The organism is Planctomycetaceae bacterium (assembly GCA_041398785.1).
Classification (GTDB): domain Bacteria; phylum Planctomycetota; class Planctomycetia; order Planctomycetales; family Planctomycetaceae; genus JAWKUA01.
On record JAWKUA010000005.1, the window covers coordinates 1 to 115,343 of the forward strand.

A 115,343-nucleotide genomic window follows, 5' to 3' on the forward strand; every position below is an offset into this window, starting at 1 on the left:
GCCAGATCAAATGCGCCGTTCGTGTGGCAGTACTGCCCGGTCAGCACACAGGCTCGTGACGGCGAGCAGATCGAATTCGTGCAGAAGACATTGGTCAGCAGCGCGCCTTCGTTCGCCAGTCGATCAATGTTTGGCGTCGGCGCAACTTCGGCCAGCCTTCCGCCATACGCGGAAATCGCATGGGCCGCATGGTCGTCGGACATGATGTACAGAATGTTGGGCTGCTCTGCGCCGACAACTTCCGGTTGCGGAGACATCAGCTCGCACAGCAGGCAGACGGTGATCGTAGTCATCGCGCGATTCATGAATGGCACCTCGGGAGTTGCTGTGTTGCCACCGTTTTGTGAACTGATCCGCTACGAAAGGATCTCCGTGATCAGATTTCCGCCGAACTGGCTGAGCTGCTTGAAGCGACCGGCGTGGAAATAGGTCAGTTTGTTGTCGTCCAGGCCCAGCAGATGCAGCAGCGTGACGTGCAGGTCGCGGATGGGATGCACGCAATCGACGGCGGTCGAGCCCAGATCATCGGTCGCGCCGACGACTCCGGGTTTCACACCGCCGCCCGCCAGCAGCATTGTCATCGCGCGATTGTTGTGGCCTCGCCCGAGTGAATACACGCCGCCGCGCTTGTTGTTGTCCGGCGTGCGGCCGAATTCTCCCGTCCAGATCACGAGCGTATCGTTCAGCATGCCGCGTTGTTTCAGGTCGCGGATCAGTGCCGCCATCGGCTTGTCGACGCTTCTGATGCGAGCCGTGTGCCCCTGCTGCAGATAGTCGTGACTGTCCCAGCCTCCACTGAAGATCTGGACAAAGCGCACACCCTGTTCGACAAGCCTTCGCGCCATCAGGCACTGACGGCCGAACGTCTGCGTGTCCGGATCGTCGATGCCGTACATTCGGTGCGTGTTCTGCGTCTCCTGATTCAGATCGATCACGTCCGGCACTTCCGCCTGCATGCGAAAAGCCAGCTCGTAACTTTCGATTCGTGCAGCGAGTGTTTCATCGCTGCCGCCGACCGATTCCAGATGTTTCCGGTTCAGCCAGGCCAGCTCGTCGAGTGCCCGGCGCTGATGTTCACGCGTCTTGTTGGGCTGCGATGCCAGATCCAGCAGCGGCGAACCTTCGGGCCGCAGGCGCGTTCCCTGATAGTGCGGCGGAAGAAATCCGTTGCTCCAGTTGGTGGATCCTCCCTGTGGCAGTGCCAGTTCCGTCATCACGACATAGCCGGGCAGATTCCGGTTTTCCGTTCCCAGTCCGTACGTGGTCCACGCGCCGAGAGCCGGATCGCCGCCAAGCCGGCTGCCGGTGTTCATGTGGAACAATGCTTCCGGGTGATTCAGTGATTCCGCCTGGCAGCCGCGGAAGTTGCACAGTTCGTCGGCGACATACGAATCGGCCAGGTGCTGCCACTGGTCACACATCTCAATTCCGGTGTTCCCCACTCTGCGAAATGAAAACGGGCTGCCGACGAAGAACTTAAATCCGGTCTCCTGTCCGAACGACAGCTTCGATTCCGTCTTATGCAGTCGTGACAGATCCGGTTTCGGGTCGAACGTGTCCATGTGGCCTGGACCGCCTTCCATGAACAGCATGATGACGTTCTTCACCCGCGCGGGAAACATCGGCTGCTTTGAAGCCAGGGGTCCGGCCGCGGCTGGCTGATCTTCGGCAGGCTGATCTTCGGCAAGCAGTTGTGACAGCCGCGACGCCGCCAAGGATGCGCCGAGCCCGTAGAGGAAGCTGCGTCGTGATCGATGAGTCTCAGGTGACAGTTGACGATTGATGCTCCCGGTCATTGCGTCTTGCCGTTTTCGTACTTGGAAGTCAGGGCCGTCACCGTGGACAGTGTGCCGGCAGGTTCTGTTTCAATTCACGTACATGAACTCGTTCGCATTCAGCAGCAGCAGGCACACGTCCGCCAGAGCCCGCGTTTCCGGCGAAACATCTGCGGCTTTGGTGTCGGCCACGTAGTCTTCGAACACGGGAAGAATCTCCTGGTACTCGAACACTCGTCCGGAGAATTCCTCAACCAGCGACCGCGTGATTTCGGCGGGGTACGTGACAGGTCTTGCGTGTGTCGTTTGATGGTAGGCGACCATCTCGCCGAGATATCGCAGCAGGTGAGCCGTTTCGTCGGTCGTTACGGATCGGCCGAACGCCAGTTGAAGGCGCGGTCAACCTGCGCGCCGGATCATCGGACTCGCGCTGCAGGCGCAGGGCGAAGGCAATGCAGCGGTCGGTCATTTGATCGCTGTTCAGCAGCGTGAAGACCTGCGGTGCCGGTGCCGCTGATTCCCGCTGTTCGCAGGATTCGTTGGGATTCGGCTGGTTGAACAGTTCCGTGAACGGATCGGCCTGACCGCGCACGTGATAGGCATAGATCGTGCGACAATTCCTCGGCCGGCGTGCGCGACGGCTGGTAGGCGGGTGCCACGGAAAACTGAATCATCCGCGGCTGCGGCGCGACTTCCATGTTAATCTCCGGCATGACGGGCAGTCCGCCGTCACGCTGCATGAGTTCGCCGGTGATGAGCAGGATGCCGTCGCGGATTTCCTCGGCACTCAGTCGACGACGAGGGAAGTGCGACAGCAGCCGGTTGGCCGGATCTTTCGTCTTCCAGCCGTCGTCGACGGTCGGAACGGACGACCGCTGATACGCTTCGGTCAGCATGATCCGGCGATGCAGACGCTTGATCTTCCAACCACCGGACACAAGGTCGGCCGCGAGTAGATCGAGCAATTCGGGGTGTGACGGCTTCGCTCCCTTCGCTCCGAAGTTGTTGGTATTGGCGGCCAGGCCGACGCCAAAATGTCCCTGCCAGATGCGGTTAACGATCGACCGGGTGGTCAGCGGGTTGGCCGGATCGGCGATCCAGCCGCCAGGCCCAGCCTTCGGCCGTCGATGTCCGTGGTCAGCAGATAAGGATCGTTCGCCGTCGAATCGGCGGTGACCGGTACGGCGCTCAGCACACCGGGTGAGACCTGGTCACCAACCGCCGTGAGGGCTCCACCCGTGAGAATATGACTCTGAGGCGGCGGCGCGTTCTTTGCCCGCGCGATTCGTAACTTGCGGGCGGCGTTCCAGGCCAGGTTCGCCGCCGGAGCGTTATAGACACTTTGTGCCATCGGCTCGTAACGTTCCAGCCGCCGAGTCCAGATCCATTCATCCTGTTCGCGAACCTTGAGCTGCCCTTCGTCGATGTAGTCCAGTCCGACGGCTCGCGGCGGCTTTTCTTCGTCCGGCAGATCCTTTCGAGCCGCCTCGTCCGTGTAGGGCAGGTTGTGTTCCTGAAACCATTTCAGCGCCGCGGCTTCTCGTTTTTCGACGAGTCTGTTTTTCTCCGTGACGGCGAAGTCGAGCATTCGCCGGGCGTGAGCACGGCCCGAGTCGAAGCCGGCGCCGTTCTCGCGCGGGAGGAACGGTACCGAACGTTCGGCCATATGCGTGGTCGCGAAGGCGGCATACATCCGATAGTAATCACGAGTCGGGATCGGATCGAACTTGTGGTCATGACACTTGACGCAGCGCATTGTGGTCGAAAGAAATGTCTGGCCGGTGATGTTGACAAGATCGTCCAGCCAGAGCTGGCGAGCTTCCTCAGCCGTGACCATTGCGTTGTCCCACGGACCAAGACGCAGGAAGCCGCTGGCCACGATCCATTCGGCTTCTTCCGGTGTGTAGTCGCCGCTGATCTGAGTCTGATGCACGACAGATTCTGCGCCGCCGGTTCGCCGGCGAACCGATTCATCGGCCAGTTCATCGCCGGCAAGTTGTTCGATGATGAACCTGTCGTATGGCTTGTCGTCATTGAAGGCCCTGATGACGTAATCGCGATAACGCCACATGTTTGAACGTTCGAAATCGTTCGACATGCCGCCTGTGTCGGCGTAGCGCGTGACGTCCAGCCAGTGCCGCGCCCAGTGTTCGCCATAGCGCGGGCTGGCCAGTAGTCGATCGACCAGCGCGCTCCAGGCGGCATTGTGGTCGTGTGTCTCAGCGGCGACAAATTCGTCAACGTCTTCCGGTGTCGGCGGCAGTCCGTGCAGATCCCATGTCGCGCGGCGGATCAGCGTGCGAGCGTCGGCACGTGCAGCGGGTCTGATGCCTGCGGTGCGCAGACTGCGCAGGATCAAAGCGTCGATGATGGAAGGCGATTGACGGTTGACGATGGATGCCTGCTGACCGCTGGCGGATGAGCGTGAGTTCGCGTCCGGCGCGTGGACTTCGTCGATCAGCACTCGCAGTTCTTCTTTCGTCAATTCCCGCACCGGCTGAAATGCCCACAGGTCGTCGGGCTGATAGCGGCGATCGGTCCATTCCTGTGACGTGCCGCCGCTGCTGGTCATGCGAATGCCGTCGTCGGTCACGGCCTGCGACCGGGCTTCCGTTCGATAGCGGGCCTGCGTTTCGTCATCGGGCCAGGGAGCACCCGCATTGATCCAGCGTTCGACCAATGCGATCTGATCGGGCGTCAGGCGATCGTTTTCCTTCGGCGGCATTTCCAGAGTTTCCCAGCGAATGGCCGGCAGCAGTGAGCCTTCGCCGGAACGGCCGGGGACGACCGCCGGTTCCCCGGATTCGCCGCCTTTCAGCAGCCGCTGCCGATCGACGACGCTGAACTGCGCCTGAATGTCGTCGGGATCACCGCCATGACAACCGAGGCACTTTTCCTTTAGCAGCGGCAGAACTTTGAGCGTGAAGTCGCGTTCCGCCGGCTTCGCATCATCGGCCGAAGCAACGCCGCACGAACACAACAACGCAGCGCCGACGAGCATACTCACGATCGGCAATTGACGGCGTTGGATTTGTGTTGTCATTGCGTTCGACATTCGCAGATTTCCGTTCCGACTTCATGGGCCAATATGCGTCGACCGATTCCATCCGGACCTGGCGGTGCTGTGCCATGGCAGCCGGCGGATCAGCCGTCTTCCAGCATCCATTGTGTTGCCTGGCGCTGGGGGTGAGAAGCGTATTTGATGCGGCGTTTCGTGTTCGAACCAGTCACGAAAACTGGCTGAATCGACCAGGTGTTGCCGGGAGTGCCTGGTTGTGCGGCAGATGCGGGGCCGACTGCGGGTTCAACAGCCTCGCGACGACGCGCCAAATTGTCGGTTCGCGCCAAGGCCGTGTGGCGGCCGATTGAAGCGAAAGCGGCTCAGCCGACGTCGCCGGAATGCTGCCCGGCAGCGTGCCTTCATTCCATCTGACGCAGGTGCTGCGGGAGTCTCTGCAGGACATCGAACATCTTGAACGAATCGTGAAGCATGTCGATGTTGTCAATTCCCGCGAATTCAACGCGATGCGATCGTGTTCATCGTGACGCGCTGCTGTTGGGACTGTAGATGGCCGCGAAGCCGATCTCCGTCTCGGCAGGCTCGTCCGTGTTGCTGCGGCGAGCTTCGATCCGAAGGCCGTACGACTGCCGAACCGGGACCTTCAGCCGCAGCGGCAGATCGCCCACCGATTCGCATTCGACTTCCGGTGTGCCGGCCAGCGGAGGCGAAAACGGCACGTGCAGATTCACCTTCTTCTGACCGCGCTCGAAGCGGACCAGCATGGTTCCTTCGACAAGCTCGCTGCCGGATTCGTCCCTGTAACGTTCAAACTTTGGCGCGGCCAGATTTTCGTGACTCGGGTGCTCAACGCGCAGGGTGTCCGGCGCAGGTTCGCTGCGGAATCCGATTTTTTCGTTCCGTATGTCACGTTCCGGAACGTCGTGGACCGGAACCTCGTGAACCGAAACGTCGGCTGCGTCATCGTCAATGAAATCATCGAGCGCGATCAACGGCAGCAGAGGTGCGACCGGTGGCACTGCTGGACGTTCCGCGGGCGGCAGCGGTCGTGAATCGACGAATGGTGCCGGCTCGGCCGCGGGTCTGACGGAATCCGGCCGCGATTCGTCCGCAGAGGGAACGTCGCGGCGTTTTCGCGGTGGAACGGTCCTCCGGCCGATGGACATCGACCGACGCCGGCGTGGTACCGTCGGCGGCGTTGACGGCCACGGGCTTTCGGATGGGTTCGAAGCTTCCGGAATATTCCGATGACGGTTCTGCTTCTCCGGCGTCGGCGTGGCGAGCGTCGGCCCGGCGACGGCGACGTTCGGCAAGTCGTTCGGCTCGCGTCAGCCGGGTACCGTCCAGCACGGCGGATCGTCCGCGGTAGGCACTGGAGCCAGCGACGGTCTCGGAGTCGCGGCGACCGCTTTGGCGACGACCGGATCCTTCAGCCAGTTGGTTTCCGTGACGGGAAATCCACGCATCGGGAATCTCCATTTCCGAGCGGGCTGCAGGTACGTACTTCGCAGGCGAGGCACGGCGAAGAACTCTTCGGGAACAGGGCCTGGAACGGCACGATGCCGATCGCCAGCAGTCCGAAGGCCAGCCAGCCACGCAGCGGAGAATCCGGTGACATCAGACAAAATCCGATGATGCACGGCGGCAGCAGCGTGACAGCTCCCGTCAGCATCAGCGTCGGCGACTCGGACGCATCCCGCCGGTTGGGATTGAACAGCATCCACGCAAACACACTGACGAACGCCGTGAAGGCGGAAAGCAGAAAACGCCACTCGGTTCAAACGCCGGGCTGGTGATATGGCCGAGTTCGCGGGCATTCCAAAGCACACCCGCGGCCAGCACAAGAGTTCCCAGACCGCAATCGCCGGCCAATCGACGATTGCGAGACGCTCGGGACGTGGTCATGATTCGGTCATGGCATCATGCCTGTCAGCGGAAAAAGCGGGAACTCGCACCGCCGCATTCTGAAGAAACGCCGCCTCCGTGGAAAGCCAGGCTTTGAGCCCCGCGAGATTCCTGCCACCCGCTTCCCCCGGGGGTTTGTCTTATCCTCGAACAAGTGACAACTTTGGAGTGCGGCAACTCGTCGCCGCTTTGGATTTTGCTGACGCTGCGTTTGAGGTGGATCGACCGGACGAACGGAACTCCACGATTGCCGAAATCCAAAGCGATGCTGATCATCGTACCCAAAGAGACGCTCGTTCAAGGTCCAGTCTTCGAACAAGGGACAACTTGGAGTGCGGCAACCGTCGCTTTGGATTTCGCGTTGTCAGCGATGACATGTGAATCGGCTGACGGACGGAAGCTCCACGATTGCTCGAGATCCAAAGCGATGCTGGATCATCGCACTCCAAGGCAACGCCGGGTCCTCGATTCGACATCGATCGGTTGCTTCCGAGCGTGCGCCATTCGTGGATTCAAGCCGGACTGCACAAGACTGACGGGCGCAGCAAAAGGGGACTTCGCTGTCGCATAAGTGGCCGGAGCACGGGCTGCCTTCTGTCCGGCGCACGAGTCCACCGCGAGCGGGGCAGTTTGAGACATTCGGGCTCGCGGGAGGAAGAAGAGCGAAAAGTACCGGCGTCCGCCGCGGCCAGTATGAATCCGGTTACCGGCGGTGCTCCTTCGGCTTTCCCTGCGAATTTGTGACGGATTTCGGCGGCAAAATCTGCCGCAATACGCCGCTTCTTTTGCGGGAAAAAACTCCTGTTCCGCTGATTGCCGGTTTTTTCTTAAACTCCGGAGCAGTCCCGCACATGTTGTGTGGCTCTGCGGGTTCCGTTCCGCAGTGCGAGGGCGGACGTGCTGATTCAAGGGAGTGACCGCCGCCGGTGTCCGGTCGCGGTCTGTGCTATGGGAAAGGATACCAACGATGCTGCGATTCCGGGGTGACGACTGGTGCCGTTCAATGCTGGCGGCGATGCTGACAATCACGATGTCTTCGGCTGTGATGGGGCAGCCGGCTTCCCGCATCAGCGCGCGGGAATCCGATCTGAACGATGTGAACCGGCTGCTGAACGACGGAGTCGGCGGACCGCAGGGCGGCGTGTTTCGTTCGGGTGTCGGAGCGCTCTCCGCGGCTCCCGTTGACCTTTCGCATGTCGATCTTCGGACGCTGCAGACTCTTCTGAACAATTCCATCTCGGAAGCCGAGCAGTTGTACAGGCTGCTGGACACCGACTATCGCCGCTATCCGGAGCTGCGGCCGCTGCTGGCCGACCTGGTGCAGATGCGAGCTCGCGCGGCACGTCTGAATCAGGACGTTCGCGACGGCATCCCGCTGGAAAGAATGCTGCCGCAGTTCCAGCAGTTGAACAGCGACTGGAGGCTGCTGTCGCATCAGCTGAGTCAGTCACCGCGAGTCAGCCGCACGACTCTGGACGCCGTCAAGCGAATTGACGGCCTGGGTGCGGAACTCGAACGGATGTTTAAGATGGATCCGCAGCTTGACCGTCGCCAGGTGCTGCTGGAGCTGTCGATTCTGCGAAGCTCCATCCGCAATCTGATTGACGAACTGGAACTCGATCCGAACGGAACTCAGCAGACTCTGAATCTTGTCTACGACGCCCGCAAGCTGGAACAGCAGGTCGCTCGCGTCGAAGGCATGGTGCTGGATCAGATCTCTTACGCCACCGTAGTCGCCGAATACAAGAGCTACGAACAGATGTGGGCGTCGCTGAATCCGCGGATCAGTTCGCTGAACAATCGTTACATCGAACGCGCGATTCGAAACATCATGGATGCCGACGACCAGATGCATGACCTGCTGTGGCTGGAAAAGTCATCAAACCGTCAGCACCTCCGGCAGGTGGCCGACGACCTGCTGCGGGACGTCGATGAGTTCTACAACCGGACACCTCTGAAGCTGCTGCTCAGTTTCCGCGACGTCGCTTCGATTCTGGAAACGGCCGACAACTTCTACGGCGTCGTGCATAACTTCCGTGAAACGCTGGACCGGAATCAGAGTGATCAGGATATCCTGGACGCGTACTCATACGTCGAACAGTATGGAGCCGATTTCATTCGAAGTTTCGCCGGCATGAAAAGCTCCGCCGGACGTGTCGTGCTGAAGAACATCGAAGACGGCATTTTCTCGCTTCGCAACGAACTGAATCTGTCCGGCAACACGAACTCCATCGACACGCGAGCATTGCTGCCGATCGCCGCGAATCTCGGAAATCTGGCCGATCATCTGAACTTCGACGTCAAGCACTGGCTGGAACGCAGCAATGAGTCCTTCCGCACCGATGCTTTGCAGGCGTCAGCTCTGTTCGCTCAGCGATCGCAGGGACTTCAGCAGTTCCTGCAATCCCGGCCAATGGCATCCGATCTGAACCGTGAAGTGGCGAATCTGTACGAAGACTGGAGGCGGGTCTATCAGTACCTCAGCCGCTGCAATACGGAAGACCGCCAGCACATCGCCTACCTGGCTCGCGACATCAGCGACGCGATTCTGCAATTGCGAGCTCCGCTGGATCTGGCACAGCGATAACATGCTGATACAGAACTGATCCGGGACTAGGTGATTTGCCGATCCGGATCAACCGGGAATTCTGACCGGGCTGAGCCGCCGTGTTTTGGTGGCTCAGCCCGCTTTTCTGCGCGAACGAATGATGGACGCCGTGTCCGGGTGATTCACGCGATCAGAGTTTCCTGCCGTAAGGCGTCTTGGAAACGGAGGCGATGTCAAATCAGCGAAATGCACGCTGTACGACCCGACTCCGATTCCGTCGCTGCAATTCGACGGGATCGGAGTCCCGTCGTACATACCCGTGAATAATCCGGGCATGGGTTCAGAAACCGCCAAAACCGCCGCCGCCCATTCCTCCCATGCCGTGCGTTTCAAGTGACCCGTCGCCGTTTTCAACCCGGCGGATCACGTCTTCAATCGTGCGGTGATGCCGCTTCTGCTGAGTGATCAGCAGGACTGTCTGTTCGACAAGTTGCGACGATGACGTTTCTCCGAGGTCGTCCGTGATGAGCGACTGCCCGCCGTTGATCGACCGGATCGTGCCCGGCGCGTCGGGGTGTGCGTCTGATTTCCAGGTCTCTGCTGCGACCAGCTCAGGCAGCAAAGTCGCCAGGGACTCGGCCACGGGAGTCTGCACGCGGTAGTAGCGAGTGTCGATTTCGTCGTCGGGGTCGGCCTTTTTTCGAGGCCGAGAGACCTTCAGAGCCGCGCGGTAGGATTCCAGCAGGTTCAGGACCTCGCCATGCGATTTCATGGTTTGCCGAATGACGAGCGCTCCGTGCGACGCGGCCTTCAGATCACCGCCGCTGGTTCTGTCGCTCCAATTGGCCGATGTCTGCGACACCAGCGCCGAACGCAAGGCAAAGGATTCGGAATCGTCACGACAAAGGTCTCTCACGTCATAGACCGCCGTCAGCATTTCACCTTCCGCCTTTTTTTCACTGGTGATCCACAGCACTCCGTCGCGCATCGCCCATGTCAGCTTCAATGGAGACAGCATGACATGCAGAACCGTGCTGAGTTGACGATCCGCCAGTTTCAGCGAAATCGGTTCACGCTCGCGAATGCGGGCGTTTCGAAGTTCCGTCAGATCCAGTCGAATGTCGATGCCGGTCTGCTGAGCCAGTTCCGCAACGGCTGTTGTCAGAGGGATGTCGGAATAATCGACGCTGGCGTTTTCGTTGAGTCGCTGTCGCAGCAGTTCATGTACCGGCGGATCAAAGATAAACGTGCGACGACCGTGCTGCTTCAACGCGGACAGCAGTCCCCGCAGCCGGCGATGAATCTCATCGTTGTGCCGCACGAACAGCACGTCGCCAAGCCATTCGACGGTGCCAGACGTTGAATTGCCTTCGTCCCAGTTGCCACCGAGTGTTTGTTCAATCACCAGAGACAACGTCTGCGGCTCGAAGCCGGAATCCAGCAAATCGGCGACGGAATACGACATCGTCGACAACCGCGACTCAGCGGCTCTTTCCGATGTAATCATGATGATGTTGTCGTCCACGAACCATGCCAGACCGAGCACCCGGAGTCGATTCAGGACGAAGTAAACCGGCTCGTTATTCAGTTCGTCACTCACCGGTTCACCCGGCACGATTCCCTGACTGTCGAGTGCTGCCTTGTCGAACATCACCGGCAATCCGGTTGTCGTGCGGACCCACTCGGCAATCTCCGCGAGCGACGAATCCGTGAGATCAACCGTGGCATTCACCGAAAGCTGCTCCGGCATCAGCGTCGCCGGATCGACGGTGATCGGCTCATCAGCGATAACGATCGCCGGAGGCTTTTCCGCCGTGTTGTCGTCCTGCGAATGTGCTGACACCGCTGCAGCGACGCCGGCGATAAGTGGCAGAATAAGCGTCGACAGCCGGCGACCGCTCGTTTTCCAACAGTGCTTCATCTCCATGTTCTGCTCCCCTCGATTTGGCCCTTGAACGACAAACCAACGTCACGGCTGTCACTCTACGATCACGCCTGGGAGCGGGCAACGACCGATTTTTGTCCGGGAGCCGGCAAACCGCGGATTTCAGAGAACGTTGCCGTCCTGCCGGTCACCGACATCGCCGGCAATCGACACCGGGCGATCTCTGGACACAGGGACAACGAAACGACCGTAGACCCGCAGATGGCGAAACCAGGCGGCGTGATAGCCGAATGCCACCAGACAAGAGACGACCAGAAAGACCAGACTCCCAAATACTCCGAAACGATCAAAAGTGAAAATCATCCCGCCGCCGAAAGCTCCCCCGATGAAGAATCCCAATCCAAACCAGAGGGACATTGCTGCGATCTGCGTTCGGAATCGCGACCCGCATGATCGGCATCTGAACCGGATCGGGGAAACCTGAAAGAAGGTCCGCCAGAACGTGACGGGGGCATGGCAGTTCGGACATTCCGTTATCGGAACCAGCTCCGTTGGCGCGACGATGCTTTCATCGACATCATTCCGATTTGGAGACGCATACGGATTGTCGTTTTCCATCGCTGCTCCGGCCTGAAATACTCTACCGAGACTGCTGTTCGCCTCTCTGGCTCGTCCGGGGAATCGGAGTGTCGCCGAGAGTCCGCTTGCGGGAGCCGCACACAATCGCTGCCACGAATAACGCTTGTGCGCCGCAATGATCTTTTGGCGACGAACAGACGTCAGCGTTGTGCCTGAATGCTGATGCCCGGAGGGCAGGTACAACCTTTGCCGGAGCCGGCAGGCTCCGGTAGCCGGCACCTTCGCGCCTGCAGCCTGCAGACCTGAAGGGCCGACACATGCGCCTTGCGCGATTCTGTGTCGCCCGTCCCGGGGCTTGGGCCAAGAGCTCAGCGCCTGACCGGTGGCTCACGCCACCGGCTAACGGTATGTCGGCCCGCCGGGCCTGAAACGCATTTCGATCGACACCCCCATTTCCAGGTGTACCACCGTTCTTTATCCTGCCGCTGCCGGTTTCTGTTTCCGGAATCTGAACAGACTATTCCATGCTGCGAGTTCTGCGAATTCAATTCTTCGAACTGCCGATGTCCACGCGTTTTCCGTTTCGGTACGGAATCGCGACGCTGACAAGGCTGCCGCATCTTTTTGTGCAGGCCGAAGTGGAATTCTCCGGACAGCATTCTTCCGTCACTTCAATTGGCCTGAGCGCTGACGGGTTGCCTCCGAAGTGGTTCACGAAAGATCCGGACACGTCGTTCGAAGATCACGATCTTCCCGAAATGCAGCGCGTCATTCGGAATGCCGCGGAAGTGGCCGTGGATGCTGGTGCGCAGCCGACGTTTTTTCACTGGTGGCGGGAACTCTATGACGCTCAGTATCACTTCAGCCAGCAACAGCAGATTGCGCCGCTGTTGATCGGTCTGGGCGTGAGCCTGATCGAACGCGCCGTTCTGGACGCCTTCTGCCGCGCGAACGGCGTAACCGTCCATCGGGCACTGCGCGACAATCTGCTGAACGTGGAACTCGGCGCGATTCGGCCGGAATTGACGGGAACGCAGCCCGCGGATTTCCTGCCCGCTGCGCCGCTGACTCAAGTGACGGTGCGGCACACGGTGGGAATGGCTGACCCGCTGACGGATGATGAAATCCGTGACGACGAACGTCCGGATGACGGCCTGCCGCATTCGCTGACGGAGTGCATTCGGACGTACGGCCTGACGCATTTCAAAGTCAAGCTGTTCGGCGACCGTGAACGCGACCACGATCGGCTGTCTCGTCTGGCGGAAATCTTCGCGCGCGAAGTCGGGACGGCACTGAAACTCAGCCTGGACGGCAACGAAAACTTCAGCGACATCGGCACTCTGCGTGAACACTGGGATTCTCACCGGACCGATCCGCGTCTGAAAGCGATGTTCGACCGGTCGCTGCTGTTTGTCGAACAACCGCTGCGCCGCGATCGGACATTTGACGAAAAGGTCGGGGAATCGATCGCGTCGTGGCCGAACGCTCCACCGCTGATCATCGATGAATCAGATGCGGAACTGCACAGTCTTCCCGACGCGCTGCGGCTGGGATACCGCGGAACGAGCCATAAGAACTGCAAGGGAATCATCAAGGGGCTGGCCAACGCGGCCACGATCGCGGCCGTGAATCGCGGTCGTGCAACCTGCGCGAGTTCGGCGATTCTGTCGGCGGAAGATCTCGGTAACGTGGGACCGGTGGCGTTGCTGCAGGATCTGGCCGTCGTGGCGACACTTGGCATCCGCCATGTCGAACGCAACGGCCACCACTATTTCGCGGGACTGAGCATGTTTCCGAGACAGGAGCAGGAACGCGTGCTGAGGTGCCATCCGGACTTGTACACTCGCCATCCGTCCGGCTTTCCGACTCTGGCGATTCGCGACGGGATGCTGGCACTCACCAGCGTCGTCGAAGCTCCGTTCGGAATCGCCGAGCACCCGGACGTGTCGGCATTTACCTGAATCAGCGGCAAAGCGGAACGTGCCACCGGAACGAAACGGCGTCGGCGGTGTTCCGCTGTGTGAGCGACACCATCCGGTGCGTGCGTCATCGCTCGTCACGTCCGTCTGCCGAGCGGGCTTCCGTCAAAGTAGAGAAGCCGGATGCGCCGACGAACGCCGCCACGGCGATTGAATGCGGTACCGTCTGCGTGGCGGATTTTTGTTCCGCCGTTTCGAATTCTTCGAATTCAGCGTTCGCCAGTTTATTTCGGCCGCAGCGTGAGGACCAGGTCATGTCCCAGCGCTGCGGCGATGGCGTGAAGTTTGTCAAACATCATTGGCCGCGTCCGATTTTCAAACTGAATGATTGATTGCGGTGCGACCTCGGACGCCTTTGCCACCTGAGCCACCGACATCCCTTTTTGTTCACGCAGCGACTGGAATTCGTCGGCCAGTTTCGCCAGCGCCATTTCGGCCGCGGAGATCCTTGTTCGCCGGACATGTCGACTGACCGCAGGCGACACTTTCGCGTTTCGCCCTCCGATGATGCCCGCCGACTTCCGACCATTGGTTGCCGACTTGTTATCGCCCTTGGCTGCCTTGCCCGCGGCGTGCTTCTTTTTGGGGGCCATGTGGGTCCTCCGACTTGCTGTCCAGCGTGATGATGACTCTGATGTCTTGAGGGGACTCCGCATCCTGCAAAAGCCATCGTGATGCCGGGCATCCTCACGGCGCGGAGTCCGAGCGCCCGGCCTGACCTGAAACTCATCGACAACGGAACAAAAAGCCCGCCGACTTTTGCCAGAAAAGTCTGCTCCGTGTAGATTGGCCGCCATCGGCCTGCCACGATTCAGTTCAGGAAATATCGATCATGCAACACACGACTCCTGTTTCCCGTCGCGGAATGCTGGCCACCGCAGCCCTTTCCGCCGCCTGTGCGATGACGCGCGCACGTCAGTCGACGGTCTCCGCCGCACCGTTCTCCGGCAGCCGGCAACCCGGTTCCGGCTGGATCGACGCTCATTCGCACATCTGGACTCCCGACACCACGCACTTTCAGCTTCAGCCGGGGATCGGCGTCGACGATCTGCAGCCCCGCAGTTTCACGGACGATGAACTGATGGCCCTGGCGGCTCCCGAGGGAGTTGACCGTGTCGTCCTGATTCAGCACACCGTGTTTCACGGCTTTGACAATTCCTACCTGATCGACGCCTGGCGTCGGCATCCCGATCGATTTCGTGTCGTCGGCATGGTCGACGACCTGAGGCCAAACTGCGGACGCGCAATGAAGGAACTTCTGTCGCAGGGAGTCACCGGGTTTCGCATCGCGCCTCGAAAGGGCATCAGCGACTGGCTGCAGACCGACGGCATGACCGACATGTGGAAGACAGCCGCCGAAACCGGGCAGCCGATGTGCTGCCTGATTAATCCGAACAACCTTCCGGAGGTCGCCGCCGCCTGTGTTCGTCATCCGCGAACTCCCGTTGTCATCGACCACTTCGCCCGAATTGGCGTCGATGGCAACATTCGCGAAAAGGACGTCGCGGACTTGTGTGCTCTCGCGAAACATCCACTCGTGACCGTAAAGATTTCCGCCTACTACGCTCTGGGCGCCAAGCGCCCGCCGTATCACGATCTGATTCCCATGATCAAACGGCTGTACGAAACGTTCGGGCCGGATCGGCTGATGTGGGCCAGCGACTGTCCGTATCAACTTGATGGAGACAACACCTACGCCGCATCCATCAGTCTGATTCGCGATACCGTGGATTTCCTGACGGACGACGACCGCCGCAAACTGCTTCAGGAAACGGCGCAGCGAGTGTTCTTCTATGCGTGAGGACGCTTGCGGAAATCCGTCGCCGAAACTGTCTTAGCCGGGAGGTTCGTACGACGGGACTCCGATCCCGTCGAATTGCCGCGACGGGATCGGAGTCCCGTCGTACAAGACCGTGAATAATCCGGGTTAGCGGCAGCTTGCGAGCGCGCCGTCCCCGCGGCACAGCAGACGGACGCCCCTTCCACGATCTTCCGGCTGCACAGAAGAAGGCGGAGCCTTCCTGGCAGTCCGTTCCAGGGCTGGAGCCCTGGAATGAGGTGCGCGGAAGCGAGACGAAAACTCGGCTACTGCCCGGTCAGTCGATCAGGCCGAAGTGGCGGCAGCCTTCCAGCACGCCGCTCGTGGCGAAACCGGTCGCCAGGAACAAGCGGTTCTGCCAGGCCGCTCGGCGGTGAGCTTCCACGGCCTGGTTTGCGACGTCGCGGTCCGCGTTGCCCACGATCACGGCCCGATAACCCGACGTAAACGCCGCCAGGTCGTTCCCGGAATCTCCCGCGTAGACGACCGATTCATGATGGTGCCCGGTGAAGTCCGTCCACCAGTTCAAAGCAAATGCCTTGGAAACGCCGGCAGGCAGCAGGTCGATCAGCCCGGTATCCGAGAACGGATCAACGCTGTGGATGATCGAATACGGAGCGGATAGTTTCGTCAGCCGCGACTCGACTGCGGCCACAGCTTCCGCCAGGCGGCTTCGATTAACGAAGTAGCTCGCCTTAAACGGACGCTGATCTTCCTTCGACTGAAGCCGCACCAGCGCGACATCCGCCATGTGGCGCCGAAGCTGCGTTACGGAAAAGTCACCGACAAGCTGCTGCAGCGCGTCGTCGTATTCTGAGACGTGGTGAAGCCTGCCGTCGGCGTCACGACGCAGAATCGTGGTGCCGACGTCGCAGATCAGCCAGTCCGGAGCCGGAAGCTTGTAGTAGTCAATCGCCTGCTGGACCGATTCCGGATAGCGGCCGGTGACAAACGTCAGAACAACATTTCGCCGCTGAAGTTCATCCGCCAGTGTTCGCAGATCCCGACGATTCTGTTCGCTGCCATCCAGCGGGATGAACGTCCCGTCCAGATCGGTGGCAAGGATCAACTGGTTTCGCTTGTCGTGTTCCATCCTGGTTCTCGTTCGATGAATGGCCGCTGCTTTGTCAGCACTGAATTGATGCATCCAGCCGAGCCGCTGCCATATCGGACGTCCTGTGGCACACGCGGCTCGGCGGGAGCCTCGCCCTCCCGGAGACACCTTCGACGACCCGCTATCTTGCATGCAAATCTTTGGAGTGCGATGGTTCAGCACGCTTTGGGACGAATCGCCGAATGCCTGAGCCGTTCGGTTCACCTCCCAAGGGAAAACCAAAGCGACGACGAGTCGCCGCACTCCAAAACGCTGCTTGTTCGACGATCTTGCATGCAAATCTTTGAGTGCGATGGCTCAGCATCGCTTTGATTTCGAAGAATCGCCGAAATCACGCCGGCCGTTCGGTCCACCTGGACAACGCTTACAAAGTGAAAACCAAAGCGGCGACGAGTCGCCGCACTCCAAAACATTGCTTGTTCGACGACCCGCTCTCTTGCATGCAAATCTTTGGAGTGCGATGGTTCAGCATCGCTTTGGATTTCGACGAATCGCCGAATGCCTGATCGGCCGTTCGGTTCACCTGGACAGCAATCGCAAGGCGAAAACCAAAGCGGCGACGAGTCGCCGCACTCCAAAACTCTGCCTGGTATGACATTAGACTCGCTGCAGCCAGACGATCTGGTACGCCTCCAGTTGCAGGTCTTCGGACGTGGGAAACGTCCTGCCGTTGATGGCGTCTTCGAAGAATCGGCCCATGCCGGCGGTTCGCAGGTTGTTGCCGGCGACGATCTGAACGTCGTCAGAGAAATTTGCCAAAACGACCACGCGATGACCGTCGAAGATCCTTACGAAGCCCAGCGTATGCTCGTTGTCGGTATCGAACAGTTCCATCTTCTGTCCGGCCAGCGCGGGCAGCGACTTGCGGAGTTGAATCAGCTTCTGCAGTGATCGAAAGATCTGCCGGCGGATCGAACCCATCCCCGCGGAGACGCTGTCCTTCAGATCTTCCAGAAACTCCCATTGCATCTTCGGACGATGAACCCAGCGGGAATCTCCTGACTTGGCGGGGTCCTTGACGAAGTCGTAGTCGTTCATCACGCCCCATTCTTCGCCGATGTACAGCAGAGGAATACCGCCGACGCTGAGAATCACGCCGTGCAGCAGCAGCATTCGGCGGATGGCCAGATCCTTCAGACGTTCATCATTTCTGTCGATCGCCTGTTCCAGTCCGGCCAGTGATGCCATCGTTCCGGAAATGCGCATGTCGCCGGTTTGCAGATTGAGCTGAAACGGAACGCCTCGGGCAAACGATCCCGGAAACTGCCCGGTATAGAACTCATTCAGAAACTGGCGATGATCGTAGCCGTTGATTCCCAGAGCCGCGGCGTCGTCATCATCAAACGTCCAGCCGATGTCGTCGTGGCAGCGCAGGTAGTTGACCCAGGACGTGTCGTCGGGAAGTTTGTGGCGATGGCTGAGCGTCCTGGTCAGCAGGTTGACTTTTCGCGTGGCCAGCGATTCCCACAGCAGTGCCATCAGAGTGGGGTTGTACGAAATCTGGCATTCCTGCCGGCTGATGTAACGCACGACTTCGTCCGGATGCACGATGGCTTCGGACTTGAAAAGCAGGCCGGGCGTCGCGATTCGAGCCGCTCGATTGAAGGCCTGAATCAGCAGATGCGCTTCGGGCAGGTTTTCGCAGTTCGTTCCCATCCGCTTCCAGATGAACGCCACAGCATCCAGTCTCAGGATGTCAACGCCCGTGTTGGCGATGAACAGCATCTCTTCCAGCATCGATCGAAACACGGCCGGATTGCTGTAGTTCAGATCCCACTGAAAGCTGTTGAACGTGGTCCAGACCCACTGCTGCATGCCATCGTGCCAGGTGAAGTTTCCGTGGCGGACGGTGGGAAAAATTTCCCGCAGCGTGCGTTCGTACTGATCGGGAAGCGTGCGGTCCGGAAAGATGTAGTAGTACTGCTGGAACTCCAGGTTGCCGGACTGAGCCTGCCTGGCCCATTCATGGTCGTCCGACGTGTGGTTGAACACGAAGTCCAGCACCAGAGTAATGCCGGCTTCGCGAAGATCACTGGCCAGCAGCCGCAGGTCGTCGATCGTGCCCAGGCGGGGATCGACGGAGCGGTAGTTGCTGATCGCATAGCCTCCGTCGTTGTCGCCGGGACGCACGGCGAACAGCGGCATCAGGTGCAGGTAAGTCAGCCCGAGCTGCCGGAAGTAACCGATGTGTTCCCGCAGGCGTCCCAGGTTTTCGCTGAACAGATCCACGTACAGGGCTCCGCCGACCATCTTTTCCGACGCGAACCAGTCCGGTTCATTGATGCGGTGGTGGTCTTCAGCGCACAGCGCATCGGGGCGTTCGGCCCAGGCGCGAGCCGTAGTCAGCAGGATCTGTTCCAGGTGATAAAAGAAGTCATAGCGCGAGGAATACAGGCGGAACAGCAGTCCGAACAGTTCCGGCCAGTATTCGTTCAGCCGCAGTTCGAATTCGTGGCGACGGGCGGCATCAGCGGCGGTGGCTTCCCAGATCGGTTCCGCGAGGCAGCAGCCGTTGCAGCGAAAGTTCGGCTTCGAAGGCAATCCCGCCGGCACGCGGATTCCCCGTTTTTCCGCGGTGAAGCCGGTCGGTGTCAGTCGATCCGATCATTGGGAATGACGATGTTGTCCAGAAACTGGTAGTAATTCATGCCCTCAAGAATGCCTCGCGCGTGGGTTGCCGTGGCGAAGTAGATGCGGGGGCGTTTCTTCAGCCGGTTCAGCTCACGGCTGTGGTTGCCCACAACGACTCCCAGAGTTCTTCCCAGCAGCATCCCGGCATCATTTCCGGAATCGCCGGCCACCAGGACATGTTCGGGAGAAAATCCCCACTTCCACAGAAGGTGCCTCATGGAAAGATCGCTGCCACCGCGAACGGGGATGACGTCCAGGTACATTTCCAGAGACAGCACGACATTCGCCCGCAGTCCGGCTTCGCGCAGGATTTTCCGGATGCCGCTGATTTTGGGAGCGACCGACGCGTCGATTTCATAGGACACTTTGTACTTCGACTGATTCTCTTCGGGCTGCGGAAAGAAGCCGGGCTGGCGATCCAGCAGCTCGCGGATTTCATCGGGCTTCCAGGCGTCGCCGATCTGCTTCTGCCAGCTCAGGTCGGGAGTCCTGTCCTTACCGTAATGCAGTTGAGTGCCGCAGTCGGTCGACAGGACATCCGGATTCGGCAGGTTCATTTCTTCGATCAACTGCAGAGTGCTTTGCAGAGTCCGGCCGGTGGCGATGCCGAAGCCGACGTTTTCCGCCTTGTTGATGACTTCCAGGAATTCGGCCAGGGCTTCGTCATCACCGATCAGCGTGTTGTCCAGATCCGTGATGATCAGCCGGTCAAAGTTCGGAATTCGGCGTCGGCGCGTTTCCTCCAGAATCGCCGGCCGGTCGGTGTGCTGCAGGATATCCGTGATGTCGCGCAGATAGCGGTCCGCGTGGCGTTTCCACGAATAATGTTCCGTCGCACCGCGAATACCGCTGGCCGACCATTCGTCCCACTGTTCCGGTTCCGTCAGCATTCTCAGCAGCGCTTTTTCGATGGCGCTGTCGTCGTGCGGATCGATCAGCAGCCCGTTCCGGCAGTTGGCGATGATGTCGCGGGGACCGCCGTCGTTGGTGGCGACGATGGGAACTCCCGGAAGCGGCAGCTTCCAGCAGCGTCAGGCCGAAGGGTTCCGTCAGAGCCGGGTTGATGAACGTACCCCGGCGGCGATTCACCAGGCGGTACAGGTCCGGCACGTCCGAAGGCTGATGCGTCTTCGGATAGGCGACGATTCCGTACAGGTCGTACAGATCAATCAGGTACAGCACTTCGTTGATGATTTCCTGCTGCGGTTTGGGAAGCTGGCGAATGTCGTCGCGGGTTCCCATGACCATCACCGTTGGCTCGATTCTGCAGCTCTTCGCTTTCGCCAAACACACGCACCAGAGCCTTCAGATTCTTTCGCTCATCCGGACGCGCCATCGCCAGGATCACGGGCTTTTCGGGATCCCGCAGGAACGCGGCCAGTTCCCGTGCGATCGGCGGTTCGGTCCAGGATTCATCGGGCGGATGGAAGGCGGACAGATCGACGGCCGGAGCAATCACTTCCATGCGATCCGGCTGGTAATGATCGTAAATCGCGTACTGCTGTTCGACTTCCTGATTGGTGCTGGTGACGACCAGTGAGGCCGTTTCCAGAGCGGTCTCTTCGGCTTCAATACGGGTGTGGAAGTGATATTTTCTGTCGAGCTGCTTCGGGTTTTTGTGGCCGATCAGCAGCCGCTGTTTCTTGACGCGCCCCAGCGAATGGCCGGTGAACGACATACGGAATGTGCAGCAGCCGCCAGTTGAGCACCCACGTATCCGGCGTCGGCATAGTGGCCGTGGATGACATCCGGAAGACCGTTGCCGAAAATGCACCAGCGTCTGGTCGATGAACATCTCCGAAACGGCCACAGCGATTCCTTCTTCAGATAGCGCTCGGTCCGAAGGAATACGCACCAGCCTGGCTTTGTCCGTGATGGGTTCTTCGGTCTGAGCGTACTGTTCGTCGATATTCGGATCGATAATCTGCCGCGTCAGCAGTTCCACGCTGTGAACCTGCGGGTGCCGGGACAGCTCCGCGGCAAGTTCCAGAACATAAATCACCTGGCCGCCCGTATCCGCGTCGCGCCCCAGCTCCGGCTCCGTGGCACGAATCAGCCCGTGCAGACTGATCAGACAGATTTTCAGTTGGCCGATTTCGCGGGAAGTCGTCATTTCCAGGTGTTTCGGTTTCTGTCAGCAGTGTTGCGGTGGAGCCCCAGAATAGCCGACCATCACCGGAACGGAAACGCGCGGCGGTCCGTTCAGCGTCCCGCGCGTGCGTGTGGAATCTCGCGACGTTGTCTGCGGAGCGGATGGGCGGCACACGGACGAGTCCAGCGTCAGCGTTTGGCGGCCAGCATCAGCACACCGGCCGCGACAAGTCCGACGCCCGTCCATTCGCGAAGGGACAGCCGTTCGCCCAGAAACACGAAGGCGAATGCGGCGACCAGCACCAGACTGAGCTTGTCGACGGGAGCCACTCGCGACGCGTCGCCAATCTGCAGCGCGCAGTAGCAGACCCAGGAGGCTCCCGTTGCCAACCCGGACAGACTCAGGAACACCCACGTCTTCCGCGGCAGCAGCAGCGGGTTGGTCCACTTCCCCGTGATCGCGACAAACAATCCCAGCACGGCGATGATAATCACCGTTCGCACCAGCGTGGCCATGTCGGAGTCGACATCCTGCAGGCCGACTTTCGCAAAGATCGCCGTCAGCGCGGCGAACACCGCGGACAGAAGTGCCCAGTAAAGCCACGCGGAGGAATTTGGCATGTTCGTCGCCCGGCGCTGATTTGGAAGGATGGCTTTGAAGCAGGATCGGCCCGTGTTACAGAATCGACGGTCCCTTCACTTCGATGCCCTTGAGCTTCATCTTCAGTTCTTCGACGTTGGGTGATACTTCGAACGCTGTTTCGCGGCTGATGAATTCCCGCGTTACGAAGTCGTACAGGCTGTCATTGAACAACTGCATGCCTTCGTCTCTGCCGATGCGAATCGCGGCGGGCAGCTTTTCGTCTTCGTTTTCCATAACCAGCTTGCGCACGGTCGGGTTGAACGTCATGATTTCGACGATCGGCACACGGCCGGGTTCGTCGACGATTGTCTTCAGCAGTTTCTGGCCGACGATTGCCTTCATGCTCATTCCGATCGCCGCGCGGTCGCCGCGTGCATGTCGGCCGGGGAACAGGTCGATGATACGGGAATTGTGCCGGGTGCGGTGGACGTGAATCGTTCCGAACACCAGGTGGCCGGTTTCCGCGGCGTGAATGGCGGTTTCGAAGGTTTCGCGGTCTCGCATTTCGCCCACCAGCATGATGTCGGGTCTTCTCGCACGGCGTGTTTCATCGCCACGTGGAAGTCGACCACGTCCTGGCCGATTTCCCGCTGGTTAATCAGGCACTGGTCCGACGTGTAGATGAACTCGATCGGGTCTTCGATCGTCAGGATGTGCTTGTTCATGTTGTGATTGATCCAGTCCAGCATCGACGCAATCGTCGTGCTTTTCCGGACCCGGTGACGCCGGCCAGCAGCACCATGCCCTGATCGAACTTGCACAGTTGTTCCATGATCGGCGGCAGATACAGCTTGTCAAACGGCGGAATGAACCGCTCAATCCGGCGAGCCACCATGCCGACCTTGCCCAGTTGAGTCAGCAGGTTGACACGATACCGCCACGGTTCATCCTTGTAGATCACGACCTTGGAAAAGTCCGCGCGCCGTCGCGATGAAGATGTCCAGGTTGCGCTGGTCCATCATCGGAAATGTCAAATCCACCATCTGCCCTTCGGCGATGGGCGGCATTTCCAGTTCCTTCAGGTTGCCGCGAATTCGCAGCACAGGCGGGCGGTCCACCTGCAGATGAATGTCGGACGCCTTATGTTTGACGGCCAGCTTGAAGATCTTGTTGATCTCAATGTCTTTGTTCGGGTCAAAGGTCGACTTCAGCCAGTCTCGTGCTCGTGCCATGTTTCTGATTTTTCCGTTTGCTGAACTAAGGCGATGGGCAGATGAGAATTTACCAATGCAGAGCGACATGTGTCACCCTCCCGTTGAAACGGGAGGGTCGCCGATCGAATGCCGTTCAGGCGTTCGATCGCGGGGAGGGCGTCGCACAGGGAACTCCCCTTGCTCGGACGCTCCTCGTTTGATCGCCTGCACGGCGATCAGTCTTCGACCCTCCCGTTGAAACGGGAGGGTATGTTCTCATCGGCCGCAGGCCTAATATCCCGTCATTCCCGCGAAGGCGGGAACCCAGTGCGCGTGATGCGGATTATCGCATTCGCGCCAAAGTGCGTGCTGCCGGTCGCGGGGAACTGTATTTTGGCGCGCGCTACAGTCTTACAACCACGCCGCGTTCCGCCATGTATCGTTTCGTTTCTTCAATGGTGTAGGTTCCGTAGTGAAAAATGCTGGCCGCCAGAGCCGCGCTGGCTCCGCCGGTGGTGACGGCCTGAAACAGGTGTTCCGGGCACCCCGCTCCGCCGCTGGCGACAACGGGAATGGAAACGGCGTCCGCGACCGCTCGCGTGATTTCCAGATCGTAGCCGTCCTTTGTTCCGTCAGCATCCATGCACGTCAGCACGATTTCTCCTGCGCCCAGCCGTTCGACTTCAACGGCCCAGGCAACGGCTTCCAGACCGGTGGGCAGGCGGCCGCCGTTGATGTGAACGTCCCAGAATTCGCGGCCGTCCTTCTGAATCCGTTTCGGATCGATGTTGACCACGATGCACTGGCTGCCGAACTTCAGAGCGGCTTCGCTGACGAATTCCGGAGTCTTCACCGCTGCTGAGTTGATCGAGACCTTATCGCAGCCGGCTTTCAGCAGCCGGCGAATGTCGTCCACCGTGCGAATCCCGCCGCCGACGGTCAGCGGCATAAAGACGACTTCTGATGTTCGGGACACAACGTCCAGAATAATGTCGCGTTCTTCGTGACTGGCGGTGATGTCCAGAAACACCAGTTCGTCGGCGCCCTGCTGTTCGTATTTCTGAGCGATCTCAACGGGATCGCCGGCGTCCTGAAGATTGACAAAATTCACTCCCTTCACGACTCGCCCGGCGTGAACGTCCAGGCAGGGAATGATACGCTTAGCCAGCATGGTTTCGACTTTGACACAGACTTCCGGAACGACGGCGCGTTGCGGGCGACGAATGGGAGGCGTATGAGACCGCCGATGTGCGCCCTGGTCAACTGACCTGCCGTCAGACGGCGGCGATTCGCTGATTTGGTCGGGACGGTCCCCGTTTTCCCGCCGAAACCCGCCGAATACGATCGATTGTCGGCGGTCGGGCCGTCGGTCGCCGGACTCGAAACCGGCGGCTTCTCACAGACTCAGACTTCGCGGAGACGCACTGTTCCATGGCCTCAACAGCTTCATCAGAAACCGTCCATGTCGATCTGGGATATCGCAGCTACGACATTGTGATCGGGCAGAGCCTGCTTGCGGATTCCGCCCGGCAGTTTCGTGAATGGCTGTCGATCACAAACGACGACCCGCTGTGGTGCATGGTTGTGACGGACGAAATCGTTCACTACCCGTATGCCGTTGCCGTGGAGAATTCGCTGAAGGAGACCGTTTCGCACGTGGGCTCCGCGATCATCGTTCCCGGCGAAAAATCGAAGTCGCTGGAACAGGCGTCCAGGCTCTACGACGAACTGGTCACGTTCGGAGCCGATCGCCAGACCGTTGTTGTCGCCGTCGGCGGCGGAGTCGTCGGTGATCTCGCGGGCTACGTCGCCGCCACGTACGCTCGCGGCCTGAGATTCATTCAGGTGCCCACCACGCTGCTGGCTCAGGTTGACAGTTCCGTCGGCGGAAAAACGGGAGTCAATCATGCTCAGGGCAAGAATCTGATCGGAGCCTTCCATCAGCCGGCCGGAGTACTGATCGATACCAATTCGCTGACGACACTGCCGGAACGCGAATACGCCGCCGGACTGGCCGAAGTCATCAAATACGGTGTCATTCTGGACGGCGACTTCTTCGACTACCTGGAAGCCCGCGTCGACGGGCTGAACAACCGCGATCCCGAAATCCTGCGGCATGTGATCGCCCGCAGTTGTCAACTCAAAGCTCAGGTGGTGACTCAGGATGAACGCGAAACCACCGGGCTGCGAGCGGTACTGAACTATGGTCACACATTCGGTCACGCATTCGAAGCACTCACCGGATACGGAACACTGCTGCACGGCGAAGCGGTCGCGATCGGCATGATCTGCGCCAGCCGGCTTGCGGAAAAGCTGGGCCGGATTTCAGCGCAGGATACACAGCGACAGATCGATCTGCTGTCCGCCGTCGAACTGCCGACGGAAGTGCCGAAGGAACTGAAAAGCATGGCGAACCAGATCATCGAACGCATGCTGCTGGACAAGAAAACCGTCGCCGGCAGTCTGCGATTCGTGCTGCCCGACCGCATCGGTCACGTGGAGACAGTCAGGGGAGTCGCTCCCGATCTGGCCGTGACGTGTCTGTGAAGTGATCGTGACGCGTCCCCGGGGTGAAACCGCACGACCCGCGCTGCCGTGCTGCTGCTTCGATCTCACCGTGTTCGTCGCAACTCCCGCATGAACCATGTTTCAAGTGCGGTCAGCGTTCATTCGCCCCTTTTCCGGCCAGGATTCTGTCACGGAATCGGGCGATCCGCGTGACGCGAGTTTCCGGTTTTTTTGCGGAGTTCAGGTTGATCACGTAGCTCTTCTGCCGGCCCGGTGTCAGACCGTGAAAAGCATCGGCAAGCTCGGGATCGGATGCCAGCGCTTCCAGCAGCTCCACAGGAAACTCAAGCTCCTGCTGCACCTTTGGTGGCTTCGTGCCTGCAGCCGCGTACTCCATCGCTTCTTCAAGATACGACACGATCACCGGCCGCATCTCCGTCGCCTGAGCATTCGTCGTGAAGCGAATCATGTCCGCGTGACGGGTGTTCGGTCCCTGCTTTTCCATGACGCCGTGCGGGTCCTTCATCAGGGCCGCATTGAAGAAACTCAGCCGAAAGTCATCGCGAAACGCGCCCAGAATGACGACGTTGCGATCCGCATGCATGTAACACGGATGTCCCCATTTGACGGTCTCGACAAGCCGCGCGCCCAGGCAGATGCGGCGAAGAGCCGTCAGTCCGCCAATCCATTTCCGTGTTGAGCAATCGGGAGTCGCGAATCGCTCGCAGCGCCCGCAGCCTTTGGAAAAGAAGTCTTCGATATCGGTGATCATCCCGGGACTCCGGATTTCATGCGGCCTGAAAGTTGTGCGCCGGGACTTTACTTATACGCGAAAATGCTGCATCGCACATCTTCGATGAATGTGTCCGGCGGCGTCGGCGGATTCCGGTGTTTGTGGCGTGCCGTGGCGGCGCCGAGTTCCATCCGTTCGCCGGACGCGGCGCAGCGCCAGGGTTCTTCAGACCTGCGTCGAAGCATCGTCACCGCAACCTGCGTTTGTCTGTGGCCGGTTCGCTGACTACGCTGCGAACGCTGTTTCCGTGCCAACCAGGCCGGTCGCTGATGTTCTTTGCAGGGGGATCGGGGTCGATGCGAATGCACCGTTACGAAAAGCCGTTTGTCGCGATACTGGCATTGTTGCTGTGTTCCGCCGCAGGAGCCTGTGCTGCGAGTGCTGCCGAACCGCAGTCCGGTCAGACACATGCAAAGCCAAACGTCCTGTTCCTGATCTGCGATGACCTGAACTGCGACCTGGGCTGCTACGGTCATCCGCTGGTGAAGACGCCCAACATCGACGCTCTGGCGGCTCGCGGAGTGCGGTTTCGGAATGCTCACTGCCAGTATCCGCTGTGCGGGCCGTCGCGAGCTTCCTTTATGACGGGAATGTATCCCGATCAGACACTGATCCGCCGCAACGCCATTTATCTGCGCGAACATGTGCCGAATGTGCTGACGATTCCTCAGGTCTTCCGCAGCGCCGGGTACTTCGCGACGCGGATCGGAAAGATCTACCACTACAACGTGCCGCGTCACATCGGTACCAGCGGGCACGATGATCCGTATTCGTGGAACTACACGATCAATCCACGAGGACGCGATAAGGACGACGAAGACCTGATCTTCAGTCTGGTTCCGGGAAACTTCGGCGGCACACTCAGTTGGCTGGCGGCGGAAGGAACCGACGAAGAACAAACAGACGCGATCGCCGCGGCCCGTGCCGAAGACATGCTGAAGCGACATGCCGCCGATGGCACACCGTTCTATCTGGCTGTCGGCCTGTATCGTCCGCACACGCCGTACGTCGCTCCGAAGAAGTATTTTGAGATGTACCCGACCGAAGAAATTCGCGTGCCGACGGTGCCGGCCAACTATCTGAGCACGCTGCCCAAACCGGCCGTTCGTTCACTGAACCGCAAGAAGGACCAGGTTGATCTTGATCCCCGAGTGGCGAAGCAGGCGATTCAGGCCTACTACGCGTCGATCACGTTCGCGGACGCTCAAATCGGTCGCATTTTGTCCGCGCTGCAGCAGACGGGACTGGCAGAGAACACCATTATCGTGTTCACATCGGACCACGGCTATCACATGGGAGAACACGGCTACTATCAAAAGACGACGCTGTTCGAAAACGCGACGCGAGTGCCTCTGATCATTGCCGGTCCGGGCGTCACCGCGTCAGGGCAGGAAGCCGGCACGATGGCGGAGATGGTCGACATCTATCCGACGCTGACGGATCTCGCCGGGCTGGAAACACCTGAATCCGTTACGGGAGTCAGCCTGGTACCGGCACTATCCGATGTCGCAGCCGTTGTGCGAGACACTGCGCTGACTCAATACGCAAACGGCTACAGCATTCGCACCGCGAAGTATCGCTACACGGCCTGGGGCGCAGGCGGCGAAGAGGGTCATGAACTCTACGATTCCGTGAACGATCCGGACGAACTGCACAATCTGGCCGACGATCCGCAGCACGCCGATACGGTTACTCGGCTGTCGAAACAACTGCAGGACCGCATCGCTGATGCTCGCACGGTTCCACCGGGCATAAGGCAGATCGTGTTCGACAACACCCGCAACGTTCCGCAGCCGAATCCCTAGCGCGGATGATTCACCGTCCGCGAAAAAATTCTGTTCGGCGAAACCTCAGCCCGTTTCACCACCCTGGCGTTAAACTTCTGCGGTCGTCACGCGACCGCCCGCGCAGCGGGAGAGGGAGATTTTTCTTGCAGTCCAGCAGAAAATCGGGGAGAGGGCCGATCGCGCAAGCCGCGTCAACCCGGCTCCTGCGATTTCCCGATTTGAACGAATTCTGCGGTTACGTGTCGATGTACCACCTGGGTCTTCGGGTGTCCAGGAAACACTCGAACAAGTATCGACCATAGTCGCCGATGGCCAACTGGCAAGACTGGGCGTCATCGAGCACCATGTAGCCCCACGGCCCGAAAATCGTCCGGCGGCGATATCCCGGCGTCCGCCAGCGAATCGGGGAAATGGCCGTAACTTGCTTCGGTAGCTCTCCAATGGGACCGTAATCGGTGCCCCAATTTCACAGAGTTCAGCAGGCGACGGGGCGAACGGAAACGTGACTGCCTGCAGGGGCGAATATCCGTTGTATGCACGCAGCGCTACTGCAAAGTAGCTTGCCACCGCCACCAGAAGCACGCAAATCACACGACGCCGACCAATCACAAAATGAATCCCCGCAGATGGTCAAAAGTGGATCTGCCGGTCAGCCAGTGCCACCCACCCGGGTCGAGTACACCTTGAGCGCCGCTTCCCTTTTGCCGAAAGAACCTTAATACGTCACAAAGACTGCACCCAGCACGATCAGCACAAAACCTGTCGCGCTGGCAAGAACTCGACAATGTCATGGGAATCCGTGGCAACGCCTTCCGCACGGGACATTCGCCAACTCTGTAGCGCGCAGCAGATGCCGAACGGCAAAGTCAGCTTCATTGCCAGCAAAAACGTGATAGTGCCGGTCCGAGAGGCACTTGGGTTATCGGTGAACGCACCAAGGCAGCTGAGTGCGACGGCGAGAACCCAGATTGCCGGGCATGCCGCAACAAAGACTAGACTGAGGGGATATGACTTCACGATTCGCGGCACGTGCATGGCGACACTTCTGCAAAGTTTTTTGCAACAGAACCAATAGTGGTCCGTCCGGAAACGGGGTGCCGCGGGATTGAACGGGCGTTGAACCTTGCCGCTTTTTTGAGCTGCTGGCGTTCGTTGTGCCGAGTTCGGCGGCTGACGGAAGCGGCTTCGAGAATCAGCTTACAGCGCGGCGACGGCAGTGTCACGAGTATCCGGGACGACGGCTGTGCGATGTCCGGGTCGGGTTCCGTTGGGCTCAGGGAACCTACTCGGGGCGACTATTCGCGGGTTCGTCGTGGTGGGTTTCGGGCAGTTCGCTGATGTTGGGGTTCGTGTCGATCTTTGGCCGGGCATCCTCGTCCGATGGAAGCTGCGAGTGCTGTGGCGGTTGCGGTCGCGAGGGTTTCGGGAAGAAGGGAAACAGACGGCTGCGGTCTGTGTCGGAAGAATTCAGGCCGGCGTCAAATTCATCGCTGATCCGAACTTCGCCGATCATCGCGTTCTGCAGACCGGTCGACGAATACACGGCCACGGCCAGATCGCTGCCTTCGAGCAATGTCGAATCCAGCGTTCGCTGAGCCGTCAGCCAGGCGACCTGACTGAGCGTCTTTTTTGCGGAATCCGTAAATCGGTCGAATTCGGGAACGTACAGCAGAATGGCGCAGGAATTGTCGTTGAGCTGCACGAAGGCTCGGTAAGTTCGCGATTGCGCGGCGGGCTGGTCGCCGGTTTCCGTAAACAGCAGCGAATCGGCCTTGCCGAGCGCTTCAACGAAGTGACTCGCCAGCAGCGACGCGTCGCCGGTTGAAGAATCGTTGGCGAATGTCGCCGGTCGTTCATCGCGCAGCAGCATCGCTTCCGCCGCGTCCAGCAGAATTTCTGAGACGCTTCCGCTGCCGTTCGATCCGCTGTTGACGACGATCCTCATGTTGGAAGAATCGCGGCTGCCGATCGTGAACAGCAGAATTCCGACCGTCAGGATCAGGCTGGTATATCCGGTCAGCAGGCCGAACGTCGCAATCTCGGCTCCCGCATATTGCCCCTGCGACTGCCGCACGATTCCTCGAGCCATGTGACCGCTGACGATGGCGACCAGTGAAAACGGAATCGACACGAAGCACAGGCACATCATCGGGAACGCCATGACTCCCGACAGGAGGCTCAGAATCGCCAGCGCCGAGGTTTTCTGTGTCTGCCACGCGTGACTGACCGTGACATGCGATTGAGGCTGCCGGTACGGAGAATCGTCAGAATTGTGCGGTGATCGCATGGAGCATCCTTCAATGACCAGCGCGAGGAACCGGGCGAAACGGAATGGCGGGACACCTGGTGATTCGCCGCGACGCGCGGAAGCTTCGCGCCATTCCGGGAAGTTTTCCTGTCGACGATGACATCAGTCGTCGGACATTTCCAGCACCAGATAGCCCGACTGGCGGAATCCCAGGCGGGAGTACGTTCCCAGTGCGGCAGCGTTTTCGGATTCCACATACAACCGAATGCCGACGACGTCCGGCTGTTCGGCAAGTCGTCTGCGAACGAAGCGAAACAGTTCACGAAACACGCCAGCCTTCCGGAAACGTTCGTCAACGTAAACGCTCTGCAGCCAGACGATCCAGCCGTTTCGCCAGTCGCTCCATTCCCGAGTCAGCATCAACTGGCCCACAACGTCGCTGTTCACAACCGCCACGAAGTACTGAGCTTCGGGACTGAGCTGCAGGCTGCGGGCGACTCCCCGCCGCACGATGTCAGAATCCAGAGTCAGCGATTCTGTTTCGAAAGCCAGCCGGCAATTGAAGTCCGTGATGACGTCGACGTCGCCCGGTGTCGCGGGACGGCAGATGATTGTTGTGGAACTATTCACGATGCGGATCCCAGCCGTTGCGTGTCAGAAATTCGTCTTTCCAATAGTAGGTGTCCAGCAGTCCGTGGAGCGGCCGCTGCATGATCCGCAGCGCGGCGTACAGCGCTTCGATGGTGGCGAGCCCCTCGGCGGGGTCGGCGTACTTTTTCGAAACACGCGGGTACGCTGTTTTGGTCGGCGGCAGGGAGCGAACAGGAACATGGCGAAAGAAGGGCTCCATTCGCTGAGCCAGCCGCCAGGTTCCATCCAGCAGCAGCAGTCCCCGAGCCGCATCGTCCGGCTTCAGTTCCGGACCATCCAGCCCCAGCCGCACGTAGTTGTTCAGCGGCAGTGTGATCTTTTCGGGAAAGGTGAAAAAACGAAAGTCGTCCCGGCCTCGCAGCGGTTCGACGGAACACTTGCTGCGCCGTTCGCGGGGATGAACGACGATGACTGTGGGAGGATGAGCTTCCGAACTTTCTGACATGGACCGCATTGATCGGGAAGAGAATGTCACGCAAACGCCGGTGGTACGAGCTCGGCAGCGTGCAGGAATCCAGCGTCAGGCATCGCTCCGCAGTTCAACGATGATGCGCGAAACAATCGACGTCGAACGATGCCGCCAGCGCTCGGAGATTTCGGAGACTTCTCACACCGCGGACCCGACAACTATTCGCATCAATCGCCGATTTCGAATGTATCGTCAGGAGTTCTTGATCTTCTCGATTTCCGCCTGCAGCGCTGCGATTTCCTTTTCCAGCCTTGGCGCTTCGGCGGGATCGTCCGGCTGATTTCGAGCGGCGTTCAGCAGTTGCTGCAGTTTTTGAATCTTGTTCTTTGCCGCGTCAATTTGTTTCTTCTGTTTCTTGTTGAGCGCCATTCGATTGTAATCCGTTGCCTTGAAAATTCGCGGCCCCGACTGATCCCGGACAAGACGGCGACGCCGGTCATGGCGCGCGGAGCGGAGTCGGGGTCGGGGGCAGTCGGCAAGTTTATCGAGTGGCGGAAAGATTGCGACACATGGCAGACGCTGCCGACGAACTGAAACGACTGATCGGCGACTGCGTGGCTGCGGACGAATTGAAGAAAGCCGTCTTCAGCCGGCCCGCCGATCGTTCGTCGCAGGTCTCCCGAGTTGACGTCCGGCCGATTCTGTTAAAGGGCCGCCGAACGTACCAGTTCGCGTCGCGGACCGGGAACCAGGAAGTCCACCAGAATCTGCTTCCGGAACAGGCGGCTGGTGAACTCATGGAACTCGCCTCCGGCCGATTTCGTGACATCACCATTCACACTACGACTGCAGTGTGGTTCGGCCGGCGCAGCAGGAAGGGAGTGTGTTCGCTGAAACAGCAGGTTCGAACAGATCCGCCCGCCGGACAATCCGACGACGACGATTCGCTGAGCAGCCATGATCGTCGTCGGCAGTATCTGATTCCGGACGGCGTCCCGGTGCCGTTTCTGGTGGCGACGGGCATCATGTCTGCCGACGGCCGCGTAAAGGCAAAGCATTTTCGCAAATTCCGGCAGATCAACCGGTTCGCGGAATTCATTCGAGACGTCGCTGACCGGCTGCCCTCGACGGGCACGCTGCGAGTAATCGATTTCGGCTGCGGTAAGAGCTATCTGACGTTTGCCACGCATTATCTGCTGACGTCGATTCTGGGTCGCGACGCTGCAATCACGGGACTTGACCGCCGCGCCGACGTCATCGAAACCTGCGTGAAGATCGTCGAGGAACTGCGGTTGCCGGGGCTGAACTTCGCCGTGGGAGACATCGCGTCGCTTGAACCGGACGGCGATGTTCATCTGACGATTTCTCTGCACGCGTGCGATACCGCCACAGATGACGCTCTGGCGAAAGCCGTCCTGTGGCGCAGCGCTGTGATCCTGGCGGTTCCCTGCTGTCAGCATGAGCTGGCCGCGGCATTGTCTCGCGATGTTCAGCCGATGTTGTCTCGCCACGGGATTCTGCACGAACGGTTCTGTGCGATGGCAACCGACGCGGTGCGGGCTTCGCTGCTGGAGCAGGCCGGCTATTCCACCGTCGTGCAGGAGTTCATCGACATGCAGCACACGCCGAAGAACGTGCTGATTCGAGCGATCCGGCGGACTGCAACGGATCGGCCGCGCGACGTTGACGATCCTGCCGCGCAATTGCGGAAGTTTTCCGAGACCTTTCGCCTGCCGATGTTGAGACTGGAGCGGCAACTTGAAGAATACGGCCTTCTGACCGCTCGCTGAACCAGCATCCCCGCTTCATGCCGCATCTGCTGATCACCGTCTGTACGTACAACGAACTGGATAATATCCGGTTGCTGATACCGCAATTGCGCGAAGTGGCTCCCCAGGCCGACGTCCTTATTCTGGACGACAATTCTCCCGACGGCACCGGACAGGCCGCCGACGAATTCGCCGCGCAGGATGATCACGTCAGGGTCATCCACCGGCCGTTCAAGCTGGGAATCGGAGCGGCGACGCTGGCCGGATTTCGCTACGGCATTCAGCACGACTATGAACTGCTGCTGAATCTGGATGCTGACTTCAGCCATCATCCCCGCCACATTCCCGCGCTGCTGGATTGCGTGAAGACGTGCGACGTATCGATCGGCTCGCGCTATGTTCCCGGCGGAGGAATCTCCGGCTGGTCGTGGACCCGGCACGTGATGAGCCGCGGCGTCAATGTCTATTCGCGGCTGCTGCTGGGTCTGAAAACCCGCGACTGCAGCGGCAGCTTCCGTTGCTACCGCGTCGCGAAGCTTGCGGAAATCGACTGGGACCAGACTCTGGCGATGGGCTACGCCTTTGAAGAAGAGGTGCTGTACCGCTGCCGACAGGTTGGCTGCACGTTCCAGGAAACCCCCATTCACTTCGAAGATCGCCGCCTGGGCCGAACAAAGATCAGCGGCCGGGAAGTGATGATCGCCATCTGGATGATCCTGCGGCTCGGCATCCAGCGTCTGACCGGCGGAAAAAAAAACTCCCCGCGCGGCCGGTCATGAGTTTCGCGAACTGCTGCGACAGGCAATCTGCCACCGAAACCGAACGTCTGAGCCAGCGAATACGTTGGAATCCCGGGCTTCGTGCGTCGTGGAATTCGACAAACGAATTCGTTGCGACTCCCAGGTAAGGCTGGTATAAGGCTGGCATTCAAGGCTTTTGCGCGGCAATCGACAGCATGCATAATGTGGACCGACGCCTGAACATCCACGGTTGTCGCAGATACCCGTGTCACGAGTAAATGTCGCGAATAACCATTTCGCGAACAGTGCGAACAGAATGACTGGCAGTCGACGTGACTGCGGAACAATTGGTTTCGAAAAGAAACGAGGAGATCACGAAGTGGCAAAGAGCGAAGAGAAGAGCGAAGGTACCAAGGCACCGGCGGCTCCGGCGGAAGCACAGGCCCAGCAGACGCAGGAAGTCGTCGTGGACGATTCCCAGGCAAACGCCGGGTACGCGAACTTCTGTCGAGTGTCCAGCACTCCCGAAGAACTGATTCTGGACCTTGGCCTGAACCCGACTCCGTACGCGACCGGAAAAGTCGACGTCAAAGTGAACAATCGCATCATCCTGAATCACTACACAGCCAAGCGACTGTGGAGCGCTCTGTCGATGGCTCTGCAGCGCCATGAGCAGGCATTCGGAACTCTGGAAACCGACGTCCGCAAACGCGTAAAACCTCAGCCTGGCCAGTAATCGCCGCCGGCGACATGAGTTAACCAACAGAAGACCAAAGGCCGCAGCCTGACGCTGCGGCCTTTTTTTATGCCGAGTCAACCGCTTCCGGATTCGTTCGTTACTCCGGAATGTCCTGATCTGAATGCGGTGCGGCGATGTAGCCGTGCCTCGCCGCGACGCGCCGTCCTGCCTTGCCGTTTGAAGAAATCACGTGCGTCCGTATCAAATGCCGGAGAACCGGCGCTTCGGTCTCGGCGAGTTCAAACTGCGCGTTGACGACACCGCCAAAACGAGCGAAGCAGGCTCGGGCGAGGGTGTTCACTGAGACGGCGCGGAATTCAGTACCGATCCGGAACGAATCGCTGATTCGCGATCGGCGGACGAGCGTAGCCGTTTTGTTCCGGCGGGCGTTCCGGGAGTTCGATGCGTTGTTTGGGGACGGAATCGTAGGGAATCTGACTCAGGATGTGGCCGATGCAGTTCAACCTCGCGCGCTTCTTGTCATCGGCCTCGACGACATGCCATGGAGATTCTTCCAGGTCAGAGAATTCGAACATCTCGTCCTTGGCGCGCGAATAGTCTTCCCATCGTGTCAGCGATTCCACATCCATGGGGCTCAGCTTCCAGCGTTTGGTGGGCGTTTTGATGCGGCGGCGAAAGCGGCGCTGTTGTTCTTCGTCGCTGATGGAGAACCAGTACTTGATCAGAATGATGCCGGATCGCAGCAGCAGGCGTTCGAACTCCGGGCAGGATTCGCGGAATTCCTGGTACTCCTCGTCCGTGCAGAAACCCATCACGCGTTCCACTCCGGCGCGGTTGTACCAACTGCGGTCAAACAGCACCATTTCGCCGGCCGCAGGCAGATGAGAGGCATAGCGCTGAAAATACCACTGTGATTTTTCGCGTTCTGTCGGGACGCCGAGTGCGGCGATGCGACAGATTCGCGGGTTCAGAGGTTCCGCAATCCGTTTGATCGTGCCGCCTTTGCCTGCCGCGTCGCGGCCTTCGAACAGAATCACAACTCGCAGGCCCGCGTGGCGAATCCATTCCTGCAGTTTGACCAGTTCGATGTGAAGCTTTTTCAACTGTTTGTTGTAGACCTTCGTGCGAAGCTTGCGTGTCCCGCTTTTCGCCTGCCGAGACGATGGTTCCTGTTGGTGACGAACTTCGCTTGCGGTCGACGTGCTGCGGGGGGCACGTTTGTCGTCCATTTCTTCGTCGTCCATTTCATCGGATAACGCTGACTGTGTCATGGCGACTCCCGTTTGTTGGCATGGCAGAGGGTGTACACGGCCTGGGCTAAACGACGCGGAGCTGTGCTCAGACCGTGGCATTCTCGGCCGGTTGCACGCGGGTTTCGGCTTCCTCTGGTGTCTGCACGTGATTCAGGTCTTCTTCGATCACCAGCTTGGCAATTCGTTTGGCGAAGTAATACATGCGCTTGATGTATTCCATGAGTTCCGATTCCAGACGGAACATGGCCAGTCGGTTGGGTTCGTCAGCGGCGAGGCGTCGTGACAGATGACGTTCGGCTTCGGCAGACAGGCGATTGACTTCCTGCTTGGCATCGGCCACTTCTTTGGCTGCTTCCAGATCGTTGGAAACGAGTGCCCGGATGGCTCGCTCCGTGGCCCGCGTCACGGCTCGGTTGAGGTCATCGAGCACTTTCTCGGTGAGCGGGCTGACCTGCAGGTTGGCTCGCAGACGATTTCGTCCGGCGTCGACCAGATTGGTTTCGATCAGGTCCCCGATGTTTTCCAGATAGTTGGCGGCCGCGAGATAGTCGGCAAGCTGTTCAGCCTGTCGCTTTGTCAGATTCTCCTGCGACAGCCGCCCCAGATACGTCACGATGGCTCCGTGCAGCGCGTCGACGTTGTCGTCCAGTGCTTTCAGATTGCTGAAGTCTTCATCATTCCCGTGAATCACGGTATCAAGTGCGCCGCGCATCATGTAAAGGGCTGCGGCTCCCAGGCGTCCGAGTTCCATCCGCACGATGTCCATCGCCATCGCGGGCGTCTGCAGCAGAATCGGGTCCAGATACTTCGGCTGAGCGACCGCAGGTTCCGGCTGGATACGGTCCGGCACGATGCGGCGGACAAACCACCCCAGCGGCGTCGTGAATCCGATCAGCAGCAGCGTGTTGGCGACGTTGAAGACCGTGTGAGCGTTCGCGATCTGTCGCGGTGTTTCCGCCGCGAGTCTGGCGGTGCCGACCAGTTCCGGACTGGACGGAGACAGCCATTCCACAATGACCGCCAGTTGTGGAATCGCCGTGAACCAGATGGCGACACCGACCACGTTGAAAACAACATGTGCCGCCGCCGCGCGGACGGCATCGCGCGGCTTGCCAATCGCGGCCAGTGCGGCCGTGATGCACGTGCCGATGTTGGCTCCGAAGATCAGAGCGATGCCGGTTTCCAGCGTGATGAATCCCTGAGCTGCCAGGGTAATGACCAGTCCTGTCGTTGCGGAAGAACTCTGCACCAGTGCGGTGAACACAGCCGACATCAAGATCGCGAGCACCGGATGTTCGATGTGCTGCATCAGCCGGATGAACGGCTCATAGGTTCTCAGCGGCTGAGTGCTGTCGCTCATCAGTTGCATGCCGAAAAAGATCAGGCCCAGCCCCATCACCATCGTGCCGTACTGGCGAACTCGCGGTCGAGAAGAACAGAACAGCAGGAAGAACCCGATCGCCACCAGCAACAGCGAATAGTGAGTGATCTTGAACGCGATCAACTGAGCCGTGATGGTCGTGCCGATGTTCGCTCCCATGATGACACCGATCGATTGCGTGAGTGTCATCAGGCCGGCCGAGATGAAACCCACGACCAGCACCGTCGTCACGGACGACGACTGCACGATCGCCGTCACGATGGCTCCGGCCAGTGCTCCCGTGAAACGATTGGTGGTCAACCGGGCCAGGATCACCTTCATTCCGTTGCCGGCGATGACCTTCAGCGAGTCGGACATCTGATCCATGCCGAACAGAAACAGAGCCAGTCCGCCCGCGAGTCCCATGATGATGGAACCGACCTGCAGCGATTCAGACGTGACTTCGGCAAGCAGCATGCGGACTTCGACAAGAACGGCGAAGGGACCGGAAGACCGGGACACTCAAGCACACTTCCGCGGTGCGGGCAGCATTCCGGCGGAAATTTCGACAGGGGCGGGATGTTAACTTGTTATTCATCAATTTTTAACACATAAGGAGCGAACGATAACCGGCGGTTGCGTTGAGAGTGCGTTCGCGACACAGATGTGCGAATCTGCACCCGCGACGGGTCACTCTTGACGATGACTGGTTGTCGTGGACGAGGCCGCCAGTTGCCGCAAGCGCGTGTGGTTGCGGTGACTCGGAAGCGTCTTCCAATACGAAACGACTGCTGCAACAACCGCTATGAACTCATCTGCCGGACACCGGGACAATTGATCCCCCCTGTTCCGGTCCTGGTTTTGCTTTGATCGTCGTCGATGCGAATGCTGTCGGCACGGAATGGCCGTCTTTCCGATCCCCTGCGCGAAACAAACACTCATGCGATGGCCATTCATCGGTGCTGCGGCATTGGTCCTGACATTGCCCGGCATGGGCAAATGCGATGGCCCCGTCGGAATCCACGCACCGCCAACGTTCGCTTCCGCCACGGCGAACGTTCTACAGTCTGACGCCGCATTGCTGGACGCCGCCGCGTCCTCAAATGTCGACGCGTCATCCAGCACGCCACGCCGTCCTACGCCGAGCCGCGTTCCAGCGATGGTTCCACGATCAAGTTGATTCCGGATCAGAAGGCGTTTCTGGGTTCGCCCGATACGGTGATTGATCTGCTCGATGTGTTTTCCAAAACGCCCGCCGCGAGCAACGGTCCGCTGACTCTGGAAGTGATTCGCGATGGCAAGGACGTCGCGGAAGCGGAATCGATGGCAACGTTCTGCGTCTGAAGTGGGGTTCACGGACGGCAAAGGAACGTGAGATTCTGGTCCGGGCGTCCAACGCAGCGGGCGAATTCGTTGACACGCGTTTCTACGTCGAACTCTGGGAACCCGATTACTGGAAGCTGGTTCTGACCGTGATCGGCGGACTCGGCATCTTTCTGCTGGGGATGAAGAATCTGTCAGAAGGCATGCAGGCCGTTGCCGGTCACCGACTGCGTCGCATGATCAGTCTGGTGACTGACAACCGCGTCATGGCCACCGGCGTTGGGCTCTTCGTGACGATGCTGGTGCAGTCGAGTTCCATTACCACCGTCATGGTGGTGGGTTTCGTCAACAGCGGCTTCATGACGCTGGCTCAGGCCGTCGGCGTCATCATGGGTGCCAACATCGGCACCACCATCACCGGCTGGATTCTGGTGCTGAAAGTCGGCAAGTACGGCCTGCCGCTGGCGGGCGTGGCCGCCTTCGTCTACCTGTTGCCAAACGGGAACGCCTGCGCTACATGGCTCTGGCCGTTCTGGGGCTGGGTCTGGTATTTCTGGGACTGGAACTGATGAAGGACGGCTTCGGCATCATCAAGCGAACTGCCGGAATTCGAAGCGTGGTTCAAAACCTTCCGCGCGGATTCGTATGTCGGAGTACTCAAGTGTGCGATGGTCGGCTGCGTCCTGACATTTATCGTGCAGTCCTCATCCGCCACGCTGGGAATCACGATCGGCCTGGCACAGATCGGCGTTATTGAATTCGAAACAGCCGCAGCACTCGTGCTGGGTGAAAACATCGGCACAACGATCACGGCCTGGCTGGCTTCGTTCGGAGCCAACACCAACGCCAAGCGAGCGGCCTACTTCCACGTGCTGTTTAATCTGCTGGGCGTGCTGTGGGTCACCGCCGTGTTTCCGTCTTACCTGATGCTGGTCCGTTACTTTCTGTTGGGTGACCCGGATGCCGACATGACGCTGGGAATCGCGTCGGCTTCGCAGATCACCGCCGGAATCGCGGTGACTCATACAGGATTCAACGTCACCAATACGATCGTCTTTCTGCCTCTGGCCGGGTACCTCGCCGAACTGCTGAAGCGGCTGATTCCGGACAGAGTTCTTTCCGCAGACGAAGCGTCTCACCTGACGAACCTTGATGTCCGCATGCTGGAATCGCCGCTTGTCGCCGTCGAACAGTCGCGAGCGGAAGTGTTACACATGGCCGCCGCCTGCAAGCAGATGATGGCATGGCTGAAGGAATTGCTGCACCAGGATCCTCCCGACGCTGCGCTGTCTCAGAAGATTCTGGACATGGAGGAACGTCAGGACCGGATGCAGGATGAGATCGTAACGTTCATGTCCAACCTGCTGGTGGGAAATGTACCTCACGAAGTCGTCGATGAAGCCCGTCGTCAGTTACGCATGGCCGACGAATACGAATCCGTCAGCGACTGCATCGCCAGCGTTCTGAAAGCCAACCGTCACCTGTACCGCCACGAACTGCGGCTTCCCGAACATCAACTGGCCGAACTGTTCGAACTGCACGACATGGTGTCCGACTATCTGGACATGGTCAGCCAGTACTACGAACAGTGGGAACGAGCCGGCGGCGCCGTGGAAGCTCTGCCGCAGGGCGACATCATCACCAAACACGCCAAGACGCTGTACAAGCGACTGCTGGCGAAACCGCCGAGCGAACAACTGGAAGCCCGTTCGATGGTCACCTACAACCGCCAGGTCGCGTCCTACCGCCGCATCCGCGACCACCTGGTAAACATCGCCGAAGCTCTGGCCGGTGAGAAGTGATTCGTCTTCGGTCCGCGATCTCACCCAATGGATGTGTTACAGGTCCAAATGCTGCCGCAGCATGTCGTTCAGCGCCGGAATGGAACCTGAGTCCTGAAGGTTCAGAGCACGGATTCCCGACAGTTCTTCCACAACGCGGCAGCCCGCTGTTGTGGACGTGGCGACTCCGGAAACAAGATCCGGCTGAAATCCAAAGCCCTTTGTCACACCGACCACAGCATACGGGTCTGACGCACACAGCAATGTGAATTTCACGTGTGAACGAATTCGTGCGATGGCCGCTTCGCCGTTGTAGGGTTCCAGCGGCGACGCACCGGCTTCGATAACGACTACGTCGGGTTTCGATTCCGCGATTCGTCCCATCAGGATCTTCAGTGAAGCACGATACTGATCGACCGGACAGACTGTGGACGGCAGTCCGACGTCTACAAAATCGAATGTCGCCGCGGCTCCGGCATCCTTCATGGCAAGTATGTCCCGCAGTCGACCGGCTCCCGTCAGCTTGGCTCCCGCGACTTGCATTCCGGCACGAGTCAGCAACCGCACCAGAACTCGGGCGGACATCGTCTTTCCCGACGACATGGACGTACCGATGATCAGAATGACGGGGGCTGCGAACTTTGAAGCTGCAGTTGCGGGTCGAACAAAGTCCTGCATGATCATTTTGTTTTCGCCGCGAACGACATGGCCCAGATAGCGCAGCCGGATGACGTGACCCAGGAAATGTGACATCGAGGTAATGCGGCCGAACAATCCGGCCGCCGTCATGGCATCCATCGCTCCATCGCTGCCGATGTCTCGCCAGTCGCCGACGGCTTCCAGAGTCGCCGTGCGGGTTCCGAGCGCGCCAATCACGATATCACCGGCGGACGGGCACATTTCGCGGCCGTTTGTCAGTTCCAGCCGACCGTCCGGATGCCATTCGCTGACGACCAGACCGGCGACGTAATCACCGGTCCGCCATTCGTCGCGAGTCCACGGGCGAACGTCATACGGTTCGCCATCCAGGTCGGAAATTCGTGTCAGTGATGTGAAATGCGGCTTTATCGGTGCGGACGTGTTCATAACGACGTCTCCGTTGCGGATGCCGGAATCGCGGATTGTCTGCCGCCCGCAATCCCCAGAGCCGGCAGCGCCAACAATCCCGCCAGCAGCGCGGCTCGCAGCGGCATCTGTTCAATCTGGACGTGTTCGTGAACCGCGTGAGCACCGTCACCAACGGCGCCCAGTCCGTCCAGCGTCGGTGTCAACTGACTGGTCGTGTTTCCGTCGGAGGCTCCACCGGCGGTGCCCTGTTCGATGTCGAAGCCCAGCTGATCGGCCAGCTCCTGCGCGGCGTTCCACAACCGAACGTTGCCGGGTGTTGGTTCCAGTGGAGGCCGGCCAATGTGTCCGGAAATCTTCAGTTCAGTCCCCGGCACGCTGGCCTTCAGTCCATGAATTGCCGCTTCTATGTGACGGGCGTCGTCGTTCGTCAGTACACGCACATCGGCTTCGGCGCGAGCTTCCGGAGCGACCACGTTGGGACGCAGGCCGCCGTCGATCGTTCCGACGTTGACCGTGATTCCTCGATCGGCATCGTTCAGCGCGAACAGTGCCTGCACGACATGGGACAGTTCCAGAATGGCGCTGATACCCTTGTCGGGATCGAGTCCCGCGTGCGCCGCGCGGCCGATCACGCGCACTGTGAAGCGTCCCACACCTTTTCGTGCCGTCTTCAGTTGCCCGGCTGGTCCCAGCGACGGCTCCATCACAAACGCTCGATCCGCGAATGCCGCCAGCCGACGGATGTGCGGCGTCGATTCCGGACTTCCGATTTCCTCATCGGAATTGATCAGAAACACGGGCATGACTCCGGAACCGACTCCGGTCGCACGCAGCGCATCGACGGCGAAGATCGCCTGCACCAGTCCGGCCTTCATGTCATACACACCAGGTCCGTGCAGGTTTCCGTCGCGCTGTTCGACGGGCATGGACTGCAGTGTGCCCGCCGGCCAGACGGTATCGCAGTGTCCCAGCAGCAGTTGGATCGGAACGCGCCGCGACCGCGTTTCCGGAATCGCCAGCAGCAGTCCGCCGGTCGTTTTTCCGTCGACGTGTCGCACGCGGTATCCCCGATCCCGCAGCGCGGACGACAACAGTTGCTGAACCTGTCGCTGAGCCTGATGATCCTGGGACGGAGATTCCGCCAGCGCGACGGCTGTCAGCAGATTCAGCATCTGGGGCGTTTGGGCGGCAAGATGGTCACGCAGCCGCAAAGCACGATCGCGACCGGCGCTCATCCCTGCGGCTCCCGAGTAAAACCCTGTGGGAAGGGAAACGACGAACTTTCGCGGATTTCGCAGAATCGCCCCGGAGCCAGATAGGCCAGCAACGGAGAACTTCGCACCACGTCCTGATCGTCGATGTCATCGCCGCGCAGGGCTGCGGGAATGGCGCGGGCGGCAATGATCTCACCGGCGATCAGGCTGTTCGGTCCAAAGCCGTCGATGATTAAATGCAGCCGGCATTCAAAGAACAGCGATCCATCCTGCAGACACACGCCGTCAATCCGGCTGGCCGCAAATGTCGGCAACGCGGCCAGTGCCGGTTTCGCATTCGAATCGCATCGCGGAGCCGCTGACAGGCTGGTCAGCACCACCTGATCGGCTCGAGGAAAGCTGACGGTAAACACTTTTTCGCGCCGGATGTTTTGATACGTGCCGTGGCTCGGCGTGCAGACAAAACCGAAATAGTTGTCCCAGGACAAAGCCGTCACCATGTGCTTGGGAGCCAGATCGAATGTTCCATCCGGCTCCTTCGTTCCGATCACAACCAGCGGAGCCACCATAAAGAAGCGATCCCAGATGCGGTGCCTGGTATCCAGCGACACAAGTTCCAGCGGTCCGGAATTCGGCTGACCTGAGTCCGGCGGCCTGATTTCCGACCTGCCTGATCCCGATCCGGCGTCTGCTTTTTGTCCGGACGTCATGCTGTTTCTCCTCACCGTTGCCGCGATGTCCGACCGCGCGGAACCATGCTGCACCCGGCCGACCGGGCTGTTGAGTCACATCTCACTCGATTCTTCCACTCGCAAATTTCAGACCACACAGGCCCCGGATCTGGCATTCGGCGTTATGGAAGGTTGCCTGTTGCGCTCTCAGTGCCGTTGTGCGAAAACGGGCGATTCAGATCCCACATTGCGGCTCAATATGCGGACCGGTTATGCGACCGTCGTCGCAGAACGACCTGTGCCTCGCGCCGAATTCCTGAATCCTGCGGGGGATGACGTGTCGGCACGACGTCAGCATGCACGGCGACGCGGCTATCCGTTTGTCTGGCTGAATTGTGAGTCCACCGTAAGTCAGATCACCGCTGAACGTCGTCAGGGACTTCAAAGCGGCCCAGACGACGTCGTGCGCGTCTGCGGTCGGTGCGGGCGTCGGCAGGATCAATTATCAGCCCTCGACCGGCGATTGTGTTCGCGAGCTACGGTTCTTGGCGGGACATCCGGACCCAGCCTTCGGTCAGCCGCACTCGACTGGCAGGAAGTTCCGCGGTCGGCGGCGCCGGCGGCAGCGGGAGTTCCGGGTAGGCCTCTTCGTCGTCGTGAACAAACTCGGTGTCCATTCCTTCGACCGTTGGCGCAGGGACCACCGGAACAAGTGTGTCCTGCACTTCGAAACTCAGCACCGGACCGACCTGGAAGGTGGGTTCCAGCTTCTTCAGCGATGGTTCCAGGAAGTCCTTCGGAACAACGATCGCCTTGCGCGGAAGCACACCGCACGTTGCATACAAGCTGCCTCTGGCATCGGTCAGCACCACCAGATCCAGCGGAGTGTTGGCCGGAACATCGAACTCCGCAACCTGATCGTCGATGAACGGATGAGTGACCGGTTCGATTGTCTGTGACGCGCCAAACACCATCTGGTTCAGGACAGCCTGTTCGGCGGCTTCGCGGCTGACCGGAGCGAAGCGGTCGTTTTCGAATGTATCGCCAGGCAGAAAGCATCCAAGCACTCCGTCGTCCGGACGTGTCACGTCACCGATTCGTACGCGCAGAGTCGGAAGTGACGGTGGTTCTGCGATTGCCTGCGGGGTCGATTTCAATTCCGCCGCGGTCTGATTCGACGCTTCAAACAGCAGCCGGGTATTCATCACCAGAATGGGTTCGCCCAGCAGCCGGACTCTTGAATCACTGGCGCGGAAGGCGGGATCGAGTGTCGAGCGAACGGTGTCGAAGACTCGCAGCATCGCCGTGAAGCCGGTTTCGTGCCAGCCCGCGGCGTTGGCCGGAACGTCGACTGACTGAGCAAGAAGCGACTGAACGAACCTCCGCAGCGTCGGGTTATTGATGGCCAGAGCGGGATCGGATCCGGGAGGCAACGTTGCGGCGACCCACGGCAGCAGTTCGAACGTGACCGACAGCGTCGTTGCCGTAGCGCTGTTGTTGCGAATCGGATCATCGGCTCTCAGCTGACCGATCGCATTGCCATCGGAATCGTAAACTTCGAGTGACTGATCGACGAAATCCGGCAGCAGGATTCCGCACACCGGCGGAGTCAGCGGCGCTGCATCCGTCGCCGGATCGCTGGCCGACTGCAGACGAAAATTCAGACGCCCCCAGCAACTCAGTCGCGCCGGTAGCGCGGTCGCCCACTGCGGCGGCGGATTGAGATTGTCGTTGTTCGAGGACCAGTCCGCCGGCGTTCCAAACGTGTCAAACACTCGAACCTGGTTCATGTGAACGAAGCCGCCTCGTTCGCGTTCGCCGTCAGCAAACAGCGCGTAGTCGAGTTTCGACAGCGACGCCGACACGATGTCCATTTCGTCGAACGTCTGTGCATTGACGCCATCCGGCGGTGATTTCTTTTTGATCGGCTTGCCGTACGGATCAATCGTCAGTTCCGTGACGAGCGTTTTCTTCAACACCTTTGCGATGCTGACGGTGGCAATCTGACGTTCGGTGATTTCCTGCTGTCGATCCGGCGGGACGACGGGAGTTTGGTCGATCGTTTCCACAAACTCGGGCGGAAGCTGCCACGCGTCGTTGAAACGCTTGCGGCGATGAGTGTACCGGGTATCGAGAAACAACGGGCCATACCAGTCTCGCCATGCCTGCAGTCCGGCGGCACTTGACGGAGTTCCAACCGGAGCGACCAGGTCGACCGCACTGCGTTCCTCGGGTTTCAGCAGATTGCCGCGAGAAAGCCAGATGGCTCGGCTGGCGGCTGCCATCTGTTCGGTCGTGGCGCGATTCGCTCGCGGATTCAGCCGTGCGTTGCGCGCCATGATCGGCGCGTTTTCGGCGTCGGACAGCAGGTGTTCCTGGATCAATTCCGATGCTGCTGCCGGAAGCCCGGCGGCGCTGAAGTCGGCCGTTGTTCCGATAAGATCCTTCGCCATCACGGTCGCCGAACCCACTTTCATGCCGATCATGGACTCGCCGGAAACACGCGTTGTCAGATGCCCATCCGCGCGGAAGCGACCGTCAAAGCCGTGACGATACGATCGCTTCGTTCCGAAGATCACCAGATGCGGTGCCCACGGTCGATACCAGCGAGGACCGGGAACTTCGAAGATGTTCTCCGCATCGGGCATGTGCAGCCTCGCGCCACCGACTGAGCGACGCAGTTCGGCCAGCTCTTTGTGGTGCGGATTGTTCTCGATGTCGATCGGTGCGTTTTCGTCACCCAGGTCGATCCACCAACCGGCCTGATCAGGGCCGAGTCCGTCGGCGGAACGTCCCTGCGGCGTGGGCTGAGCATTCCTGCGATGGTCGTGAATGCGAATCAGTCTTTCGTCCAGTGGCTTGCCAGCGGCGGCCGATTGCTGACGCGCCGCTGCGAATGCGGTTCGCAGTTCTTCGATCCAGGCAATGATTTCATCCGTCGTTGGACCGGCAGGCTGCGCGGGCGGCTGATTCAGCGAACCGGGCGAAATTACCTGCGGCATCATCAGCGCGTTGACAGCGGCGGACCGCGCAGCGAACTCCGGCCAGTGCCCCGAGTAGACCATCGGAGCGTCGTCGAACAGGTCTTTTATTCCGATGAACTTCGTCTTGTCGATCAGCGGCGGATAAATGTCGAGTCGTGCGTAAAAACGGGTCTTGCCGGGGACACTCTGGAATGTCCTGGCGTGCTGAGCTCCCGCCAGATCGACGACTCCCGACGTGCTGCCGGACTGCTGTCCCAGATTGCCGAGCATCATGTCGAGCCAGTCGGTTTTCTGTTCGTCGGCGGTCCGGCTGGCGACTTCCGCCATCGCTCGCTGGACGTTCGGGTACAGAAACACCGAATCGCCGGCCAGCGAACCGAGTTCGATCATCCGGAATGGACGAAGCGGCACATCCATGACGGAACCGTGGCAGATCGTGTGTGTCCTGACGGAATCCGGCATCAGTGAATCAACAACCGCGTGCTGCGGACTGTCCGGAGACACCGGCAGCGCGGCAACAAGATCCTTCAATGATTCCGACCGCTGGCGAAATGCGGCCTCGCGAACCGCGGCCGCTGTATTCAGCGCGATGGCTTCACCTTTGCTGATTCGCTCGGCGCGCCGCGTGCGGACCTCGACGTTCCAGTCGAGATCCGTCCGCTCGGTCGCAATGGAAACGGGAGTCGTGACGACCTTGTTGATCCGCAGGTCGGCGCGATGGCCCATGCGATCTTTTCGCCGCAGCCCATCGTTGTAAAACGGATCGAAGCTGCTGCGCGAGTACCAGCCGATGACGGTGTAGCTGACCGTTCCAGTTCTGACGCCGACGAGGTCTGACAGATCGTCGTGAAAGCCGAGCCGCGTACGACACGCCGGATAATAGGCCGTCGTCAGCGCATCGAACGGCTGGTTGTTGTCCCACTCGCCCCAGCCGCGACCGACTCGCCTGATGAGGCCCGGCGCGGTGTGAATCAGCGCTTCGTCGCGGCTTTCCGGAGGAATCCAGTCGGCCAGCGGCGTCACGGTTTCTGCAAACGAGTCGACAACCCACGCCCGATAGGTTCGTTTGTTGCCACTGACGGGATTGAATCGCACGACCAGCCACAGGTCAGGCACGCCGTGAAAGCGAGGTGGGTGCGACGAATTCGCTTTGGGACGAGTCAGCGCGTCCGGCAGCGCCCAGTGAACATGAATTCCCGATTCCAGCGTTCCGCTGGCAGCGAAGGGCTCATCAGAAAGCAGCGGCACTGTTACCGGCGACTTGACGACGCGCGCTGCGACGTCCATTGGCATCAGCCTGGAAGTGAATATCACGGTCGGCCTCCGGCGCTAGTTTTTGAGTTGAAACAGAGCCTGCGTTGCGAATTCCAGCGTAAACAGTTTGCCGTTTTTCAGGGCGACCTGCAGATTCAGCGGCGGCGTCACGCTGCCTTCGGATTCGGGCACGTTGTCCAGAAAGATCTGCACGAACGGTCGCTGTTCCAGATGCAGAGCAACCCCGCGCGAATCACCCATTCCGCCGCCGCAAGCTGTGTACGAAAGCTGCTGACATTCACCGTTCGCATTGACTGACTACGAAGTGGAACGGGTTCGTCGCTGTTGAGCACGGTACCGTCGGATTCCGCTGGTCGACGACGTAGCCGCCCGCGTCTCCGCTTTCGACACCGAATCGCACGCCTTCGAATGGTTCGCGAATGTGAATGCGCCGCGGTTGTCCGTCAAACAGAGCGATGAAGATGTCTCGCGAGATCGGTTCGGCGCGCAGGACGGGCACCGTCGACGGATCATCGACTCCGGCCGCAGTGCTGCTGAACGCCCGGACAATCATCTTTGGCCAGCGACGTGTCAGTTCCGACCGAATCAGAATTCCCGTCATGCCCGACGGTGCCGGATCGATGGCGGCTCGAATGAGCTGCAGTGTCGTCAGGCTGTAGTGGAAATCGACGGTGCCAATGTTTGTGTTGGAAAACACGCCGTCGATCACACGGTCGATCCATGTCTGATTGACGTGAAAGAACCGGATCGATTCCGGCGGCAGCAAATCCGGATCGGGGACCAGATAGCTGAGCGGAATTCGCCTCAGCAGCCGGATGTCTTCCAGAAAGCTGCGCAGGCGGTCCGGCATTGCGATGCCTTCGACGTCCCACTTGGACAGATCGGTCGGCGGAATGAACTCCAGGCCGTCCTGTGAGGGATTGATGTCGTAACCGCTGACAAGTTCAAGGACCGACTGAATTCCGGTCGCCGCGCTGACATGTTGTTTCATAAATGATGCTCCTGTCAGGCCTTAGCTGCCTGAGCAACGTCGGCGAATTGTTCCTCCAGCGTGGCTGCGGTCACGGTGCCGATGTTCAGTCCCGTCACGGGAGTCGTCACGGCCGGACCGATACTGTTCAGCGTGGAGACAACCGCGCCGACATCCCACTGGCCGAGGTGGTCGCGGATGCCGGTGATGTCGCCAACCCCTTTGTCGAAAAACAGGCTCTGATCCTTCACAAGATTCTGCCCGAGAGCAGAATCCCACGGCCGTTCGGCCCAAGCGGGATTGACGACCCAGTCGGGCTTCTGCAGCACATCGGGGAGCGGATTGACAAGGTCCGGCACATCCAGCGGTTTCAGCGTACCTTTGACGTGTCGCAGGTCTTCGAGAATTCCGGGATCGTTCAGCGCCAGCAGCCGGCCAAGTTCAAACGCCGCGGCGTGGGAAAAATCGAGCGGCGTGGTCTGATCGGCGTTTTCAAATTCATCCGGAGCCGGCGCGATGGCGAAACCCGGACTGCGCGGCGCCGGAGCGAAGGGATGCAGTGGACTGCGATACGTGGCGTTGACGTCCTGATCGTGTTCGACCGGCGTCAGGAAGTAGGCGTCGCGGTCGATCAGACCTTTGAAGCCGCCGGACAGCGGTGCCGTTTCACCGGCGGTCACTGGTGCCGGAAGGTTGCCAAACCGCAGCACTCCGCCGTGTGGCCGATACGCGATTGACTTGATGACCTGTTCGAAGTCACCGCCCTGCGACGGACGAAACGTCCAGTGATGCAGCACAATCAGCGTTGTTGATCCCGCGGCCGGCGGCGGAAACAACTCCGACGCCTGCTCGACAGAAACAAGCACAGCGGTATGCAGTTCCGGCTTCTGACCGGCGGCAGCCGCAGCATCCGGCAGGCGGTTGCAGACAACGATCGCATGGTCGACATCCGCGCCGCCGATCGTTTCCCGTTTCATGTGGCACAGCAGCGGCAGTTCCGATTCCTGCGGCATGATCTGACTCAGCAAAGAGTTCGCAACGGTGAGCGTACTGACTTCCGTTTCCGGAGAAATCTGCAGCGTGGTCATCAGCCGCGTGCGTGTCTTCAGGTCCTGAATGCTTTGAACACGAAGCTTGCTGACGGACACAGTTGGTGCCTGCTTTCGCTGTGCGGGCGATCGCAGTTCGGATTCCCTGAACAGCAGCAGTGCCAGCCAGGGAGTCGCTGCGTCGGCATTCGGGCCGGTCCGTTCCCACGGCAGCGTGCGCCGCGACAGGGCGATGTGTGGCAGGAACTCATCCGGCGACGTGTCACTTCCAGGCGACGGGTACACGCCGGCGATCATGTCCGCCAGCAGCGCCGTCTGCGGGCCGTCGATACGGACATGCACTGTCGCCGGCCCGTCCTGCTTCAACCGGCCGTCCAGCGTCTGCGAGACCGTGATCGGTTCCGACTTCCCGGCTTTCACGAGCGGGATGCACGAGGAGTAGATCTGTTTCATGCCGTGACCTCCAGGCTGACGGACGTAACCAGGTTTCTGCGATCCACGGGCATCGCGTCGTCGACAAGATCCCAGTTGCGGTCGCGCTGTAAATCGGCCGCCACCAGCCGTGACGATCGCGGAATGAATACGATGCCGTCGAACTTCCAATCGGGGCCGATGTCCACAGTGACGGACCAGGGCGACGTCGCTCGAGCCGACATCACCATCGCGACACGACCGGCCGACACGACGGGGATCAGCGACTTCAGGCTGGCGTTTTCGCTCATCCATCGCAGCTGCTCCGCTGCGGGGCCAGGCTGATCGACGGCAGGCACCAGCTTCAGCACCAGCGAACCTCCCGCGCGGCCAGCGCTGGCGAACGACACGTGCAGCATCGACGCGTGTTCGAACAGCTCCGCGCCGGGCAGACTGTCCATCGGGCTGACAGCCAGATCGAATCCGGAACACACGCCGACAACGCAGCCGTGTCCGACGAATTGCCGGCTGCCGACGGCCAGCAGAATCGATTCGCGTTCGACACCGACCGCAGTCGGTTCATTCGAACGGCCCTCGCCGATCAGCACGGCTCGCGCGGCCTTCGACGACAGCTTCAGAGCCGCGGAACCTCGCACCGTCGAATCGGTCACAACGGCGCCGCCGCGATCGAATAAGATGGCGCGAGTTGACTGTTCACCGCTGAACTGCAGCGACCCGCCGCGCGGCTCACCTCCGAGTTCGATCATTGACACCTGGCCGGCGGGAACTCGCAACGCGGCCTGGAACCGGTCGCGCACTCCGTCCTGCGGCGTCAGCGTCGTTTGTTTCAGCAACGTCGGCGGCGTCAGCGTTTCCATCTGCCGTTTCTGCACAGGTTCGTTGGAACGCGTCGGCAGAGTTCTCAGTTGGACCGCAAACATTTCGGCGGGTCGAGCGGGCGACGCAGGCGGTGACATCACGGGAAAATCGCCCGCACCGATTCCGGCAACCGTCAGCACGATTCCGGCAGACAGCTTTGACAGCCGCTGCAGTTCCGCCGTTCGAAGATTCACAGTCAGCGGCCGACGCTTACGGGCTCGCAGGTCCGCCAGAGCTGCGCTGCGGCGTTGGATGCCGGAAGACAACTTCAGAGTGATGGCAGCAGCATTGCCGAACGAATAACGCTGTTTGATCGCCCCCAGCGAAACTCCGCCGCCGACAGGTGCCCCCAGCGGGACGGGGTACGAATCGTCCGGGTCCGAAGGTTCTCCCGTCGGTGCCGTCAGCGGCGGGGTCGCGGGAATGACAGGTTCGTACCGGACGATCATGCCTTCGATCAGTGCGATCGACGGCTCGTTCGTCTTGATATTCGAAATCGTGTCACGTTCGCTGACCTGCGCTTCGGGCACAGGATCACCGAAGTTCGCCTGCGGAAAATAGTCGGCAAGCCACTGACGTTTTGCCTGGTTGATCTTCGATGCACCGATGGCCAGGGTTGTCGGTCGATCGAGCCAGTTGCTGCCCGGTCCGGTGCATAACGGCAGATCGATTTCTCCGCTGATTGAAGGCAGCGGATCCGTCGACGTGTCGAGCTTTCCGATCGGCAAACGGGTGCGTACCAGAAAACTGAATTCCGGAGCCAGCCGCACCGGCTGGGCTGGGTCGAGTCCTTCCTGCTTTTCCTTGTCCTCATCATCCGGCGGCAGTTTGCCGGAACGTCCCGTGAGGAACTCAACGCGAAACAATCCCGCGCCGGCCGCCGTGCTGAACGCCGCCGTACGAGCACCACCGTTCCACGACGTGGCCGGAACGCCGATCTGTCGACTAAGAAAATCGGACAACGGCGGAGGAGGAGGCTCATGCTGCTTCTTGCCAAAGTCCACGTCGAACTCGACCAGTGCAAGGTCGATCCTGGCGTTACCGCCGAATTCCGGAGTCCAGACATCCAGATCGACACCGATTTCGTGCCTGCCGAAGAACACAAACCAGATGTGAACACCCAACCTTGCGCGCAGGAAGAACGGATCCCACTTCATCAGCACATCGACATAGACGTCCAGGCCGGCTTCGATACCTGCGAACTCGCCCCACAGCGAAACCTTCGCTCCGGCCATCAGCGCCTGCGGTGTGCAGCAGAAAAACGTTTCCACCGACAGATGCACAACGCTGTAGATGACGGCCTTCGCGCCAACGCGAATCAGTTCCGGATAATGTTCCGGCTTTGCGAACAGCGGGTGATAGCCGCCGATGGAAAACAGAAAGTCGCCCTTGTGAGGTTCCCGGTACCAGGCGCACAGCGCGAAGTCGCCCTGCAGACTGAAGATGTCGCGGTGAATGACGTAGCTGTTCGGCGACAGCCGCGCCCGCATGATGAATTTCTCTTCGTCCGCCGTGACCTCAATGCCGATTTCGAAATAACACAGCGGCTCAATGCCGAAGGACGCCATGCCGAGAATTTGAATCGAGAACCCGCGGCCGAATCCGATCGCCACAACAACTTTGCCGTTGATGAAACCGAACGCCGTGAACTGAATGCCGCCGGCAATCCAGTTCTGCCCCTTCACCGCGGCAAAATGCACGCTCAGCGATTTCAGGTCTTCCGCCGCATTGCCACCGCCGATCGAAATCTCGCCCCGCATGACTTTCAGAAACGGATGATCGAGCAGAAGTCCGGGAGCCGGCAACGATCGATTGAATCCAAAACCACCGGCGACTCCGGTGATGAAGAACCACGGTGGTCCGCCCAGCGGTGCCACAAGCGACGCGAAGATGAACAGCGATGCAGTATCGTCCGGAAGCTGCGTGTATCCGCCGATCGCCGACAGTTCAAAATACCCGGCGACGGACACCACCGCGCCGCCTACGTAGTCGGTCTGGCCGTTGTTTTCGACGGCGGCGAAGAATCCCGCCAGTCGCAGCACGCCGGTGTCCATCGACAGACCAAGGCCGTGCAGGAACGGTTCCACGTCTCCGTCGCCGAAACGAAATCTGAGCCCCAGTTCATAGGCGGCCACCGCAATCGGCCCGAGTTCGAAGCCCAGATCAAGTCCGACGGCCATCGATTCTTCGCGCACGTCCACGAGCAGCGCCGCGATTTCCAACGGGCCGATCGTGCGCTGGATCGGGATCTTTCCGCCGCCTGTCACCTTAAGCGAACCGGGCGCGGCGTACGTTGCCGACAGATGGAATCCCGGCATCGGCCGCATGTCGGGAATCAGCGAGGCAACAATCCCGGACCCGTTGCCGGTGTTGCTCAGCCGCAGATTCTCAAACCCCAGCGTGAATCCGTCCAGCACGGTCGCCGACGACGGATTGACGGTGACTCCGCCCTTCAGCCGTCCCACGAAGATTGGTACGTCTTCGTCTTCAATCGGACCGAACTCGACACCAACAACGACCTTCCCGTTCTGGACACCGATGTCCAGCGACGCGTCCGAAGACAGAGCCAGCTCGATCTCCTGTCCCTGCCCGGCGACGCCCGCGACTCTTGTCAGCAGGACAACAGCATCCGGACTGCCGCCGGTCACTTCCGCGTTGATGAAGTCCGCCGCGGTTGTGATCAACTGGCCGAGATCCGTGTTCGGCGCGGCGGCTTTCAATGCCCAGATGACGATGTCGCCCAGCAACTGCTCAGGAGCATTCGCTTCCGGCGGAAACACGATGTTCAGCGCGGGAGTGCCCAGCACGAACTCCGGCGGCTTGCCGGTTTCCAGCCGCAATGACAGATCATAGTTGCCGTCAAACCCGGCAAGTCCGGATCCCACGACGGTTGTGCGCAACAGACTCAGTTTGAAGCCCGCACCGTCGACGGCGGCCGTCAGCAGTTCATTGCCAATCGAAAGTCCGGCCCCCGCGGCGATGAACTGCACAATGTCATGCCAGCTTGCATCCAGATTCGGGCGCGTAAACGTAGCGCCGTCGAAGCGTCCCAGCGGAATGCGGCACGTGCGAGCCGGAGCGGTCGTTTCCAGATCGAGAACCAGCGTGAAGGTGTTCGCCGGTTCGCTCGGCGGAGTCAGCAGACCGACCCAGGCACCATTCGTCCCGGTCGGTCGAGCGTAGTTGCCCGCGGCATCGGCCAGCACGGGCGGCACACCGGCCTGCGGGGCACCTGTCAGCGGAAAGAAGAACGATCCGTCGAGAAAACTGGGATTCTCGTTGCCCGTCAACAAGGCTCGCAGATGCCACAGGAACGTCAGCGCACCGGTGGCGCTGTTGTTGGTGGTCAGCACCGTAGATCGCCATGCGTCGAAGTTGGGAGGAGTCTTCATCGGCGCGACCAGCGGAAACGCGGCAATCACGCCCGCCGGATCTCCGAGCATTGGAAACAGGTGGTTATTGATCCGTTTGAAGAATTCCTCGTTGGCCGCAGCACGCTGCGCGATCCACGACTTCAGCACATACACCGCCAGCCGCGCGGCGTCCCAGGCAATCAGTGGATTCGGAAAATCAAGCTGGCGCGAATCGCTCGCCGATCGGCTGGCCTTCAGACCGATCGTGTTTGCGGCCGTGCCGACTTCCCCCGTCAATTCACCGGATGCCAGGAAGTCGGGAACCGGAAACGCACCGCTGAATACGACCTGTCCAAGCTGCGGAGTCACCGGCCGGCAATCTGAATCAGCCGGGCCAGCGTCGCCAACGTGATCTGCTGTCCAGCAACCGGCACGTTCGCCTTTGCTCCAAGACCGATCTGCAGCGGACCAGCCTTCGTCCACGCGAACCCGAGACCAACGCTGTTCGTGTCGACAACCGGTTCCCAGTTCGCGGCAGAGTTGAACTCACCCGTCGGCGCAGGCCGTTCCAGCAACGCCCGCACCAGAGCCCCGATACGTTCGCGTTCGGCTGGGAGAGCGTTCAGCGAATTTCCGAACGGGTCGCCGAACCAGCTCCAGTCGACCTCGCCGCTTGCCTTGAACAGCCCCAGCAGGTGCCCGAGTTCCACCAGAGCAACGTCGAACGCAGCCATCAGATCTCTCCTGCAACAACGCTGACGTCGATTCCTTCCGGTGACGCTGTAAAGCCTCGCAGCGTGAGCGGCTCATTCGCAAATTGCCGACGCGCTGTCTGCAGCGCAATCTGGATCGCATCCTGCACAGCGTCCCAAACGACTCGCTGCAGGTCGTCCCCCCAGACTTCAGCCAGCATTGCGGTTTCGCGGTCGGCGGCATTGATGCGGGCTGCGGCCGAGATTCCGTCGGCCTCATTCGGAGTGCCAAGGAAGTAGACGATTTCCAGCGAACGGCGGCCGGTCTGTTCCGTCTCAAGCAGCAGACCAACAACCAGCCAGCCGTCCAGCAGCCGCGCCTGAGTGCGGTCGGCGTGGATCAGCACGGCGTGCGATCCTGATTGCCAGACAACGCGTCGAGCGTTCGCGTTCAGTCCCAGAAGACGCTGGCGGACACGGAGCTGAACGTCCCGTGCCGAGATCGTCAACAACACGACATCCACGGCAACACCCCCCGACCAGAAAGAACGAGGAACGCAACACACGAACACGCACTGTTAAACAAGTCACTGCTGCGCATCCTATCGCTAATCCACGTGAACACAAGCCCACCATTGACGGCAGGAAATCCCGGATGGCGGTCCTCGGTGCAGGGCGGCAAAAGTGTCGGACGAGATCATTGCACCCGGCGACATCCTGCACCGGCCCGGCGCACGGAATAAGGACCTGACGCGGGTCGGCTTGCGTCGAATGCGGAAAAGCGTCTTGTCACAGAATCGCGTGGCGCCGAGGCCGTGGTTGCATGACTCTCTGCGATTGGAAAACTGTGTGTGCAGCGGGCGTCTCGACAAACTGCGGTCGTTCCGCCACGATGGAGGTTTCAGGAGAACCGCCGATCATGACCGGACGAAAGCACTCACGAAGTTTCATGTGGATTCTGGCGGTCGGAATGCTGCTGAGTGGCGTCTCGCGGCCTGCCGTCGCTGCCGATGAAACGGCCGCCACATCGAACGATCAGCCACAGCGTGTGCAATCGGGACTGCTGGCGATCTACGATTTTCGGATGGAAGCTGGTGACATTGTCAGCGATCGTTCCGGAGCCGTGCCGCCGACGGATCTGAAAATCGCCAGTGTCGACGCCGTCCGCCGATCAGACGGGGCGCTTGAGATCGTCGGCGAAACCATCATTCGTTCCGCAGCTCCTCCGCGGCGTCTGATTGAAGCGATTCGGCGAACCGGCGAATTGACGATCGAAGCGTGGATTCGTCCGGCCGACGCTTCGCAAAAGGGACCGGCGCGAATTGTGACACTGTCAAAAAACGGCAGCGAACGTGACTTCACGCTGGGGCAGGACGGAAACCGCTACGACATCCGGCTGCGCACTCGCGAAACCAGCACCAACGGCATTCCGTCCGTCAGTTCGCCGCCGCAGAGTCTGACCGCGGAAGTGACTCACGTTGTCTACACGCGCAGCCTGTCCGGCGAGGCTCGCATCTTTCTGAACGGGGAACTCGCCGAACAGGGACACGTCTTCGGACGCACCTCCAACTGGAATGATTCCTACCTGCTGGCTCTGGCGAATGAACATTCCAACGATCGGCCGTGGAAGGGCACGTATTACCTGGTGGCCGTCTACAGCCGCGATCTGCTGACCGAAGAAGTGGTGCAGAATTTTCGAGCGGGCCCTGACGCCACAGCGGTTCCTGTCCAGCCGCTGGCGCGCGACGAACGAGCACACGTCTTCGAAACTCAGGTGGCTCCGCTGCTGGCGAAGCACTGTCTGGAATGTCACGACGCGGCGAACAGATCCGGCGGGCTGAATCTTTCCCGGCAAAAGTCGGCGCTGGCTGGTGGAGACAACGGCCGCGTGATTGTTCCCGGAATGGCCGCGAGCAGTCCGTTGTGGGCGGCGGTGGAAAGTGAATCGATGCCGCTGGAACGTGCGCCTCTGTCGTCGGAAGAAAAGCAGATCCTGCGCCAATGGATCGACGACGGAGCTTCCTGGACGCTGGACACGATCGATCCGGCCGTCTACGCCCACGACGGTCCGGCCGGCGAGAACTGGCTGCGGCGGCTGACAATTCCGGAATACATCGAATCCGTTCGCAGCACCGTCGGCGTTGATATTTCGAAGGAAGCCCGCGAACTGCTGCCACCCGATCTGCGTGCCGACGGATTCAGCAACACGGCTTACAACCTGAATGTGGATCTGAAGCATGTCGACGCCTACGGCCAGCTCGCTCAGGTCATTGTCGAACGCATGGACATCAACGCGTTTGCTTTGAAGTTTTCGTCATCGCGACGCTTTACCGACGATGACATGGGCGACCTGATTTCCCGGATGGGCCGCTGGCTGTTGCGCGGCCCGCTGGACGATCGGGAAGTGATCGCCTTCCGCGGAATTTCCACAACGACGGCCAGCACCGGCGGCGACTTTGAAGAGGCTGTCGGTTTGATTGTCGAAGCCATGCTGCAGTCGCCGCGATTTTTGTATCGCATGGAAACTCAGGCCGGTGACGGTGAACGCTGGCCGGTTTCGGAATTCGAACTGGCGTCACGGCTGAGCTACACGATCTGGGGAGGACCGCCGGATCAGGAACTTCTGCGAGCCGCCGACATGGGAGAACTCGACGGTGAAAACATCCGCCGGCAGATTGATCGCATGCTGGACGATCCGCGAGCCGTCACGCGTTCGCTGCAATTCGCTTCCGAATGGCTGAACCTGACTCGGCTCAACAACCTGCAGCCGAACCGCGACAGGTTCCCCGACTGGAACGCCGCGCTGGCCGATGACATGCGACGGGAAACTCTGGCGTTTTTCGAGGACGTCGTGTGGACGCAGAACCGTCCGCTGTCCGATCTGCTGAATGCTCAGGTCACGTTTCTGACGCCGCGGCTGGCGAAGTTCTACAACATCCCTAACGCCGACTCCCTGCGCGAAGGCGGTGAGTCCGCGGCTGATGATGTCGTGGCAAGATACGATGTGTCGTCAGTGCCGGGCCGCGGCGGCCTGCTGACTCACGGCAGCATTCTGACTGTCGGCGGTGACGATGCGTCGATGGTTGCACGCGGTCTGTTTGTGATGCATGACCTGCTGCGGGGAGTTGTCAGGGATCCTCCGCCCTGCGTCGACACGACTCCCGTTCCGACGAAAGCCGGACTGACGCAGCGCGGGATCTCCGAAGGTCGACTGGCCAACGGAAGTTGCCGCGGCTGTCATGTGAAGTTCGAACCACTGGCCTTCGGTCTCGAAAACTTCGACGGCCTGGGAGCGTTTCATGAACAGGACGAACACGGCAACGTCCTGCGTTCAGACGGAGAAATCCTGTTTCCCGGAGCCGAAGCGCCGGTGGCGTACTCCACTGCCGCCGACCTGGCGGACCTGCTGGCGGCCAGTGATCGCGTTAAGGAAACGATCACCTGGAAGCTGACACAATTCGCTCTCGGCCGCCCGCTGACCTCCGCAGATGCTCGCACCGTGAACGAAATTCACCGGCAGGCACTGGCAAACGGCGGCACGTACCGGAACCTGCTGACCGAAATCCTGATGAGCGACCTGGTGCAGATGACGGCGACCGAAGTCATGCGTCCCGCCGAGCAGTAACGGCGAATGGTCAACTTGTTAGAACCGCGGATGAACTTTCACCTTCCCGCGCAGTGGGTCGATGGCGAAATCGGCGTTCAGCCGATTCGACTCGGGGAGGGTCGTTCGCAGGGGACGCGACTTGCGACGTCACTCGCCGTTCCCGGCCCTCCCCTCGTCGATCCGCTGAACACGGATCAACTTCGACCCTCCCCGGCTTCGCCAGGAGGGTGATGAATCCTGCTTCATGTTTGATGGTATCGTTTCAATGGTCACTCGCCCATCAGTGAAGTGCGTCCTGCAGAGCCCGCCGGTTCGCTTCGAGACGATTGCTACACTCCGCGTTCAATCGCGTCGCCCGGGGAGAAGATCGATCGGCCGCCTTCCACAGGAATGCAGGCTCCGGTGATGAACGTGTTGTTCGCCAGGAACTCCACCGCCGAGGCGATGGATTCCGGGCAGTCGGCGTGTTTCACAAGTGTCGCGTCGATCAACGACCGCTGTTCGTCTTCGGACGACGACGGCGGGAACATGACCGGTCCCGGATGAATGCAGTTGACTCGCACCTTCGGGTTCAGCGCCGCCAGTTCGACGGCCAGCATCCGTGTCAGCGTGGGAATGCTGCCCTTCGCCAGATAGTAGGCGGCGAATCCGATGCCCGGACGCGCGATGGCCCAGTCGCCGATGGTGACGATCGAACCACCTTCCGGCTGTTTCGCCATGATCAGCCCGGCGGCTCGCGCGCAAAAAAACGTGCCCAGCGTGTTGACGTCGAAACTGCGGCGGATGTCGTCGGCGTTCACGTCCGACAGCGGTGTCTTTTTCCAGACAGATGACGTTGTTACCAGCAGGTCCAGCCGGCCGAAGTGCTGCCGAACGGAACCGAACATTCGGTCGACGTCGACTTCATCGGAGACGTCCGCCTGAAACGCCTGGCACGTCGTTCCTGCCGTTCGAAGTTCGTCAACAGTGCGTACGGCATATTTGCCGGATGAATGAAAGTGGATCGCGATCGAATATCCCCGAGCCGCCAGGTGCCGCGCGATCACGTTGCCGACGCGGGGACGCCCGCTGCCGGTAATCAGCGCGACCTTCGGTTGTTCGGTCGGCGCAGCCATGTCATCCGTCATCGGCGCCCCGCTGAGTTTTCGAGGACGGAGACTTCCCGCAGCAGCCGTATTCCACCGCCGCTGGGATCGTCGATCGAATTCATCTGCCGAGCGGCGGAACGGGATTCCAGGACGCCACCCATCGCCGTTCCTCCCCGGTGAACGCGGTACTCGCCGCGGCGCTGCGCTGTCGGATCGGGACGAGACGGGCCGGGCGGATCTGTTGCCGGCTGACCGTCGCCGTAGCTGTCGGCGGCATACCAGTCGCGGCAGTATTCGGACAGATTTCCGTGCATGTCATACAGCCCGAACGGATTCGGACGCCTCTGACCGACGGGTTCCGTAAATGGTTCCGAATCGACAGGCGTGTTGAAAGCAACCGCGGCATACTCGTGCACCGCCGCCAGATGGTCACCCCAGCTCCAGTTGGTTTCCGTGCCCGCCCGGCAGGCAAATTCCCATTCGGCTTCCGTCGGCAGGCGGCAGACAATTCCGTCACGGCTGCACCAGCGACAGTACGCGGCGGCGTCGGACCAGGTGATGTTGCCCACGGGATGTTGTTCCGTCATCCAGGCAGTGGCTTCGCCGAGTTGCTTCCAGTTGAAAAAGTCGCCGTGTTGGCGAACCCAGTGTCCGTCCTTCAGTCCGTTTCCCGAATCGGTTCGTTCGGGTTCGGTGACGTAACCGGAATCGTCAACGAACCGCCGGAATTGTTCGACGGTGACTTCCGTTCGAGACAGATAGAACGGCTTTGAGATCGTGATCCGGCGTGACGGTGATTCGCTGAACAGCAGGTCTCTCTGCCAGTCGCTGAGAACCTCGGCGGGGAACTGTGCCTGCAGGTCGCTGACGTGTTTGCTGGTGCTGCCCATCGTAAACTCGCCCGGTGGAATCAGCACAAAGTCAACGCCGCTGCGTTCGTCCTTCAACACCACGTCGACGCCCAGTTTATCCGCCCATGCCTGCTGAATCGTCTTCGCCGTGTCGCCATCGAACGGTGCGATAGCGCGGGCCGGTTCGTCCGGTGTGTTTTCGGTCTCGGGCGGCGGTTCGATTTCGCCGAAGCGGTCCGGACCGCGACCTGACAACATCTTTTGCAACGGCCACAACAACGGCAGCGCCAGTAGCGCAACCGCGAAAACGCCAATGACGCCCGGTCCGGTCGTGAACGATCGTGTCCGGCGCCGTGGTCGGTGCGATTGAGTGAACTCATATTGCAGACCATCAACGGCCGTTTCAGCGACGCGCGCCGGACGCTCCGCCGGTGCCGGAGTTCCGTGCTGGTCGGCTTCAGCAGAATCGTCGCGTTGTGGAAGCTGCTGCGTTGCGGGTTCAGCGGAACCACCGTTGCGGCAGGCTTCGAGTTCTTCGATCAGTGCTGCCGCCGATGCCGGCCGGTCGTTCGGACGCTTGGCCACCATTCTTCGGAACACACCGCACAGATCGCGAGGCACGTCACCGTATGGCGATTTCAGCGGCGGGACCGGCTGCTGTTGATGGGCCAGAATCCGGTCCAGGGAAGAACCGCCGTCGAAACAATGCCGGCCGGTCAGCAGGAAGTACAGTGTGCAGCCGAGACTGTAGATGTCGGACCGTTCATCGGCATCGCGGCTGTTGCAGGCCTGTTCCGGAGCCATGCAGGCGATGGTTCCCATGACCATGCCGGAACTCGACAGGTCGCCCACGCCGTTGTTGTCCCCGGAAGGGTCTTCATTCCGCAGCCGCGACAGACCGACATCCAGAATCTTCAACTGTCCGGAATCATCCAGCAGCAGATTCGCAGGCTTGATGTCGCGATGAATGATGCCCCGTTCATGGATGTACTGCAGGCCGTGCGCCGCCTGAATGATGACATCCAGCGCTTCGGAAACCGGCAGCGGTCCGGATTCACGAATGACCTGCGACAGGTTCTGAGCGTCAACGAACTCCGTCACCAGATACGGCGCGCGGAAGTCACCGGCATCGTAGGCGGCCACGATGTTCGGGTGCGATAGCTTTGCCGCCGCGAGAATTTCCCGGCCGAAGCGTTCACGAAGCGCGTTGTGAGCGTACTCCGGCAGCAGCAGCTTGATCGCGACAACTCGCTTCATCCGGCGATGGACTGCCTTGTAGACCATGCCCATGCCGCCGAATCCGATTCGTTCCAGCACGGTGTATTCGCCGATCTGCTTCGATTCTGAAACGTCATCGCTGAACAGAACCGGCCCGCGCCCCGCCGCTGTTTCGCATTCCGCGGCGGCATGGATCAGTGACGCGTCGACAAACGGGAACCGGCGCAGGTATTCGTCCTCGATCACGGTTTCGCCGCGACTGGTGAGCAGTTCCAGTTCCAGTGCGATCAGTTCGGCGGCCAGCAGAGATCGGTGTTCGGCGTCGATAAGTTCCAGCAGTGATTCGATCGATTCATGGTCCTGAGTCTGCCAGTGCCGTTCGAACCGGTTGCACAGTTCGTTGACGCGGATCAGCGTCCGGTCCGGCAGATGATCAAAGGACGTGTCGGTCATGCGGGTTCATCCCGGCTCCACAGTGAAGCGATCATCCTCAGCTTACGCTCCACGGTGCGCCGCGCACAACCGAGTTTCACGGCGATGTCCGTGTTCGACTCACCATCCATCTTCCACAAAGCAATCTGCTGCAACTGCGGGTCGCGCGCATCATCCAGCCGCTTCAACAGCCGTTGCAGATCTTCGGCAACCTGCGCTGCGAATTCCGGAGTCGGCTCATTCGTGAACACTTCATCCGGAGAAATCGGCCGGGCTCGTTCAATGACAGTGCTTTCCAGCGCCTGAGCCCCGCCGCGTTTGGCGCGGTTGTTGTACCGGATCAGATCAACGGCCTTGTTGGCGGTGATCGCAATCAGCAGCGGCCACAGGTTGGTACGGTCAGTCAGTTGCGTAAAGCGTCCCTCCTGCGCTCCGATACAGAAACTGCGAAACGCGCTGACAGCAACGTCCTCCTCGTCTGCCATCTGCTTCGACGCGCCGTCCAGCCGGCCGCGAGCCAGATTGACCATGCGCTGAAAATACGTCTCCCACAACTTCTGAGCCGCCGAAGAATCTCCGGCGCGAAGCTGGTCAATCCAAAGCGTGATGGATTCGTCGACGTGCATGGAATCGTCGCCTGTCAGAGTCGGCACCGCTGCTTGCATCGTAACCACTCCTGAGGAATTCCGCGAGAAGTCGTATCCCCGTCATTCCCGCGCAGGCGGGAACCCCGTGCGTCCGGCTTGATCCCCGCCGGCGCGGGAATGACGGGGTGGAAACGGTCCGATCGAGAAAACTCCAAAATTATGTGTCGCAAATGTCGGCCGCTGACGAGCCCCTGGGGCGAGGCTGTTCATTCAGGAATGACAACGCCCGCATCCCTTCAGTTCGCCGTTCTGACACTTCGTCCAGGAGAAATGACCATGTTGACCACATCCACTCGACACTGGCTGACAGGATTGAAATCGAGAATTGCGGAATCGGCCCGCCGCAATCGGCCCGCGAGCTGGCGATCCGCCGGCAAACGACGACGACCCCAGGCAGAACGTCCGGACATCGAAGCTCTGGAAGACCGCATCGTCATGTCCGCCAATGTGCTTTACGATCATCCCGGGACGACGTTCAACGCCAATCTGTTCGCAAATAACATCGTCGACGCCGTCGACGGAACCGTCGTCGGGTACGGCTATTCCATCAGCGTGGATGGCGCTCAGGGACCTGATGGCGGGAACGGATTCGCAGTCGCACCGGTCGATCTTCCGCCGGATGTCGGGGCCGTGGCCTTTGACGCAGACACCAGAATCGAAGTCGCCAGCGTGTCCAAGAACATCACCGCCGTGGCGCTGCTGAATGTGCTGGAATCTCATGCGTTCGCAACACTGGACTCGCCGATCGACTCGTACCTTCCGCTGAGCTGGGTGAAAGGCAACAGTGTTGGGTCAATTTCATTCAGAAACCTGCTGACCCATACCAGTGGGTTCGGCGAAAACTACACAGTCCGACTAACGGAACGAACAATTCCGAAGTCGGCATTGCCGCATCGCTGGCAGTGGGATGGGACTTCAACAGTTTCGGCAACAACATCGATTCCCGACTGCAGGACATGGTGGCGTATGGCGTGCAGAACACGTACGCAAATTCGACGCTGGATGACGTTCTTCAGATTGGAGACTATCAGTATTCGAACGCCAACTATGCGCGATGCGGTTGCTGATTCCGCGACTCAGCGGCGACGTCGGCCCGAGCGAATCGGATCCTCAGGCGTATGCCGACGGCTATCGCGACTACGTTCATCGATAACATTCTGTCACCAGCCGGAATCGACAGCTGCAGCCCTGGTTGACACCGCACTGCTGCGAGCCGTGTCTACCGCCCTCTTTCCGTTGACCCGACAATCAGCACGCCGGGAGCCGACACCGGACAGGATCGCACTCTGCAGGCCGGTGGCTTCGGATGGAAACTGACACCCAACGAACTGTCCGCGTATCTCAGACACGTGTTCAATGAAGACACCTCGCCTTTGGAAGCGACAACGCTGGACACGATGCGCGATGAACTGATGGGCTTCACGCCGGGAGACAGCGAGCCGAACGGAAACTACGGCGGCTACTTTGGCCACAACGGCAGCTTCTCGAATCGTGCTACCTCGATCCCTCAGACCCGGTGGAAGGTGAAAGACGGCGAATGCAGAGCGCCGTCGTTGTGTTCCCTAACGATGTTCAGGCAGCCCTGATCGTCAATTCCAACTCGATCCCGGCGTTTTCTCCGACAGCCGCACTGCGAAACGCCTATGACAATTCGTTCACGAAGGTTGCCATCGCAGGAACGAATGGTCCTGACACATTCACCGTCAGCGTCAGCGGAGGAACGCTGATACTGACGATCGACGAAGGAAACGACGGCCCTGCCACGCCGGACGAAGTCTTCATCGCGCCAATCGCAGTGCTCGAACAGTTGACGCTGGTCGGATTGAACGGAGACGACACCTTTATCATCAACCAACTGCCAGCCGACCTTGAACTCGTCATTCACGCTGGCCGAGGCAGCGACACGCTGAACCTGACGCCCGGCGACTCCGCGAGCGGACGGAACCTTGACACAATCAGTGATCGCATCACGTTTGTTGGTGGGCCAGTGAACTCGGCGGCGTCGGATTCCGACACGGTCAACATCTACGACGACAACAATCCAACCGCCGACACGTACTATGTCAACAGCACGTGGTTCGACAAGACGGGTTTCGATCGATTCAACTACACTCGGATTGACGAACTAAATCTCTGGACCGGAAGCGCAGGCGACGTGATTCGCGTCAACAGTCTGGCATCCGACATCTCGCTGAACGTCGACTCTGGTGCAGGGAACGACCGGATCTACATCGGCGCTGCCAACATCAGCGGCAACATTCACGGACTGATTGATGTCGTCACCGGCCCGGGGGATGACGACCGACTGATTTTCGATGACCGCAACGGAAGCGTCGCCGACGATTTCTACGTGTTTCAGACGGACTATTTTCAGTCGGCCGTGATTCCGGTGATCGAATGGGACAGTGATTCGCCGCCGGAAACGATTACTCTGTGGGGTAGTGGCGAAGACAGCACGACCAACATTCAGGGCGTGCTGGATGGTGTGCTGCTGCGGATCGAGGGCCGCGGCGGCAATGATGTCATTAACCTGCACTCGGTCGATGCCGGAGGCCGGACGAACCTGTACGGCGGCGACGGCAACGATACGATTGCGCTGACACCGACGGGCCGCAACCTGGACGCGATACAGGGGCGAGTCTACGCGAACGGCGGGAACGGTAATTTCGATCGCGTCGAACTGCATGACGAAGACAATACCGACAGCGGACGGTTGTACCGCTTCCAGAGCAACTGGTTTGACGTCGTTGGTTCTCCGTTTTATCGGCTGTATTACACCGGGTCGGTGGAAACCGTCGAACTGTACGCGGGCAACGATGACGACACGTTTGATGTTCGCAGCACCTCGACAGCCGCAGTCGTTGCTGCCTACGGCAATGGTGGCAGTGATACTCTGAACGTCGCGGCCGGCTCACGAGACCTTGATTCGATCAATGGCCCGTTGTACTTCTCCGGCGGCACGGGCGACGGCATCGATGCCGTCGTGCTGAACGATCAGAACGATCTCGGCAACGACAGTTATACGTTGACCACCGACCCGCCGTCGTCCGTCACGAAGACCGGCGGGTTTCAATTCAATCACCTGGGAGTCGAAGACCTGACGTTGAACGCCAATGACGCCAACAACACAATCGTGATCGGCGGAGCATGGGCACTGCAGGCGACGAATTACACGATCTATTCCGGCGACGGTGCCGACACCGTGACTGTCAATGCGTCGGCCCCGATGCATGTCACGGTGAACGGCGACGAAGGTCTCATCGACCGGCTGCACGTCCGCGGAACGCCGCTGGACGACGTTGTGACGATCAGCGGCAATGAATTGCAGCTTGGAGCGACAACGGTGGTGTCCGGTGACGGCGTCGAACGTCGTACTCTGGACACCGGCGCGAGCCTCGATCTGCTGTCCGTCCAGGGCCAGGCGGGTGTTGATGAAAGATTTACCGTTCAGGCTTCGACGACACCCGGCAGCGGCTCAATCAGAGCGGTCACTGTGCCGACGTGGGTCTTCACGAATCTGGAAGACGTTGAGGTCCGGGGCAACGCCGGCGACAGTGACGCGCTGGACTTCCGCGGCACGAGCCTGGGTGACACATTCATCGTGAATCCGGTCGCCGAAGGCACGGCAACGCGTCCGGTTGTGACGCTGAACCAGCCGGGCGTCGGGACGCTGCTGAACCTCCGCGATTTCAGCGATGTGGGCATTCCGACAATCTTTGGACTTGCCGGAGCTGACGTGTTTCGAGTGAACGTGTTCCCGACGCAACCCGAGTTCGAAATCCGTGACATCCGACTGGACGGTGGAGATCCTCAGCCGGTTAAGCCGGGTGAACCACCCCAACCGGGCGACACGCTGATCGTGAGCTTCAACGAGAACCTGTTCGTTCAGCTTCCGAGTACCATCGGTCCGCACTCCGGCCACATCCGGCTTGGACATGACGATCAGGTACTGGATCTGCTGTACCTGAACTTCGAAGAGATTTCCGGAAACCTCGACCTGCCGTTCTGATCGCAGGCGTGTCCTCGTTCCCCGGCACTTTTCATGAGAAGCTTCGCGAGGGAACAATGGCACCGTTGTTCGATGTGGACCACCTGAGTCTGTTGCATTGGTTCCTGATTTCCGAGGCACAGACAGCGGACGCCGGTGAACTCAGCGATCGTCTCGACGATCTCGATTCGAATCTGGGGCCGGGAGAATCCGGATTCCGCGACCAACTTGAGGCCGCGGACCCAGCCGGCGACAAACCCCAACAACGGCACACTTCCGTTCGGGACTAATCCGGACGCACTGGCGATCCTGTTCAGAGACTTCGAGGAACTTGCGGGGGGATTTGTTTTGACGTGTCGGGCGGTGCCGTGTTTGCGGCCCAACGCTCCGGCCGTTCGTCCGGTCCGGTCTGCAAGGCCCGGTTGCTACGCGATGAGAACGGCCCGGAGGAGCGCTAAGAAAATCCGAGTTTTTCTGGCCGAGTCATTTGACAGGCGATTTTTCTTTTTTTTGCAAAATTCGTGAAGCGGGCCGAATCACCCATTCCATTACACTTGCTGAAGGAGTTGAGATGATGCGTCACATTACCATCCTCATGGTCACGCTCCTGGTGCTGGCGGGAAGTACAGGGGCTGCACCAGCCGTGGAGCCGGACACCAGGGTCACGGCGAACAGTGTCACTGCGACGGTTACGACAGTGGAGATCTACCCAGGATGGTTCGTGAAGCACGATCAATGCGTCAGGGAGCATGACGTTCAGTGTGGATGCCGACGAAGTACCGATGGACGACAGATATGCCGTACTACAGACAATCAAGAATTCGAGCGGCGTCACGATCGCATCGTTGAATTCAGTCCCTTTACCGTCACATGCGGGTCAACTTCGACCGTGACAGTTCCACTGTCGACCCACGCCTCACCCGGTACGTACGAAGTGAAAGTCGGAGGAGTCATGTATGGCATGGCAACCGGATGGGTACAGTTCGGCGATAAGACGACTACTGTAGTCGTTCCGTAAGCCCCTGCGCAGCGTGGTACGCGGATTTTTCTCCACGAGCCGTTGCATGCTGCCACGAGCCCCGGCTTGATTTGGCTTCGAGTGGATCGAGATGTGTCTGCGTGTCGCATTGTCAGTATCCGCACTCACGGTGGTTTTCAGAACGGGAGTCAGAAAATGGCCAGTCATCGCAGGTGGTTATTACTGCCGGTCGGATTAACGCTGGTGGTCCGGGACACTTGCCCGCTGTCAAGCAGCATGGGGCGGCCCAGAAGTCTCGAGGGGCGATATCCGTACATTATCTGGGAGTCCTGTGAAAAGAGGAGCCCAACGGGATTCTGCAACGGATGGAGTGGGCGTCGCGGCAACTGGGCCTTGATTTGCACGATCGCTCGCTGCCTGCCGGTGTCACAGTTCACGGCCCCAAGACTTTGGTCCCGGCCTACATGCATGTTGGGGTGTTGCGGAACTGGTTTCAACCAGCGGAGATGGTCGCAGGAATACATCCAGTTTCGCCAGGTCAGGGATGAAAGGAGTATCTGCTTCGGCTGGCGGAAGTGGAGTCCGGCTATGAAGCTCGGCGGGCGGTTGAACCTGAGGCCACGATCACAGAAACGGACCGCCGGAGCGGCGCCAACTGGTCTATCAGCGCGACTGGATGGAGGAAGAACGCAAACGAACTGTCGAGTACATTCGGGGTGTAAGAGTAGAAGGAAGCAGTGTCATCACCGACAGGAATAACGCGTTCGGATGGTTCCGCGAAGCGAGTCCTCTGAGCGGTACGTTCGAAGACAGGACACTGATGCTGGAAGGCCGCTCACCGGCAGTCTTCGAAATCCCGACGAGCGTGCTGACTCGAAATGCGAAGCTTCAGGACGATGATCTGACACATTACGTCGACGTTTCCGGAATTTCAGGGAAGACTCGCGAAATGATCTGGAAGCGCCTTCTGGCAACAAAGAACACCGCTGCAGCAGTTCGACAATGAAAGCGACGCAGATTATCAGGCTCGCCGCCCTGGGCGAGAATCACATCGAACTGATGCGATCCGCACTGTTTGACGTCGACAGCGCGTGGCTTTCGTGTAACTACCGAGATGAGTCGAAGCCGATACAGATCACCAGCGGCGTGAATGTCGGCACAGACACCGATCTACAACGGTTGCTGCGGCGTATCGGACGAACAAAGTCGCGGCTGCGGGAATTGATTCCGACGATGAAGTTTTTCGTTTCACTGGGCAAGCCGGATTCCCGAACAGACGGCCGAGTTCCTGCGCGCTGCGTTGAATGCACTGCGAGTCCGGTTTCCGTCGGCTCAGATTCTTGACGTGGCCGACTGGACCATCGACGACGGCGAACTTGAGTTGCGATTGAGCGGGCGTGCGAATGCAGAATATGGCTTGGCTTGTCTGGGGAGCATTGCGGGTCAGCAACGCATCCGACGGCGCTCAGCAACAGTTTGTCGAACTGCTGACGGCCATTCCGGCACTTGCCGTGCAGCAGATTGTCAGCGAGCAGGAGAATCGTTCCTGCAAATCAGCCTGTCACCGCTGGCGCAACTCAAAACAGAAAAACTGCCCGAGTGGGAGTTCATCAGGCTGCCCCAGTACGCTTTTCTGCGGTTCCGCGAGAACGCCCTGTGGTTTTCGCTCGGCGGTCAGAATGCGTGGAAGGTGCTTGACGCGGAATTGGTCGCTCAGGACGAAGAGGACCCCGACGACAAACCGTCGAAAGGAATCGGCTACGTGCTGAAGTGCGAGCTGAATCTGGAACAAGTAACGACTGACAAAGGTGAGAAGTCCGGTCTGAAGCAATATGTGGCAGAATTCGAACGCGGCTATTCACGCTGGTCGGCCGATCGACATCTGGAGATCCCGGCTGCGGCGACGGGCATGGATCTGCGTTGCCCCGACGACTACGAATTCACCTACCGTTTTTGAGAAGCGCTCACCGATCGTCCCGGTCGCGGTCGACTGGAGGTGTTCAGTGCCGGACGGAGTGCGGCAGCGACACTCGACCGGTCACTGGCTCTGCTGTACTTCGGCAGGCAAGCGCGAATTTTCAGGACAAGAACAAAGTCTGGGTCAAGGCCATGACAATCAAGCCGGCTCCTCCCCCGGCACCGCCCAGCAGTTTGTTGCAAGCGGGAGCCGACACACCAACAGAGTGATGTCAATCCACGCGCCTGATCCCGATTGGACGACCCGGACTAATTCGTCTTTACTTCCCGCTTCGTGCGGTAGGCCGTCGGGTCGGCTTCGATGACGGACAGATCGTCGTCGGTCAGATGACTTCCCGTGTCTCGCAGCATCGAGATGAAGTGAGCGATTTCGTTCGGTTGGTGGGGATAACCGACGTTGCCTTCGGGACCGTGAGACGTGGCAACGACGGAACCGGTCGCGTCGAGAATCACGAACCACGGCACTCCGCCGGGTTCTTCAGGGGCAAAACGGTCGGCGACTTCTCCGCCATTCGTCATCCGCATTGTGTCGATTTTGATGTCGACGTAGTCCTTGTCGAACAGCGTATCATGGTCCTGAATGAACTGAGCCAGCACCTTGCACCAGCCGCAGTACGGCGTGCCGACGCGAAGCAGCACATGTTTGTCTTCCCGCGCCGCCTGCTGTAGCGCGGCCGTCAGCAGTTCGTCGGCGTCGACTTTCTTCGGAGCCCATTCGCGCAGAAACGCGGCGACTTTTTCGGGATCGTGTTTCGGACCAACTTCCAGCGATCCGGTTTCCTGATTCGTCAGAACGTTTCCTTCAGCGTCCAGCACCGTCAAATGCGGATACGCGTACTGACGGTCGCTGCCGCCGTAGTGCAGCATCAGGTCGTGATTGTTGCCTTCGTCGACGAGCACTAACTCGTATTCTTCGAAGACGATCGGCTGAACCGTCTGGTCGTTGTGAAACACGTCGTGAAGCTTGTAACACCAGCCGCACCAGTTGCCGCCCCATTCGATCAGCACGTGCTTGTGATCACGCTGAGCCCGCCGAAGCGCGGCAGCGATCAGTTCGTCGCCGGGCGTTTCCGTGTCGTAGATCGGTTCGCGGTCGGACTTGTGACTTCCTTCGGCGGCAGTGACCGCTGTTTCATCGATGTCCGTCAATCGCGTGGCCGGGACGACCGCCGAAGCTCCTGCGGAATCGCTGAGTTCCATAGATGCGGCTCCGGGCATTGGCGCGACGGTCTGCGGAAGCCCCGAATTCTGGTCGTCCTGGCCGACGCTGCCTGTCGCGCTGTCCGATTGTTCGCCGCAACCGCAGGCGGCAAGACTGCAGATAACAACAGACAGCAGAAACCTGTTTGACATGGCGCTTCTCCTAAAGGATGTCTGACTGAATGCGATGCCCCTGGCTCGGCGCCGGATCGGGTGAAACGCTGCGTTTTCCAATTGCTGTCTTCCGGACGGGCACAGCGGTGTCACGTCTTCAGATGAAAGTAGCTGTGAATATGGGGCTGGCCACGGAAATACCAGACCATTTCCGGACCTTCGATCTGCCACGTGTCCCAGACCTGATCGGAGCCGATGTCGTATTTTCCGTCGTACCAAGACACATAGAGCCGATCGACCATGCCCCTTTCTCCGATGCTCGCCATCGTGGCGTTGACATCATCTTCGCGAAACATCGCCAGCATCTTCTTCATCGTTTCCTTGAACAGCGTTTTCTGGTCCGCGGAAAGCTGCGAGCAGCTCAGTCCCGACCATTCCGACGTCTTCTTCTTCACGACCACATCCGGGTTTTCGCTGCGGGGGCTTGTGGACAGCAGAGCCTGCTTCCGCTGCGATTCATCCAGTGACTGCACGAATTCATTGAAGACCTTTCCCTGGTACCAATAGGGATTGCCGGGATGGTCTGCCGTTTCGTTGAACTCGTCGCGAAAATGGCCGTAGAAAATCGGGTTGCCGCCGAATCCGAGCCCCTTATCCGTGTGAGCGTTGCAGCGTCGCGTGACGTGATGTCCCGTGTAGATGAACTCAAAATCATCGTGGTCCGGTGTTCCGAAGAACCCAACCGCCGGTGCGTTCTTGAGTTCTCCATACTGATCGAGTCTGACCTGTTCTCTGACCGCGTCCTGGTGATTGGCACTGTGCAGCGAATCGAAGATCCGTCCGATCAGAGCCTGCTGATCGGCATCGAACGTTGCGGGGATCCGATGGTCGGGATGGATGTACCACCAGTTGCTGACGTACTTTCGTCGCGGATGATCGATCGGCAGGCAGACCTTCGCCCGCTGCTCGTCGGTCATGCTTTTGTAAAGCTGCATGGGCAGCGAATCCGACACCGTTTCTTCCGCGATTGCGGTTCCCGAAAACTTCGGCAGCGGCGATATCGCCAACACCGCCAGCGAGGCACCGGCAGATTGAAGTAGCTCTCGGCGACTGAAGTTTCTCATGGTGCGCTCCGTGACAAGTGATGAATCATGCGGCTCGAAGGGCAGAACACCGCGGGTCGGAGGTCGGCCCCGTCCGCACGGCTTTTCGAACGCGACTCATCATACCGAATCCCGGCGGCGGTGTCCTGAAGACTTCCGACAACTGGTCCTGATCGCAAAGTGCGCGTCACGCGTTCGATCCGACCGAGCGGCCAGGCGATCGCGCGGGGTTCGTCCGAAGTGTCAATCCGCCCGATCGGTTCGAACCGCGAATGCTCACACGGACCCTATCGCACTGGCGGCAATCTGGTCGAGATCCGCGAACTCAGCCGCGTTTCCCGCCTGCGTTGTAAGTCTGCAGATCAGATCGATCGTTCTGAATTCCGGGTCGACCACGCCGAGGCACGACGGATGAGCAAGGAAATCGAAGACAGCTCGATGGTCAATCGCCCAGGTGACGGCTCGTCGGATCGCATCCAGGAACCACTCCAGCTTCCACTGACCCGTGCGAAACGCTCCGATGTCGCTGATCGGACTCATCGGGATTTCCACCAGCCCCGTGGGATACACAAACGGCTGCGCAGATCGCTGAGCGTCGACAATGCTGTCCAGGACAGCATCACCGGGTTTCTGTTCAGGCGCGGAATTGGCATGCGGCGGATAGACGCTGCTGACCCAGGTGAATCCGAGTTCCAGCAGCAGTTGCTGCAGATCTTCGCGGCCATTCAGACCGGTGCTGAATCCTCCCGGAGTACGAAAGCCGCGATTTCTGATGCCGGTCCGCTGTTCCAGGGCAAGCGTCGTCAGGCGGATGTTTTCGCGAATGACTTCCGCCACGGAGCGGCCTTCGATCAGCCACGGGGAACGCCGGAAGCGAAACTGCAGCTCGTCCGGTGTCGCTGCCAGCAGGTTTACGTGATCGTAGGTATGGTTGCCGATCGGGTGCCCCTGGTCCGCAATCGCATTCAGCCAGGACACGTCCGGCTGCTCCAGAACGCGCCCGACACAGAAATAGTGAATACTTCCTCCGTGGTTCTTCACTCGCCGGCCTGCGTCGACGGCATACTGTTTTGTCGCGTCGTCGAGATTTCCCTTTTCGTAGTCCCAGTGCGTGTCCTGCCGGCGTGGAAAGTTGCGGCTCATTTCCAGATCCAGCGTGATCGCGATTTGAGCCTTCTTCGGCAGATCTCCGGCCGAATCCCGCTGCTGAGCAACCACACTGCTGCACCCCGCAAGAGACACACCGGCTGCAGTTCGCAGCCAGCGGCGACGCGTCAGATTTCCTGTCGCCACCTCGCTCGCCGACGCGTGCTCGATCCGACGGCCGCGTTGCGGTAAATCTGCGGACATCATTCGTCCTTTGCGTCGAACGTAATCCACGACACCTGCGTGATCAGTTGATTCAATGCGGCGTAGGAAATCGCCGCGTTGACGGCAAACCGCGGAGACGTGTTCGACGGAAACGTAGCCAGTGACGCGTCACCCACCAGAAACACATTGAAATCCTGCGACAGGTTTTCGTAACCGGCCGTCGTCTTGCAGAAGCACATGTCCGTCGCGTAGCCGGTCAGAAGCACGTGCCGGATTCCGTGATCCCGCAGAAATGATCGCAGCGGTTCGTAACCGTCGGCATCGTAAATCACAACATCGGTCGGATGGACGTCGACGTCGGTGGTCACCGGAATCGGAAGTTCCCAGAACCCTGCGTTGTTGTATCGAGCACTGGAATCGATGCCGGGAAACTGGCGGAAATAATCCCGCACGGGAAGATCGTTCGACAGCGAAAGTTTTTCCGGCAGCGGTTCGCCGCGATATTCGAAACCGGTCAGTTTCGCCGTCAGCTCGGCGGCTCCTGACTTTCGATCCTGCTCCGTGGGAGTGTGCGACAACGAGCGGTACAGCTTGCGGCGAATCGGATCTTTTGCTCCCGGCAGACTGTACATCACAAACGCCGCGCGGCCGCGAAGCGAGTTCAACAAAGGTCGTACGACCTCGCGCGTATGCCGACCGGCCAGATGGTTCTTCTCCTTCGTACAGAAATCGGCGACTCCGGCCGGCTCCGGCGTATTCCAGCCCTGACCGTCATCAATACCCCACGGATGAACCATGATCACCGCAGTGTTCCGCGCGTTCAGGTGATTCGGCATTTCGATGATGCCGCGAGCGTTGTACGAAAACCTCCACGCGCGAACATGCAGATCCGCACCTTCGTCATCAACAATCGCCGGCGCTTCGTAATGCGCCTGCTCGATGATGGGCTCAAAGAACTCCGGATAGTCGGCCAGCAGCGGACTCGCGTCTTCGATGCGCCGCAGTTCATTGCGATACGCACGCGGGACACCACCCGTTTCCTGGGCAGGCAGGTTCGCGGCTGACAGCAGCGTACAACAGACAATCAGGACCGTTCGCGAAAAAAACATGGCTGACTCCGTCGTCAATTGGTCCGTCATCGTTCGCCTGGCAGCGCGAACGACAGACACGTGAATCGAACAGCGCGAAGGAGTTTCCTGCAACCGAACGCGACGACTTTTGAAGTGACAACACAGCTTCCCGACGCCGTTGTCGTTCGGGTGACGAACGCTTCGCTTCGCCGGCTCGAATGTAGCTCGCAGGCCGCCGTCCGAAAACCACGGTGACAGGTCACAGCTTTCCATCGTCGCCCCGGACGACGTCACCACGAATGTAATGGTCCCCGCCGAACAATTGCGATGTCACGGCGCGGATGTTCGGCCACTCGGGAATTCGAAGCAGACCACTGCCTCCGATTGGTGGCCTGGCCGACGATCCACCGATCAGTTTCGGCGCGACAAACACGTGAACTTCGTCAATCAACTGTGCGTCGAAGAAACTGCCGAGCACCTCCGGACCCGCTTCGATCATCACGTTCGTGAAATGTCGTTTCGCGAGTTCCGTCAAAACTGCGGAAACGTCGGGACGCCCGACGGCATCCGGCGGAGCTGTGAAGACTTCGCAGCCGAGTTCCTTCAGTCGCTGCACCTGCTGAGATTCGGCCAGGCTGGTGACGACGACCAGTACCGCAGCGTCAGCGATGGTCTTGACAAGCCGGCTGTCCGCTGAGACGGAAGTGCCGCGGGAATCCAGCACCACGCGCAGCGCCGTTCGCGGTCCGGCGGGCCGAGCGGTCAGCGCGGGATCGTCGCGCCGCACCGTGCCGGCTCCCGTGACGATCGCGTCCATGCGGCCTCGCAAACGATGAACCTCGGCCCGCGATTCGTCATTCGAAATCCATTGCGAATGCCCCGTCGCGGTGGCGATCCGACCGTCAAGCGTCATCGCCCACTTGGCATGAACCCATGGTCGTCCGCTGCACATCAGCATTTCGAACGGAGCGATCAGGCGTCGCACTTCGTCTTCGCAGACGCCGATCTCGACTTCAATCCCGGCGACCCGCAGCCGATCGATTCCCCGACCGGCCGCATGCCTTGCCGGATCCTGGCAGCCGATGACCACTCGGCGAAATCCGGCGGCAATCACCGCGTCTGTGCAGGGCGGTGTCTTGCCGTGATGACAGCACGGTTCCAGCGTGACAAAAAGCTGAGCACCGTGCGTGCGGTCCGGCACGCCGGATCGCGTTGACTTCCGCATGAGCGTCGCCGAACTTTCGATGATAACCATCGGCAATCAGAGTTCCGTCATCGCTGACAACGGCGGCTCCCACAGCGGGATTCGGTTCCACTCTCCCGATCCCGCTTCGCGCAATCTGAAGAACATGCTTCATCGCCGAAATGTCGTCACCAAACACCGTCATCGCCACAGCATATCTGCGGCCTCCGCTTCGGGTAATCAGCAGCGGTCACGATTTTGGATTTCGAACGGCCTTCAATAACAAGCGGGGGTGCAATCCTGGCGCTTTCCAATGCTTCAGGGAACGATCTATCCTGTGCAGGCTCAGCAATCGTGTGGAGGAAAAGTGTTATGACTGAACATTCTGCTGAAATCGACAAGAACGCTGTGTTTCGTAACGTGCTGTACATGATGTCAACCATGGCGTCTCGACCGACGATGTGCTTTCACAGTCCGGAAGAGGCCCATGGTACGATTGTCGGCCTGGCGGCGGTGCTGTTCCTGCTGAAGAAGGGTCCACATCGCGCCTACATACATGCGGTGCATCTTGCAAATAGCGTTGTGACAGACGTGCCGCGTGATCCCAACCTGTTTGCCCTTCTTTGCCACGAAGCTCTTCGGCCGGAGGACAAGACGTCGATGGACGCATTCCGAAAGAACTGCCCCCTGTTTCTCGCAAGACTTGTAGAGCTGCTTGAGTTGGAAGACGTCCTCGGGGAGGCTCAGAACATCTCGCTGCGGCCGATATGAGCCGACGATACGCAGACCACTGATATTTCAGAGCTCCGAGCAAGTCAACGCCCCAAAGTCGCCGCCACGCTCCGCGTGACGGGCGGTTCGTGTTGACTCACTGAAACTTTCCGACTGAGATCGGAGCGGAAAGCCTGACGCTGGTGCATTGAAGAACAGGAGCGACTTTGGCCGACGAATCCGAGTCGGACGGTCGGACACGGCTTGTCCGGGCGGAGGAATCTTGCCAGGAAGAGCGGGAAATGTGCGCGGAGCATCACGCGGGGCGTGATGGGTACTCTTGCGTGTCGCGGCGTGAGGCTCGGATGATGGACATGAGCATGACGGCGAAGGCCAGCGCCAGGACGATGGCGATTGGTCGGTTCACCAGAGCCAGCGGGTTGCCGGCGGAACCGGTCAGCACCTGAACGAAGCGTTCTTCCAGCGGGCCACCAAGGATGAGACCAAGCACTACCGGTCCCAGCGGAATTTCGAAGCGTGACAGCAGAAATCCGGTAACGCCCATCGTCAGCATCGTGGCAACGTCAAACAGGCTGCCGTTCAGCGCATAGGAACCGGTGACACAGAACAGAACGATCATCGGCAGCAGAATTCGCCGCGGAATCCGCACGATGCGGCCTCCCAGGCGGATCGCCAGAAATCCAACGGGAACCAGCACCAGGTTCGCCAGCAGAAAGATCAGGTACAGGCTGTAGACGAACGTCGCCTGGTCTTCAAAGATCTTCGGGCCGGGCGTCAGGTTTTTCATCATCAGCACGCCGAGCACGATCGCTGTGATGGAATCTCCGGGAATGCCGAACACCAGCGCGGGAATCCAGCTTCCGGCCAGAGCGGCGTTGTTGGCCGACGTCGCGTCGGCAATGCAGTCCAGGCTGTCAACAGTCTCCGACTTCGCGGAATCTTCGGCGGCTGCGTTTTGAAGTTTCTTCAACCGGGCTCGTTTGGACACGGCGAATGAGACCCAGGCGGCAATGTCGGCGCCGGCGCCGGGCAGCATTCCGATAAAGACGCCGATAGAACTCGACCGGGCGGTGTCGCGTTTTCGGCAGCGGAAGCGGCGGGCCATTTCACTGATCGATCGGCGCCACAGTTGAGCCGCAGCGATGTGATCGTGACTCGCTTCCGACGCAGCGCCGGCAGGTTCCGGACCCAGATTGCGGAAGACTTCGGACAGTCCGAACAGGCCGATCATCGCGGGAATGAAGGAGATTCCCTGGTACAGGTCGGGAATGCCGAATGTGAACCGAGCTTCCACGTGAGCGGCGCTGAGACCAATGGTCGACAGAAACAGTCCCAGCAGCAGACTCAGCAGCGCCTTCGCTTTTGAGCCTGACGCGACCAGCACGGCGCAGCTCAGGCCGATCAGATACAGCCAGAAGTATTCGGTCACGGAAAACAGCGTCGCGACTTTCGCCAGTTGCGAGCCGAGCAGCATCATTGCGATCGCGCCGAACACGCCGCCGGTCGCGCTGCAGAACAGGGCGATTCCCAGAACGCGTTCCGCTTCGCCTCGTTTGGTGAACGCGAACGCTTCGTCCGCATAGGCCGCGGACGACGGAGTTCCCGGGATCCGCAGAAAGACGGTCGGCAGGTCTCCGGCAAAGATCGCGCAGGCGACCATCGTGATGATCGCGGCCATCGCCGCAACGGGATCAAGCCAATACGCCATCGGTACAAACAAAGCCACGGCCATGGTCGCGGTCAGGCCGGGAATCGCTCCCACAAAGACGCCATACACGGCGGCGCTGATGACAATCATCCAGATGTCAAGTCGCCCGAAGACATCGGTCAGAGCCTGTGTCAGCGCTTCATTCATTCGGAAACCATGATTTGTTGTTTCGGAAATGTTCCCGGAAACGATCCTGACAAGTCACCATGCGAACCAGCCCCACGGCAACGGAACGCCGAGTATCCCCGAAAACAACTGGTACAGGCCGGGGACCAGAACGACGGTCATTAGTGCGGCGTGAGAAATCTTCACGCGCAGGCTTAGCAGCAGAGTCAGCAGCAGCGCTGTGGATGACAGGACGTAGCCCGCGTGGTCGCACACCAGGATGAACGCGGCGACGGCGACTACAAACAGGACGGACTTCTTCCAGACGTCGGCAGTTTCGGCTCTGGCGTCATCCCGGATGCGAAACTGCTTCTTCACCGCCAGCCAGCCTGTCGTGACGGCTGCTCCGGCCAGCAGCAGAACGGGAAATACCAGGCGACCGATCGGCGACGTATCACTTTGTGCAAACGCGGCGCTGTTCATGATCGTCCCGAACTCTTCGTCGCTGCTTTTCAGAAGTGCGGCGAACTCCTTCGGTTCCGCCACAGTTCTTTGGAATCCCGCGGACGACATGAACGCCGCGAACTCATCGCTTTCGGCGACCTTCAGCACGGCGGCCTGCATCCGCTGCTGAATTCGGGGAGGAACGTTCCTGGGATACAGCAAACCGCGCCAGCTTCCCATGACCCAGTCGATGCCCTGTTCGCGAAACGTGGGCACATCGGGAGCGGCGGGCGAACGTTCGGCGCTCATGACTCCCAGGCAGCGGACTTCGCCGGCATCCATCAGCGACCGGGCTTCCGGGATGGAGCACGACACCAGTTCCAGGCCGTCCGCCATCAATTCCTGCAATGAAGGAGCCGAGCCGTTGATCGAAATCCACGACACATTGTTCTGGTCGATGTTCTCCCGCGCCAGCCAGCCGATCAGAGCCACGTGCCAGATTCCTCCGTTCGCGGTCCCGGACGCTCGCAGCGGCGTCGGCGCGCTGCGGATTGCGTCTTCCAGATCGGCGATGGTTTTCCAGGGAGCGTCGTGACGCACGAAGATCGCCGCGTCATCGGTGTTCAGCAGAGCCAGGGGTTCGAAGTTGTCGGGAGAAATCGGGCACAGTCCTCGCCAGTGCAGCATGTTCAGTTCGACGGTTCCCATCGTCACGGTGTAGCCATCGGCGCTCGCGAGTGCTCCGCGAGTGTGTCCCGTGACGCCGCCTCCCCCCGTAGCATTCACGACGTTGACGGGAACGCCCAGTTCCTGTTCCAGTTGCACGGCAACCTGGCGAGTCACGCGATCCGTTCCGCCTCCGGCTGACCACGGACAGATCATGGTGACCGGCCGCGACGGAAAGCGGCTTTCGTCCGAACAGCCGACCGGCAACAGCGCAGCGGCCAGCAACAGCCACACCGGCCAGAACCATGAACCACACGGCGCCGGGACTTGCGACGGCGCGAACGATTCCAAACCGGCGGAATTCTCTGGGCACGCTGCCATGGTTTTGCTTCCTACCAATCCACCACGGAGCCGTCCGGCTGAAAGTAGGTTTCCGCGTTCATCCAGTCGTGTCCGATATGTTCGGCGAGTGCATCTTCGTCGATTTCGATGCCCAGGCCGGGAGCGGTAGGAACATCGATGTGCCCGTCCTTCACGACAAACGGCTGCTTCAGATAGCCGTCGCCCAGAGAGACCTGTTCCTGGCACAGGAAGTTGGGAATGCTGGCGGAAAGCTGAATCCCGGCCGCCAGAGAAATCGGCCCCAGCGGATTGTGCGGAGCGATGGCGGCGTAATAGGCTTCCGCCATGCCCGCGATCAGGCGCACTTCGGTGATGCCTCCGGCGTGACACAGGTCCGGCTGAAGAATGGTGGCGGCGTGTTTTTCGAGGATCTCCCGAAACCCCCACTTCGTGAAGATCCGTTCGCCGGTCGCAATCGGGATGTGCGTGTCGTCGGCGATTTCGGCCATGACGTCGACGTTCTGACAGGCGACCGGTTCTTCGATGAACATCGGCTGAAACGGTTCGAGTTCGCGGATCAGAAGTTTCGCGTTTTGCGGACTGATGGCTCCGTGGAAGTCGATTCCGATTTCCGCTTCGTCGCCGCCGGCTTCGCGCAGGGCGGCGAAATTGTCGACGGCTTCCCGGATGAATCGGGGAGACGCGACGATGCCGGACTGCGTGCCGTTTTTGACGCCGGTCTTGAAGGCGGTGAAGCCCTCCGCCTGTCGCTGCACCAGCCGCTGCGGGTCGTAACGCACGTGAGCGTAGACTCGCACACGATGCCGCGTCGGTCCGCCGAGAAGTTCGTACACGGGCACTCCCAGCAGCTTGCCCTTGATGTCCCACAGAGCCATGTCGATGCCGCTGATGGCGCTGGTCAGAATCGGGCCGCCTCGGTAGAAGGCATGACGATACATGGCCTGCCAGTGATGGACGACATTGCGCGGATCCTTGCCGATCAGGTATTCGGACAACTCTTCAATCGCGGTGACCATCGTTTTGGCACGACCTTCGACGATCGGTTCGCCCCAGCCGGTGACTCCCGCGTCGGTATGCACCTTCAGAAACAGCCAGCGCGGTTTCACCAGCATCGTTTCCAGTTTTGTGATCCGGACCGGTTCGCCTCGGGAAGCCAGCGCATTGACGGGGCTGTCCATCTTCCGCCGCGGTTCCGTGTCGTACTGTGTGCGCTGCGATCCCGCTGTTTCCTGCGCGGGAAGCAGACGCGAGAGTGCTCCGCCGGCGACTCCCAGAGCGGCCGCACTTGTCAGAAATCGACGACGACTGGATTCAGATCCCGGCATGGTGAGCTTCTCCCTGTAAGTGTTACGACGAAAACGAAGATGTGGCCGTCGCGCGGCCGCGGGTGCGAACTCGCAGACGCTGCAATCCGACCAATCAGGCTGAAGCGAACGAAGCCGGACCGCGTTCCCGGCGGAGTCGCAACGAGGTTATCCGGATGTGACGACAGGAAAAAGTTAGGCCGCGGAAATTCAGCGGCGTTTCAGAAATCCCGCATCGTTCGCCATGCGGATTTGCTGACTTCTCGGGCAGTCGCCATAATCTGGTCGGACGGAAGACCGCCGATTGCGAGTTACACGCGGTAACGGTTGGTCGAGTGGAATGAGGCGAGTGAGCCTGGTGAATCAGCCTGGCTGCGGTTCGCCGCATTGCATCGCCATCGGTTGCCCGGAGCGGCTCGGCGCGATTTTCGTCCTGGTTCGGATTCCCACACTCTACGATCACGGAGGACAGCTATGGCCCGTTCGGAGGCGAAGCGTCGCAGGCAGCTCGAAAAGAAGAGGCAGAAGCGCACCGACAGGAAGCACGACTTAATCCGGCGACACGGCGCCGGGCTCGCGGAAAAGCTCACCAGACTAGCGGCAGCGCCGATTGTTGAGTGTCTGCTTGATGAACGGCTGGAAGATCGGGGGATCGGCTATATTCTGATTGCCCGCAGGTCCGCGGCGGGCGAATACGCGATGGCCTGTTTCCTTCTGGACATCTACTGCATGGGCGTCAAGGACTGCTTCGGCGTGGTCTGCCGCGCGTCGGAGTTCAGCGAGCGGCTGGAAAAAATGCAGGAAGTGCCGCTGAGTTCCATTGACCCCGCGTCCGCCAGGCGACTTGTCGAAGACGCGGTTGAGTTCGCTCGCGACCTTGGCCTTTCGCCGCACAAAGACTATCGCTCGGTGAAGCAGATCTTCGGCGATATCAACCCGGATCAGGCTCAGGAAACGTTCGAAATGGGCAGAGACGGCAAGCCGCTGTTCATCCCCGGACCTTTCCAGTCGGCCGCCGAAGTGCGCATGGTGATGGCAAAAATTCACCAGGCAGCGGGCGACAGCGGAGCCGCTTTCGTCGTGGACGCGACCGCCTTGTCGGATGATGACTTTGAGGAGATCGGTTTCGACCCGGACAGTCTCCGCAGAATTCCGCATCCGGATGCCACCTGAACGCCGGCTGACGGTGCGCCATTCGCTTCAGGCCGACGATGCCGCCGCGCTCGCCGGCCTGATCGCGCGCCGCCGACGTCGATTTGTTCAAAATAGCGCCAGAACTCTGGCTTCGCTGTCACGATGCACCAGCAGAACCACGGTGTCGCCGCCGTGAAGCTGGTCATCTGCGCCGGCGACCTTGACGTAGCCTTTGCGTTCGATCGCGGCGACCAGGCTGCCGGGCATCACCAGATCCTTCAGCGGAGCCTGCGTTGCCGGAACGCCTTCCCGAACTTCCACTTCCCAGACTTCGGCAAAGTTGCCAGCCATGGGACTGCGTTCGCGAATCGGCCCTCTGGAAACCAGTCCGACAATCTGGCGCGCCATGGCTTCGCGGGGACTGACGGCCACGTCGATTCCCAGACGTTCCAGCACGTTGGCATAGTCGGGGCTGCGAACGATGGTAATCAGCCGCTGGCAGCCGAGTTCCTTGGCTTCGACGCCGCACACGATGTTTTCCTCGTCGCGGCCGGTACACGCGACGAACACTTCCGCGCTGCCGACGCGGGCCTCTTCCATGTCAGCTTTGCTTTTCACGTCGGCGTGCAGAACCAGCGTATTCTTCAGCCGCTCCGCGACGAATTCGCATCGCTGAGCGTCCGCTTCCATCAGAGTCGTGCGGCAGCGCGTTCGTTCCAGCAGCCGCGCCAGGTTGAGTCCGATTTCGCCGCCTCCGGCAATGACGACTCGCGGTCGTTCGCTGCTGCGTCCCTGAAACATCGGCGTGACCTTGTCGATGTCGCCGCGCCCGCCGATCAGAGTCACATGGTCGCCGGGTTCGATCGCGTCGTTGGCTCCGGCAACCGTTGACCGGTGCTCACCGGAAATCAGCCCGACTCGCACTCCCGCCGGCAGGTTCAGATCCTTCAGCTTCACGCCGATCGCCCGCGCGCGTTCGCCGATGTGAATCCCCTGAACTTCGACTCCGCCGCGAACAAAGTTTTCGACCGTCAGCGCGGACGAACTGCGAATGTGCTTGGCCAGTTCCAATGCCGTCAGTTCTTCCAGACTGATCAGTCGGTCCACGTTGAAGTGCCGCCGATAGTCGAACGTGCTGTTGTCCCGCAGAATCGGGTTGAAAATGCGGGCCACGCTGCGGCCGGCTCCCATCTCCCGTGCGATACTGGCGCTGACCAGATTCACTTCGTCCTTGCTGGTGACCGCCAGGCACAGGTCCGCCGACAGGACTCCCGCCTGAAACAGCGTGGCCGCGTCAAACGCCGACCCGCACACGGACTGCACGTCCAGTCGCTCTTCCACGCGCCGCAGCACGTCGGGGTTCTCGTCAACGATGCAGACGTTGATTCCCTGACTTCCCAGCAGCTCCGCCACGGTTTGCCCAACCGTTCCGGCTCCCAGCACAACAACATTCATGGACGGCGTTCCAGCGATTCAGACAACAATCGACACTGTGGTACTTTAGTGTCTCACACCGACGGGTTCCTGTTCAGCGATTCCGGCGGCTCATTCCAACGGCTGACGTTCTGTCGGTCCGCGTGTGTCACAGGACGTTCGTTGCTGCCGCGGCTCAGCGGAAGTCTGGCCTTTCCAGACGTTCGATCGCACATACTCACTCATCCGATGACGCCTGACAGTCGACGAGTGTCCTGTCCATCGTAAGTTGATGTGTGCCAATGGCTGAGCCAGTGCCCGGCACTCCGGAAAACACTGGCGCAGCCCGTGGCACACGACCCACCGATCCACGCCTGACAAAGCACTAGCGCCCGGACTGCGTCACCGAGAACACTCTTGCGTCGTCCGGTGCCTGGCGGCTGAGACGTTTCATCACGACGGAGACTCCCGAGGAACCGGAATTGCCAAATACCCAGATTTCCTGCACGAACCGTGAAGAAAGCACGCGAACGATCCGCTGCGGTTCTCCGAGCGTACGAGTCACCTGTTGTCCCGACATGCCCGGAACAACGCGACCTTCGCGCATCGCCAGTTCGATGTCCGTTCGGGGAAGTTCCTTCACCTGTTCGGTCGTCATCCAGCGATCGTGCAGCCGAGTCCAGCCGTAGCGTTCCAGTCGCTGACCGATCAGTTCGGCTTCCTTCGGTTCCGTGGTTGCGGCGACCTGCCACGCCTGTTTCAGCAGATCGATTCCCTGTTGCTGGTGTTCTTCGTTCTTCCAGCGTTCATAGGCGAACAAGTATTCGTCGGCGGTTCGCAGAATCCCGGACAGCCCGCGATCGACGAAGCGATCCCGCTGTTCCGCCAGCCAGTCATTCACGGCCTTCTGAAAGTCGTCGCCGCGATCATGGTGCAGTAACAGTTCGCTGAGTTCCTGCAACTGCGGTCGGCTGAGCTGCCTGACCTGACTCAGCTTGAAATCCAGAAACGCGGTTTCCAGTTCGCCGATCGCCGCGGTTTCCTCGGGCAGTTCCTGTCGTGCTTCCGCGGCAAGGTCCAGGCCGTTGCTGCCGTCGGCGGCCAGTTTCCGCTGCAGGTCAGGCAGACGCACCTGCCGGAAGAAGCGACGGTTCAGGACGCGCCGTTCCAGGTCGGATGCCTTGTCGTAAGCCGCGACGGAATTCTTCAGGAACGATTGTTCCAGTTCAGCGGGAACAGTCTGCGAGGCGTCATCCCAGCCTGGCAGTTGCGATCGAATCCGATCCAGAACCGCCGCTCGATCGAAGTTTTTCGCGGTCGTCTGCGTCGCCAGTGACTGAAAGCGAATCGCCGCCACGTCGCGTGCATCCAGTTGCAGCGCTTCCGCGCGGTCGGCCAGCGACGAAAGCTGCGCTGCGTCGTCCGAAAATGCACGTCGCTGAAGGTTCACGGCGCGGCGACGCAGCGTCGCCACGTCCGCCTGAAGCGCGGTGTCTTCGTAGTACTTCGCCACCGCGGCATATTCGTCTGCCAGCGCATACAGGCGTTCCGGATACGATTCCGGAACCTCCAGAGCTCGCTCCGCCATTCGCTGCCGGTCGGTGTCGCCGATAATCAGACGTGACACGCTGAATTCGAAACGGTCGCCGGCTTTTCGCAATCGTCCGGAGACGGTCAGCCGCTGATCGGCCTGCATCTTTTCCGGAAGTTCCGTGCCGCGTTCGGAGTTGAACCGAATCTCCAGAGTCTTCAGCCGAAACTGGCGTCCCAGTCCTCCGTCGTAGCGGCCGGTGATCTGCAGCTTCCGTTCTTCGGCCGCCCACTCGTTCCAGTTGTCCTTTTGCTGAACCATTTCTTCGGCCGACAGTGTCTGAGCCCGCGCGTCATCGGCCGCAAACGAAACGACAGCGCACGTCATCAGCATGCACAGTGAAAACCGGATGGCTGTCATCGTTCCTCCATTCCGTCGGACGCAAGGATTGTCTGATTGCGATCGACCCATTGTTCCGATCGTTCCACAAAGTCCCGCTGCTGTTCAAGCCGCTTACGAAGAACGTCATCAACATCGACGGGCAGGCCGAGTTCCCGGCAGTGAACTTCGCTGGTCAGCAGAACAAACGTATCCGGCTGCAGTTCAATTCGCCACGCGCCGTCAGCGTTTTCCGGCGGCGCCGACACATTCTGCACGGCCGCGGCGAACAGATACTGATTTCCTTCAACAACATCCGCCAATTGCGCCAGTGCCGGCAGCGCGATGCGAATTTCAACGCGATGCCGCCCCGGAGTCACAGGGAATTCCACGACGAAAAGCCCCGCATGACCCGCGTCCGGCACGATGCCGGAATCAAACACGAACACCTGGCCGACCATGTCCGCCCGCACGGAATCGGCGGCTCCGGATTTCAGACTGCCGGATTCAGAATAGGCACCGAACAGCGAATCCAGCAGATCCGCGTGCGCAAGTGAGTTGTAGACCTCCGTCTCCTGATGCAGATTCACAACGCGCCGGAATTCACTGTCGTGGAATCCCAGAGTTTCCGCGGCGGCGACCGCGTCGGCGAGCACCGGTTGCAGAGCCGTCAGATCGGCGTCGGCCAGAAGTCCGTCCACCTGATCCAGCGATGTTCGCCACGACTGTCTGGCATTCTCCAGTTTCCGCTGATGCAGCATCCACGCAGATGTCGCGATGACAATTCCCAGCATCGACAGCACCAGCAGACGAAACGGTGTGAAGGTCCGCTTTGCAATCCCGGCGAAGTCGATCTTTGGCATCGTGAATCGCGGCAGACGAAATCGCGGTCGTTCGTCGGCGGCAACCGCCTGCGCTTCGCGTTCGCGTGCGGAAGCAGCACCCGATAATTCAGCATCGTCGGCAGATTTCTTCGGCCGCGACGCCGGAGGTGACTTCGCCGGCAGAAGTTCGCTGACAACGGTTGTGAGCCGATGAGCGAACGAACCTCCGATGACTTCGCTGCTGACGCTGCCCGTCGACGGATACACATTGACCGGAAGAACGAAGTGAACCGCCTGGCACTGAGGGCACACCGCCTGCTGCCAGCTCGACCGGCGTGTGCCTTCCAGCAGATTTCCGCAGTCGCACCGAAGCTGAAACGCGACCGGAATCTCCTCGGCAGCCGTTCCCAGCAATCGGGCTTTTGCTCGGCGAATCTTGCTGATGGTTGCGGGCATCGTTCGAGTATTCGGTTCACTGAGCGGGATGATGCGTTCCGGGCAGACGATTCAATTCGAAGACTCAATCACGGCCCCGCGCAGAATCATCATTGGCTGCCAATCCGGAAGCGGCAAGCCGGTCCATGGCCTGTTCGAAAGTCACGGGCGGATCATACCCGAAATCCCTGCGCGCGGCGGCAATGCTGTAACTGTGAGATCCGGCCAGTTGCTGTGCGACGAATCGCGTCATCGGAGGTTCACGCTTCACGCGCAGTGCTGTCCAGGCAAGTTCAATGACCGCTCCCAGACGGTACGCGGCCTCCGCGGACACCGACTTCGTCACGGGATCAATCCCCGCGAGACTCAGCAGTTGGTTCACCCAGTCCCACAAATTGACGGCGTCAGGTTCGTTGATGAAGTACGCCCGTCCGGCGGCTGAATCGGATCGACGCAGCGATTCCTCCGCCTGCAGGTGAGCGGCGGCCGCGTTTTCGACGTAAGCGACCGAAACAACATTGCGTCCGTTTCCCACGCGACGCAATCTGCCGGAACGAGCCCTTTCCATGAGTCGTGGAATCAGATGGTTGTCTCTCGGTCCCCAGATCAAATGCGGTCTCAGCGAAACCGTACGCAATGTCCGCGAGTCATTCGCCGCCAGTACCGCCTGTTCAGCGAGTGCCTTGGAATGCGGATAGTGGCACAGCCATCGTTCGGGATACGGAAGCGATTCGTCCGCGTCAATGTGATCGGTTCCGTCGAAAACGACGCTCGGCGAACTGGTGTAGATCAGACGTTCCACGCGGTTCGCGCGGCAGGCATCGACGACGTACTGAGTTCCCGCTGTGTTGATGCCGTGATAATACGACCACGGCCCCCAGATTCCGGGAACCGCCGCGACATGAAAAACGGCGTCGATCCCGTGACACGCTCTGGTCACGGCGGCAGGATCCTGCAGATCACCCTGAATGACTTCGACGCCGGATTGAGTCAGGTCGTCGTAGCGACCTCGACAGAACACTCGCACGTCGTCTCCGCGCAACAGCAGTTGTTCGACGATGTAACGGCCGAGAAACCCGCCTCCGCCGGTCACAAGTGCATGCATGGAAATTCAGGAACCGGGAATTCAGGAATGAAGACTGTCGTTTGACAGGTCGCGAACCAGCGGTTGTCGTCACTGCCAGGTGGCCGGTCGCTGTACAGGAGCTTCGTTGTGGTGTGATTTGTTTGATTTTCCGGCGATTCGGTCCAGGAACTTCATGCCGGTCGCTTCGACGCTTCACCGGCCACTTCCTGAACGAACCGCGGAACCGCGTACCCCGGCAGTTGCTTCGCCAGTTCGTCGACCAGCACTCGGCCGCGAGCCGCGTCGACCTGGAAGTGAGCAGTACCGGCGACCTGATCGAGCTGATGCAGGTAGTAGGGCATGACACCGGTGTTGATGAGTCGGCGGCTGAGATCTCGCAGAACGTCGACGCTGTCGTTGATGCCCTTCAGCAGCACGGTTTGATTCAGCACGGGCAGTCCGCTGCGAACGATCGACCGCAGCGCGTCCGCGCAGTCGTCGACGATTTCGTTGCCGTGATTCGCGTGAATCACAATGACGGCCTGACTGCGAAGAGACGTCAGCAGTGTCAGCAGCTCGGGCGTGACTCGCGACGGCAGCACGACGGGCAGCCGGGTGTGAAACCGGATGCGTTCCACGTGAGAGATCTCGTCCGCCAGGCGGCACAGTTCCGACAGTCTTCGGTCATTCAGCATGAACGGATCGCCGCCGCTGAAGATCACTTCGCTGATCGACGAATCGTCGCGGATGGCGTTCAGAGCGGTTCGCCAGTCTTTCAGCCGCCGGGGTTCCCGGCCGTACGGATACTCGCGACGAAAGCAGTAACGGCAGTGAACGGCACAGGCTCCCGACGCAATCAGCAGAACTCGCCCGGCGTACTTCTGCAGCAGACCGGGGGCCCTGTGAGCCGCATGGTCGTTGACGGCATCGGGGACAAACCCGTCGACGTGGCGCCGTTCCGACATCATCGGAAGCACCTGTCGCAGCAAAGGATCGGCGGGATCACCGGGCTTCATTCGCCGAACAAAACTGCGAGGGACCAGCGTCCGGAACAGACTGTCGCCGGACACGTCCGCGTCGGGAACATCCGCCGGAGTGAGTTGCAGGCATTCCAGCAGCTCCGCCGGGTCGCAAATCGCGTCCGCCATTTCCCGCTGCCAGGAAACCTCGTCGGCTTCCGGAACCTGATGTGGTTCCGCCGCGTTTCGTGCGGCGGATTTCGGTGGATTCAGGCCGGGAAGGCGCGACATCAGGATTCACTCGGAACTGGGGATTTGCTAATAATTCGCGGCCGGTTTGTCGTCCTGGCATCAGTCGGCGGCCCGAACGTCAACCGTATCAATGCACCCGCAATCACCTTCAACCGACAATAGCACAAGCAAAAGAATCACTCCAATGGCCAACGTCCCCACAGGCGATTTTCGCAAGGGAGTCAAAGTCCTGATCGATGGCGAGCCGTACGAAATGATGGAATGCAATTTCGTCAAGCCTGGCAAAGGGCAGGCGCTGTACAAGACCAAACTGCGCAATCTGCTGAAAGGCACGCTGCTGGACCGAACCTACAAAAGCGGTGACGGTCTGGAAGGTGCCGACGTGCATCGCAGCGACGGCGTGTATTCCTACCGGGACGGCCAGGGCTACGTCTTCATAGACAACAACTCGTTCGAACAGCACACGCTGTCCGCCGCGGTGTGCGGCGATTGCATGAGATTCCTGCTGGAAGGTGCTCCCGTGGGACTGCTGTACTGGAACGGCAACCTGATCAGCATGACGCCGCCGCAGCAGGTGACTCTGGAAGTCACATACACAGAACCTGCCGCGCGCGGGGACACGGCCACAAACGTCACCAAGGGAGCGACGCTGGAAAGCGGAGTGGAAGTCCAGGTTCCGGCGTTCATCAAACAGGGCGACAGAATCAAGATCGACGTGGACAGCGGCAAGTACATGGAACGCGTCTCCAGTTGATTGCGCATGTCCGCGGATGGACGCTGCCGGATCAAATGCCGACGTCACCCGGAATCACAGTCGCGCGACGTTGGGCGATCCGCGGAGGCAGTCTTTCGCGCGTGATGTCCGCGTCGGACGGCACTGACACCTGCCGGAAACACAGGTTCCGTTTGATTCCGATCCTGCAGGATTCGACAACGCTGATCCGGGGGCGTGGATTGGGCCGATGCAGGCCCGCGTGCTCACGTGCGCAAGAGCTTCCAGTATCTTCTGCGGGAGCGAGAGTTTGAAAAGTCCCGATGTCTGACGAGACTCACAATCACCGGCTGTATATCGAAACCGTCGGCTGCCAGATGAACATGCTGGACAGCGAACTGGTCGTCGCCGCGCTGCGCCGGGACGGGTACGAACTGACGGACGATCCGAAATCCGCGGACACGATTCTGTTCAATACGTGCAGTGTCCGTGAACACGCCGAGCATAAGATCTACAGCTCACTGGGCCGGCTGAAGTACGCCAAGCGAAAGGATCCTCAGAAGGTCATCGGAGTTCTGGGCTGCATGGCTCAGAAGGATCAGGACCTGATCTTTCGCCGGGCTCCTCACGTCGACATTGTCGTCGGAACGGGACAACTGGCGGAGATCCCGCGACTGATCCGTGAAACACGTTCCGCATCACAGCGTGTTCAACAGAAAGCCGTCAGCCTTGGCCGTCGCGAAGGCAGCGTCGCCGCGGTGTCCGGAAGTTTTCAAAGCTACGATCCGCTGCGGGATCCGGAGATGCGCCCAACGCCGTTTCAGGCATTCGTCCGCATCATGATCGGCTGTGACAAGTTCTGCACATACTGCGTTGTGCCGTCAACGCGCGGCCCGGAACAGTCGCGTTCACCGTCGGAGATTCTCCAGGAAGTCGGCGTGCTGGCGGATCAGGGAGTGAAGGAAGTCTGTCTGCTGGGCCAGACTGTCAACAGCTACAAGTACACCGAAAACGGCAGTCTGCATCGGCTGTCGGATCTGATCAGTGCCATCAGCGGCATCGACGGCATCGAACGCATTCGGTTCGTCACAAGTTATCCCAAAGACATGACAACCGATCTGCTGCAGGCCGTTCGAGACCTTCCGCAGGCTGTTCGATATCTGCACGTTCCGCTGCAGCATGGCTGCAATGAGATTCTGCAGCGGATGAAGCGCGGCTACACCGTGGAAAACTATCGCGAAATGATGCACCGCGTGCGTGATGTGATTCCGGAATGCAGCGTGTCGAGCGATTTCATTGTCGGATTCTGCGGTGAATCCGAAGACGCTCATCAGAAGAGCATGGATGCAATCCGGGAATTCCGGTTCAAGAACAGCTTCATTTTCAAGTACAGCGAACGCGGCGGAACCAAAGCGGCCGAACTGATGCCGGACGATGTACCGGACGACATCAAGAAACGTCGCAACAACGAAATGCTGGCTCTGCAAAATGAAATCAGCGAAGAAGACAACGCGGAATTCATCGGACGCCAGGTCAGCGTTCTCGTGGAAGGTCCCAGCCGGTCCTCAGAAAAGAAGGCCGCCCGCGGCGAAGAAACGTCCGTGGCGGGCAGTCTGCTGGCCGTGCAGTTGATGGGGCGTTCGAAGTGCGACCGCATCGTGGCATTCGACGGAAATCCCCGCCTTGCCGGCTCAACCGTGGACGTGGAGATTCACGACTGTACGGCCACGACGCTGATCGGATCGATCGTCACCAGGCAGGTTCAGCACGGGTCTGCCGGAATGCTGCCGATCCTGTCATGATGACCGAAGTCCGGGCTGCGGATATACCCCGAGCGGGGCAAATTGAGGTATTCTGGCTCGCGGCATGAAGAAGTGCGAAAAGTATCAGCGCTCGCCGCGGCCAGTATAAATTCGGGAAACGCGCAGCGACCACCGCCGGGTTTCCTGTACGCATCGGTCTCGGGCAGTCGTCGGCGAATACCTGTGGACAGGCGCCGAACAGCGGTGGACGGACGGCGGCGGCCTCACCGGAGTGCCCAGACGCTGCGCACGCGCATAGCGTGGCAGCGCGACAGGTCGTGAATTCTTTGGTGAAGTGCGACTGTTCGTCCGATGCGGACGAACGCATTCGTCAGGCGAAAGCGGGTTCCGCAGCCATGGCGAGAACTGCGATCTTCGCGCGTCCATCAGGGTCTTCGATCTTCAGAACGACCTCACCGTTTTCAGTGTCAATTTCGATGACGGTAACGGAGTAGATGCCGATTTGCAGGACGTCATCCTGCCTCAGATCGAACTGATGAGACTTCATGTGCCAGCACCACCAAATAGGGAAATCACCCGTTGAACAACGACCGTCTTCAGCGAGTGAGCGAAGATGTTTGTGTGGGTTCAGGGCTGGTTGAACAAAAGTCAATCGCAGTCTGACGGCGTGTCCGAAGAGCACGCAGAAGTCTGTTTCAGGATTGTTCAGCCCTTGTGACGGGGGCGAGTTATAGCCGTTGCCTTCGGCACCTACAATTGCGAATCGGTGTCTTGAAAAAACTTCGCGCGACCTTTTTCTGTTTCACTTTTTTCTGCCACATCTGCCTTGCATCATTCATGTCCTGTCACCTACCGATGAGTCTCCGGCGCGCACGTCGCCACTGTTTTAACGTCCTCTGTTTTCCCGCATAAGCACATCATGAACACTGAGAATCCCCTGCTGATCACCAGCGGATTTCCTGCCTTTGATCGCATTCAGCCCGCTGACGTTCAGGACGGAATTCGAAAGTCTCTGCAGCTTGCCGCGCAGCATCTGCAGGATGCTGAACACAGCGACAGTGCTGACTGGAACAGTCTGATGACGCCGCTGGAAAAGATCGATCTGCTGTTCGAATACGGATGGTCCGCGGTCAGTCATCTGCTAAGCGTTGCCAACAGTGACGAACTGCGTGAAGCTCACGAAGCCATGCTTCCCGATGTCGTGCAGTTCGGTCTGCGAGTCAGCCAGAGTCAGCCGCTGTACGCAAAGATGTGTGCTCTGAGAGACTCCACGGCATGGCCGTCTCTGGCGTCGGCTCAACAGCGAATTCTGACCCGCGCCATTCAGAACGCGGAACTGTCCGGAATCGGTCTGCAGGGCGCGCAACGTGAACGCTTCAATGAGATCTCGCAGCAGTTGTCGCAACTGGCCAGCGACTTTCAGAACAATGTCCTGGACGCGACCAAAGCGTGGCATCTGGACGTTACGAACGCAGCTGATACGGACGGCTGGCCCGCCAGTCTGCGCCGGCTGACGGCGTCCGCATGGAGCCGGGCGAAGGAAAACGCCGACAGTTCGCCGGCGACACCGGAGGCCGGACCGTGGCGAGTGACTCTGGATGCTCCCTGCTTCGGTCCCTTCATGGAACACTGCCGCAACCGTGTCCTGCGAGAAACCGTCTATCGCGCTTACGTCGCTCGAGCCGCCGCCGGCGAATCCGACAACACGCCGCTGATTCAGCAGATTCTGACGCTCAGAAAGGAAAAGGCGGCGCTGCTGGGATTCCGTCATCACGCCGACGTCAGCCTGTCTCAGAAGATGGCCGGCAACACCGACGCCGTGCAGCAGATGTTCGAACGATTGCTGTCCGTGTCACTGCCGCGGGGACGCGATGAGCTGGCGGAAATCAGCGACTTCGCGGCGCAGAACGGTCAGTCGGAAACTCTGGCACACTGGGACGTCGGCTTCTGGGCCGAACGACTTCGGGAGCAGCGGTTTTCATTCACCGACGAAGAACTGCGGCCGTACTTTTCGCTGGATCGTGTGCTGCGGGGCCTGTTCGACCTCTGTCGGCGGCTGTTCGGCATCACGGTCCGGGCGGCGGACGGAACAGCTCCCGTGTGGAACTCCGACGTCCGGTATTTCGAAATTGACAACGAACGCGGCGATCAGATTGCCGGCTTCTATCTGGATCCGTATTCCCGTCCGGAAAATAAGCGCGGCGGAGCCTGGATGAACGACTGCATCGCGCGATCCGCCTCACCGGAAGGAATGCGTCTGCCGGTCGCTCACCTGGTTTGCAACAGCACTCCGCCGGTCGGCGATGTTCCATCGCTGATGACGTTTCGTGAAGTGGAAACGCTGTTCCACGAGTTCGGGCACGGACTGCAGCACATGCTGACAACCGTCAACTTCCGCGACGCCGCCGGTATCAGCGGAGTGGAATGGGACGCCGTCGAACTGCCCAGTCAGTTCATGGAAAACTGGTGCTATCACCGGCCGACTCTGCTGGGCATGGCGGTTCACTACGAAACCGGTGAAACTCTGCCCGACGACATGTTCGAAAAAATCTGCCGCGCTCGAACGTATCGAGCGGCGTCGCAGATGCTGCGGCAACTGCAGTTCGGAATGACCGACATGGAACTGCATTCGACGTTTGATCCGAACGGCGTCGAAACCGCTTTCGATGTGCATCGCCGCATCGCCGAACAGACGTCACCGATGCCGCTGCTGCCGGAGAACCGATTCCTGTGTTCCTTCCAGCACATCTTTGCCGGAGGCTACTCCGCCGGCTACTACAGCTACAAGTGGGCCGAAGTGCTGAGCGCCGACGCGTTCTCCGCATTTGAAGAAGCGGGGCTTGACGATGAGTCCGCAGTCGCCGAAACCGGCCGCAGATTTCGCGACACAATTCTGGCCCAGGGCGGAAGCAGGCATCCGATGGAAATCTACCGGGACTTCCGCGGACGCGAACCCAGCCCCGAAGCGCTGCTGCGACACAACGGACTGCTGAGTGACTGACGCACGAAGTTCGCACCCGCTGCGGCATTTCACGGCTGCCAGATCGACGGTATCGGCAAGAGAACCATTATCCGTTCAGGAATGGTCCGCCTTCAGCCGCGCAGCAAAAAAGCGTTCTCGCCACGGATGCAGCGAGAACGCTTGTTCGTTCAGGTCTGGTTGGTTCGGTCATTTCGCGGAGATTGAAACCCGCGAGCGACGGCTTACCAGTTCTTCGGCTGCAGCAACCAGTACCAGGCCTTCTTTTCCTTGTTGAAGTTCAACTGCCAGTAACCGTCATCCCATTCCAGTTTCGCTTCCCGCCATCCCAGGGGAACCTGCGGATACGGATAGAATGGTCCGATGTACGGAAACGCGCTGGCACTGTACTGAGTCGGATAGGTCACGGCAGCAGAGTTCGGATACTGAGCGTATGCCGGCCATGCGTGCTGTGGCAGGTGCGGGTTCGAGTAGGCTCCCACGCCCGCGACCGAAGCCGGAGGCATCATGCCCTGCATCATCATGTGATCGCCGGACATCATCGAAACGGGCATCATCTGCGGAGCACCACCGGCGTAGGCCGTTTGTGCGATCGGATTGCTGATCTGAAGCTGATTGCTGACGCCGCGAACACCGGGAACTCGCTTTGCCGCTGCAGAAGCTGCCTGCTTCTGCTCGGAAGTCGCCACGGAACCCAGCAGGGTTGCCGTTCCTTCCTGGTATCGAATTTCGATGTCGTATCCCACCAGGCCGGACTGTGACAACGCCTGTCCGATCTGCTGAGCCTTTGCCTGATTTTCGGCACCGATTGGCCGTGAATCCGTTTCCGGCTGGTATTGAATCTGACGAACGCGGCTGTTGGCGTCGGAAGATTCAAAGACGGCCGTTCGTACCTGAGTGTTCGTCATGGCGGAGGTCGCAGCCGTCTGCTGAATTTCGCCGGAGGGAACATACTTCAGGTTGTTGTCGACGTGCTTGATGCCCGGCAGGCTCTGGCAAACCTGAGTCGCCAGAGCACGGTGGGTGACGTCGCGGACCTTGCCGTCCAGCCGGACGGTGTCGCCCTGTGCTTCGATTTCAATGTCGTAGCCATTCAGCCGGGCTTCCTTCAGAGCTTCGGCGACCTGTTCGGCCTGCCTCTGGTTCTGAGCCTGCTGAGTTGTCGCGTTGAACGGCGTTTTCTGCCGCAACCCGCCGAGAAATCCGTCGGCGCTGGAAAAGGCAGGGTTGGCCGCCATGATCCCCAGCACCAGTAACCATTTTCCGTACTTTGGCATGAAAGCTCTCCTCCTGAGATACCTACCGTTCCAGACCGCGTTGAAACCGCCGTGCGGCTGTTCCGGGCGGTAACCAGAGCCCACTGGACATCCAGAACCGGACGCTGAAGAAAATCGAAGTGACTGAAACCAGCCGCCTCCGCCCCACGTGATCCACGTTGGATTGACTGTTCTGTCTCATATGACAACCGACCGGATGACCGGTTCCCGATATGGACACGTCAGTAACATCGGTCACGTCGTGCGGCTTAGATAAACATTTCTGGTTTTTTGCGAAGTGCCGGAAGCAGGAGTTGTGCACGAAGAACGAATTCCGCCGCTTTTTCGGTCGCCGGGTTCGATGAGTTCGCCGCTAATGCACGCGCCGATACCGACACATTGGCTGAACCGAAACTCAGTGCCCCGTGATACTGGATAATTTGCGGCGTCTGCGAGTTCCCGGCCGTGCCTGTCAGTTGGATCGAAGCTCCTGAACACTCGACGGAATCAGGTTCGATAAGAAACGTGGACCGATCTGCGCGTTGAGAATTTCTCCACTTGGTGCGATTCTTGCTTTCAACGTTCCAGTGGTTGAGGCGTCAGATGCTACGCTGCCCAGGCTGCGGCGACGGCACAGACGATCGCACGGATGCCGGCAAACACATGTCAAATTGTCCCGTCCGCGGGGCAGGGCCTTTATTGAGAACCCCGGAGTCATTCCCATGGCGGGAACTGTTCGCCTGATCCTGGCGTTTCACAATCATCAGCCGATCGGCAACTTTGACGGCGTGTTTGAACAGTCGTATCAGGAAAGCTACCGACCGTTTCTGGACGTACTGCGGGAGTATCCTGATATCCCGTTCGCGCTGCATACGTCCGGAAGCCTGCTGGAATGGCTGGAAGCGGCTCACCCGGAATACATCACGCGGCTGGGCGACATGGTGCGGCAGGGGCAGATTGAGATTATCGGTGGCGCTTACTACGAACCGATTCTGGCCAACATTCCGCGGCGCGACCGTGTCGGTCAGATTCGAATGTTCAGTGATCACCTGGAAGCCCTGTTTTCCACGACCGTGCGCGGCATGTGGGTTCCGGAGCGAGTCTGGGAACAGTCGTTCGCCGGCGACATCACGGCCGCCGGAATTCGTTACACCATTCTGGACGACTACCACTTTCGCTGCGGCGGTCTGAGGCAGGACGATCTGTTCGGATACTATGTGACCGAATACGAAGGACGTCTGCTGTCGGTCCTGCCGGGCAGCGAGAAGCTGCGATACACGATTCCGTTTCAGGACCCGCAGGCGACGATTGATTACCTGAAAGACGTTGCCAGCCGGTTCGAAAACCCGGTGGTCGTATTCGGTGACGATGGCGAAAAATTCGGAACCTGGCCGGACACGTTTAAGCACGTCTATGAAGATCGCTGGCTGCACCGGTTCCTGGATGCGCTCCGCGCGAACCAGTCATGGCTGAAGGTCACAACGCCCGCCGAAATGCTCGACCATGTCGCTCCGCTGGACACCTTCTATCTGCCCGATGCCAGCTATCGCGAAATGACCGAATGGGTTCTTCCCGCAGAAACTCAAAAGGAATATCAGCGGCTGACTCACGAAAAGCGCGAAGGCGACGCCGACTGGCACCAACTGCTGCAGTTCACGCGCGGCGGCTTCTGGAGAAACTTCCGGGTCAAATATCCGGAAAGCAACGAGATGTACGCACGCATGATGGACGTGAGTGCTCACGTTGCCAAACTGGACGGCGAAGCGTCGCTGGACTGCGATTCGACGGAACTGCTGGAAGACGCTCGCCGCTGTCTGTACCGCGCGCAGTGCAACTGCAGCTTCTGGCACGGAGCTTTCGGCGGACTGTATCTGCCCCATCTGCGAAACGCGGTGTACGCCAACCTCATCGAAGCGGACACGCTGCTGGAACAGGTCGAACAGCGCGGCGACAGTTGGGTCGACTTCGCCACCGGCGACTTTAACCTGGATGCCCGACCGGAAGTGAAGCTCAGCAATCAGCGGCTGGTCGCATTGTTTTCGCCGGCGACCGGCGGACACATGTACGAACTGGATCTGCGAGCCTGCAAAGTCAATCTGCTGGCAACGCTGAATCGTCGGCCGGAAGCGTACCACCAGAAAATCTTCGATCACGCGGAGAAGCTTCGTCAACAGGCCGACGGCGGCGACGGTCATGAAGAAGTCGCCAGCATTCATGACATCGTGCGGTTTAAGCAGCCGGACCTGGACCGCAAGATCGCTTTCGACTCATGGCCGCGCAAGAGTCTGGTGGATCATTTTCTGCAGCCGAGTCTGTCGCTGGATGACTTCTACGGCGGGAAGGGTTTGCTGAGCGGTTTTGCGACGTCCACCTATGAAGCGTCCATTCGGCGCGGCAGCAATGAAGTCGCTCTGGAAATGTGCGGTCGCGGAGCCGTCGGCGGCTGCAGCGTCGAAATTCGCAAGATCGTGGTCGTTTCGAAGGACCGGCCCGGCGAAATCGTCGTGCAGTATCAACTGCACGGGCTGCCTCAGAATGTTCCGATGCACTTCGGCGTGGAGTTCAACTTCGCCACGATGCCGGGCGGAGCGTCCGATCGCTACTTCTACGACGCCAGCGGGTCGCAACTCGGCCGGCTCGACAGCCGCCAGCAGCTTGCTTCCGCCGACCGTATTGGTCTGGTCGATGAGTACCAGGGCCTGGACGTGTCGCTGGAATTGTCGCAATCTGCCGGGTTGTGGGCGTTTCCGATCGAGACGATCAGCCAGTCCGAATCCGGATTTGAACTGGTCCATCAAAGCGTCGTCGTGGTCCCGCACTGGGAATTCACGGCTCCGGCCAGCGGTCCGTGGACGGTTGACATGAGGCTGGTGCTGGACACGTCACTGGCTCGCGCTCGGCAACTGGCGGAAATTGGCCGCGCGGGAGAAATCACCGACGAATCTGAATCCGGTGCCGATGCATCAACTCCGCCGGTTCTTGCAACGCGACAGTAGTCCGATTCCGAAAGAACACCGCTCATGCTTGACCGCGTGTTTGTCTGTCGGCAGATCCCGGCTGCCGGACTGGACCGTGTGACTGCCGCGACCGACTGCGAAGTCTGGCGCGAGCAACTGCCGCCGCCGCGTGAAATCCTGCTGGAAAAATCCCGAGGCTGCGCCGGCGTGCTGGCTCTGCTGAGCGACCGCATCGACGCAGAATTCTTCGACCACGCCGGTCCGCAGCTAAAAGTCGTCAGCAATTTTGCGGTGGGCTACAACAACATCGACGTCGACGAAGCCACACGCCGAGGCGTTGCGATCGGCAATACACCGGGCGTTCTGACCGAAGCCACCGCCGACATCGCCGTCGCTCTGCTGCTGGCCGCCGCGCGGCGTGTTCGCGAAGGCATCGAAAACGTCAGCCGACGCGAATGGCTGACCTGGGAACCCATGGGCTTCATCGGTCAGGATCTTGCCGGAAGAACGCTGGGAATCGCCGGCATGGGACGCATCGGTCTGGCCACCGCGAAACGGCTGCGATTCGGCTGGGACATGAACGTGATCTACACGTCGCGGTCTCCGAAACCCGACGCCGATCGGCAACTCCAGGCTCGGCGAGTTTCCTTCGACGAACTGCTGTCCGAAAGCGACTTCATTTCCATTCACACCGACCTGAATCCGGAAACGCAGCATCTGTTCAACGCCGCCGCTTTCAGCGCGATGAAGCCAGGTGCCGTGCTGGTCAACACGTCGCGCGGCGGAGTCGTCGATCAGACAGCTCTGCATCAGGCATTGACCACCGGACAGATCTTTGCGGCGGGACTTGATGTCACCGACCCGGAACCTCTGGCGGACAACAGCCCTCTTCGAGAACTTGCGAACTGTGTCATCGTTCCGCACATCGGCAGCGGAACCGTTTCCAGCCGAAACGCGATGGCGGAAATCGCCGCTGACAATCTGCTGGCCGGTCTGGCCGGCAAACCGCTGCGACACGCCGTCAACAGCGTCTGACAGTGCGACGCGCAGCGCTTCGCGGTTCAGGAAGCAGCGTCACAGGCACATCGCACTTGCTCCGGCCCCGCTGGAATGATTGCTTACCGCGGAAATGAGGGCGCTGATCCAAATGCGTTTCAGGCCCGGCGGGCCGACATACCGTCAGCCGGCGGCGTGAGCCGCCGGTCTGGCAGCGAGTTCATGGCCGGAGCCCCGGTAGGGGCGTCACAACTGACGACTGGTCGTTTCCCGGGACCATGTCACCGCATCAACGTTGTCCGCGGCACACTCAGAGGGAATCGACCAGGCTGTCAGCGACACGCCGACGTCAGAAACTCAGACCGGCGCGAACCATGACCGTACCCGACGGTTTGAATTCTGCGGGGTCGTCGTCGAATGTCACGCTTCGGCCAAAGACGTAGCCGACTTCAAACAGTGAGCTGATGCCGTCTGTTCGTTTGCTTTCGAAACCGGCGATCACTCGGAAGTCTCGAAAATTGACGAAGTCGTCAGCGCCCGACGGCCGCTGCACGGCGAACCGACCACCGCCGAATTCTCCCGCCAGATACACCCAGTCTTCCACGGGAACGGTCGTGCCAAACCAGTGGATTCGTCGGGCGATGCGCGGTCGCGGCGCTGTGATTTCGATCCGCGTATCCGTGTTTGGCTTGTAGATCAGTCCTCCGGCCGGAACCACCGGCAGTCCGTTCTGATTCAAGGCAATCGCGCCCAGCATCAGTTCCCAGCGGTCATTCAACTGCGTGGTGGCAAAGCCGTGACCTGTCAGGCGAAAGCCGGACGCCGAAGTTTCGAAATCGGAATAGACGCCGCCCGTGACGCCCACGACCAGTTTCGTGCGATCACTCCAGTCATGCAGCCACGTCGCCGTCAGCGTCGCGGAATAGAGTTCCGACTTCAGCCCCAGAGCGGTGGGAGCATCCAGTGATCGCAGTCCGAAGGCAGGTGTCAGGACGAGAAACTTCAGGTTCTGAAACGGCATCGGAGCAATCACCGATACCTGAGTGGAAACGTCGGTGATTCCCAGGCCATCGCTTCCGCCGCCGGGAAGATAGGTCAGTTTCACACCGGCATCTCTGACCAGGCGGGGAACGCCGCCTTCGAACAATTCCTCCGGTGCTTCGCCGGGAGCGGGTTCGTCCGGCGGTTCCAGTGTCAGCTCCGGTGTGGAAACTGTGTTTTCCTGATTCAGCGCGGGAGTGTGTGCATTCGCGTTCCTCAGCGGAGCCAGCACAAGGCAGCAACCGACCGCAAGCCACATGGCGAAACGCAAAGCCGCCTTGAAGCGCACCGGAGCCTTCATGAACGACTTCCCGACGAGCACCGATTGTCCCGCAGCCGGTTCAGCGGTGAGTGCGTTCCATGAACATCGATCCATGACCGGCAGTCCGTTGTTGAAACCTCACGCAGGCGAGAACTCAGACATGACTGTGCACTGGGGAACAATTCCGCACAGAGGATTGATCGTTGTTCGAACGGCACGCGGAATTCGTGTGACGTGAACCAGTGACAGAGACTGCGAGACGCAGTTTTCTGATTCGCGTCGCAGACGGTGTGCCGGGACCGTTCCGGGGCTGCGACGTCGCGCCCGGCACGCCACTCCCGCGGCGCGGAAGTGTGATGAAAAACGGCGCACGGCGATAGACGGGTTCCGCGCGATTCGGCACGGTCAGCGTCGGCAGATTCTGCCGAAACGGGTCGACCACGTCGTTACGGCCCGCGAACGAGGAACTACGTCAGCGCGGCGCCGAGCGAATCGAAGAGATCGACAGGATTCACGTCATACGACGGAACATCGCTCGCGGCGCTGTACAGCCACGCCACTCCCTGGTCGTATTGAAACGCGGGAAAGCACCGAATCTCCGTTTCCGGTTCATCGCGAAACAGCTCAGAAAACACGTCGATTCTGGCTTCGTCGCCAATGACGGCCACGCGAGCGACGCGGCTGACCTGTTCAAACGATGTCGCAATCGCGTCCCACACCAGGGCGACGTAGTCGGCTCCGGGCTTTGAGATCGTTTCCAGGACACAAATCTGCCCGTGCTGATCGATCAACGCCCGCAATTCATTCAGAACGGGCGGAAGATCCGTGTAGCTCCAGGCTCCGTCCGAATTGATTCGAACGATGTTTGTGTGGCGGACAGGTCTTATTGTAATCATTGCAATGGCCCTGATGGCTGCGTCGATTGCGGCGGGGCGCCGCGGTTCACTTCGGGAAGTTGCCCGTCGACTCGTGCAACTGCCCGTGCTGTCAGGCGATTGGAATTTTGTGAAGGATTCTGAATCTCCTGCAGCCTGCCTCTCCCTATTCGCCGGTGATCGCCATTTATCCGGCGGACTTGCAGACGAACACACGACAAACCGGGATTGTCTGATTATTGTCTGATATCGGGACGTTTCTTCTGTCGTCGAAGGGCAATTCCAATGGCTGGAAAAGTTTCCCGTTGCAGAGACCTTCACTGTGCAAATTCCCGGACGATCGGCAGGGACAAAACCCGCTGGGGGACTTCCGGAAACCGGGAAAAAATCGTCCGGATCAGGGCAACAAACGGCCATACCGAGGGCTTTCCCGAAGACGTCCCCGGCGCCGCTTCTGTCGATCGGAGCGCCGTCGGCATTTCTTTCGGAGCCAGCAAACTCATGAACCGGACAGCGCTGCTGATTCTGTGGATCCTGCTGTTCATCGGCGGTCAAAGCCTGAGGGCTGATGAGCCGCTGCCAGGGCTTGATGATTATGTGGTTTCGGTAATGCAGGAGCGGCAGGTGCCGGGAGTCGGCATCGCCATCGTGAAGGACGGCGGCGTGCTGCATTCGAAGGGGTACGGAACGACGCGAATCGACGGCGGTGAGCCTGTGACATCCGCGACACCGTTCCCAGTGGCGTCCATCACCAAAAATTTCACCGCCACGGCGCTCGCCATTCTTGTCGACGAAGAGAAGATTGCCTGGGACGACCCGGTTGTCAGCCATCTGCCGGAACTGAGGTTCTGCGACGACTATCGAACACAGCACACGACGATTCGCGATCTGGTCTGCCACCGCACGGGTTTGCAGCGCGGAGATCTGTTGCCGTGCCGCAATGACGTTCCCGCTGCGGAGATCGTTCGCCGCATTCGCTACCTGCAGCCCGAAAGCGGATTTCGCGAAACAGTGACTTACAACAACCTGGCGTATTACGCGCTGGGGGAACTGATCGGCCGCGTTTCCGGAACGTCGTGGGAATTGTTCGTTTCAGAACGTGTGCTGAAGCCTCTGGACATGCAGCAGACGTCGACATCGCTGCAGGCGCCCGACGGCGAACCTGCCACTTTCATCCACCAGTTCATCGATGGCGAAACGCGAGCCGTTCAACTTTCCAGCCCGCGAACCAAAATTCCGTCGCCGGCCGGGTCCATTCGTTCGACAGCCGACGACATGGCGAAGTGGATGCTGGCCGCAATGACGGCCGGTGACAATCAGGCCGCTTTGCTGACGGCTAAGACTCGCCGCTATATGCAGACGATTCACGCCTCAATTCCGGTGACATGGAAGACAGACGGCAATCCGTTTGCGGCTGACTTCTACGGATTCGGACTCGGATGGGAGGTCATGAACTATCGCGGTCGGAAACTCTGCTTTCACAGCGGCTCAACAGGAACCGTCTGCGCCGTCATGCCGGACGAGGGAATCGGCGTGACGATTCTGACAACGAAGGAATGGTCGCAGCTTCCCGGCATGTTGATGTACGACGTGCTTGATGCGCTGCTCGACGGTCCGAATGCGACCTGGGATCAGGAACACTGGGCGTTCTGGAAGAAGGCCGAAACCAACCCCGACACGACTCGTCAGCGGAATCTGAAGGAAGCCGAAGAAAGCCGCGATCCCAAACGAGAACCGGAACTGGTGCCTGCGAAGTTCGCAGGACAATACGCCTGCGATTTGCTGGGGGATCTGCGGATCACGGAAGTGGATGGTCGTCTGCTGCTGACATTATGAAAAAACGACGCCTGGCAGCTGGATCACTGGAGCGGCAACACGTTCTACGTGCGTCACCCGGTCGAGAACTTCCCGCATGACGACTGGCTGGTGGAGTTCCACGTCGACGAAGGCTGGCCGGCGTCGGCGTCAATCAGGCGACTCGGATGGGACGAAGCGATACCGCTTTTCGAACGTGTGCATTCCGGCGCGGACGAGACCCGCGTTCAGGATGCGAGCTGTCCTAATCGCGGGAGTCCGGCGCCAAATGCCCCGGACATGCCGACAGCCGACGAACTCAGCGCTCCGCCTGAATGAACGCCGCGAGGGCTGTCATTCAGGAAGCGTCGAATTCGTCGGCGAAAAAGCAGATCTCGGCTGCTGCGACTGACTGCTGTTTGCCGGACCGGATGACGTCGATCCTGCACAGCCGGCAGATACCGAGGAAGGAAAATCCGCTGCGAGGCGCGTCAGATGACGCCGCCATGCACGCGGTAAGGTGTCGCCAGGTCAGGCAGTTCCAAACCCCAGATTCGTTCCCACGTTTCGGGGATGTGCCGCAGGCTTTCTGACGAATAGATCAACTGCCGTGCTCGCACGTCAGGATTTGGCGACCAGATGGGCAAGGCGCAACCGACGTTGGTTACCGTCGAGGCCAGCAACAGACCAGCAAGCAGACGTCTTCGCAGCTTCATCATCGCGTCCTTCCCTGGACTTCGGCTCGGCAATCGTCGTCGCTGCCGATGTCGAATCTTTCAGAACTCAAATCCACGTTGTGAGTCATCGCGGCAATGCGGCTTGCAACCGTTTTCGCCGGATTTGGCAGGCCACCGAGACTGGTGCCCGAAACTCGGAAGCACCAGTTGATTCAGTGTCTTGCCGACGCCCGGAAGTTCCAGGCGCCGTTTTCAAAACCCTGTCAGGCGACGACTCAACGGGAAATCATGATCTGAGGGGACACGCGGTCGGCTGTTCAACTGCCGTAACTTCCGACTCCCGTGTCACTTCCGCGCGGACGCGGCGGACTGGAGCCGGAGAACGCAACGGCTCCCGGTCCGTTGTGACTGGCAGCCGGAATCCCGCCGGATGCGGGAGGAGTGCTCGAGGTCAGGCGACTGGACCGCTCGCGAGCCTGCGTGGCCTCGGCAGCGGCTTTTTCCCGAGCGTTCTCGGCTTCTTCGAGCAGGCGGACTCGTTCTTCCATTTCCTTGCCCGGTTTGAATGTAACCACAAATTTGGCGGGGACTTCCACCTGCCCGCCGGTTCGGGGATTGCGTGCCTTTCGAGCGGCTCGTTTCTTGACCTCGAAGACGCCAAAGTTCCGCAGCTCGATACGACGATCTTCGACCAGCGTTTCGACGATCGCATCGAACGTCTTCTGAACAATCTCTTTGGTCTTCAGTTGCGTCAGTCCAAGCTCTTCCGAAATCGCTTTGACAATCTCTTTCTTGGTCACGAAAACCGTCCCCCGAGAAAGGTGCTACCTGCTGTCCACGGCAAAGCTGGATGCGTCAGACATCTGCAACCCGTAAACCAGTTCAAATCAGCCCCGGACCGGACCGGCAGACGACGCAGCCGGAAACGGTCATGGTGACTCAACTGTATAATTGCAAAAGACTTACTGTCAAGACACTTCCCCGGCGGGGCAGCGCTGACAGGCGTACGGAGTCCCTGACTGGCGGTTTCCAGGCGGTTCCCGTCGGATCATGATTTCACGTTGAGTTGTCAAAGAACAGGTGCTGACGCGGCTTCAAACCGGTCAACATCAGACTTATCGACGCCTCACAACCCGAGTCTTAGAAAAAATCGGCACAATCGCGCCAGATTCCAGGGTCGCCGCAGACTGACTGCCGCGCTGTCAGGGCAAAATCCGGGCTCCCTCAGGACGTCAACTGGACATCAGGCCAGTTTGCCGCGACTCTGCCGATCAGGCGGTGTCTGCCGCGATCGGCACCGGCAAAATTCGCTGAATTCGACAAACGTCCACACTGGCACAGGCGTAACCACGTTATGCCGTACCCTTCGTGGCCTGCGGCCCGCGGGTTTATTGCGTTCGCAGCAGCCCGTCGCCGCAAAAGTGGTGAAGCGGAATGCGGTCGCCGGGACAGGCAGCCTTTCGATCGTCACCGCTGAATGCAGTTTTCATCTCAGCCCCAATAGTCTTGAAGCCAACGACATGCAGAGCCAGGAAAACGTCATTGAGATTCGAAATCTGACGAAGGTCTATCGCGATTTCTGGGGCCGAAAGAAGGTGGAGGCCGTCAAAAGCCTGAGCCTGGACGTCAAACGTGGTGAGGTCTTCGGATTGCTGGGACCCAACGGTTCCGGGAAGACCACCACGATCAAAATGCTGCTGGGACTGCTGTTTCCCACGTCCGGCGACATTCGCATTCTGGGCAAGAGTGCTTCCGACGTGGAAAAGAACGAACGGATCGGTTACCTGCCCGAAGAATCCTATCTGTACCGCTTTCTGAACGCTGACGAAACGCTCGATTTCTACGGTCGGCTGTTCAAGATGTCCGGTGCCGAACGAGCGTCGCGGTCTGATGAGCTGATTAAGCTGGTCGGACTCGACAAGGCCCGCCGCCGTCAGTTGAAAGAGTATTCCAAGGGGATGACTCGCCGTATCGGCCTGGCTCAGGCACTCATCAACAACCCGGAACTGGTTCTGCTGGACGAACCCACAAGCGGCCTGGACCCGATCGGCACACGAGAAATGAAGGACCTGATCCTGAAGCTGCGGGATCAGGGCAAGACTGTCGTCCTGTGCAGCCATCAACTGGCCGACGTCCAGGACGTCAGTGACCGCATCGCCATTCTGTTCCAGGGCGAACTCAAGGTACTCAGCGATGTGACCAGTCTGCTGGAACTGCGGGACGAAACCGAAATTCGCACCAGCAGTCTGAGCGACGAAGCGATCGCGGAAGTGCAGGCGGTGCTGGCAAAGCACAACGCGTCCGAAGCTGCCATCCGCCGGCCGCGAGCGGACCTGGAGCAGCTCTTCCTGAGAACCGTTCGGGAAAGTGGCGAACGCCCCGGCCGCCGGTTTACTGCGGAGGAAATGAGCGCCTCTGGAGGTGCCCCGCAGGAAGAGGTCGCCGCCGGTTCGGACAGCAGGAAGTCCTGAAACACAAGCCGGCTTTCGCTGGCCGCCGCCCACGCGTTTTGCAAATGGCCGATTTGGCCGCGTGAAATGAAATCTTCCGGGATTGCTAACCACCCTCACGAACTCAAGTACTGACCAACCATGGATTTCAATCCGACACCCTTTGATTTCCCGGCGGGACTTGCCATCTGGGCTTTGGTCAACATCGTGGCCCTGGCGGTGGTCCTGTATGTCTGCCTGATTGTCGCGTTTTCCAGAACTGACAACCAACTGCGGTCGCTGGTCTTGATCGGTATGGCGACAGGGGCTGCTCTGCTGGCGGGCCCGCTGCACTTCCTTTGGGAGCCGATCGCCAGGCAGGCACCGGCGCTGATCAATCAGGATAAGTCGCTGACAGCCATCGTGATTGCCGGAGTGGTCTGCCTGGGAGTTCTGGCGGCGACGTGTACCGGTCGCGGGCGTCGAGGCGTGCGGCTGCTGGGTCGTGGTATCAAATCACTGGTGGACGACGTCCGGTCGGTGTCTCCGCGGCGCGTGTTCGCGATGGCAGGACTGACGGTTCGCGAAGCTCTGCGACGAAAAGCCCTTCTGGTGTTCGTCGTCTTCGCGATGCTGCTGATGTTTGCCGGCTGGTTTCTGACCGGCGGTGTCGGCAAAGAGGACATGCAGGTCAACGTTCACATTACCTTCGTGCTGACGACGATTTCCTGGCTGATCCTGCCGGTGGTCATGTTTCTCAGTTGCTGGGGAATTCCGGAAGACATCCGATTAAGGTCGCTGCACACGGTGGTGACCAAACCGACCCGGCGCGTGGAAGTCGTGCTGGGACGTATGCTGGGATTCGGTTCGGTATCGGTGCTGGTCCTGGTTGTGATGGCGGTGGCCGGTCTGATCTGGGTCAAGCGACAGGTACCCGCGGACGTGCAGAAGGAGCGTCTGATCTGCCGAGTACCGGTCTACGGGCTGTTCTACTTCCTCGACCGATCGGGAACCCCCACGCGGCGCGGCATTAACGTCGGCGATCCCTGGGAATACCGTTCTCACATTGAAGGGAACACGAAGGCGCGAGCCGTGTGGGTCTTCAGCGATGTCACACCGGACCGACTCGGCGACGAATTGCGGCTGGAATCGCGGTTTGAGTCTTTCCGTACAATCAAAGGTTCTGATGAAAGCATTCAGCAGGGTCTGGAAGCCCAGTACACGCTGGTGAACAACCCGCGGGAAGAGACGTTCGGCTTCTTCGGAGCCGGAGCAAGCTTTCGCGAAGTCGGGGACCAGTTGCGCGAAGGCCAGTTTCAAAATGCATCCGCCAGTTTTGCAGACATGGCAAGCCGGATGAGGTCCACGCCGTCGGACTTTCCGGTGGCCGACACGGATCTTGTGTGGCCCGGTTTCCTTGAGGCCTCAAACCAACTGAAGCGGCTTGGCGGCGACTTCACTGATGTGCAGCAGGCGTTCGAGGAAATGGCGACGGCACTGTCGAACGTCAATAACCCGGAAGACACCGCCGAGTACGAAGTGGCCGCGGACAAGGCGGACCGCCTGTCTGAAGTCCTCGCCGAAAAAGGTGATGACCTGCTGGCTGCGATGCCCAGGCTGGAAGTTCCGCTGGAACCGTTTCGCGTTCTGGAATACCACGAAGGCGACAACCAGGTCACGTATCCCCGAAAGCTGACCTTCGCTCCGGACTATGAAACGCTGGCTCGCTACCTGGCGACAACCATTTCCGCATGGAACGACGAAGGCCGGCTGGTCGACGGCGACCAGTTGAAGGACAGCCTGATCGATGACCTGGCGGCGGGAACTCAGATTTCAGAACTGAACGCCGAATTGCTGGTGGAGGTGCTGAGCGAGCAGATCTCGGAAGGCGCACTGGCCATCGATAACGGAAAGCTGACGGTGACCTCGGGAGACCGGTGGCTGCAGTATTTCGATCAGATCGTGCGACAGGAAAAGCTGATTTCGCAGGATCCCGAAGGCTGGAAGCTGGAAGTCGATATCTTTGACGATCTGGTCAATAACGACGGCCGGCTGCGAATTGAAGTCGCCTGTCTGAACGACCAGATGTTTATCGGGATGGCTCGACCGGACATGTTTCTGCGGTTGCCGAACAAGTCGTTTGCGGTTGGCTATGCCAAAGCGGTGCTGAATATCGGCCTGATGCTGCTGCTGGTCGTGGCGCTGGCTGTGACCGCCAGTTGCGTTGTGAAAGGCCCGGTGGCGTTTTTCCTGACACTGGCGCTGTTCACGATCGGTCAGTTCTTCCATGATTTCATGTATCAGGTGATGTCCGGTCAGGCTCCATCGTCCGGGCTGATCGAATCAGCGCTGATGATTGCTCGGCACCGGAATCCCAGTATCGGACTGGATTCCAGCGAACAGGCTCGCCAGGTGATCGGCGCATTCGACTCGGTCTTTCGAGGCCTGTTGATGGGAGTCAGTCAGATTGTCCCGGACTTCGGAGTGTTCAGTGAGGCCTCGGCGTACGTCGAAAACGGTTTCGACGTTCCGTGGAATTCCTCGGTGCTTCCGGCTCTGGCTGTGCTGGTTGGTTTTCTGATTCCCTGCGTCCTTGCCGCGACCGCGTTTCTGAAGTTCCGAGAACTGGAAGCGAAATGAACAAGCTTACGTCCCGACAACGAAAAATGGCCTACGCGGGCGGGGTTCTGGTCCTGCTGGTCCCGATTGTGTTTCTGGGAGCACCGGCGACTCAGGACGTGCAGCCGGGGGCGAAAGCGACCGCGTCCGGTGGAATGCTGGCCCGCATGCGTGTCGAGCAGGATCTTGGCGAAAGCACGCTGGGTGATATTGACCCGTCCAGCGCCGCCATGAATCTGGTCCTGCTGGGTCTGCGCGGACCGGCGGTCAGTCTGCTGCATCAGAATGCGATCGGATACCAGGAACACAAGGACTGGGGAAAACTGAAGACGACGGTCGATTCGATCATTCGTCTGCAGCCGCACTACATCAAAATCTGGCAATACCAGGGCTGGAATCTGGCGTTCAACGTATCCCGCGAATGGGACAAGGTGGAAGACCGGTATTTCTGGGTTAAGGAAGGCCTGAAGTTTCTGAAAGACGGCACGGACCGGAACCAGACCGCCACGATATTGTTCCATAACCTGGCGGACTTCATGGGAAGAAAGATCGGCAGTGCGGACGAGAAGAAGTTCTTCCGCAATTTCTTCCTGCACGATCCCGATCCTCAGTTTGAAGGCGGAGCCGATCCGGTTTTGAATCCTGACGGCAAGGACAACTATCTGGCCGCGTATGACAACTTCGTGAAGGCAAATGAAAAGGATGATGCCTACGGCGTATCGGGCATGACCTATGTGTTCTTCCGGCAGGGGCCAGCGCGAGCACTTTTGGACTATGCGGCGGCATTTCAGGCGGACGGCCCCGACTATGACACTTCGGCCGCCGCCAGCGACGCCGATCGGCAGGCTCGCGAAGAAGAGGCTCAGCAGTCGTTCGCCACCAGAAGTCGCGATGCCTGGGACAACGCCTATCGGGACTGGACCGAAGTCTACGGCAAGGAAGTGTTCCGCGGTCTGAATGACATCCGTTATCGCCTGAACTCCACGGAAGAAGAGCTGGAAGCGGACGCAAAGACGAACGGTGTCACGCTGGAACAGCAGCGCCGGGTCTGGCTGCAGAATCAGGACATGACCCACTATCGATTCTGGACCGCATTCGCAGATTGCGAGCGTGATCCTGTGATGGTGGATGCACACCGCGCCATCTATGAAGGCAAGCGTGCGTTTGCCCGCGGCGAAACATCGGATCCGCCTCCCGCCGAAGACGGCACGCCTCAGGTATCCCGGGCGGAGGAACTGTTTTTCGAAGGCATGACCAGGTTCGAAGAGGCGCTGGGCAAGTATCCTGACCTGGCGTTTCACCAGGACTATATCGAGGAAGCCATGCTGGCCGTCTACTATTGGGAAAAGGTCCACCAGTTCAATGGCAAGCGGCCTCCGGAAGAATTCCCGCTGAAGAAACTGAGCATTGAAAACGCCGGCAAGGCTCCGGAAATCGAGCTGCAGTTCTTCCGCGAAAACCGAGCCGGATTCTGATGCTGGAGCAACTCTTGCCCGCAGGTCCGATCTTTGTTCGAGAAGCTCTGACGGCCCCTCGACGGTTACGTCACTACCTGCTGCGATCGGGTTACGTCGCGTGCCTGCTGGTGCTGATGTATTCCATCCGCCAGGCCACCATCGGCTTTCAGGACGTGCAGTTTTCCGGCGATATCGCGTCGTTCAGCAACCTGGCGTTTCAGGTATTTGCGCTGCTGCAAATGACGCTGGGAATGTTCTTTGCCACTCTGTTTACAGCGGCCAACGTTGCTCAGGAAAAGGATCGCCGAACGCTGATCCTGCTGCTGATGACAGACATGCGCAACCGCGAGCTGACCTATGGAAAGCTGCTGGCCAGCCTGCTGATCGTCGCTGTCCTGATCGCGGCTTCCATTCCCGTGTTCTGCACGCTGCGACTGCTGGGCGGTGTCACGTGGGGCCAGGTGTTCTGGACGGAAGCTCTGATCGCCGCCGCGTCACTGGCTGCCGGAAGCTGGGGATGTCTGGTCGCGTTCTGGCGGGAAAAGACGTTTCAAACCCTGGCCATCAGCGTGCTGGGTGTCGTGCTGGCGGTGGCTTTCGTGGAAGGCCTGGCAATCGTGGCCGGCACCTCGTCGAACATTGGTTCCTGGATCGCGCTGGCTTCGCCCTACCGTCAGCTTGGCCACATCCTGAATCCACTGTCGACGACGACGTCCGGGCCCGTGTCCGTGTCGGCACTGCCGTCCGTGGCAATCCTGCTGGCGACGGCGCTGGGGTTGAGCCTGTTTACCGTCGCCCGGCTGCGAGTCTGGAATCCGTCGCAGTCGCTGCGGCAATCCGCCATGGAAAGTCCCGAAAACTCTGCCTCAGACGCAGCGGGCGAAGCGGTCTCAGTGCCGCGAGTCACAAAGGTCACTCGACACCGGCACGTCTGGAACAATCCGGTCGTGTGGAAAGAAGTCGTCACGCGCGGATACGGGAAACGCATGTTGTGGATCAAACTTGCCTACGTGCTGCTGGCCGTGCTGATCGGCTATGGAGTCATCTCGTCCGGCGGAAATTCCACGGATTCGCTGGTGCTGGGCATGGTATCTCCCGCAACCGCCGCGTTTCTGGGAATCAGCCTGATCAGCCTGCTGCTGGCCAATGCCCAGGCCGTGACTTCCATTACCACGGAACGCGACTGGAAGACTCTGGACATCCTGCTGGCGACGGACCTGAACGCTCGGGAATTCATGACAGGAAAAATCGTCGGCGCACTGTGGAACGCCCGGGAGATGGTGTTGCTGCCGATGCTGCTGGTCGTGTGGATGCTGATTCGCGGAACGAATGCTTCACTGACGCTGGAGAATTCTGTCTACCTGATCGTGACGTATTTTGTTCTCAGCCTGTTTGCGGTGATGCTGGGACTACACGCCGGCCTGACATACGAGAACTCGCGGTCGGCGATTGCCAACAGTCTGGGCACCATGTTCTTTCTGTTCATCGGGATCTTCATTTTCATGCTGCTGCTGGTGGAAGCGCGGTCGTCGTTCGCCGTGCAGATGCAGAGCTTCATCGTGTTCATCGGGCTTGGCAGCATCGGGCTCTATAGTTCACTGACTCATAAGAATCCGTCCAGCGCACTCACGATGGCGGCCGCGCTGCTGCCGTTCCTGACGTTTTATGCGATCACCGAATTTCTCATGGCGGGAAGCCTGGGAGTCTGTCTGGCGATCTGCTTCGCTTACGGGTTTGCCACAATCGCCATGCTGATTCCGTCCATCAGTGACTTTGACGTGGCACTGGGACGAACCACGAATGACGCAGGATGACCGGCACTTCTTCAACCTCGCCTTCGATTTCGCGTTCCGATGCGATTCCGACCCGTGCGCAGTGCGGTGTGAAGTCCGTGCTGAATATTCTGGTCGTCGCAGTGCTGTTCACAGCACTTTCCGATGCGGCCGCGAGTGCCGAATTCAGCCGGTTGACGATTGGATTCGATTCCGTCGGCAGAGTCGGGTGCTGGCTGCCCGTCTCAGCCGCTGCGGACGGTCTGGCCCCGAACGACTCTGTTGAGCTGCACATCACAACCTCCGATCCGCGCGGAAACCCGGTTGTGGAAGTCGCCGATGCGGCGGTCGCCGGCAGCGACGGGACCGTCCGGCTCACCGGACACGTCCGGTTTGGACGGCTGGAAGGCACCGCCAGTGTTGCCGTAGTTTCCGCGGATGATCCCGCGACCGTCTTTTGTCGTACCAGCGTCGCTCACGGCGAATCGCTGGTGCCTCCGGACGACGCGAATCCCGTACAGTCCGTGCTCCAGCTTTGGCAGTATGACGTACCCTTCCTGCTGACTGTCGGGACTCCCGCCGGCATCGAGGAAGTCGAACGCAACGCACAGGCGGTGACGCGAACGAATCCGCCTGTCGAACCTCCGCTGGTCATCCTTCGCGTGGACTCGGTGGCGGATCTGCCCTCCAGTCCGCTGGGATATGACGGCATTGACCACGTCCTGCTCAACGACAGGTTCTCGCTGTCCGCCGACCAGTTCCATGCGTTGAAGCTGTGGATCCTTTCCGGAGGGCACTGGGTGGTGGCTTCGGGAAAGACGCTGCCTGCATTGCTGGAAACTCTGCCGGGACAATGGCTGCAGAGCCGGTTTGAAATTTCAGACGAACCTGTCCCCGTGCGGATTCTGTCGGCTCTGGAAACGTACGTGTCGGGAGCCAGCCGGGTGCCGACGTTCTACGAATCCGTCCCCATGGCCGTCCCGCAAACGGAGCAGGCGCGGGTGCTGGCGCGAGCGGTGGAGGGTCCGCTGGTTTCACGCATCGGAGCCGGCGCGGGAGTCGTCACGTTTGTCTCAATTGAACTCAACAGCCGGCCGATGAGCACCTGGCGGTCTCTGCCGCAGCTTTATGAAACGATGATTCTTGGCCATTCAATTACCGGCGCCGCCGGCAGCGATGCGCGAACCGCCCGCATCTCCAGTTCCGGCGTCAGCGATCTGGCGACGCAACTGATGGCTTCCGTCGACGTGCAGCCGGCCGCGGGACGCTGGTCGACATGGAGTGTCATGGCAATCGTTTTCGGATATCTGCTGCTGATCGGCCCGATCGATTATCTGCTGGTTGTTGTCGTCCTGAAACGTCCGCACCTGACCTGGATTTCCTTTCCTCTGCTGGTCATCGCAGGCGTTTGCGGCCTGATGGCGCTGAAGCCTGCGTCGGAGGACGATGCCGCGCGGCTCCGGCAGCTAAACGTCGTGGATGTCATGCAGGACCACGACGAACAGCGCGTGTTCGTTCGAACGTGGATGAGCCTTTCGTCACCGGACACCAGGCGATCAGATTTCTCAACCGCACCGGCCGCGATCGCGCCGCTGCTGAAGCCGCAGACCGTCGAACGGTCGCTGTCCTGGGCCGGCCGCCCCGAAGACGTCTACGGCGGACTTTATCGTGTGGGTGGCGTCGGGCTGGGTCGACAGCAATACACACACATCGACGATGCCGGAAACTCGCGGCTGAATTCCGTTCCCCTGATGACCGACGGTTCCTTCGACGTGCTGTCGTCCTGGACGGCGGAATCGACGGCGCCGCTGATTGATTCGAAGCTGGCGGTCTCCGGTCTGGGACTTCTGGAAGGCACCGTTTCCCACAGCCTTCCTGAAAAAATTGACGACTGGATCATCGTTCACGGAAACCGCCTGTACCGTTCCACGGGACGAAGTGCCGACGGAAATTCCCTGGCGCCCGGGACCGCTCTGGACCTGCAGCGCAGCGACATTCGTGCCGCCGACCTGAAGAGCTTTCTGAATGGTACGCGGCTGGTTCGCAACACAGGCTCCCAGCGCGGCAGCGTGGCGCCGCTGACGACGCAGATCATTACTCCCTACAACCCGCTCGGCCGTGATCCGATGGACATCGTGACCATGATTTCGCTGTTTGAAATCGCCGGCGGGCAGTCGTATGTGGGACTGACTCAGCACCAGCTTCGGCGCCTGGAACTCAGCGACTCGATACGCCTGAACTACGCACTGCTGCTGGGTCGCTATTCGCAACCCGCCACGGAACTGCTGCAGGATGGTACCGCGGTTCCGCCGGCGGACTCGGAAACCCTGGTCCGGCTGCTGATTCCCGTCAATCGTCAACCGGCCCGGCGTCAGGGGATGACCGCTGAAGAAATGAATGAGCTGGAAAATTCCCCTGAGGGAGTCATCGAACCGTGATTGAAACACGCAACCTGACGAAGCGATACGGAAACCTGATCGCCGTCAACAACATCACGCTCAAGCTGGAAGAAGGGGACGTGTTCGGCTTCATCGGTCCCAACGGATCGGGCAAGACGACCACCATGCGGATGATCGCGACGCTGCTGAATCCGGATCACGGCGAAGCGTATGTCTGCGGCAAATCGATCTACACCGATCAGGAAGAAATCCGCCGGCTGGTG

Annotated in this window: 92 protein-coding genes and 3 pseudogenes (1 of these 95 running past the window's edge); 33 read left to right on the forward strand and 62 right to left on the reverse strand. The window is 59.9% G+C overall.

Annotation, left to right across the window (positions count from 1 at the left end; translation table 11 throughout):
* From R3C19_07045 to R3C19_07070, 6 genes and pseudogenes are all read right to left on the reverse strand, one after another.
* A partial coding sequence (locus tag R3C19_07045) for a sulfatase-like hydrolase/transferase (protein MEZ6060100.1) occupies positions 1 to 293 on the reverse strand: 293 nt, incomplete at its 3' end.
* A 63-nt stretch (positions 294 to 356) separates the two neighbouring features.
* Positions 357 to 1,796 (reverse strand): DUF1501 domain-containing protein, encoded by a 1,440-nt coding sequence (locus tag R3C19_07050; protein ID MEZ6060101.1) that lies wholly within the window; start codon positions 1,794 to 1,796, stop codon positions 357 to 359.
* A gap of 69 nt (positions 1,797 to 1,865) precedes the next feature.
* Entirely contained in the window at positions 1,866 to 2,099 is a 234-nt protein-coding gene (locus R3C19_07055) for a hypothetical protein (GenBank protein ID MEZ6060102.1), read from the reverse strand.
* Entirely contained in the window at positions 2,026 to 2,367 is a 342-nt protein-coding gene (locus R3C19_07060) for a hypothetical protein (GenBank protein MEZ6060103.1), read from the reverse strand. The genes R3C19_07055 and R3C19_07060 overlap by 74 nt, the downstream gene beginning before the upstream one ends.
* A 151-nt stretch (positions 2,368 to 2,518) precedes the next feature.
* Positions 2,519 to 2,872: pseudogene (locus tag R3C19_07065) on the reverse strand (DUF1553 domain-containing protein).
* Positions 2,848 to 4,830, reverse strand: coding sequence for a DUF1549 domain-containing protein (locus tag R3C19_07070; protein MEZ6060104.1), 1,983 nt, complete (start codon positions 4,828 to 4,830; stop codon positions 2,848 to 2,850). The pseudogene R3C19_07065 and the gene R3C19_07070 overlap by 25 nt, the downstream one beginning before the upstream one ends.
* 344 nt (positions 4,831 to 5,174) lie before the next feature.
* Here R3C19_07070 and R3C19_07075 point away from each other — a divergent pair, with 344 nt between their 5' ends.
* The gene (locus R3C19_07075; protein ID MEZ6060105.1) at positions 5,175 to 5,321 is read left to right on the forward strand and encodes a hypothetical protein; all 147 of its coding nucleotides are present in this window, start codon (positions 5,175 to 5,177) and stop codon (positions 5,319 to 5,321) included.
* Here the strand turns inward: R3C19_07075 and R3C19_07080 are convergent.
* From R3C19_07080 to R3C19_07090, 3 genes are read right to left on the reverse strand one after another with little or no spacing between them, the layout of a single operon-like run.
* Complete coding sequence (locus R3C19_07080) at positions 5,313 to 5,813, reverse strand: hypothetical protein (protein ID MEZ6060106.1); 501 nt, start codon at positions 5,811 to 5,813, stop codon at positions 5,313 to 5,315. The genes R3C19_07075 and R3C19_07080 overlap by 9 nt on opposite strands.
* Complete coding sequence (locus tag R3C19_07085) at positions 5,770 to 6,144, reverse strand: hypothetical protein (protein MEZ6060107.1); 375 nt, start codon at positions 6,142 to 6,144, stop codon at positions 5,770 to 5,772. Before R3C19_07085 ends, R3C19_07080 begins: the two co-directional genes overlap by 44 nt.
* A complete protein-coding gene (locus tag R3C19_07090) occupies positions 6,123 to 6,260 on the reverse strand; it encodes a hypothetical protein (GenBank protein MEZ6060108.1) in 138 nt (45 codons plus the stop codon). The genes R3C19_07085 and R3C19_07090 overlap by 22 nt, the downstream gene beginning before the upstream one ends.
* A gap of 93 nt (positions 6,261 to 6,353) precedes the next feature.
* Between R3C19_07090 and R3C19_07095 the strand changes: the two genes are divergently transcribed.
* Positions 6,354 to 6,590 (forward strand): hypothetical protein, encoded by a 237-nt coding sequence (locus tag R3C19_07095; protein MEZ6060109.1) that lies wholly within the window; start codon positions 6,354 to 6,356, stop codon positions 6,588 to 6,590.
* Between the two features lie 1,076 nt (positions 6,591 to 7,666).
* Positions 7,667 to 9,286, forward strand: coding sequence for a hypothetical protein (locus R3C19_07100; GenBank protein MEZ6060110.1), 1,620 nt, complete (start codon positions 7,667 to 7,669; stop codon positions 9,284 to 9,286).
* A 301-nt stretch (positions 9,287 to 9,587) separates the two neighbouring features.
* Here R3C19_07100 and R3C19_07105 read toward each other — a convergent pair whose 3' ends face one another.
* Together R3C19_07105 and R3C19_07110 are read right to left on the reverse strand one after the other, a co-directional pair.
* Positions 9,588 to 11,168: a hypothetical protein gene (locus R3C19_07105; GenBank protein ID MEZ6060111.1), complete on the reverse strand. Its 1,581-nt coding sequence runs from the start codon at positions 11,166 to 11,168 to the stop codon at positions 9,588 to 9,590.
* A 126-nt stretch (positions 11,169 to 11,294) separates the two neighbouring features.
* The gene (locus tag R3C19_07110) at positions 11,295 to 11,549 is read right to left on the reverse strand and encodes a hypothetical protein (protein MEZ6060112.1); all 255 of its coding nucleotides are present in this window, start codon (positions 11,547 to 11,549) and stop codon (positions 11,295 to 11,297) included.
* A gap of 686 nt (positions 11,550 to 12,235) precedes the next feature.
* Between R3C19_07110 and R3C19_07115 the strand changes: the two genes are divergently transcribed.
* Complete coding sequence (locus R3C19_07115; GenBank protein ID MEZ6060113.1) at positions 12,236 to 13,672, forward strand: hypothetical protein; 1,437 nt, start codon at positions 12,236 to 12,238, stop codon at positions 13,670 to 13,672.
* Positions 13,673 to 13,914: 242 nt separating this feature from the next.
* Here the strand turns inward: R3C19_07115 and R3C19_07120 are convergent, their stop codons facing one another.
* The gene (locus tag R3C19_07120) at positions 13,915 to 14,283 is read right to left on the reverse strand and encodes a helix-turn-helix transcriptional regulator (GenBank protein MEZ6060114.1); all 369 of its coding nucleotides are present in this window, start codon (positions 14,281 to 14,283) and stop codon (positions 13,915 to 13,917) included.
* A 239-nt stretch (positions 14,284 to 14,522) separates the two neighbouring features.
* Here R3C19_07120 and R3C19_07125 point away from each other — a divergent pair, with 239 nt between their 5' ends.
* Entirely contained in the window at positions 14,523 to 15,491 is a 969-nt protein-coding gene (locus R3C19_07125; GenBank protein MEZ6060115.1) for an amidohydrolase family protein, read from the forward strand.
* Between the two features lie 295 nt (positions 15,492 to 15,786).
* On the opposite strand, the gene R3C19_07130 is transcribed toward R3C19_07125, so the two are convergent.
* From R3C19_07130 to hisF, 11 genes and pseudogenes are all read right to left on the reverse strand, one after another.
* A complete protein-coding gene (locus tag R3C19_07130) occupies positions 15,787 to 16,602 on the reverse strand; it encodes an HAD-IIB family hydrolase (protein ID MEZ6060116.1) in 816 nt (271 codons plus the stop codon).
* A 618-nt stretch (positions 16,603 to 17,220) separates the two neighbouring features.
* The gene (locus R3C19_07135) at positions 17,221 to 19,176 is read right to left on the reverse strand and encodes an amylosucrase (protein MEZ6060117.1); all 1,956 of its coding nucleotides are present in this window, start codon (positions 19,174 to 19,176) and stop codon (positions 17,221 to 17,223) included.
* Positions 19,177 to 19,214: 38 nt separating this feature from the next.
* Positions 19,215 to 20,144, reverse strand: a complete 930-nt coding sequence (locus R3C19_07140; GenBank protein ID MEZ6060118.1) for an HAD-IIB family hydrolase — start codon at positions 20,142 to 20,144, stop codon at positions 19,215 to 19,217.
* 21 nt (positions 20,145 to 20,165) lie between these two features.
* Positions 20,166 to 20,273: pseudogene (locus tag R3C19_07145) on the reverse strand (hypothetical protein).
* 146 nt (positions 20,274 to 20,419) lie between these two features.
* The gene (locus tag R3C19_07150) at positions 20,420 to 21,367 is read right to left on the reverse strand and encodes a hypothetical protein (protein MEZ6060119.1); all 948 of its coding nucleotides are present in this window, start codon (positions 21,365 to 21,367) and stop codon (positions 20,420 to 20,422) included.
* Between the two features lie 167 nt (positions 21,368 to 21,534).
* A complete protein-coding gene (locus R3C19_07155; GenBank protein ID MEZ6060120.1) occupies positions 21,535 to 21,966 on the reverse strand; it encodes an EamA family transporter in 432 nt (143 codons plus the stop codon).
* Between the two features lie 55 nt (positions 21,967 to 22,021).
* Positions 22,022 to 22,330: a hypothetical protein gene (locus R3C19_07160; protein MEZ6060121.1), complete on the reverse strand. Its 309-nt coding sequence runs from the start codon at positions 22,328 to 22,330 to the stop codon at positions 22,022 to 22,024.
* Positions 22,331 to 22,332: 2 nt separating this feature from the next.
* A complete protein-coding gene (locus tag R3C19_07165; GenBank protein ID MEZ6060122.1) occupies positions 22,333 to 22,653 on the reverse strand; it encodes a hypothetical protein in 321 nt (106 codons plus the stop codon).
* A complete protein-coding gene (locus tag R3C19_07170; protein ID MEZ6060123.1) occupies positions 22,650 to 22,889 on the reverse strand; it encodes a hypothetical protein in 240 nt (79 codons plus the stop codon). The genes R3C19_07165 and R3C19_07170 overlap by 4 nt, the downstream gene beginning before the upstream one ends.
* Positions 22,873 to 23,229 (reverse strand): hypothetical protein, encoded by a 357-nt coding sequence (locus tag R3C19_07175; protein ID MEZ6060124.1) that lies wholly within the window; start codon positions 23,227 to 23,229, stop codon positions 22,873 to 22,875. The genes R3C19_07170 and R3C19_07175 overlap by 17 nt, the downstream gene beginning before the upstream one ends.
* A 295-nt stretch (positions 23,230 to 23,524) precedes the next feature.
* Positions 23,525 to 24,292 carry an imidazole glycerol phosphate synthase subunit HisF gene (hisF, locus tag R3C19_07180; protein ID MEZ6060125.1) on the reverse strand — a complete coding sequence of 256 codons (768 nt, stop codon included), beginning with the start codon at positions 24,290 to 24,292 and terminating at the stop codon, positions 23,525 to 23,527.
* Between the two features lie 260 nt (positions 24,293 to 24,552).
* Here hisF and aroB point away from each other — a divergent pair, with 260 nt between their 5' ends.
* Entirely contained in the window at positions 24,553 to 25,668 is a 1,116-nt protein-coding gene (gene aroB / locus R3C19_07185; protein MEZ6060126.1) for a 3-dehydroquinate synthase, read from the forward strand.
* Positions 25,669 to 25,780: 112 nt separating this feature from the next.
* On the opposite strand, the gene R3C19_07190 is transcribed toward aroB, so the two are convergent.
* Positions 25,781 to 26,401, reverse strand: a complete 621-nt coding sequence (locus tag R3C19_07190) for a YdeI/OmpD-associated family protein (protein ID MEZ6060127.1) — start codon at positions 26,399 to 26,401, stop codon at positions 25,781 to 25,783.
* 323 nt (positions 26,402 to 26,724) lie between these two features.
* On the opposite strand from R3C19_07190, the gene R3C19_07195 reads away from it, so the two are divergent.
* A complete protein-coding gene (locus R3C19_07195) occupies positions 26,725 to 28,227 on the forward strand; it encodes a sulfatase (GenBank protein MEZ6060128.1) in 1,503 nt (500 codons plus the stop codon).
* Positions 28,228 to 29,491: 1,264 nt separating this feature from the next.
* Here R3C19_07195 and R3C19_07200 read toward each other — a convergent pair.
* The 4 genes from R3C19_07200 to R3C19_07215 all read right to left on the reverse strand — a co-directional run bounded on the left by R3C19_07200 (position 29,492) and on the right by R3C19_07215 (position 31,946).
* Positions 29,492 to 30,496 carry a DUF4190 domain-containing protein gene (locus R3C19_07200; protein ID MEZ6060129.1) on the reverse strand — a complete coding sequence of 335 codons (1,005 nt, stop codon included), beginning with the start codon at positions 30,494 to 30,496 and terminating at the stop codon, positions 29,492 to 29,494.
* Between the two features lie 123 nt (positions 30,497 to 30,619).
* A complete protein-coding gene (locus tag R3C19_07205; protein MEZ6060130.1) occupies positions 30,620 to 31,087 on the reverse strand; it encodes a GNAT family N-acetyltransferase in 468 nt (155 codons plus the stop codon).
* On the reverse strand, positions 31,080 to 31,553 hold the full coding sequence (locus tag R3C19_07210; protein ID MEZ6060131.1) for a hypothetical protein: 474 nt from the start codon (positions 31,551 to 31,553) through the stop codon (positions 31,080 to 31,082). Before R3C19_07210 ends, R3C19_07205 begins: the two co-directional genes overlap by 8 nt.
* A gap of 216 nt (positions 31,554 to 31,769) precedes the next feature.
* On the reverse strand, positions 31,770 to 31,946 hold the full coding sequence (locus R3C19_07215; GenBank protein MEZ6060132.1) for a hypothetical protein: 177 nt from the start codon (positions 31,944 to 31,946) through the stop codon (positions 31,770 to 31,772).
* Between the two features lie 140 nt (positions 31,947 to 32,086).
* Between R3C19_07215 and R3C19_07220 the strand changes: the two genes are divergently transcribed.
* From R3C19_07220 to R3C19_07230, 3 genes are all read left to right on the forward strand, one after another.
* The gene (locus tag R3C19_07220) at positions 32,087 to 33,307 is read left to right on the forward strand and encodes an SAM-dependent methyltransferase (GenBank protein ID MEZ6060133.1); all 1,221 of its coding nucleotides are present in this window, start codon (positions 32,087 to 32,089) and stop codon (positions 33,305 to 33,307) included.
* A gap of 17 nt (positions 33,308 to 33,324) precedes the next feature.
* Entirely contained in the window at positions 33,325 to 34,065 is a 741-nt protein-coding gene (locus R3C19_07225) for a polyprenol monophosphomannose synthase (protein MEZ6060134.1), read from the forward strand.
* Between the two features lie 340 nt (positions 34,066 to 34,405).
* On the forward strand, positions 34,406 to 34,762 hold the full coding sequence (locus R3C19_07230) for a DUF3467 domain-containing protein (GenBank protein MEZ6060135.1): 357 nt from the start codon (positions 34,406 to 34,408) through the stop codon (positions 34,760 to 34,762).
* Between the two features lie 320 nt (positions 34,763 to 35,082).
* Here the strand turns inward: R3C19_07230 and ppk2 are convergent, their stop codons facing one another.
* Positions 35,083 to 35,997, reverse strand: a complete 915-nt coding sequence (ppk2, locus tag R3C19_07235) for a polyphosphate kinase 2 (protein MEZ6060136.1) — start codon at positions 35,995 to 35,997, stop codon at positions 35,083 to 35,085.
* Between the two features lie 67 nt (positions 35,998 to 36,064).
* A complete protein-coding gene (locus tag R3C19_07240) occupies positions 36,065 to 37,861 on the reverse strand; it encodes a Na/Pi cotransporter family protein (GenBank protein MEZ6060137.1) in 1,797 nt (598 codons plus the stop codon).
* Positions 37,862 to 38,515: 654 nt separating this feature from the next.
* Here R3C19_07240 and R3C19_07245 point away from each other — a divergent pair.
* Both R3C19_07245 and R3C19_07250 read left to right on the forward strand, forming a co-directional pair.
* Positions 38,516 to 38,683 carry a hypothetical protein gene (locus tag R3C19_07245; GenBank protein ID MEZ6060138.1) on the forward strand — a complete coding sequence of 56 codons (168 nt, stop codon included), beginning with the start codon at positions 38,516 to 38,518 and terminating at the stop codon, positions 38,681 to 38,683.
* A 128-nt stretch (positions 38,684 to 38,811) separates the two neighbouring features.
* Positions 38,812 to 40,464, forward strand: a pseudogene (locus tag R3C19_07250) (Na/Pi cotransporter family protein).
* Between the two features lie 36 nt (positions 40,465 to 40,500).
* Here the strand turns inward: R3C19_07250 and R3C19_07255 are convergent.
* From R3C19_07255 to R3C19_07300, 10 genes are all read right to left on the reverse strand, one after another.
* Complete coding sequence (locus R3C19_07255) at positions 40,501 to 41,529, reverse strand: DUF1611 domain-containing protein (GenBank protein MEZ6060139.1); 1,029 nt, start codon at positions 41,527 to 41,529, stop codon at positions 40,501 to 40,503.
* The gene (locus tag R3C19_07260; protein ID MEZ6060140.1) at positions 41,526 to 42,746 is read right to left on the reverse strand and encodes a M20 family metallopeptidase; all 1,221 of its coding nucleotides are present in this window, start codon (positions 42,744 to 42,746) and stop codon (positions 41,526 to 41,528) included. Before R3C19_07260 ends, R3C19_07255 begins: the two co-directional genes overlap by 4 nt.
* On the reverse strand, positions 42,743 to 43,435 hold the full coding sequence (locus R3C19_07265; GenBank protein ID MEZ6060141.1) for a flavin reductase: 693 nt from the start codon (positions 43,433 to 43,435) through the stop codon (positions 42,743 to 42,745). Before R3C19_07265 ends, R3C19_07260 begins: the two co-directional genes overlap by 4 nt.
* Before the next feature lie 497 nt (positions 43,436 to 43,932).
* Positions 43,933 to 47,694, reverse strand: a complete 3,762-nt coding sequence (locus tag R3C19_07270) for a hypothetical protein (GenBank protein ID MEZ6060142.1) — start codon at positions 47,692 to 47,694, stop codon at positions 43,933 to 43,935.
* 15 nt (positions 47,695 to 47,709) lie between these two features.
* The gene (locus tag R3C19_07275; protein ID MEZ6060143.1) at positions 47,710 to 47,895 is read right to left on the reverse strand and encodes a hypothetical protein; all 186 of its coding nucleotides are present in this window, start codon (positions 47,893 to 47,895) and stop codon (positions 47,710 to 47,712) included.
* 37 nt (positions 47,896 to 47,932) lie between these two features.
* A complete protein-coding gene (locus R3C19_07280) occupies positions 47,933 to 48,646 on the reverse strand; it encodes a hypothetical protein (protein MEZ6060144.1) in 714 nt (237 codons plus the stop codon).
* 14 nt (positions 48,647 to 48,660) lie between these two features.
* On the reverse strand, positions 48,661 to 50,127 hold the full coding sequence (locus R3C19_07285) for a hypothetical protein (GenBank protein ID MEZ6060145.1): 1,467 nt from the start codon (positions 50,125 to 50,127) through the stop codon (positions 48,661 to 48,663).
* On the reverse strand, positions 50,124 to 54,686 hold the full coding sequence (locus tag R3C19_07290) for a DUF6603 domain-containing protein (protein ID MEZ6060146.1): 4,563 nt from the start codon (positions 54,684 to 54,686) through the stop codon (positions 50,124 to 50,126). The genes R3C19_07285 and R3C19_07290 overlap by 4 nt, the downstream gene beginning before the upstream one ends.
* Positions 54,683 to 55,051 carry a hypothetical protein gene (locus tag R3C19_07295; protein MEZ6060147.1) on the reverse strand — a complete coding sequence of 123 codons (369 nt, stop codon included), beginning with the start codon at positions 55,049 to 55,051 and terminating at the stop codon, positions 54,683 to 54,685. The genes R3C19_07290 and R3C19_07295 overlap by 4 nt, the downstream gene beginning before the upstream one ends.
* Positions 55,051 to 55,416: a hypothetical protein gene (locus tag R3C19_07300; protein ID MEZ6060148.1), complete on the reverse strand. Its 366-nt coding sequence runs from the start codon at positions 55,414 to 55,416 to the stop codon at positions 55,051 to 55,053. Before R3C19_07300 ends, R3C19_07295 begins: the two co-directional genes overlap by 1 nt.
* A 512-nt stretch (positions 55,417 to 55,928) precedes the next feature.
* Between R3C19_07300 and R3C19_07305 the strand changes: the two genes are divergently transcribed.
* Positions 55,929 to 58,634, forward strand: coding sequence for a DUF1592 domain-containing protein (locus tag R3C19_07305; protein ID MEZ6060149.1), 2,706 nt, complete (start codon positions 55,929 to 55,931; stop codon positions 58,632 to 58,634).
* A 311-nt stretch (positions 58,635 to 58,945) separates the two neighbouring features.
* On the opposite strand, the gene R3C19_07310 is transcribed toward R3C19_07305, so the two are convergent.
* Genes R3C19_07310 through R3C19_07320 form a run of 3 tightly spaced genes read right to left on the reverse strand, consistent with a single transcriptional unit; the run spans position 58,946 to position 62,870 of the window.
* On the reverse strand, positions 58,946 to 59,731 hold the full coding sequence (locus R3C19_07310) for an SDR family oxidoreductase (protein MEZ6060150.1): 786 nt from the start codon (positions 59,729 to 59,731) through the stop codon (positions 58,946 to 58,948).
* 8 nt (positions 59,732 to 59,739) lie between these two features.
* The gene (locus R3C19_07315) at positions 59,740 to 62,226 is read right to left on the reverse strand and encodes an SUMF1/EgtB/PvdO family nonheme iron enzyme (protein MEZ6060151.1); all 2,487 of its coding nucleotides are present in this window, start codon (positions 62,224 to 62,226) and stop codon (positions 59,740 to 59,742) included.
* A complete protein-coding gene (locus R3C19_07320) occupies positions 62,223 to 62,870 on the reverse strand; it encodes an ECF-type sigma factor (GenBank protein ID MEZ6060152.1) in 648 nt (215 codons plus the stop codon). The genes R3C19_07315 and R3C19_07320 overlap by 4 nt, the downstream gene beginning before the upstream one ends.
* Before the next feature lie 884 nt (positions 62,871 to 63,754).
* Between R3C19_07320 and R3C19_07325 the strand changes: the two genes are divergently transcribed.
* The 6 genes from R3C19_07325 to R3C19_07350 all read left to right on the forward strand — a co-directional run bounded on the left by R3C19_07325 (position 63,755) and on the right by R3C19_07350 (position 69,776).
* Positions 63,755 to 63,919, forward strand: a complete 165-nt coding sequence (locus R3C19_07325; GenBank protein MEZ6060153.1) for a hypothetical protein — start codon at positions 63,755 to 63,757, stop codon at positions 63,917 to 63,919.
* Between the two features lie 282 nt (positions 63,920 to 64,201).
* Positions 64,202 to 64,438 (forward strand): hypothetical protein, encoded by a 237-nt coding sequence (locus R3C19_07330; protein ID MEZ6060154.1) that lies wholly within the window; start codon positions 64,202 to 64,204, stop codon positions 64,436 to 64,438.
* Positions 64,390 to 66,861: a hypothetical protein gene (locus R3C19_07335; GenBank protein MEZ6060155.1), complete on the forward strand. Its 2,472-nt coding sequence runs from the start codon at positions 64,390 to 64,392 to the stop codon at positions 66,859 to 66,861. Before R3C19_07330 ends, R3C19_07335 begins: the two co-directional genes overlap by 49 nt.
* Positions 66,862 to 66,917: 56 nt before the next feature.
* Positions 66,918 to 67,130 (forward strand): hypothetical protein, encoded by a 213-nt coding sequence (locus R3C19_07340; protein ID MEZ6060156.1) that lies wholly within the window; start codon positions 66,918 to 66,920, stop codon positions 67,128 to 67,130.
* 1,365 nt (positions 67,131 to 68,495) lie between these two features.
* Complete coding sequence (locus tag R3C19_07345) at positions 68,496 to 68,825, forward strand: hypothetical protein (protein MEZ6060157.1); 330 nt, start codon at positions 68,496 to 68,498, stop codon at positions 68,823 to 68,825.
* 339 nt (positions 68,826 to 69,164) lie between these two features.
* Complete coding sequence (locus tag R3C19_07350; protein MEZ6060158.1) at positions 69,165 to 69,776, forward strand: hypothetical protein; 612 nt, start codon at positions 69,165 to 69,167, stop codon at positions 69,774 to 69,776.
* Positions 69,777 to 70,045: 269 nt separating this feature from the next.
* Here R3C19_07350 and R3C19_07355 read toward each other — a convergent pair whose 3' ends face one another.
* From R3C19_07355 to ribD, 5 genes are all read right to left on the reverse strand, one after another.
* Positions 70,046 to 71,149 (reverse strand): thioredoxin family protein, encoded by a 1,104-nt coding sequence (locus R3C19_07355; protein MEZ6060159.1) that lies wholly within the window; start codon positions 71,147 to 71,149, stop codon positions 70,046 to 70,048.
* Between the two features lie 110 nt (positions 71,150 to 71,259).
* Positions 71,260 to 72,234, reverse strand: coding sequence for a DUF3500 domain-containing protein (locus tag R3C19_07360; protein ID MEZ6060160.1), 975 nt, complete (start codon positions 72,232 to 72,234; stop codon positions 71,260 to 71,262).
* Between the two features lie 255 nt (positions 72,235 to 72,489).
* Positions 72,490 to 73,506 carry a polysaccharide deacetylase family protein gene (locus tag R3C19_07365; GenBank protein ID MEZ6060161.1) on the reverse strand — a complete coding sequence of 339 codons (1,017 nt, stop codon included), beginning with the start codon at positions 73,504 to 73,506 and terminating at the stop codon, positions 72,490 to 72,492.
* A gap of 56 nt (positions 73,507 to 73,562) precedes the next feature.
* On the reverse strand, positions 73,563 to 74,633 hold the full coding sequence (locus tag R3C19_07370) for an isochorismatase family protein (GenBank protein MEZ6060162.1): 1,071 nt from the start codon (positions 74,631 to 74,633) through the stop codon (positions 73,563 to 73,565).
* Positions 74,634 to 74,853: 220 nt separating this feature from the next.
* A complete protein-coding gene (gene ribD / locus R3C19_07375) occupies positions 74,854 to 75,819 on the reverse strand; it encodes a bifunctional diaminohydroxyphosphoribosylaminopyrimidine deaminase/5-amino-6-(5-phosphoribosylamino)uracil reductase RibD (GenBank protein ID MEZ6060163.1) in 966 nt (321 codons plus the stop codon).
* A gap of 330 nt (positions 75,820 to 76,149) precedes the next feature.
* On the opposite strand from ribD, the gene R3C19_07380 reads away from it, so the two are divergent.
* Entirely contained in the window at positions 76,150 to 76,548 is a 399-nt protein-coding gene (locus R3C19_07380) for a hypothetical protein (GenBank protein MEZ6060164.1), read from the forward strand.
* A 256-nt stretch (positions 76,549 to 76,804) separates the two neighbouring features.
* On the opposite strand, the gene R3C19_07385 is transcribed toward R3C19_07380, so the two are convergent.
* From R3C19_07385 to dgoD, 3 genes are read right to left on the reverse strand one after another with little or no spacing between them, the layout of a single operon-like run.
* Positions 76,805 to 78,364, reverse strand: a complete 1,560-nt coding sequence (locus tag R3C19_07385; protein ID MEZ6060165.1) for a tripartite tricarboxylate transporter permease — start codon at positions 78,362 to 78,364, stop codon at positions 76,805 to 76,807.
* Between the two features lie 54 nt (positions 78,365 to 78,418).
* Positions 78,419 to 79,813 (reverse strand): tripartite tricarboxylate transporter substrate-binding protein, encoded by a 1,395-nt coding sequence (locus tag R3C19_07390; GenBank protein ID MEZ6060166.1) that lies wholly within the window; start codon positions 79,811 to 79,813, stop codon positions 78,419 to 78,421.
* 11 nt (positions 79,814 to 79,824) lie between these two features.
* Complete coding sequence (gene dgoD / locus R3C19_07395; GenBank protein MEZ6060167.1) at positions 79,825 to 81,120, reverse strand: galactonate dehydratase; 1,296 nt, start codon at positions 81,118 to 81,120, stop codon at positions 79,825 to 79,827.
* A 453-nt stretch (positions 81,121 to 81,573) separates the two neighbouring features.
* Here dgoD and R3C19_07400 point away from each other — a divergent pair, with 453 nt between their 5' ends.
* Complete coding sequence (locus tag R3C19_07400; protein MEZ6060168.1) at positions 81,574 to 82,272, forward strand: hypothetical protein; 699 nt, start codon at positions 81,574 to 81,576, stop codon at positions 82,270 to 82,272.
* Between the two features lie 87 nt (positions 82,273 to 82,359).
* Here R3C19_07400 and trkA read toward each other — a convergent pair whose 3' ends face one another.
* From trkA to epmB, 5 genes are all read right to left on the reverse strand, one after another.
* Complete coding sequence (trkA, locus tag R3C19_07405; GenBank protein ID MEZ6060169.1) at positions 82,360 to 83,706, reverse strand: Trk system potassium transporter TrkA; 1,347 nt, start codon at positions 83,704 to 83,706, stop codon at positions 82,360 to 82,362.
* A gap of 325 nt (positions 83,707 to 84,031) precedes the next feature.
* Positions 84,032 to 85,597 carry a hypothetical protein gene (locus R3C19_07410; protein MEZ6060170.1) on the reverse strand — a complete coding sequence of 522 codons (1,566 nt, stop codon included), beginning with the start codon at positions 85,595 to 85,597 and terminating at the stop codon, positions 84,032 to 84,034.
* Positions 85,594 to 86,835, reverse strand: coding sequence for a hypothetical protein (locus R3C19_07415; protein MEZ6060171.1), 1,242 nt, complete (start codon positions 86,833 to 86,835; stop codon positions 85,594 to 85,596). Before R3C19_07415 ends, R3C19_07410 begins: the two co-directional genes overlap by 4 nt.
* Positions 86,836 to 86,899: 64 nt before the next feature.
* Positions 86,900 to 87,919 carry an NAD-dependent epimerase/dehydratase family protein gene (locus R3C19_07420; protein ID MEZ6060172.1) on the reverse strand — a complete coding sequence of 340 codons (1,020 nt, stop codon included), beginning with the start codon at positions 87,917 to 87,919 and terminating at the stop codon, positions 86,900 to 86,902.
* A 152-nt stretch (positions 87,920 to 88,071) separates the two neighbouring features.
* Complete coding sequence (gene epmB, locus R3C19_07425) at positions 88,072 to 89,130, reverse strand: EF-P beta-lysylation protein EpmB (GenBank protein ID MEZ6060173.1); 1,059 nt, start codon at positions 89,128 to 89,130, stop codon at positions 88,072 to 88,074.
* Between the two features lie 145 nt (positions 89,131 to 89,275).
* Here epmB and efp point away from each other — a divergent pair, with 145 nt between their 5' ends.
* Both efp and miaB read left to right on the forward strand, forming a co-directional pair.
* Positions 89,276 to 89,845: an elongation factor P gene (gene efp, locus R3C19_07430; protein MEZ6060174.1), complete on the forward strand. Its 570-nt coding sequence runs from the start codon at positions 89,276 to 89,278 to the stop codon at positions 89,843 to 89,845.
* Positions 89,846 to 90,126: 281 nt separating this feature from the next.
* On the forward strand, positions 90,127 to 91,605 hold the full coding sequence (miaB, locus tag R3C19_07435; protein MEZ6060175.1) for a tRNA (N6-isopentenyl adenosine(37)-C2)-methylthiotransferase MiaB: 1,479 nt from the start codon (positions 90,127 to 90,129) through the stop codon (positions 91,603 to 91,605).
* 331 nt (positions 91,606 to 91,936) lie between these two features.
* Here the strand turns inward: miaB and R3C19_07440 are convergent, their stop codons facing one another.
* On the reverse strand, positions 91,937 to 92,113 hold the full coding sequence (locus R3C19_07440) for a hypothetical protein (protein ID MEZ6060176.1): 177 nt from the start codon (positions 92,111 to 92,113) through the stop codon (positions 91,937 to 91,939).
* A gap of 372 nt (positions 92,114 to 92,485) precedes the next feature.
* On the opposite strand from R3C19_07440, the gene R3C19_07445 reads away from it, so the two are divergent.
* Positions 92,486 to 94,567 carry a M3 family metallopeptidase gene (locus tag R3C19_07445; protein MEZ6060177.1) on the forward strand — a complete coding sequence of 694 codons (2,082 nt, stop codon included), beginning with the start codon at positions 92,486 to 92,488 and terminating at the stop codon, positions 94,565 to 94,567.
* 203 nt (positions 94,568 to 94,770) lie between these two features.
* Here the strand turns inward: R3C19_07445 and R3C19_07450 are convergent, their stop codons facing one another.
* The gene (locus R3C19_07450; GenBank protein MEZ6060178.1) at positions 94,771 to 95,823 is read right to left on the reverse strand and encodes a BON domain-containing protein; all 1,053 of its coding nucleotides are present in this window, start codon (positions 95,821 to 95,823) and stop codon (positions 94,771 to 94,773) included.
* 701 nt (positions 95,824 to 96,524) lie between these two features.
* On the opposite strand from R3C19_07450, the gene R3C19_07455 reads away from it, so the two are divergent.
* A complete protein-coding gene (locus R3C19_07455; protein ID MEZ6060179.1) occupies positions 96,525 to 98,798 on the forward strand; it encodes an alpha-amylase/4-alpha-glucanotransferase domain-containing protein in 2,274 nt (757 codons plus the stop codon).
* Between the two features lie 24 nt (positions 98,799 to 98,822).
* On the forward strand, positions 98,823 to 99,794 hold the full coding sequence (locus R3C19_07460) for a D-glycerate dehydrogenase (protein ID MEZ6060180.1): 972 nt from the start codon (positions 98,823 to 98,825) through the stop codon (positions 99,792 to 99,794).
* A 310-nt stretch (positions 99,795 to 100,104) separates the two neighbouring features.
* On the opposite strand, the gene R3C19_07465 is transcribed toward R3C19_07460, so the two are convergent.
* Both R3C19_07465 and R3C19_07470 read right to left on the reverse strand, forming a co-directional pair.
* Positions 100,105 to 101,172: a DUF6268 family outer membrane beta-barrel protein gene (locus tag R3C19_07465; GenBank protein MEZ6060181.1), complete on the reverse strand. Its 1,068-nt coding sequence runs from the start codon at positions 101,170 to 101,172 to the stop codon at positions 100,105 to 100,107.
* 353 nt (positions 101,173 to 101,525) lie between these two features.
* A complete protein-coding gene (locus R3C19_07470; GenBank protein ID MEZ6060182.1) occupies positions 101,526 to 101,954 on the reverse strand; it encodes an STAS/SEC14 domain-containing protein in 429 nt (142 codons plus the stop codon).
* Between the two features lie 480 nt (positions 101,955 to 102,434).
* Between R3C19_07470 and R3C19_07475 the strand changes: the two genes are divergently transcribed.
* Positions 102,435 to 103,769: a serine hydrolase domain-containing protein gene (locus R3C19_07475; protein MEZ6060183.1), complete on the forward strand. Its 1,335-nt coding sequence runs from the start codon at positions 102,435 to 102,437 to the stop codon at positions 103,767 to 103,769.
* Positions 103,770 to 104,218: 449 nt separating this feature from the next.
* Here the strand turns inward: R3C19_07475 and R3C19_07480 are convergent, their stop codons facing one another.
* Positions 104,219 to 104,446: a hypothetical protein gene (locus R3C19_07480; GenBank protein MEZ6060184.1), complete on the reverse strand. Its 228-nt coding sequence runs from the start codon at positions 104,444 to 104,446 to the stop codon at positions 104,219 to 104,221.
* A gap of 275 nt (positions 104,447 to 104,721) precedes the next feature.
* The gene (locus tag R3C19_07485; protein ID MEZ6060185.1) at positions 104,722 to 105,204 is read right to left on the reverse strand and encodes an HU family DNA-binding protein; all 483 of its coding nucleotides are present in this window, start codon (positions 105,202 to 105,204) and stop codon (positions 104,722 to 104,724) included.
* A 624-nt stretch (positions 105,205 to 105,828) separates the two neighbouring features.
* Between R3C19_07485 and R3C19_07490 the strand changes: the two genes are divergently transcribed.
* The 6 genes from R3C19_07490 to R3C19_07515 all read left to right on the forward strand — a co-directional run.
* Positions 105,829 to 106,875 (forward strand): ABC transporter ATP-binding protein, encoded by a 1,047-nt coding sequence (locus R3C19_07490; protein ID MEZ6060186.1) that lies wholly within the window; start codon positions 105,829 to 105,831, stop codon positions 106,873 to 106,875.
* A 120-nt stretch (positions 106,876 to 106,995) separates the two neighbouring features.
* Positions 106,996 to 109,473: a hypothetical protein gene (locus R3C19_07495; protein ID MEZ6060187.1), complete on the forward strand. Its 2,478-nt coding sequence runs from the start codon at positions 106,996 to 106,998 to the stop codon at positions 109,471 to 109,473.
* Positions 109,470 to 110,927 carry a hypothetical protein gene (locus R3C19_07500; GenBank protein ID MEZ6060188.1) on the forward strand — a complete coding sequence of 486 codons (1,458 nt, stop codon included), beginning with the start codon at positions 109,470 to 109,472 and terminating at the stop codon, positions 110,925 to 110,927. Before R3C19_07495 ends, R3C19_07500 begins: the two co-directional genes overlap by 4 nt.
* Positions 110,927 to 112,723, forward strand: coding sequence for an ABC transporter permease (locus R3C19_07505; GenBank protein MEZ6060189.1), 1,797 nt, complete (start codon positions 110,927 to 110,929; stop codon positions 112,721 to 112,723). The genes R3C19_07500 and R3C19_07505 overlap by 1 nt, the downstream gene beginning before the upstream one ends.
* A 68-nt stretch (positions 112,724 to 112,791) precedes the next feature.
* On the forward strand, positions 112,792 to 115,119 hold the full coding sequence (locus tag R3C19_07510; protein MEZ6060190.1) for a hypothetical protein: 2,328 nt from the start codon (positions 112,792 to 112,794) through the stop codon (positions 115,117 to 115,119).
* Positions 115,116 to 115,343, forward strand: partial view of an ABC transporter ATP-binding protein gene (locus tag R3C19_07515; protein MEZ6060191.1) — the 5' portion only. 702 nt of this gene lie beyond the right edge of the window; only the first 228 of its 930 coding nucleotides appear in the window; the start codon lies at positions 115,116 to 115,118; its stop codon lies beyond the right edge, outside the window. The genes R3C19_07510 and R3C19_07515 overlap by 4 nt, the downstream gene beginning before the upstream one ends.

Excerpts from the sequence above, each read along its gene's own strand:
- R3C19_07090 (MEZ6060108.1), bottom strand. The coding sequence starts at position 6,260 with ATGCGTGGATTTCCCGTCACGGAAACCAACTGGCTGAAGGATCCGGTC.
- R3C19_07095 (MEZ6060109.1), top strand. The coding sequence starts at position 6,354 with ATGCCGATCGCCAGCAGTCCGAAGGCCAGCCAGCCACGCAGCGGAGAA.
- R3C19_07500 (MEZ6060188.1), top strand. The coding sequence starts at position 109,470 with ATGAACAAGCTTACGTCCCGACAACGAAAAATGGCCTACGCGGGCGGG.
- hisF (MEZ6060125.1), bottom strand. The coding sequence starts at position 24,292 with ATGCTGGCTAAGCGTATCATTCCCTGCCTGGACGTTCACGCCGGGCGA.
- R3C19_07460 (MEZ6060180.1), top strand. The coding sequence starts at position 98,823 with ATGCTTGACCGCGTGTTTGTCTGTCGGCAGATCCCGGCTGCCGGACTG.
- R3C19_07400 (MEZ6060168.1), top strand. The coding sequence starts at position 81,574 with ATGGCCCGTTCGGAGGCGAAGCGTCGCAGGCAGCTCGAAAAGAAGAGG.
- R3C19_07130 (MEZ6060116.1), bottom strand. The coding sequence starts at position 16,602 with ATGGAACACGACAAGCGAAACCAGTTGATCCTTGCCACCGATCTGGAC.
- R3C19_07260 (MEZ6060140.1), bottom strand. The coding sequence starts at position 42,746 with ATGAGCGCCGGTCGCGATCGTGCTTTGCGGCTGCGTGACCATCTTGCC.
- R3C19_07315 (MEZ6060151.1), bottom strand. The coding sequence starts at position 62,226 with ATGACCGACACGTCCTTTGATCATCTGCCGGACCGGACGCTGATCCGC.
- R3C19_07285 (MEZ6060145.1), bottom strand. The coding sequence starts at position 50,127 with ATGAAACAGATCTACTCCTCGTGCATCCCGCTCGTGAAAGCCGGGAAG.
- R3C19_07215 (MEZ6060132.1), bottom strand. The coding sequence starts at position 31,946 with ATGGCGCTCAACAAGAAACAGAAGAAACAAATTGACGCGGCAAAGAAC.
- R3C19_07475 (MEZ6060183.1), top strand. The coding sequence starts at position 102,435 with ATGAACCGGACAGCGCTGCTGATTCTGTGGATCCTGCTGTTCATCGGC.
- R3C19_07345 (MEZ6060157.1), top strand. The coding sequence starts at position 68,496 with ATGGAGGAAGAACGCAAACGAACTGTCGAGTACATTCGGGGTGTAAGA.
- R3C19_07225 (MEZ6060134.1), top strand. The coding sequence starts at position 33,325 with ATGCCGCATCTGCTGATCACCGTCTGTACGTACAACGAACTGGATAAT.
- R3C19_07070 (MEZ6060104.1), bottom strand. The coding sequence starts at position 4,830 with ATGTCGAACGCAATGACAACACAAATCCAACGCCGTCAATTGCCGATC.
- R3C19_07160 (MEZ6060121.1), bottom strand. The coding sequence starts at position 22,330 with ATGAAGGCAATCGTCGGCCAGAAACTGCTGAAGACAATCGTCGACGAA.
- R3C19_07420 (MEZ6060172.1), bottom strand. The coding sequence starts at position 87,919 with ATGCATGCACTTGTGACCGGCGGAGGCGGGTTTCTCGGCCGTTACATC.
- R3C19_07385 (MEZ6060165.1), bottom strand. The coding sequence starts at position 78,364 with ATGAATGAAGCGCTGACACAGGCTCTGACCGATGTCTTCGGGCGACTT.
- R3C19_07370 (MEZ6060162.1), bottom strand. The coding sequence starts at position 74,633 with ATGTTTTTTTCGCGAACGGTCCTGATTGTCTGTTGTACGCTGCTGTCA.
- R3C19_07470 (MEZ6060182.1), bottom strand. The coding sequence starts at position 101,954 with ATGATTACAATAAGACCTGTCCGCCACACAAACATCGTTCGAATCAAT.
- epmB (MEZ6060173.1), bottom strand. The coding sequence starts at position 89,130 with ATGTCGCGCCTTCCCGGCCTGAATCCACCGAAATCCGCCGCACGAAAC.
- miaB (MEZ6060175.1), top strand. The coding sequence starts at position 90,127 with ATGTCTGACGAGACTCACAATCACCGGCTGTATATCGAAACCGTCGGC.
- ribD (MEZ6060163.1), bottom strand. The coding sequence starts at position 75,819 with ATGCGGAAGTCAACGCGATCCGGCGTGCCGGACCGCACGCACGGTGCT.
- R3C19_07335 (MEZ6060155.1), top strand. The coding sequence starts at position 64,390 with ATGCAGAGCGCCGTCGTTGTGTTCCCTAACGATGTTCAGGCAGCCCTG.
- R3C19_07150 (MEZ6060119.1), bottom strand. The coding sequence starts at position 21,367 with ATGACGACTTCCCGCGAAATCGGCCAACTGAAAATCTGTCTGATCAGT.
- R3C19_07355 (MEZ6060159.1), bottom strand. The coding sequence starts at position 71,149 with ATGTCAAACAGGTTTCTGCTGTCTGTTGTTATCTGCAGTCTTGCCGCC.
- R3C19_07380 (MEZ6060164.1), top strand. The coding sequence starts at position 76,150 with ATGACTGAACATTCTGCTGAAATCGACAAGAACGCTGTGTTTCGTAAC.
- R3C19_07165 (MEZ6060122.1), bottom strand. The coding sequence starts at position 22,653 with ATGAACAAGCACATCCTGACGATCGAAGACCCGATCGAGTTCATCTAC.
- dgoD (MEZ6060167.1), bottom strand. The coding sequence starts at position 81,120 with ATGCCGGGATCTGAATCCAGTCGTCGTCGATTTCTGACAAGTGCGGCC.
- R3C19_07105 (MEZ6060111.1), bottom strand. The coding sequence starts at position 11,168 with ATGAAGCACTGTTGGAAAACGAGCGGTCGCCGGCTGTCGACGCTTATT.
- R3C19_07410 (MEZ6060170.1), bottom strand. The coding sequence starts at position 85,597 with ATGACAGCCATCCGGTTTTCACTGTGCATGCTGATGACGTGCGCTGTC.
- R3C19_07110 (MEZ6060112.1), bottom strand. The coding sequence starts at position 11,549 with ATGTCCCTCTGGTTTGGATTGGGATTCTTCATCGGGGGAGCTTTCGGC.
- R3C19_07120 (MEZ6060114.1), bottom strand. The coding sequence starts at position 14,283 with ATGGCCCCCAAAAAGAAGCACGCCGCGGGCAAGGCAGCCAAGGGCGAT.
- R3C19_07210 (MEZ6060131.1), bottom strand. The coding sequence starts at position 31,553 with ATGTCAGAAAGTTCGGAAGCTCATCCTCCCACAGTCATCGTCGTTCAT.
- efp (MEZ6060174.1), top strand. The coding sequence starts at position 89,276 with ATGGCCAACGTCCCCACAGGCGATTTTCGCAAGGGAGTCAAAGTCCTG.
- R3C19_07280 (MEZ6060144.1), bottom strand. The coding sequence starts at position 48,646 with ATGAAACAACATGTCAGCGCGGCGACCGGAATTCAGTCGGTCCTTGAA.
- R3C19_07320 (MEZ6060152.1), bottom strand. The coding sequence starts at position 62,870 with ATGCAAGCAGCGGTGCCGACTCTGACAGGCGACGATTCCATGCACGTC.
- R3C19_07115 (MEZ6060113.1), top strand. The coding sequence starts at position 12,236 with ATGCTGCGAGTTCTGCGAATTCAATTCTTCGAACTGCCGATGTCCACG.
- R3C19_07255 (MEZ6060139.1), bottom strand. The coding sequence starts at position 41,529 with ATGAACACGTCCGCACCGATAAAGCCGCATTTCACATCACTGACACGA.
- R3C19_07360 (MEZ6060160.1), bottom strand. The coding sequence starts at position 72,234 with ATGAGAAACTTCAGTCGCCGAGAGCTACTTCAATCTGCCGGTGCCTCG.
- R3C19_07450 (MEZ6060178.1), bottom strand. The coding sequence starts at position 95,823 with ATGCCAAAGTACGGAAAATGGTTACTGGTGCTGGGGATCATGGCGGCC.
- ppk2 (MEZ6060136.1), bottom strand. The coding sequence starts at position 35,997 with ATGACACAGTCAGCGTTATCCGATGAAATGGACGACGAAGAAATGGAC.
- R3C19_07140 (MEZ6060118.1), bottom strand. The coding sequence starts at position 20,144 with ATGCTGACGGAACCGGAACAGTGGGACGAATGGTCGGCCAGCGGTATT.
- R3C19_07445 (MEZ6060177.1), top strand. The coding sequence starts at position 92,486 with ATGAACACTGAGAATCCCCTGCTGATCACCAGCGGATTTCCTGCCTTT.
- R3C19_07075 (MEZ6060105.1), top strand. The coding sequence starts at position 5,175 with ATGCTGCCCGGCAGCGTGCCTTCATTCCATCTGACGCAGGTGCTGCGG.
- R3C19_07390 (MEZ6060166.1), bottom strand. The coding sequence starts at position 79,813 with ATGGCAGCGTGCCCAGAGAATTCCGCCGGTTTGGAATCGTTCGCGCCG.
- R3C19_07480 (MEZ6060184.1), bottom strand. The coding sequence starts at position 104,446 with ATGATGAAGCTGCGAAGACGTCTGCTTGCTGGTCTGTTGCTGGCCTCG.
- R3C19_07220 (MEZ6060133.1), top strand. The coding sequence starts at position 32,087 with ATGGCAGACGCTGCCGACGAACTGAAACGACTGATCGGCGACTGCGTG.
- R3C19_07305 (MEZ6060149.1), top strand. The coding sequence starts at position 55,929 with ATGACCGGACGAAAGCACTCACGAAGTTTCATGTGGATTCTGGCGGTC.
- R3C19_07295 (MEZ6060147.1), bottom strand. The coding sequence starts at position 55,051 with ATGGCTGCGTTCGACGTTGCTCTGGTGGAACTCGGGCACCTGCTGGGG.
- R3C19_07275 (MEZ6060143.1), bottom strand. The coding sequence starts at position 47,895 with ATGGGTGATTCGCGCGGGGTTGCTCTGCATCTGGAACAGCGACCGTTC.
- R3C19_07100 (MEZ6060110.1), top strand. The coding sequence starts at position 7,667 with ATGCTGCGATTCCGGGGTGACGACTGGTGCCGTTCAATGCTGGCGGCG.
- R3C19_07175 (MEZ6060124.1), bottom strand. The coding sequence starts at position 23,229 with ATGTCGCTCTGCATTGGTAAATTCTCATCTGCCCATCGCCTTAGTTCA.
- R3C19_07340 (MEZ6060156.1), top strand. The coding sequence starts at position 66,918 with ATGGCACCGTTGTTCGATGTGGACCACCTGAGTCTGTTGCATTGGTTC.
- R3C19_07155 (MEZ6060120.1), bottom strand. The coding sequence starts at position 21,966 with ATGCCAAATTCCTCCGCGTGGCTTTACTGGGCACTTCTGTCCGCGGTG.
- R3C19_07200 (MEZ6060129.1), bottom strand. The coding sequence starts at position 30,496 with ATGCGATCACCGCACAATTCTGACGATTCTCCGTACCGGCAGCCTCAA.
- R3C19_07050 (MEZ6060101.1), bottom strand. The coding sequence starts at position 1,796 with ATGACCGGGAGCATCAATCGTCAACTGTCACCTGAGACTCATCGATCA.
- R3C19_07190 (MEZ6060127.1), bottom strand. The coding sequence starts at position 26,401 with ATGATCACCGATATCGAAGACTTCTTTTCCAAAGGCTGCGGGCGCTGC.
- R3C19_07415 (MEZ6060171.1), bottom strand. The coding sequence starts at position 86,835 with ATGCCCGCAACCATCAGCAAGATTCGCCGAGCAAAAGCCCGATTGCTG.
- R3C19_07465 (MEZ6060181.1), bottom strand. The coding sequence starts at position 101,172 with ATGGATCGATGTTCATGGAACGCACTCACCGCTGAACCGGCTGCGGGA.
- R3C19_07195 (MEZ6060128.1), top strand. The coding sequence starts at position 26,725 with ATGCACCGTTACGAAAAGCCGTTTGTCGCGATACTGGCATTGTTGCTG.
- R3C19_07440 (MEZ6060176.1), bottom strand. The coding sequence starts at position 92,113 with ATGAAGTCTCATCAGTTCGATCTGAGGCAGGATGACGTCCTGCAAATC.
- R3C19_07505 (MEZ6060189.1), top strand. The coding sequence starts at position 110,927 with ATGCTGGAGCAACTCTTGCCCGCAGGTCCGATCTTTGTTCGAGAAGCT.
- R3C19_07125 (MEZ6060115.1), top strand. The coding sequence starts at position 14,523 with ATGCAACACACGACTCCTGTTTCCCGTCGCGGAATGCTGGCCACCGCA.
- aroB (MEZ6060126.1), top strand. The coding sequence starts at position 24,553 with ATGGCCTCAACAGCTTCATCAGAAACCGTCCATGTCGATCTGGGATAT.
- R3C19_07055 (MEZ6060102.1), bottom strand. The coding sequence starts at position 2,099 with ATGGTCGCCTACCATCAAACGACACACGCAAGACCTGTCACGTACCCC.
- R3C19_07495 (MEZ6060187.1), top strand. The coding sequence starts at position 106,996 with ATGGATTTCAATCCGACACCCTTTGATTTCCCGGCGGGACTTGCCATC.
- R3C19_07455 (MEZ6060179.1), top strand. The coding sequence starts at position 96,525 with ATGGCGGGAACTGTTCGCCTGATCCTGGCGTTTCACAATCATCAGCCG.
- R3C19_07265 (MEZ6060141.1), bottom strand. The coding sequence starts at position 43,435 with ATGACGTCCGGACAAAAAGCAGACGCCGGATCGGGATCAGGCAGGTCG.
- R3C19_07310 (MEZ6060150.1), bottom strand. The coding sequence starts at position 59,731 with ATGGCTGCGCCGACCGAACAACCGAAGGTCGCGCTGATTACCGGCAGC.